A 114410-nucleotide genomic window follows, 5' to 3' on the forward strand; every position below is an offset into this window, starting at 1 on the left:
TTTTCGCCTGTGTATTTCTTACGGTCTTGTCGCGCTGAGTTTGCTTGGCACCGGTATTGCGGGCGCCGAAGATGTGATGGCCGAAGGCAAGAAAATTTTCAATCAGAAAGCCGAGCCGAAATGTGCGATGTGTCATAGCCTGAAACATGCGGATTCGTACGCAGAAGGCGGCCCTGATCTGGATGAGCTGAAGCCGGATGCGGCGCGGGTGGAAAAAGCGGTACGTAACGGCATAGGTGAAATGCCGGAGATTACCGGATTGACTGATGCAGAAATCAAACTGGTGGCGCGCTATCTGGCGGAAGTCGCTGGTAAGAAATAAGCTGGCAAAAAATAATTCAGTGCAATCTGCACAGACCTACAGAAGCACAAACCTTATATCTGCGTTCGTTTTGATCGGCCAAAACAAAAGCGGCAGACAACAAAAAGCCCACCATACGGTGGGCGATCCATTCATTGCAGTGACCCGTCAGCAACCCATGCTATCTGCGTGGTGCCACTGACTGTAACAATGCCCGTGCTATCTGCGCGGTGCTTGTCGTGGTGAGTCACTTTTTTTCTGTGTTGTCAGTCAATACTGGCAACCTCAGAGGGCAAAACGAATGCGTACCTTCGCAAGATCGACCAACGCATTTTTTCATGATGCACACGCATCAGTAAAAAAGAGATGGACGATTGCATAGCAAAAAGCAGATGCTTTCCAGTGAAACTCACTGATCAACTACGCCATTTTCCGATAACCCATACTATCTGTATGGTGCCACCAGCCGGTGAGAATTGATTGCCGCCAGAGTGCACTGCGTGAGAGCAGCGTACTGGTATGCGAAGGCTTGCTGTAACGGTCAGACTTTGTTCATCAGCAACCCATGCTATCTGCATGGTGTCACTGGCCGGTATTGCAGAACAAATTTTTCATCACAGCAAAAACGGTTGGCGCTGTTCTGGCAAGCATCGCCTGCCGGAATATGCCGGGAGACTTTAAGCCAGAATCTGGATATTGCCTGCTTTGTCGCCTTTAGGGCCTGTCGTGCGTTCAAAAGAAACGCGCTGATTTTCGCTCAGACTTTTGAAGCCGCTTGATTGAATGTCCTGAAAGTGGGCGAACAAATCTGCACCACCTGCATCAGGAGCGATGAAGCCGAAGCCCTTAGCGTCGTTGAACCATTTTACGATACCTGTTTGATTACTCATTTTTATTCCTTTACGTGAAACATAGGCGAAATTGCCTTCGAGGCACTTGAAACCAAGAAATAAAACCGGAGGAGAAAAAACAGAACAGCCAGAGGATACAGCTATGCGGAATTGGGACCAACAATATAAGGACTTGATGCAAGTACGAGACGGAATATACACGGTAAAACAACAATCACCTAATTTTATTTTCGCTACCTGTCAGTGCTGAGTGCGAAAAACTGACGCGTCGCACGACCAAAAAACCAGCGGTTTTCATAGACAAAAAAAGGCTCAGAGACGGGTGTATAAGTGCTTGTTTTTATTGCGAAAATAAGTCGAAAATATTTTTTATCATCTGGGTTTTATATGATTCTTTCGTGGCTTTTTTCATATTCCATATATCTTTTTCATCTTTTCTAAGTAAAAAAAGGTCGTTGGGCAGCCAGCCCTCAGCACGTAGCATGAATCTCCATCGCGGCAATTTTTTTCAGGCTGCATGACAGGTTTTTGTTTTTTCAAATATCAAAGAGGTTATTCATGCGTGCGCAACACACTGTTTCTATCCCTGTTCCCCGTCGTTCCATCAGTTTGCTGATCGGCGCATTGTTTTGCGGTCTGGCAGCTCCGGCTGTACATGCCCAACAAACGCAACTTGCTGAGGCCGATACCGTCATCGTCACCGGCACGCGCAGCATCAAGCGCACGGTTTCTGATTCTGAAGCACCGATCGATATTCTGAGCAGTAAAGATCTGCAGGCCAGCGGCACTGGTGAACTCGGAACGGCATTAAGCCGCTTGCTGCCTTCCTTGAATTTTCCGCGCCCTGCTGTCGCTGACGGCACTTCTGCGAGTCGTCCGGCACAATTACGCGGCTTGTCGCCGGATCAGACGCTGGTGTTAGTCAACGGCAAGCGCTGGCACACGACAGCGATTGTCAATGTCAATGGCACCGCCGGGCGCGGCTCTTCACCCGCAGATCTGAATACCATTCCGATTTCTGCAATTGAAAAAATCGAAGTGCTGCGCGATGGCGCCGCAGCGCAATACGGTTCAGATGCGATTGCCGGTGTGATCAATATCATCCTCAAAAAAGGTGCGGAGGGTGGCGAGCTGCAGGCCAGCGGCGGACAATACAGCAAAGGCGATGGCACGCAAGGTGCGCTGAGTGCCAACTTTGGTACCCAACTGGGTGACAAAGGCTGGGTACGTTTTACCGCGGAACAAAAATATCAGGGCGAAACCAACCGCGCGGGTGCTGATCTGCGTAATCCGGCCGAGCCTTTGTATGGCAAGGTCACGCAGAAACAAGGCGACCCGAAAGTACAGCAAACTAATCTGGGGCTGAATGCGTCTTTGCCGCTGAATAATGATCTTGAACTGTATGCGTTTGCAAACGTCAGCCAGCGTGATTCCGATGCGGCCGCGACCTGGCGCACGGCTTACACCAGCGGCACGACCTTGCGCACACCGCTGTATCCGCAAGGATTTTTACCGAATGAAGCGGCAAAAAATACCGATGTATCCACTGTCGTCGGAATCAAAGGTCGGGTCGATGGCTGGCGCTGGGATGCGAGTGCGAATTACGGCTCAAATGAATTCAGCCTCGATGTGAATAACAGCGTCAACCTCAGTTTAGGTGCTGCCAGCCCGACCAGTTTTTACGCTGGTAAATTGAAAAATTCGCAGACACTGGCGAACTTCGATGCGGCCAAAGAATTTGAATTTGCCGGTCTGGCAAATCCGCTGACACTGGCGGTTGGTGCCGAATACCGGCGCGATCAGTATGAGATCAGCGCCGGTGAGCCGAATTCATATTTCGGCAGCGGTGCGCAAGGTTTCTCCGGCTTCCAGCCATCGAATGCAGGCAGTTATAACCGCCACAGCACATCGGTGTATGCGAACGTTGAAGCCGAACTGACTAAGCAACTCAGCGCCTCAGTCGCTGTGCGGCATGAAAATTACAGCGATTTTGGCAGCGTCACTTCCGGCAAATTATCGGGCCGTTTTGCTGTGACACCGGAATTTGCGTTACGCGGTGCGGCGTCTAATGGCTTCCGCGCACCATCGTTAGCACAACAGAATTACACGATCTCAACTACCAATCTGATCACCATTAACGGTACGTCGCAACTGGTTGATACCGGCACTTTCGGCGTTGCCACGGCAGCCGCAAAAGCCTTAGGTGCGAAACCGCTGGAAGCTGAAAAATCGCGCAACTACAGTCTGGGCGCGGTATTGCAGCCGAATAAAAATGTCTCGCTGAGCGTCGATGCGTATCAGATCGATATTGATAACCGCATTTTGTATTCCGGTAATCTGGTGTTGCCCGCCGCCTTGCAAAGCGTGCTGGCGAAGCAGGGCGTGCTGGTCGGTGCGGCGCGTTATTTCACGAATGTGCTGGATTCACAAACACGTGGTGTCGATATCGTCGGCACTTATCAGCTGAGCCTGACTGGCAGCGATAAACTCGGGCTGACGCTGGGTTACAACCACAACAAAACCACCGTCAGCCATGTGGCAGCAAATCCGGCGGTGCTGGCACAAAATAACCTGTTGCTGATCGACCGGCAATCGTTGTTGCGCGCGACGGATTCGGCACCAAAAGACAAGCTGATTTTCAGCGCTGATTATGCAGTCAATCAATGGACGGCGCGCGCGCAGGCAACCCGTTACGGCAGCTTCGTTTCGCCGCAAAATAATGCAACGCTGGATCAGACTTATGGTGCGAATGTGGTGGTCGATATTTCTGCCAGCTATCGCATCGGTAAGTGGACGCTGACCGGTGGCATCGACAACCTGGGCGACAAATATCCGGATCAGGTGACGTCGAACGGCAACCTGAATACCGGCGGCACTTTGCCTTACAGCACCTTCTCGCCGTACGGTTTCAATGGTCGCTATTTCTATGCGAAAGCCGCTTACGCCTGGTAATTTTCAGGTCAGCAGCCAGAACGAAAAAAGCCGGAAAAATTTCCGGCTTTTTCTGCATTTTTATACATTTAGGGGGAGTATATGGCGATTTGGCATTATTCTCAGCGTCAATGCTGGGCTTAAAAATATACTCCCCCCAGTATTTTAAGACAAAAAAGCCGTTTTTGAGCCTGTTTTCAGCACATTTTCTAGCTGGTCCGTGACAAAAAATCGCGCAGATATTCCAGCAAAATTTCCGGCTGTTCGAGTGGCGACATGTGGCCGCAATCGTCGATGATGCGGAAAGTCGGATCAGGCAGCGCGGCGACGATATCTTCGGCTTCCTGCAAGCGCCGCATCTGGTCTTCGCGGCTGGCGACGACCAGCACCGGACAAGCAATCTGCGCGCAATCGGCATGTCCATCTTGCCGGATGATGCTTAACTGCTGCATAAAAATATCTGCGCCCAGTGTCAGTGACATTGTTTGCAGATGTTGCAGTAACAAGGCTTTGTCGCTACGCGCCGGGTGCAGTGCGCGCTTCAATGCGGTGATGGTCTGACCTTTATACGGAAAGACCTTGAGCATCTTGATTTGCTGCTGATTACGGGCGATTTCTTCGGCGCTGGTGGCGCGCGCCGAGGTGTTCAGTAACACCAGCTGACTGACGCGTTGCGGCGCTCTCGCAGCAATACGACGGGCGACATAACCGCCAAGAGAAAAGCCGATCAGCACACATTTTTCGGGCAGATCCGCAATGATACGATCCGCCATCGCGTCGATGTCGGTGCCCTGATTCAGATCAGCAAACGACACCGTGCCGAGTTGCTGCAAGCCGCCCAGCACTTCCTGCCACAGACTGGCATCGCACATGAAGCCGGGAATCAGCACGATATGGCGTGGCGTTGTGGCGGTGTTTTCTGAGTTGTGCGTGATGGTTATTTCTGAGCTTGTCATGACTGCGATTTCATTTCATTCAATGCGCCTGCGGCAATCCGTTTTCCGTTCCGAAGGCATAACGCTGTACCAGTTGAAATGGTGCGCCCGGTGCGCTTTCTGTGAACAGCGCAAGGCCGTTTAGCTGCAAAGGTGCGTCGATCTTAAAGAAGCTTTGCGCTACCTGCCAGATCGCCTCTGCCTGATCCGGATGAGCTGACTGATGCAAGGCATCGGTCAGCGTCATATGAAAACGGAACTCTTCTTCGGTGTACGGATAACCCCAGCGCTGCAAGAGTTGCATTTGCCGCTCGCTCAGTGGATGCCGCTGGCGGCGGGCGATGTCGGCTGCACTCAGCGGTGCGCGGAAGCGGTCGAAGGTACTGACGCAATCCATTGCTAACCGATTGATCGCGCTGACGTCGCCATGCGGACGCAGCGCCAGAAAATTTCCCATCCATTCGACTCGCGGTGCCGGAATCATCAGGCAGTGCTGTTGTCTGCAAAAATCACGCAGGGCAGCATCGAGTTGCGCGGCTGTGCAGCCTTCAGCCAGCCTGAACGGTGCTTTCAGCGTCGCATGAAAGCCATAACGGCGGGCGTCGCTGGTCAGGGCTTGAAATTCTGCGACAGTCACGCTGTCGAACGCAGGTTGCGGCAGTGCTTGTGCCAACGCTGGATCACGCCCGAGCCAGCGGCAGCCAGCCTGCCACCACGGGCTGTCTGGTTCCGGCGCAAAATACAGCGCATAACGTGTCTGGGGATTATTGTTGGTTTCGCTCATCAGTTTTTTCTTTTGTTCCCGGTCATGTTCATCTTGTCCGCTATCCCGCATGGCGCAGCGTTGCGGTGGCGCCATCATCGTTAATGTAGCAGCGGTGCTTCAATACAAGAAATGAAAGCAGAGATGTTTTGTTGTCGTTGTGACATAGTATGCAGATAATATGCTGAATTATTTCAGGACTCGCGAAAAACTGCCTCAGCGGGGTACCGCTTTGTCCGGGCAATTTTTGCGTACGTTCTCTAGTTTTTTCTTTCGTATCACAACCGTCAAGAAAGAAATTATGATCGATCACCTCAGTACCTATGCGACAGATTATCCGGCAACGAAATCATTTTACGAAGCCGCTTTTGCACCATTGGGATATACCCTGCAAATGGAATTTGTCGCTGAGTGGAATGCCGATTTTCCCAGCCAGCGCATGTGCGCGTTTGGTGTGAATGGAAAGCCGACATTCTGGATCATCGAAACCAAAGAAAAATCGACGCCGCGGCATGTTGCCTTCAGCGCTGCCTCGCGCGATGCTGTCGATCAGTTTTATGCAGAGGCGCTGACGCACGGCGGCAAAGATAACGGACAACCCGGCCTGCGTCCTCATTATCATGCCGATTACTACGGTGCTTTCACGATAGACCCTGATGGGAATAATGTCGAAGCCGTGTGCCACAGCACCGCTGTGACGCAGGCAGTCAAGGAATAAAATGATTTCACGAAAAGCAGTGCTGCGGGTGGCGCGACCCACCGATCATCTGAGCGTGATCACCAAAATGTATATCGACGGCCTGGGATTTGTTTTGCTGAGCCAGTTTGCCGATCACGACGGTATTGACGGTGCAATTATCGGTCATCCGCAGCACAACTATCATCTGGAATTTACTCAGCATGCCGACTCGTATGCATGTAAGGCACCGAGCCAGGATCATTTGCTGGTCTTTTATCTGCCTGATGAGGCAGAATGGCAGCATGCCTGCGAGCGCATGCTACAAGCGGGCTTTTTGCCGGTGCGATCGGCGAATCCTTTCTGGGATGTGGCCGGAAAGACGTTTGAAGATGCTGATGGCTACAGGGTGGTGTTACAACACCGCGCATGGACTTTGTGACGATCTGATCGCCGCAGCAAAATCGCAGATATAACCGGGTTTTTTCCCGGATTTTTCAGATGGTTCACCGTTTTTCAAGGATGCAGTACTTCATGAATTTTGCTTCGCATACAGCGTTTTCTATCCGCAATGCGCGTGTTGTCACCGCGGATCGGGTGCTGACAGGCGGTATCGCCGTCAGCCACGGTCGTATTGATGACGTTAATTCAGGCGCGGCAATGCTGACCGGGGCTGACTGGCAGGGTGATTATCTGTTACCCGGTCTGGTGGAATTACATACCGATAATTTAGAAAAGCATCTGATGCCGCGCCCGAAAGTGAGCTGGCCGGTGCTGCCTGCTATCATCGCGCATGACGCACAGATTGCCTGTTCCGGTATCACGACAGTGCTGGACGCGATTGCCATCGGCGATATCGACCCCGACAGCGTGCGTACCCAAATGATGCAGGCCTGCGTACAAGGACTGGCCGGTGCCAGGCAGGCGGGCGTACTGCGCACCGATCATTTTCTGCATCTGCGACTGGAGCTGGCAGAGGCGCGTTTGCTGGAATTATTTACGCCGTTTTTAAATGACGAACACTTGCGGCTGGTGTCACTGATGGATCACACGCCGGGGCAAAGACAGTGGACTGACCTTGAACATTACCGCGTCTACGTCACCGGTAAACGCGGCTGGACGCACCAGAAAGTCGATCAGATGCTGGAAGTGCTGAGCGATCGTCAGCAGCAGTACGCAGAACAAAACCGGGCGCAGATCGTCAGGCTATGCCGCGCTCAGGCGCACGGTATTCCACTGGCGACCCATGATGACACGACCCACACTCACGTGCTTGAAGGCGTGCGTGACGGCGTGACGATTTCTGAATTCCCGACCACGCTGGAAGCAGCGCAGTTTGCGCATCAGCATGGCTTATCCATCGTCATGGGCGCACCGAACCGGGTGCGTGGTGGCTCACATTCCGGCAACGTCTCGGCGAGTGAATTAGCGCGCCACGATTTGCTCGATATTTTGTCGTCAGACTATGTTCCGGCCAGTTTGCTGCACGCCGCTTTTTTACTGCAGGACGATGGTTACTCTTTGCCGAAAGCCGTGTCCACCGTCAGCCTGCAACCCGCACAGCAGATAGGTCTGCAGGATCGCGGTCAGATCGCCCCCGGACTACGCGCTGATTTTATCCGCGTCCGCATCATTGAAGGCATCCCCGTTGTGATGGGGGTCTGGAAGCAAGGTTATCAGATTGCCTGAGCGTGTCTGACTGCGTTTCTGTCATTTAATTTACCCCCGCTCTTTTTCCTGTCGCTCGCCTGTACCATGAGGTGCAGGCGTAATTTGCTTCGGTGAAACGCATTGTCCAGTCGGAATCGTGTGGTCATCAGCATGTCAAAAAAATGTGTGAAATTACAACAGCTGAGCATTTATTTTTGATGGAAGAAAAACCTGATGGTCAGGCTATTTTGGAGCCATGCGAGAAATTTTCTACAGTGCAGGTAGTGATGCGTATTGTGTTGCGGAAATTTTAAGTCATCGATTTATGTTGAAAATCAAGAAAGCATTTTGTTTTTTAATTTATATTTCCAATTGACAACTAAATGGTGCGCAGTTACGTTCTCAGCACGAGAAAATCTGCCCTGTTGTTTGCGGTATCAGGATACCGGGGTGTTTATATAATATTGGAGATAAAAATGCGCTTACGTTCGCTACTGACTGGTCTTTTATTGTGCCTGAGCGGCGCAGTACACGCGGAAGAACCGCCGATCCGCATCGGCGTTATTGGCCCTTTCACCGGTAAATCATCGACGGATATGGGGGAAAGTATTCGTGGCGGAGCGCGTGTTTTTCAGGCTGATCTGAATCAGATTGGTGGTGTGCTCGGACGCAAAATTGAAATCATCGAACGCGATGATCAGGCGAAGCCAGAGTTGGGTGTGGCGATGGCAAAAGAGCTGATAGAAAAAGAAAAAGTCGTAGCGGTGGTTGGTTATGCTAATACCGGCGTGGCATTACAAGCAGCGAAGGTATTTCAGGACGCAAAAATTCCTCTGATTGTCAGTGTGGCGACTGGTGCTGGTCTGACTAAGTTCATGCCGCCTGCAGTTCCGCACAGTTATGTGTTCCGCTTATCGGCCAGTGACAGTATTCAGCCGGTTGCGATGCTGCACGATGTGGTTGATAAACGTAAGCTGACGCAGATCGCGATTCTGCATGACGACACGCCTTATGGTCAGTTCGGTAAAGATAATCTGGTTGCTGAGCTGCAAAAACGTAAGCTGGCACCAGTCAGCGTGCAGAGTGTGAAAATCGGTGAGCAGGATATGACCAGCCAGATGGCACAGGCGAAGCAGGCTGGTGCACAGGTCATTATCTTGTATTGCCTGTCTTCGGAAGCAGCAGCGGCCGCGAACAGTATGAGCAAGGCGAAAGTGAATCTGCCCTTGGTCGGCAGCTGGATTTTGTCGCAAAAGAGTTTTGCTGATACTGCCGGTGGCAATGCGGAAGGTGCGCGTATGCCAGTGACATTTATCGAAAGTGATTCCACACGCAGCAGCAGCTTTTCTTTATCTTATCTGCGTCTGAATAATGCCAAACACATCCCATCAGCTGTGGCTGCGGCGCAGACCTACGATGCCTTGCGTTTGCTGAGCCTGGCGATTATGCAGGCAAACTCGACTGAATCGGAAAAGATCAAAGACGCACTCGAAGACATGAAATATGAAGCAACCTCGACGGTCGTCACGCGCTATAAAAAGCCTTATACAAAAACAGATCACGAAGCGATTACACAATCCATGATCGTGATGGGTGAAATCCGCAAGGGCAAAGTTTCTTATGCGTATAAAGAGGATGCAAACAGCGGCCTGATGGTACGTACTAAATAAGTTCAGGGAGTTCCCGGTTCTTTTGTATAGGCAGCGGGCAGCTATTTTTCTGCGGTTTTGACGACCGTCACAGTGCAGGCTGCCTCTGCTACCACCTGCGCGGAAACGCTGCCCAGATAACGGCGCAGCGCAGAGGTACCGCGCGAGCCGATGATGATGTGATCGACATCGTTGTTGTGCGCATATTCGATGATCGCCCCAGCGGGATCCGGTGCTTCAATCACGTGAAATGTGATTTTATCGGGGCTGATATTCAAGGGTCTGGCCCAGTGCTTGAGATCAACCAGTTGCTTAACATGGATGTTTTCGCCTTGTTTGATCAGGCTGTCATCCATGCCGATACGACTGGTTTTGCGTATGGTCAGACAGGCGAGTCTTGCTCCCGGTTCAGTCTGCAGCATGCGTCGCGTGATATTGCGCAGGTTTTCTGCCAGCGCTTCTGAACCTCGCGTCAGATCCAGCGCAGCAACGATAATCGGTGCCTTGGCTAACTGTTCCGAAATACTGTGTTGTAAAACCGGTTCTATGCCAGAGGCTTTCAGACGCCGTTTAATCACAGACAGATAACCGTCTTGCTGCTTTTTTTCTGCACGCCCGGTCAGCGTCAGTTGATCCGGGTATTGCAGCAAAAACGCTAACTGTGCCGCAGTGTCAAAGCGCGCTGCCGGTTCTACTTCCAGACAACGCAGGATAATTTCCTGCAGCCATGCTGGTATATCCGGGCGGTGGCTGCGTGGCGGAACCGGGTCGCGGTACAGACGCTTCTTTAACCCTGAAACCGAGGTCGGATGACCGAAAGGTCGCTCGCCCGTCGCCAGATGGTAGAGTAAAACACCGAGCGAAAATAAGTCACTGCGCGGCTCATTGCGCACACCCAGCACCTGTTCCGGCGAGATATACGGACCAGTGCCCATAGGCAAACGGAATTCTTCGTCCAGCAGATCCGGCAGACGATCATGACGTGATAATCCGAAATCGATCAGCACTGCCACACCCTCGCGGAACATGATATTGCTGGGTTTCAGGTCAAGATGAATCACATTCTGCCGGTGCAGATCCTGCAGGGCATTCGCTACTTTAATCCCGATATTGACAACTTCGCTGATCGGTAACGGTGCTTGGGCGAAACGACTGCGTAAGGACTCTCCTGCAATTTGCTCCATCACGATATACGGTTGCGCATCAAAATCACCGGAGCCAAAAAAACGCGGCACGTGTATGCCTTTCAGTTTCGGCATGATCATCTGCTCGACTTCAAACGCAACGATAGCGGTAGGGTCGTCAGAGGAAAGCAGCAGCGGTACTTTCATGATCAGTGGCGGCACACCATTTTCCAGCCCCGGTTTGCCGACATGACGCTGGCGCAAATCGGTGACGCGCCAGAGCGCCGCCATACCACCGGTATGTAATTTTTCTTCTAAGCGGTAACCATCAAATTCCATGCCGGCTTGCAGGCTGTGCGGGCTCATCTTAATTTCCTGTCAGCAGACGGGATGCCAGCGCGGCAGGCAGACCGGCACGCAGAATTTTGGCGGCAGCAGTTTCGTGATCGTAGGGAACGCGGTAATAGGTCAGTTCCAGTGTCTCTGTGTCGAACGTGGCATAGCACGCAGCAGGATTACCATCGCGCGGCTGGCCGACGGAGCCGGGAATCACCAGCCAGCGCCGTTGTTTGCTGAGCGGTATGCCATTTTCCGGCGTCGGCAGAAATTCTCCGGTTTTTCCTGTCATCGTCATGTGATACAGCGTCGGTACATGCATGTGCCCGCAAAAGGTGATCGCTGCTTTGGATGCATGCATGCTGCGCATGGCTTCCATAACGCCGTCGATATATTCCCATTTTTCCGGCGCCCAGGCATTGGCATGGACTAACAGCAGATCCTGTAATTCAATCCGGTAGGGCAGCTTTGCAATAAAAGCGATTTGTGCCGGATTCAGCTGTGCACGTGTCCATTCTATGGCTTCGCGAGCAGTCGGATTCATACCTTGTTTATCTTCCTGCAGTATGGCGATGTCGTGATTGCCCATCAGTACGTAAGCGCCTTTGCTCACATAGTCCATCACGGTCTGTACGACCCAGGCAGGATCGGCACCGTAACCTATCAGGTCACCCAGGAAAGCATAGCGCGTTACGTTTTGTTGTTCTGCATGTGCCAGACATGCGGCAAATGCTTCGCGGTTCGCATGCAGGTCGGTCATCAGTGCGAGCAGCATAGGTCTCTTCCATTTATATAATTGGTTTTATCTGTCTTGCGGATATGATTTTAAATTAGCTGGCTAACGGCCAGCTTACAAGCTGATTTTTAAGATTATTTTTGCAATGAGGCCTGATATTGCCGGTAGCCGCGGGCACGTAATTCACAGGCCGGGCAGGTGCCGCAACCATGGCCCCAGTCGTGCAGTGCACCACGATCACCCAGATAGCATGTATGGGTATCGGCGCGGATCAGATCAATCAGGCTTGTACCGCCGAGCTGTCCCGCAAGTTCCCAGGTTTGCGCTTTATCTATCCACATCAGCGGTGTTTCCAGTTTGAGACGGGTTGCCATGCCCAGATTCAGCGCAACCTGCAGCGCTTTCATGGTGTCATCGCGACAATCCGGATAACCGGAAAAATCGGTTTCGCACATGCCACCGACCAGTACATTCAGGTCGCGGCGATAGGCGAGCGTGGCCGCAACCATCATGAACATCAGATTGCGCCCAGGTACGAAGGTATTCGGCAAGCCGTTTGCCTGCATTTCTATGGCAATATTTTCCGTCATTGCCGTATGGGATAATTGCGAAATTAGTGACAGATCTATCATGTGATCTTCGCCCAGGCGCGCTTCCCATTCTGGCGAGAAACTGCGGATTTTCTCCAACAAGGTCGGACGTACCGTCAATTCGATCGCATGGCGCTGGCCATAATCGAAACCGATGGTCTCCACGTGGGCATAACGCGACAATGCCCATGCGAGACAAGTGGTAGAGTCCTGTCCTCCGCTGAACAACACCAGCGCACGGTCGTTATTACTAAATTTATTCATTTTGCAAACTAAAAAATTGGATGGATGAAGCAGGGAGAAACCCTTTGTACTTCATTCTGTCATGATGGTAAGGTTCGTGTGAGATGAATGTTATCGCAAGCCCATGAGTTTTCCTAAAAAATTTCTATCCTCCTCGTTTTTGTCCGTCATCGATCAGGGCATGCTGAGTGCCCTGAACTTCTGCATCGGTGCTTTGCTGATCCGCCTGGTTGATAAAGACGATTATGGTTTGTATGGCCAGTTATATGCGGGCGGGTTGCTGGCGGGTCTGATCGTCGATTCCTGGATAGCCGGGCCGTTGACAACGGTCGCCAGCGCGGTGCATGAAAATACCCGCAAGCTATTGTTGCGCCGTTACTGGCGGCGGCAGATATTCTGGACCGTGGCGATGGGTTTAGCCGCGTTTCTGATCGTCGAATTTGTCCCGGCTGCCACGCATCACAGTAATAAAAACTGGCTAATGGCGGCAGCGTTCGGCCTCTACGTGATTGGCAATGGCCTGCGTGAATATGGTCGTACTGTCGGCTTTATACAATCCGATATTCACAGCGTCTTGCGGCAGGATCTGGTGTATGTCGCGGCGGTGTTGGCGGGGATGCTCAGTTTGTATTTATTTGAAGTGATCAATGTTGCCCATGTCTTTATCGTGCTGGCCGCATCCTCATTTCTGTGTGCGCTATTTGGTCGCCATCGCATCATGGATCGTACGGCAACGCAGGTCAGTCAGGTTGATGCGGAAGACGCTGATATTCTGCACGAGCATCAGGAAACCATACGCGGCCATGGTCGCTGGGCGGTACTGGGAGTCATCGTTGGCTGGCTGTCGAATTACAGTTACGTCTATCTTTCCGGCGCCTGGCTGGGTCTGGCTGCGATTGCCGACTTGAATGCATCGCGTTTGTTGCTGATGCCGATTCCGTTGGCGGTGGCAGCCTGGTCCAGAGTCGCACGACCGGAAGCAAGCCGTCTGATGGCTGAACATAACTGGAGCGGCTTGCGCAAGCTGACCATTGTTTCTGTCTTGGGCATCGAACTCGTTGTGTTTGCGTATGTGGGCGCGATGTTGCTGACTTTGCCGTGGCTGGAAGCGTATGTGATCGGTAGCAAATACAGTGGCCTCGGCCCTCTGATTATGCTGTGGGGTGGCTATTTCGCAATCAATTCCGTACGTACGATAGGAACGTCATGGCTGATGAGCGGCGGCGCTTTTCGTTCTATGTTCTTTCTGGGGACGGTCACTTTGCTACTGGTGGTGCTGATTACCTATCAGGCGATTCCGTATTGGGGCGCTGCCGGTGCGATCTTTGCGCTGATCGCTGTGGAGTTGTTTGAAACGGTGATGGTCTGGAAATTTATTCTGCCTGCTTTACAGAAACGCCCTCAACCGCAATCACCTGCATAAACAGTGATGTTACGACTGCTGCATCGGTGTGGACGGCATTCTGAAACATTTTTCTGACCGGCTGGAGACCCAATAAATACGCGGGGTTCCAGCGGTCACCCCGTCCATACTCATCGCCTTATTTCTTCACGCTTTCTATGATCTGATCAACATAGTCGCCATCGGCATCACTGAATTTCAGGCGTACAGGATACCAGTCCAGCGCCGGTGCGAGCCAGATATCAAGTGTCTGATCTTTAGAATCCGGTGGCGGTGCTTTACTGATATGAATAGTGGCGAATTCACCCAGCGGCGTGCTGGTTTTTTCTGTTGCCAACACTTTGAAACTCCAGGACTCGGCGTCGCGACGTCCGGCGACAAACATTTTCCATTCGCTGCCCGGTTTGAACTTATCACCAGCGGCACGCGCATACGCAATCAGTTGCCAGGTGGCGCTCGTTCTGTCCTGTTCGCCGCCCTTCAATGTGTAGGTTTCATCTGAGGCGGTAAATCGCAGGATTTTGTTATCGTGCTCGAAGCTGGTAATCGTTTCTGGCTTGCGAAAACGTTTCTCGACAAATTTTTCCGGTGCCAGACCGTAATCACTGATATGACCCTGACTGCTGGCATCGAGGATTTTACCGACCAGCATCGCGCGTGTTTCTGTCACGATGCTGTATTTTTTTTCACTGACTTCCCATTTAACAGTCGCCGCCCCACCCAAGGGAATGCCGCTTTGCTTTGCCTTGATGGTGTATGAAAGTTCTCCTGCCGGTGGCAGATTAAAGGCCATCTTATTGAAATGTTCCGTCGTACCCGCGTTTGCCAGCGTGTTGCCCAGCGCTGCACAGGTAAGTACAGCGGCGATCAGGCGAAGATAAAAAGGGTGGGCCATATCATTTTCCAGAAGTGGATTGAAGTTCGATTTTACTGACCGTCTGTGTCGTGACGGCGCCGTTCGTTTCAGTATTGCGGATTTGTATTGGGTACCACTGATACGCGGGTGCGAACCAGAGTTCCAGCGTAGAGTTATACAGTCCTGTGCGCGGCGGGCGCTTGACGTGCCAGGTCATGACTTTGCCGAGAGGCGTCTCAATTTCTTCCTGGCCGATAACGACAAAGATGAACTGGTTCGCATCGCGATCTTCGGCGACCTGCACCGAAATTTGTCTGCCCGGCTGAAACTGTTCCGGCGAGGCGATTCCTAATCCCGCCAGTTGCATGAAGATTGTCGCCCGGTCTTGCGCACCTTTGCTCAGCTCGGTGTTTTTATTCGATGACGAAAAACTGAGTTGATTGGCATCGTAATCAAAATGCGTGGCCGTTTCGCTGCGCCCGCGCCGTGTTTCGCTCATGCGCTTAGGTTGTATGCCATTGCCTGAGATACTGCCTTCGCTTTGCAGTTTGTACAAATTCAGACTGGTGAACAGCAAATCCAGCGATGCCTGCACCTGCATCTGATATTGGCCGTCCTGCGCTTGCCAGCTGATTTCACCGAGGCCATATACCGGGTTCATGTTCGGCGAAATACGTACGACTTTCATATGCATTTTGCCGGATGGCGGTGCGGTGATTTTCAGCCCGGCTAATTCGGTCACCGGATTATCCGCATTATTGGTGCTGGCTGCCGACGCTGCGGCTGTTGCTGGTACTGGTTCTGGCGCAGATATCTCTTGTGCCGGAGATGCAAGCTCCTGATTTGGCGCGGGTTCGGTGACCGCTGCTGTCGGCGGAGTTTCCGCATCGCTTGCTGCCGTGGGCGGCGTGTCGTTCAGTGTTTGATCCGACTTGACTGCTGTGGTCGCCGGTGTTGCTGTCTTTCTGCGTGCCTGTGGTTTTGGCTTTACTTTTTGGGGAGCTTGAACAGCGTGCGCGATGGTAGCCGGGGCTTCTTTTAACTGAACTTCTATGCTGGTGGTTACCGGTGTCGCCGCTGGCTTTTCGGTAACAAGGCTTCCCGACAGTAAATGCCATAAAAATAGGTGAAAAGCGATCGCCATGCCTGTAAAGATCAGGGCGCGAGAGCGGAAGCGGGCAGGTAAAGTGGAAAGGGTAATGCGATTCATGGCGACAGTGTAAACGCTTGCAGGTTTGGCTGCGATGACATTGCAGGAATTTTATACGGCGTAGAATGCAGGACTTTGCCTCAGTTTTACTTTTGATTATTTATTTCTGGTTATGACATTTTTTCTCCGCATCATAATTGCAGCATTCCTGAGCCTGCCGTTTTCCACATCCTTTGCCGTAACGTCTAAAGAACCTTTGCCACCGATACGCATTGCGATGATCGATGGGATGAGCGCAGCGTTCACGAATGCCGGCGAAGCGGTGCAGCGTAATCTGCAAATCGCGATCGACAACATCAATGCGCGCGGTGGTGTCCGCTTGCCGGATGGCCAGCATGCGCTGAGCCTGAGCGTGTTTGATAACAAGCAGGGGGTGGAAGAATCCCTGACCTTGTTACGGCAGGTGACTGATCAGAAAATTCCTTTCGTGGTGCAGGGCAACAGTTCTGCGGTTGCTGCGGCGCTGATCGATGCGATCAATAAACATAATCAGCGCATGCCTGATCACCGTGTATTGTTTCTGAATTATTCTGCCGTTGACCCCGTGTTGACGAATGAAAAGTGCAGTTTCTGGCACTTTCGTTTTGATGCGCATGCGGATATGCGTATGAACGTGCTGACCGAGGTCATTAAAGACGATAGCCGCGCTAAAAAAGTGTATCTGATCGGGCAGGATTATAGTTTTGGGCGCCAGGTTGGGAAATCGGCACGCGCGATGCTGGCGCGCAAACGGCCGGATATCAGCATCGTCGGCGAAGATCTGCATCCGATTGGTAAGGTCAAGGATTTCGCGCCGTATGCTGCAAAAATCAAAGCCAGCGGTGCGGATACCGTCATCACAGGTAACTGGGGCAATGATCTGACTTTGCTGGTGAAGGCAGTTAAAGAAGCCGGGATGAATGTCAAGTTTTACACTTTCTATGCAAACGGCCTTGGTGCGCCTGCTGCGATTGGCGATGCCGGTATCGGTCGCGTGCGTGCGGTCGCTGAATGGCATCCGAACGTCGGCGGCAAAGCGAGCGACGATTTTTATCAGGCATTCCGTAAGCGCTATCCTTTGGCAAAGGATGATTATGTCCATCTGCGTATGCAACTGATGATGGAAATGCTGGCCAGTGCGATAGAAAAGGCGAAATCTACCGAAGCGACGGCAGTAGCGCGGGCGCTGGAAAATGCGAGTTTCAGCAATGGTTTTCACCAGGCACTGATGCGTGCGGAAGATCATCAGTTATTGCAGCCTTTGTACGTATCCGTCATGCAGAAAAAAGGCGAGGCCGGAACGCGTTTTGACAATGAAGGCAGTGGTTACGGTTTTAAAACCGAGCGATTCTTTGAATCCGGATTGACTGCACTCCCCAGCTCATGCAAGATGGAGAGACGTTAGCAGAACGCTATTCAGTCTTCACATGCAGTGTCATCATGGCGTGCAGACAGCGCCTACATAAGGAGTACACCGATGAGCAATCCTTTTTCTGGTTCTGATATTCCCGGCATGAATTCTATGGGTGATCCGCTTGGGTTCATCAAAAAACTCTGGGGCAGTATGAATGTTCCGGGCATGGTCGCGCCACCGATGTCGGTCGATGAACTGGATAAAAAAATTCAGGATCTGAAAACCGTAGAATCGTGGCTGAATGTGAATATGAATATGCTGCGTGGCACGATACAGGCGCTCGAAGTCCAGCGCGCCACGATTGCGACATTGCAATCGCTGGGTGAAAATTTTGCGCAGCACATGCAGCAGGCAAGTGCACAAGCCAGCGCACAAACCAGTTCGGAACCCGCAGATATCCCGAAACCTGCATCATCGAATGCTTCTGATCATACCAGCTGGCCTATGCCACCGGCAGCAGAACCGGTGTCGCAAGCATCTCCCGAACCTGTCCCTGAGCCCGAACCTGAGAGCGTCTCGCCGCAGGTAACGGAGACCTCAGAGAAACTGGCGAGCGCCGCTTCAGATAAAGATGCCGGCACGCCGTTTGCGAACCCGGCGGCCTGGTGGAATTTACTGCAGAATCAATTCAAACAAGCGGTCAGTCAGGCAATGGAAGGGGACGGCCTGGCAAAAGAAACACTGGGCTCAGTGACGGCGACAAAGGCCAAAGTGAATGGCCGCGCTGGCAAGTCTGCGGCAGCAGCAAAACCAGCGGTGAAAGCAGGCACGGCAGCTACCGGATCAAAAAATAAGACAGGTACAGGCAGTAAAACGGCAGGCAGAGGCGTGCCAAAAACCGCTGCAAAAACCGCTGCAAAAACTGCTACGAAGCCAGCCACAGCAAGCGCTGCAAAAACGCCAGCCAAAAAATAAAGGTCCTGCAATCCGACGCGAAAATCCAACCTGAAGTGACATCATGCGACATATAGAACGACACAAAACGCACCGCATAGGCTGGCTGCGCGCCGCCGTACTCGGAGCAAATGACGGTATTGTCTCCACAGCCAGTCTGGTACTCGGTGTGGCAGCGTCCGGCGCGGGTTCCAAAGATATTCTGATTGCGGGTGTTGCTGCGCTGGTAGCAGGCGCAATGTCGATGGCAGCGGGGGAATATGTTTCAGTCAGCTCGCAATCGGATACCGAAACCGCGGATCTGGAACGTGAGCGCAAGGAACTGGCGGCCGATCCTGCGCATGAACATGAAGAATTGCGCGATATTTATATTGCGCGTGGCCTTGATCCCGAACTGGCGGCGGCGGTGGCGACACAGCTGATGGCACACGACGCACTCGGTGCGCACGGACGCGACGAGCTTGGTATTTCCGAAGCGCTGGCAGCAAAACCCGTGCAGGCCGCATTGTCATCGGCTGCCACTTTTGCTGTGGGCGCAGTGTTACCTTTGCTGGTAGTTTTTTTGTTTCCCGCTCATGGACTGATGTGGTCAGTGGCAATCAGTTCGCTGCTGTTTCTGGCTTTGCTGGGATCGGTCGCCGCTTATGCCGGTGGTGCGGCGGTGACAGTGGCCGCCGCCCGCGTAAGCTTCTGGGGAGCGCTGGCGATGGCACTGACCGCCGGTGTCGGCGCCTTGTTTGGCGTTGCTGCCTGAGACAGCCGACCAGCAGGTTTGCCTCATTACGAACTATATAACGCACACCGGCGGTTTATATCGTAACGGGTAATTCAATAAGGGGAGATGGAATTCATTTCCGTCTCCCGCTTCCTTCATGGCCGTATTCAGCTTCGTGCGCTGCGCAGAGCGCTCTGCACGTCTGTATCACTCCAGTTGACAGTGCGTGATTCACTGGTCGCACTGCAACTGATTTTTACCTGATTGTTGGCCAGCATCTGCACACCGACATTCACACAGCTGGTCGTAGTGCCGCCGACGGCAACATTATAGGAGCCGCTTGCAGGACGGTTCGTCATGCCGCTGGTATCGCTGCTGAAGATCAGATTCTGTGTCGTGACCACGCGACTGGCCGCAGCATTGCTTTTGCTGTAGAAAAAGCCAGCATTGCTGTTGAGACTACTGCCATTATTAACTGCGGTACTGCCAACCGATGTCACAGCGTAGCTACTGGCCGCGCCCATGACGAATGTGGCACTGCCGTTGCCGATCTGGCTGGTATCTCCGCTTCCAGTATCGTTGTCGGTACCGTTGAAGCTGGTGTTACTCATTACATACTGCGTCACAGCAGGGTTATCGCCCGCATTGACGTTCAGGTTGCCGGCACTCTGGAAATTCAGGCTTTTCACTGAGCCAGTGAATACTGGTGTGCCACTGAAATTACCGAGATAGGCATTATCTGCTGGGAAGCGCCGCACACAGTTGCTGAGACTGGTTGTGCTGCCGTTAAAGCTGACGCTGCCGCCTTTCGGGCAGTTACCGTTGTTGCCGGCCATAATCAGCAGATCGTGCAGATTCAGCACAGCCTGCATACTGATCCAGCTTTCTGCAAAAACTTTCATTGCTTCCGTCATTCCGGATGATGTACTACCCGTCCCGCTAGTACCTCCGGTGCCACCGGTACCACTGTTATTGCCGGAATTGCTGCCGGAGCCTGAACTGCCGCCACCACATGCACTGAGTGCGCTGATCAGACTCATTACCAGAAGAGCTTTTTTCATGCCGTATCCTTATAAATGAAAAGAAAAACAGGTCGCTGCACCATCGTATTGACAGGCAGGACGACGCTTCCTTTGTATGAACGGAATTCTTTTGAAAAAAGCGCCACGCCGAGGCATTTTTTTTTAGAAAGCAGAATAGAGAAGAACGACAGACGTGTTACGCTTGCCCCGCTTAATGCCTGGCTGGCGCTTGCCAGCGACAGGCGGGATATTGTCTGCAAATGGCGTCTGCGCGCTGCCGTAACTGAGTAGATTGCACGGAGTCTTCAGGCTGAATGGCGTCAGCGAGCCGCAGCATGGTCAATGCATACCAGATACCATTGCGGGTATCGTCAGCCTGTTCGCGTATGGCGAGTGCTGCTTTCATTGCTTCTTGTGCGGCCGCAGTCTGACCTCGCGCCAGATAGACATTGCCGATAGCCTCGCGCATGCTGGCTTCAAATCCTGCCCAGTAGTCGCGTTGGCCCGGCCGCAGGAAAAATTCCAACTCAGTCTGCATCTGTGGCAATGGCAGCAATGTCTGGTCACTACCGGCCAGCCTTGAAAGGCCAAGCCATGCCTGAGTGCGGGCGAAATGATTTTTTTTTGCCGCACTGGTCAGCACTGCGCGGTATTCGCGGATGGCTTCTTCACGATGGTGTGATGCTCTGGCAATTTCGGCATTCAGCAAATGTATGCCGCTGGCCCTGCTGGGTTGTTGCGGCCAGTGTTGTTTCCATAGCGCGAAATTGTCACGGGCAAAGCGGCGTGCGGTCTCTGTATCTCCGAAATACAGCGCAACACTACCGCAGTGGTTGAACATAATGTTGCGCAGGATGGGATAGCGAATCGGTGTTTTCCAGGGGAACTGGTCGCAAACGCTGCGCATTTCCTGCAGATTACCGCTGCGGTACAAAATTTTCAGATAGCTCGCGCTGGCATTTTCCAGATAATCCAGTTTCTGATTGCGCCAGTCAGGCAGTAGCATAATTTCATAGGCCGCCCGCGCATAGGCAAGACCCTCCGGTCGGCGCAGGGCATCGACCAGCATATCGGCCAGATAAGCTTTGCTTTCCGACACAAAATAATGATTTTTGCCCCAGATATCTTCCATGCTTTGTAATGCCTGCAGGCGCGCTGCGGCAGATTCTCCGGTCCTGCCGAGAGTATCCAGCGTGATGGCAACACTTTGCAGCGATTCTGCGGTTTGCCAGGCATGTGCACCATACAGTTTTTGCCGCAGTTGCAGGGATTCGTTAAAGGCCGTTAACGCGTTCTCAGGGCGGTCAGAATTCAGATAAGCGAGCCCCAGATTTTCCAGCGCAGACGAGAGTTCTGCGCGGTCTTTTGCGGTCCTGGATAAACGTACTGCCGTTTCCAGATACTGAATATCTCTCGGAAATCCGGCGGGGTGCAGGTTGACACCGCAATGTCCGGCCTTGCGGTAAGCGACCGCCAGTTTTTCGTCGGGGGCATGGTGACGCCGGTAAATTTCCAGCGCCCGGTCTGCATACTGGCAGGCTTCCTGACTGCGGTTATTTCCGCTCAGCCATTCAACCGCATCGAGTAAGACGCCCGCGTATTCATTGCTGTCCTGACCGTATCTCTGCCTTGCCTGTTCCAGACTGACTTGATAAATACGGGCGGCTTCATCCTGCAGTCCCAGTTGTATCGTCAGCTGCCCCAGGTCGTGTAACAGTTTTGCCCGCTCCTCGGGGTGCGCCTGCAGTTCGTTAATAAGCCGGTCAGTACCGAGGCGAACCAGATCCTTCAGCGTCATCTGGCGTCTTGCCAGATCCAGATCCGGTTTCTGATCGGGATTAAACAGACTGACGACGAACTGATACATTGCTTTCGCTTTAATTGCCTCGGTCTGAGCAATATGCGCCTGATGCAGAGAAATTGCGGTTGCAGTAAACAGAAAGCAAATCAAAAACAGGCCGCTGGCTGCAATCCAGCGGTGATTTTCGTAGTGCTTTGAGGATGATCGCGTCCAGATCACCGCGCAGCAGGCGCTGCTGTTTGTTTTCCAGCAACCGTTCTGAAGGTGGTGCCACCGGATCACGCAGAATTGCCCTTTCCAGCGCAGAACGTGAACGGTCTGCTGGCTGATATGGTGAGACGAATGTGAGTAACTCATAGAAAACGATACCGAGCGAATAAACGTCACTGGCAATGCCCGGTGCTTCACCGCGTATCTGTTCCGGTGAAGCGTAGCGCCAGGTGACCGGGCCTGTACTTTCTCCGGTCGGTGCCGGCTGAATCTTACCGGCATTGTTACCACCTTGCAGAATTTGTGCGATACCAAAGTCGAGCAGGCGCACATAACCTTCTTCGGTGACCAGAATATTGCTGGGCTTCAGATCGCGGTGTACTACCAGATGCGAGTGGGCATATTGGACCGCCGAACACACCTGCACCATCAGTTGAATACGTGCGTGCAAATCCAGCTTTTGTTCGCGGCACCAGTCAACGATGTGTCTGCCCCTGACGTATTCGAGCGCCAGCCATGCCTGTTGTTCGCTGCTGATCCCGGCATCATATAAGCGGGCAATATAGGGATGTGTCAGTTGCGAGAGGATGTCGCGTTCACGGATAAAGCGCGAGACTATCGTTCCGTTCAGCGTATCCGGATAGGGCAGTTTTAAGGCAATTTCACGTTTAAATTCGCTGTTTTTCTGAACCGCGAGCCAGACGCTGGCCATACCGCCCTGGCCGATTTTCTTGCGCAGTTCCCACGGGCCTATCGTCATTCCTTCTTCATATATCACTGGCAAAGGATTGCGTGTACCCTCATCCAGCGTGATTTTCGGCGTGGTCAGCAGAAAAGCATGTTCTTCCGCTTTGTCATGTGCTGCGAGTAGCTGACAAAGACGACGATGGTGCTGCGGATTCTCAGTCTCCAGCCTTGCCAGTCGTTGTTGTCTTTGCGCCGGGTTCAGATCTATGACTTCATCAAACAGCACCGATATCAGATGCCAGTCTTCACCGGGAAGTACCACCGAATGTCTCCAGAAAAAAAGGGATGCTGATCAGAACGATGAAATCATAGGAAAAGCGTCATCGGATTGGTCAAACGCTTCAGCACAGGGCTTCAAACAGTAAGGCTCTTGCCTTCAGCCAGTCTCGTTGTACTGTGCGTCTGGCAATGCCGAGAAAGTCGGCGGTTTGTTCTTCACTGAGTCCGGCGAAGTAACGCAGTTCCACGACTTGTGCCAGACGCGGGTCGATCTGCTCCAGTTCATTCAGTGCATCATGTACACGTAAAAGCTCAGATTCATCGGGGGCACTGAGATCGGGCTGGGAACTGAGTTCGACATGTTCTGCACTGCCGCCATGGCGTTCCGCCTGACGGCGGCGCGCATAATCAATCACGATAGAACGCATCGCACGTGAGGCATAACCGAGAAAATAATGTTTTTCTGCGAGCTGAAGCTGGGTGTTGGCATTCAGGCGCAGCCACATTTCATTGATGAGGGCGGTGGTATCCAGCAAAGTCAGATGACCGCTCTGGCGCAGGCGCGCACGCGCCATGATGTGTAATTCAGGATAGATTTTCTGCATGAGTTGTTCTGCTGCAAGCGGGTCTCCTGCCCGTGCGCGCGTACACAAAGAAGCAAAATCATCCATAAGCGAGTCATTTATCCGGTTCGGGAAAACGGCTATTTTAAAGGACGCTGTCTCTTTGTCAGAGGAAAAAGTATCCAGGATGTCAGGCACTTAGCTTACTGTTGTTGTCGAAATGTGGTCAGTGCCTGTTTTGTCCATGCGACCCGGCTTTCTTCAAAATTGATACCAGCCTGCAAAATCAGATAATGAATTTGTGCTTCACGCGACAAAGGCCTGTGACTGAAATCGCGTTGTTCTATTGCCTTGTAATTTTCTAATTCCTGTTCATGCAGTTTCAGACGACGCTCCATTTCTTCTATCAGGCCGGGCGCACCGACGGCAGCGTCGGCCCTCAGTCGCACCAGCATATCGTCACGCAGGCGCATAGGCGCTGTGCTTTCTGCTGCCCAGCGCTGCAATTCAGTGCGTCCTGCTGGCAATACCTCGAATCGCTTTTTACCCGCGCGGCCACCTTCGACCTCAATTGAGCTGACCCAGCCGTGTTCCTCCATACGTGCGAGTTCGCGATAAATCTGCTGATGCGTCGCATGCCAGAAATAGCCGATGGATTTATCAAAGCGGCGCGCCAGTTCATAACCGGAACAGGGCTTTTCTATCAGCGAGGTTAATAAGGCGTGGGGCAGGGACATAGCAGCACTAGAGTCATTATTCGAGCTTGGTTAGCGACATTTTATATGCAACCAGTTGCATATATAAAGTTGTTTCGTTATTCTCTCGCTATCCCTTGCATCGTCAATTTAACTGACTGCTACTGTTTTTCTCCTTCTTCTATAAGGAAACGCCATGTCTTTCTATCCTCACCTTAGCAAACCGCTTGATCTGGGCTTCACCACTTTGCCGAATCGCTTGTTAATGGGTTCCATGCACGTTGGCCTGGAAGAAGTCGACAATGGTTTTGAACGCATGGCAGCCTTTTATGCTGAACGTGCACGCGGCGGCGTTGCCCTGATCGTGACAGGTGGTATTGCGCCGAATGAGCGTGCGCGTCCTATGCATGGCGGTGCGATGCTGACCACCGAAGCAGAAGCGGCACATCACCGTATCGTGACTGATGCCGTGCATCGTGAAGGCGGCAAGATCGCGATGCAGATTCTGCATTTTGGTCGCTATTCCTATCAGCCGACGCTGGTTGCACCCAGCGCGATAAAGGCTCCGATCAATCCGTTCAAACCACACGCACTGACGACAGAGGAAGTTGCGCAGACGATCGATGACTTCGTCCGCTGTGCCGGTCTGGCGCAATCGGCAGGCTATGACGGCGTGGAAGTCATGGGCTCGGAAGGTTATCTTATCAATGAGTTCATCGCTGCGCGTACCAATCAGCGTGACGATGAATGGGGGGGCGCGTATGAAAACCGCATCCGCTTTCCGGTCGAGATCGTACGTCGTATCCGCGAAAAAGTCGGCACCAATTTCATCATCATCTATCGCCTGTCTATGCTCGATCTGGTCGAAGGCGGCTCGACGCTGGAAGAGGTAATACAGCTTGCCAAGGCAATTGAGGCTGCTGGCGCGACGATTATCAATACTGGCATAGGCTGGCATGAAGCGCGTATTCCGACGATTGCCACCAAGGTGCCGCGTGCGGCCTATGCCTGGGTGACCCAGAAACTGAAAGGTCATGTGAACATCCCGCTCGTGGCGACCAATCGTATCAATACCCCGGAAGTGGCAGAACAACTGCTGGCCGATAATTTCTGCGATATGGTCTCGATGGCGCGTCCTTTATTGGCCGACCCGTTGTTCATGCGCAAGGCAGAACAAGGTAAGGCAGATGAGATTAACACCTGCATCGGTTGTAATCAGGCGTGTCTGGATCATACTTTCGGCGGCAAGATTACGTCCTGTCTGGTGAATCCGCGTGCGTGCCATGAAACCGAGCTGGTGAATGCAAAGCTGGATAAGGCCAAGCGTATCGCTGTCGTTGGTGCCGGACCTGCTGGTCTGAGTTTCGCAACGACTGCCGCCAGCCGCGGGCACGACGTCACCTTGTTCGACGCTGCTGCCGAAATCGGCGGGCAATTCAATATTGCGAAACAAGTACCTGGTAAAGAAGAGTTTTATGAAACCCTGCGCTATTTTGCAAAGCAGATCACGCTGACCGGCGTCAAACTTCGACTGAATACGCCAGTGACGGCTGATGAATTAAGCGCATTTGACGAAGTCGTGCTGGCAACCGGCATTACACCGAGAGTACCTGAAATTGAAGGCGTGACGCATCCGAAAGTGTTGAGTTACCTTGACGTATTGCGCGATAAGAAAGCCGTTGGAAAAACCGTCGCGATTATCGGCGCCGGTGGTATTGGCTTTGATGTGGCGGAATACCTGAGCCATAGCGGTACCAGTCCTAGTCTGGATCCGAAAAAATTCTTCGCTGAATGGGGCGTCGATACGACCTATCAGACGGTCGGCGGCCTGACAGATGCTCACATCGAGACACCTGAACGGGAGATTTTCCTGTTACAACGCAAAACATCGAAAGTGGGTGACGGACTCGGGAAAACCACAGGCTGGATACATCGTACCGGATTGAAAAACCGTGGAGTCCATATGTTTGCCGGTGTCACATACAACAAGATTGACGACGCCGGCTTGCATGTGACGATTGATGGTCAGCAAAAGACACTGCCAGTTGATAACGTCATTCTGTGTGCAGGTCAGGAACCGCGCCGTGATTTGCAGGCGGCTTTGGAAGCAGCAGGAAAAACCGTGCATCTGATCGGCGGCGCTGATGTGGCTGCCGAGCTGGATGCAAAACGGGCGATTAATCAGGGCACACGTCTGGCAGCAACGATCTGATAAAAAAAGGGAGGAGATACTGATGAATCAACTGCACCCACTAGCAGCGGCATCTTTACAGCGCTGGCATCAGATGATTGCTGAGCGTGATCTCAACGGACTGGCGGAGATCGTTCACCCTGAAGCGGTATTCCGTTCCCCGATGGCGCACCAGCCGTATGCCAGTGCGCAGGCGGTCGTGTTGATTCTGGGTACGGTAATCCAGGTATTTCAGGACTTTACTTATCATCGTGAATTCGTGTCTGACGATGGGCTCAATGTGGTGCTTGAATTCAGTGCCAGGGTTGGCGACAAGCAGCTCAAGGGGATTGATATGATTGCTTTCGACGATGCCGGCAAGATACGCGATTTTGAAGTGATGGTCAGACCTATGAGTGGCTTACAGGCGCTGGGACAGGAAATGGGAGCCAGACTGGCGCAGTATTTACCTGCCTATAAAACTGCAAAAGCGGCAGAGTGATACAGGCAAAAACCGGATACTGCAGCAGATGTTACAGCATGTCCGGTATTTGCTTACTTGTTTGCTGCCCGCTTTAAAAAACGCATCAGACCGCCGAGTAACGGGAGTTTTTCGTACAGCTCTTCGGCGGCATCCCAGTAATCCCTGTGCATGGTGACGCGGCCATCTGTCGCAAAGCAGATGTGGGTGGCACCGCGTATGCATTGTTCTTCAGTGCTGAAACGCTTCATCGTGAACAGGAAATCCCAGCATAAAAATGCATTGTCGCCTTGCAGTACGGTAGAAGTCACCAGAAAGCGCGGCTGATTTACCTGCTCAAACATATGCAGAAAAATCCGTTTTATATTATTTGAGCTGCGCACTTCATTAAACGGGTCTTTGAAATACGCATCTTCGATATAAATCCGGTCAATATGATCGACTCCGTTGAGGCTGATCGTTTCAAAAAAAGTGACCAGTCGGTCCAGGCTGGCCTGATGTTGCTGAGGGCTCATTTATAGTCCTGTCACTTTGTGTACGAGATAAAAATAACCGCGGTACGGCAACAGACGTGCCAGCCGCAGCCAGTTCGTAAAGCGTTTCGGGAAATGGATATGAAATTCACCTCGCTCCAGACCCCGCACCAGTGCTTGTGCTGCAGCTGGCGCTGTCATTAAGGCCGGCATCTCGAAATCATTCTTTGCCGTCATCGGTGTGGCGACAAAGCCGGGATTAATCATATACACCGCAATGTTCTTCGGATGCAGATCCACATACAGTGATTCGCACAGATTGATGATTGCCGCTTTGCTCGGCCCGTATGCCAGCGCTTTTGGCAAACCGGAATATCCGGCAACTGAACCGACGATGCCGATACCGCCGGCTCCCTGTTTTAGCAAGCTAGGCAGTACAACCTCCAGACACTGATAGACCCCACGTACATTGATGTCGAGAACATGGTTGGCGTCGGCGAGATTAAAACTGTCTGCCCGCATTTCATTATAGGCACCGGCCACGATCAGAACCAGATCAATTTGTTGCCATTCTGCGATTAACTGCGCATGTGCTGTTTGCAGACTGACGATATCGGTTACATCGAGTGGCAATGCCCGTGCGGCCGGATAGGCTTGCGCAATTTGCAGCAGTTGCTCACGGTTACGTGCTGACAGCGCCACTGTCGCGCCTTTGGTGAGCAGCAGCCGGGCTACTTCGGCGCCGATTCCGGTTGATGCACCGATGATCCAGACATGCTTTCCTTGCCAGTCACGTATGCGTGGATTCATTTTGTCTGTCCATCGCGTTTTGTGAACGACAAGGTGACACTGCCGAGATCAACGCCGAATTTGCGCATGATCGCCCGGTTCAGCATGACTTTGTCATTCATCAGCACCATCACATCGTCAAAATCAACGTGATACACGGTGCCGTCAACCGGGAGCGCCAGCACGTAATTCCAGTGCAGTGTGTTACCGGAAACGACCCCCTGTGCTTCGCCTATCACGTCCGGTGCCGTCCCTGTAAAGCGGTCCGGAGCGGTCTGTTTCAAGGTCCAGATACGCTTTTGTTTTGTGCCATCAGAGTAGGTAAAGTCTTCGTCGAGCGTGCCGGTGTCGCCATTCCATTGACAGCGCATGACGACCGTGAAGCGTTTAACTATTTTGCCGGAGCGATCCTGAAACATGCCCCAGGCGTCAAGCGTTCCATTAAAGTAGTGCTGCAAAGAAAGCTGCGGCTGCTCTTTCGCGTACAGCGCCGGATCGTATTTGCTGGCGCAGGATGCCAGCAGCAGACTTGCAGCCAGCACGACAATATTTTTAAATACGTGATGGAGTTTCATAGTGTCTTTCTGAAGAGACTGTCAGTCATTGATAGGTTTTTTCCAGATTCCCCAGCAGCTTGCTGCGCAAATCCGGGGCGGAGGTTTTTTTGTCCAGCCAGATTGCAAAAAAAGAACGCGCAAATTCCGGGTCGCGAATTTCACCAAGGAATTTCCCATTCAGATAAAAACGCGCCGCCTCATTCGGAATGTGTATGCCGGTAATCCGGCTGCCTTCTCTGACGTCCGGAAATATTCCTTTCATCTGCAGTAACCATCGCTGCCTTTGTTCCGCTGTGCCGAATTTCAGTTTCTCGATTTCATCGATGCTGGCTTCCGCGATTTTGTTGCCGTATAAATTTCTGGCGTAGGTCAGGTCGAGCGCAAAGCGCTGCCGCGTGTCAGGATTGCTTCCGGCTGGCAGCCACAGGGCAGCATCGTAAATTGTCAGACCGAACCAGCGGTAAGTACCGGTTCCCTGTAATACAGCCTGCGGAATTTCATCGCGTATCGGCGGCGGAGCCTCATTTGCTGCAGCCTGTACGCTGTTGGTCAGGCAGCAGGTGCTGAGCAAGAAGGCCGACAGAAAGCAGCGAGCAGGAAAGGTGATCATTTTCTGACCAGGGTGAATTGCGCCACATCGATATTTCCGGCGCGGAATCCGGCTTCGCAATAGGCAAGATAAAATTCCCAGGTGCGCAAAAACTCTTCATCAAATCCCTGCGCTCTGACTTCCGCCAGTTTTTCCATGAATGCTTTACGCCACTCCAGTAAAGTACGCGCGTAATCAAGACCGAAAGTAAATGTATCTATCACCTGCAAGCCGTGTTGTTCCGCCAGCTGGTGAAATTTGCCTATCGATGGCAACATGCCGCCCGGGAAAATATATTGCTGAATGAAATCGGTGCCTTTGCGATAGCGCTCAAATAATTCATCGGCAATCGTGATACTTTGTATGCAGGCTCGTCCACCCGGTTTCAGATTGCGTTGCAGACAGTCGAAATAGCCTGGCCAGTATTCTTCACCGACTGCTTCAAACATTTCTATCGACGCGATGGCGTCGTAGTCACCATGGGCATCGCGGTAATCCTGTATCTGCAGATCGCTGCGCGCATGCAAACCTGCGCGCTGCAGACGTTCGCGGGCGAAATGCAATTGTTCGGTTGAGAGCGTCAATCCTGTCACGTGGGCTTGTGCATCGCGTGTTGCCATCTCGGCGAATCCCCCCCAGCCACAGCCGATTTCCAGTACACTGGCTTGTGGTGGCAACTGCAATTGTTGCAGGATGCGGCGGTATTTCATCTGTTGTGCATCGTGCAGACTTTCCACCTGATCCGAAGAAAAGATGGCGCTGGAATAGGTCATGGAAGGATCCAGCCACAGACGATAAAAATCATTGCCGATATCGTAGTGTGCATGGATATTTTTTTTGCTGCCTGCTTTTGAATTCCGGTTCAGCAAATGTTTAATGCGGTATAAAAGATTGCCCCACCATGTGCCGTAGATGACCGATTCCAGTTGAGCGCGGTTACGTGTGATCAGCTCGATTAATCCGGCCAGATGTGAGCTGGTCCAGTGGCCGGCAATATAGCTCTCGGCAAATCCGATATCGCCTGATTTCAGTACTGCCCGATAAAGTTGCCAGTTCTTCAGTTCCAGCGTGACATGCCGGTTACCGTCATCTGCCCGGCCAAAACAGGCTGTTTGTCCATCAGGGAATTGTATGCTCAGACTGCCGTGTTCAAGTTTGTTGAGTAAGCTGATAACAAAACGTGCTTCTGCCGGAAAATGCGTGGTATTCAGTTGTGTCGCCTGACTGTTGACAGGTAAGAGTGTGGGATGCGTTGTGCTCATCGGCTGACCTCTTGCGATGGTGGAACAGGTTTGGAAAAAAAAGGAACGCGTTTTAACCACAGACGTAATGCCTGCAGATGAATACGGACAACGACGCCGGCGGTCATCAGCGGATAGCGCAGCATAACTTTCAGAATCTGCTGATCTGTCATGGTTTGTTCTTCACCGGAGATACTGGTGAGCAGCACAGGTCCTTGCTGATCATCGTAATCAATTCGGGCGACGTGGCGGATACTGTGTTCTGCATTCCGTGGCTGCGTCTGCAGAAAGCGGAAACGGTATTTGCCTTTGACTTCGCAAAAAGGCGATACATGGAAGATTTTTTGTGCCTGCATTTCTTCGCCATTGCGCAGTGCGTCGCCGTGCTCAAGTAAATACAGATGCTTCTCGCCGAAGGTATTGCAGACTTCGCAAACTATCGCTCTCAGAGTGCCGTCGCGGCGATGGCAAAACCAGAATGACACCGGGTTAAATACATAGCCCAGGACACGCGGAAAACATTGCAGCCAGATTTCACCGTCAGCGTCATGGATACCCTCGGCATGCAGTAAATCATCGATCCATTTGGACAACGATTGCCGACCATCCCCGTGATCTTTGTCGAAGAAAGAAAGCAGGTTGAAACGATTATGCGAAAAAAAACGGTACGGCAATGACACGGCCTGTGCCGTCAGGGCGCGTACTGGGACGCGGATAAAAAATACGCCATAGCGGAACGCATTTTTGGCCGGACGCAATCGTTTATGCAAGACTTCCCCTGTGCATAAACGGATGCGCAGCGCTGCGGCCTGTGGTTGTAGAGGGGCGGTGTTTGGCTGCGTCATTTTTATGCGGCAAGGACGAGAGGTGATGTCAGCGTCTGACTGGCGATGATATTTTTTGCGGCACGTAAGCCGGATTTCAGACCATCCTCGTGGAAGCCATAACCTGTCCATGCACCGGCGAACCAGATCTGCCTTTGCCCCTGTATCTGATTCAACATGGCTTGCGCTTTTACCGCTGCTGCGTCGAATACGGGATGAGCATAATCAAAGCTGGCGATCACTTTTTCAGGCGCCGGTTCTTCAATCGGATTCAGACTGACGATGACCGGGGTGGTGAACGGCAGTGGCTGCAATTGATTGATCAGATAATGTACGCAGACTTGCGGTTCTTTTCCATTCGCACTCTGATAATTCCAGGCGGACCAAGCTTTGCGGTTCTCCGGCAAAAAGCGGGCGTCGGTATGTAGTACGGCGCGATTGGGCTGGTATTTCACCGCAGACAGCACTTGCTGTTCTGCGGTGGTGCTGTCTTTCAGCATTCGCAGCGACTGATCGCTGTGGGTCGCGATGACAACGTGATCAAATTCTTCCGTTCCTCTTGCTGATGTGACGCTGACCCGTCCTGATGCACTGCTCTTTACCGAGCTGACCGGCGCATGCAGATAGGTGTGCGCGATATGGGGCAGTATCTTGTTGACATAATGGCGTGCGCCGCCTTTAACGGTACGCCATTGCGGTCTGTCGTTGACCTGCAATAAGCCATGGTTGTGGCAGAAATTGACGAATGAGGATAAAGGAAATTCCATCATGGTCGAAGTCGGGCAAGACCAGATGCAGGCAGCCATCGGCAACAGATACCAGTGGATAAACTCGTCGCTGTAACGATGCTGCTGCAAAAACTGACCGAGTGGAATGTGGAATTCATTTGTTGCGTCCGCTTTTGCCATCGCGGTGGTCTGCTTATTGAAACGCAGGATGTCGCGCAGCATGCGCAAAAAGCGCGGGTTCAGCAGATTGCGGCGCTGTGTAAACACCGTATCCAGATTGGCACCTGCCCACTCCAGAGTTTTGCCTCCCACCGGCATTTTGACCGAGAACGACATATTCGTGGCGACGGTTTCTATTTGCAGATCCTGAAATAAGCGAACTAGATTCGGATAGGTTTTATGGTTAAACACCAGGAATCCGGTATCGACGCCATAGGTCTTTTCTTCCAGTGTGACGTCCACCGTATGAGTATGTCCGCCAAAGTAACTGTCAGCCTCAAACAGGCTGACTTCGTGCTGCGCACGGGACAATTCATAAGCGCAGGAGAGACCGGAGATGCCGGAACCGATGACCGCAATTTTCATCATTTTTTACGATTAATTTTTTTGTAATGAATGCCGCCCAATCAGCTTGCATTCCCGATTTACGCTTATTTCCGGCACATTCTGTTACCAATCTGACCGTGAGGAAATGCAGATTCCTGCCCGATGCCGATACGCCTGAGTTAGAATGTGACCTAATATTTCATTTCGTGACTGATCAGTCACTAAATATACTACAAAGTTTAAAGTTGTACAGAAAAAAATGATAAAGCTAAAAATTCCCTTTAAAAAACAGCAGTTTGACGCGCGTGAAGAAGCCATTATTGATGCGGTCAATCATCTTTTATCCGATAAAGGGTATGACCTGATGACGATGGATGATGTTGCTGACGCGGTTGGTATCGCGAAAGGTAGTCTGTACAAACACTTTTCTTCGAAAGAGAAACTGGCTGCGGCCGCACTGACCCGTCTGCTGAAAGCGACACTGGAAGAATTGGACACTCTGCCGGAAGACATGCCGGCAATAGATAAAATCCGGCATATTCTGGCCTGGTCCTTGCGTTTGCGTTTGCAGGGAGGCGTGCCGCATTTGCCATCGACGAGCCGCGCTTTGCAACGCAGTCTGATGCTCAATTTTGATTATGTAACAGTCGCTTTACGGATCAATAAGCGTTTTTATGCGCTGGTGGCCACCGCGCGCGAACAGGGGGCTTTGACAGCCTTGGTGCCGGATGATGTGCTGGTGTACACCTTGTATTCGCGCGCCTGCGATCCGACGATGGAATTCCTGGTGCGTGACCAGCGTCTGAGTCACGAACAGATCGTTGATGCTATGGTGCACGCCACCATAGGGGGATTTTTGTCAGAGCAGGCGAGAGCACCGGTGGCGTAACATACGCTCTTTTCTGGTTGTTCCTGTACTCCGTGTACGACATCATAAAAAAAGGCTGGAAGCCCTTATAAACAGGGGCTTCCAGCCTTTTTATTAATGGTGTTTGTCTGTAGGTCGCGGGCTTATTCCGCCAGCGCTTTTTCTATATCAGCAACCAGCTTTTTATCGTCAGGCTTAGTCATGCTGCTGTAAGCGCCAACAACGTTGCCTTTACGATCGATCAGATATTTGTAGAAATTCCATTTCGGTGTCGTTCCGGTTGCTTTGACCAACTGTGCATGCAGAGGATTGATGTCTTTGCCGGTGACAGATGACTTGGCAAACATAGGAAACTTCACCCCATAGGTGTTGTAGCAAAAATCGGCGATTTCCTTGCTGTTGCCCGGCTCTTGTTTGCCAAAATCATTCGACGGAAAACCGAGTACCACCAGACCTTTGCTGCTGTACTTGGCATAGGCTTTTTCCAGTCCTTCATACTGATTGGTAAAGCCGCAGTAGCTGGCGGTATTGACGACCAATGCAACTTTACCTTTGTACTGGCAAAGATCCTGCGGAACATCGTCTTGCAGGCGATTGAATTTGTGATTCAGGATGGCCGGGCAGGCTTCTGCCTCTTCAGCAAAGGCCGGGCTGCTGATTGCAGCCAGACTGCCAATGACGGCGGAACAGACAACAGAAAAGACAACAGAACGTCGCAGCATGGAGGTCTCCTTCATGAAAGATGCACATAGTAGCCCAGGCGAAAAAATGCTGCTGAAACAGGTCTTTATATGAAAATTGAATATAGATCGTAAAAATACTTCGTTTTCAAATATAAAGTCGCGAATTATTCTGAGAACCTCATTCAACACTGATTCCAAGGATTACAGATGAAAGCAAAAAAACTCCTGCTCCTCGCCAGCTTCGCGTTTGCCAGTGCGATTCACGGCGCTTCCCAAGCTGCAGACATCACGCTGCTCAATGTTTCCTATGATCCTACGCGTGAGCTGTATCAGGATGTGAATCAGGCATTTGCAAAACAATGGCAGGCAAAAACGGGCGATAAAGTCACCATCAAACAATCGCATGGTGGTTCAGGCAAACAGGCGCGTTCGGTGATCGACGGTTTGGATGCTGACGTGGTCACACTCGCGCTGGCCTATGACATTGATGCGATTGCGAATGCAGGTTTGTTGTCGAAAACCTGGCAAAAGCGTCTGACACATAATGCTTCGCCTTATACATCCACGATCGTGTTTCTGGTACGTAAAGGCAATCCTAAAGGGATTAAAGACTGGGCCGATCTGATCAAGCCCGGTGTGTCAGTGATTACCGCGAATCCGAAAACTTCCGGCGGGGCACGCTGGTCGTATCTGGCAGCGTACGGCTATGCGCTGAAATTACCCGGCGGTACCGATGCCTCGGCGCGAGAGTATGTTCACAAGTTGTTTAAGAACGTGCCGGTACTCGATTCCGGTGCGCGTGGTTCAACCGTGACATTCACTGAGCGCGGTATCGGCGACGTGCTGTTGTCGTGGGAAAACGAAGCTTATCTGGGACTCAAAGAATTCGGTGCGGATAAATTTGAAATCATCTCGCCGTCCATCAGTATTCTGGCGGAACCACCATTGTCCGTGGTCGATAAAGTGGTCGATAAACGCGGCACGCGCAAAGTGGCAGAGGCTTATCTGAATTACCTCTACACCGACGAGGCACAAGACATTATCGGTAAAAATTTCTATCGTCCGGTCAGTGAAAAAGCGGCGAAAAAATATGCCGGGCAATTCTCGAAAATCAAGTTATTCAATATTGATGACACCTTCGGTGGCTGGACTGTTGCGCAGAAAACCCATTTTGCCGATGGCGGTGTGTTTGATCAGATTTATCAGCCGAATAAAAAATAATGATGCTCAACAGCGCATTGAAGGAATCACCATGACTATTCTTTTGCTTTCCGGTAGCCCGTCTTCACCGTCGCGCTCCACTCGTCTGCTCCAGTATGCCGGTGAGAAGCTCAATGTGCTCGGCCAGCGTACCGTCAGTCTGCATGTCCGCGATCTGCCGGCGGAAGCGCTGATGAATGCGGATTTTTCCGACACCGAACTGAATGTCGCCAGATTACTGGTCGAGCGTGCCGATGCACTGGTGATTGCCACGCCGATTTACAAAGCAGCTTACAGCGGTCTGTTAAAAGCATTTTTAGACATACTGCCGCAAGACGGTCTGAACGGAAAACTCATTTTGCCTCTGGCGACGGCGGGCAGCCAGTCGCACGTGCTGGCGCTCGATTACGCCCTGCGCCCGGTGCTGACATCGCTGTCGGCAAGGCATGTTCTGCCAGGCGTTTATGCAACCGATGCCCAGGTTCAGTGGCACGAACAGCAAGGCTTGCAGTTGGATGCCGCGATAGCGCAGCGAATTGCTGACGGTGTGCAGTTGCTGACTGAGAGCCTGCATTCCCTGCGCCATGCTCATGCGTCGAAAAATCCGGCAATCAAAGAACTGATGTGTTGTCGCGCCTGATCTGTTCCTGTTGTTGCTGGCGCGGTGCATAAAAATTCGTTGATGAATTTTAAACCGTCGCTGTAGCAGATTTGTAAATCCAGACATTAAGCAGCAATCCCGTAAGCGTTACCACAATGCCAGATTTCCGGCAGGGGTAAGTCTTGCCTATCAATCGAGGAAATGAAATGAGTGAGCATCAGAATAGCAATTCACATCGCCGCTATACACGTTATGTTGAGCAGGTGAAAAAAACCAATGCGCTGCGCCGTCGTGTGCTGACCGGCGTGCTGACATTGGCGGCACTCGTTGCCGCTGGTGGTCAGAACATCGCGCATGCACAGAACAGTGCAGCGAAAAGTGTGCTGCGTATCGGTTATCAGAAATACGGCACGCTGACTGTGCTGAAAGGTAATGCCAGTCTGGAAAAACGCCTGGCACCACTCGGTGTGGAAGTGAAATGGACAGAGTTTCCGGCTGGGCCGCAATTGCTGGAAGGTCTGAATGTCGGCAGTGTCGATTTCGGCACCACCGGTGAAGCACCACCGATTTTTGCACAGGCGGCTGGTGCCGATTTGCTGTATGTTGGCAATGAACCTGCGGCACCTGCGGGCGAAGCAATCGTCGTACCGAAAGGCTCTGCACTCAAATCGGTGGCGGATCTTAAGGGCAAAAAAATCGTGCTCAACAAAGGCTCGAATGTGCATTACCTGCTGGTGAAGTTGCTGGAAAAAGCCGGGCTTGCGTATAAGGATGTGGAAGTCGTGTTTCTTGCCCCAGCCGACGCGCGAGCCGCATTTGAGCGAGGTAGTGTTGATGCCTGGGCGATCTGGGACCCGTTTCTGGCGGCCGCTGAAAAGCAGCTCGGCGCACGCGTGCTGGCCGATGGCAAAGGCGTTGTCAGCAATCACCAGTTCTATCTCGCTTCGCGTTCGTTTGCACAAAAACATCCCGCCATCATCAGTCTGATTCTGGAAGAAATCGGCAAGACCGGCGACTGGAGCGCGAAAAATGTGAAAGCTACTGCGGCAATTCTTTCCGTGCAGATCGGGCTGGAGCCATCCATCGTTGAATTGTCCGTTGGCCGTTTTTCTTATGGCGTGAAACCTTTATCGGAAGCCGTGATTCAGGAACAGCAAAGCATTGCAGATACCTTTGCCGATCTGAAGCTGATTCCGAAACGCATCAGCGTGCGCGATGCAGTTTTCCAGGCAAAGCGCTGAGGCTGATATGCGAATTCATTCGTCCCACCGCCGGCTGCTTTTGTCGCTGACAGCAATGGCTTTAGTGCTGTCAGCCGGCAATGTTGCAGCTGGCAATACAGCAGTCGGCAATGCGGTGCAAACCGGCAGCAGGACTGCCAGTTTGCCGAAAGAAATCCGCATTGGCTTTCAGAAAAGTTCGGTCAATCTGACTTTGCTGAAACACCGTCGTGCACTTGAACAGCAACTTAAAGGCGTGAAGATCAGCTGGTTTGAATTCACTGCTGGCCCGCAGATGCTGGAAGCCTTGTCGGTCGGCAGCATCGACTTTGCAACGACAGGTGAACCGCCGCCGATTTTTGCACAGGCAGCCGGCAGTACGCTGGTATATGTCGGTGCCGAACCTGCGAAACCGGGTGTCAGTGCGATATTAGTGAAACAGGATTCCGCTATTCGGACACTCGCAGATCTGAAAGGCAGAAAAATCGCTTTTCAAAAAGGCTCCAGCGCGCACTATCACGTATTGCGGGCTGTGCAACAGGCGGGATTGCAATGGTCGGATATCACTCCGGTTTATCTTGCACCTGCCGATGCCAGAGCAGCGTTTGAACGCGGCAGTGTGGATGTCTGGGCGATCTGGGATCCTTACTGGGCGGCGACCGAGCAAAGTCTCAAGCCCCGCGTACTGGCGAATGGTAATGGGCTGGTGAACAACCTGTCGCATTATTTATCGACCCGTCAGTTTGCCGATCAGTATCCCGGTGTGATCCGGCTGCTGTTTGAAGAACTCACTCGCAGCGACAGCTTCGTACAGAGCAATCGCGCCGAAGCGGGTGCGATCATCGCTGCCAGCACCGGCCTGGATGCTGCCGCCATCGCCAGTTTTCTGGAGCGGCGTCCACGCTCGCCGGTGGTTTATCTGACGAACAACATCATCGAAGAACAGCAACGTGTTGCGGAAAATTTTTATCAGCAAAAGCTGATACCTAAAGCCGTCAACATCCGCGATGCAGTCTGGCTACCACCAGCAGGCAAATAATTCATATTGAGAGAAATGAAAGAAATTCTATGAGCTTGAATATTTTCTGGTTTATACCTACCCACGGCGATACGCGCTATCTCGGCACCAGCCACGGTGCACGCGACATCAATTACGACTATCTGCGGCAAATCGCGGTGGCGGCAGACACGCAGGGTTACGACGGTGTGCTGCTGCCCACCGGTCGTTCTTGCGAAGATGCCTGGGTCGTTGCATCCAGCCTGATCAGTGCGACGAAAAAACTGAAATTTCTGGTGGCGGTTCGTCCCGGACTCAGCAGCCCCGGGCTAGCGGTTCGCATGGCTTCGACCTTTGATCGTCTGTCGAACGGGCGTTTACTGGTCAATATCGTTACCGGTGGTGATCAGGGAGAACTTGAAGCCGATGGCGTCTTTGCCGACCACGAAAAACGTTATGAAATCACCGACGAATTTTTACGCATCTGGCGCGCATCGCTGGCGGGTGAAGGTGGTGATGCCGGTTTTGATTTCAACGGCAAACACCTGACCGTGAAAGGTGCGAAGACTTTGTATCCACCGGTGCAAAAGCCGCATCCGCCTTTGTATTTCGGTGGCTCATCGGCACCGGCGCACGAGCTCGCAGCGGAACAGGTTGACGTCTATCTGACCTGGGGCGAACCACCTGCTGCCGTGGCTGAAAAAATCGCCGACATGCGCGCCCGCGCCGCTAAGCATGGCCGCACTTTGCGCTTTGGTATCCGCCTGCATGTGATTGTGCGCGAAACCAATGAAGAAGCCTGGGCAGCAGCGAATGATCTGATCCGTTATGTCGATGATGAGGTGATTGCGCGGGCGCAGAAAGCGTTTGCGAAGATGGATTCGGTAGGTCAGCAAAGGATGACGGCGCTGCACGGCGGCAAGCGCGACAAACTCGAAGTTTCACCGAATCTGTGGGCGGGTGTCGGGCTGGTGCGCGGTGGTGCCGGAACCGCGTTAGTCGGTGATCCGGAAACGGTGGCGGCACGGATTAAAGAATATGCGGCACTCGGCATTGAGACCTTTATTTTTTCCGGCTATCCGCATCTGGAAGAATCGTATCGCTTTGCCGAACTGGTCTTTCCGCTGATAGGAAAATCGGTACCGCGTGTGACGAGTTCGCTCACAGGCCCATTCGGCGAAGTGATTGCGAATTCGATTGCACCGCAGGTTTCGCAAAGCTAGGAGCACAGTATGGCGTCGCCGCTGACAACTGAAATCAATGAGTTCAATGAATTCGCCGGGCTTGCAGACGACTTGTCGCAGACCTTCCGGCGCCGCGAATCGGCGCGAACAGCCACGCCATGGCATCTTCATGCCTTGCGCATTTTGCGTGCCGTGGCACCGTGGGCGGTACCGCTGTTATTGCTGGTGATCTGGCAGGTGTCGGCGCAACAGGGCTGGTTATCGAGCCGGATTTTGCCGGAGCCGCTGGCAGTCGCGAAGGCGTTCTGGAATCTGAGCGTTTCCGGCGAAATTTTTATCCACGCAAAAACCAGCCTGTGGCGTGCGGTGTCGGGTTTTGTGATTGGCGGCGGTCTGGGCTTGTTGCTCGGTTTGCTGACTGGTACTTTCCGTACCGCTGAAACCCTGCTCGATACCAGCCTGCAGATGATACGCAATATTCCGGCGCTGGCGCTGATACCGCTGGTGATTTTATGGTTTGGTATCGATGAAACGGCGAAGCTGTTTCTGGTATCGGTTGGTGTATTTTTTCCGGTGTACCTGAATACCTTTCACGGCATACGTTCGGTTGATCAGGGCTTGATAGAAATGGCGCGCAGCTACGGCTTGTCGGGCTGGACTTTATACCGCGATGTGATTTTGCCCGGCGCTTTGCCTTCTATTCTGGTCGGCGTGCGTTTTGCGCTGGGGCTGGTGTGGGTTTTGCTGATCGTCGCTGAAACCATTTCAGCGCAGGCGGGTATCGGCTATATGACCATGAATGCGCGTGAATTTTTGCAGACCGATGTCGTGCTGGTGGGGATTTTGCTGTACGCCCTGCTGGGAAAAATCGCCGACGTCTTATCGCGTGCACTTGAACATTACTGGCTGCGCTGGCATCCGGGTTACCAAAGAAAGTCTGCATGATGCCGGACATTTTATATTCACCTTCACCTGCGGTGGCGCGTATCGCCGCGCTCAGGCAAGAGCTGGACGATGGCATCAGTCATGCCGGCAGCGCGGATGGCAGGCCAGGGCAGAATCCTGCGCATCTGCCGCAGCGCGCGCCGCAAGCAGGCACCGCGATTCATGTCCGGCATTTGCAAAAATCCTATAACGGCCGCAGTGTGCTGAAGTCGCTGCAGCTCGATGTGCAAGCCGGTGAGTTTGTGGCGGTGATCGGGCGTAGTGGCTGCGGGAAAAGCACCTTGTTGCGCCTGATTGCCGTACTGGAAAAAGCCGACGGCGGCAGCCTGGAGTTGGCACTGCAGGATGCCCAGAACAACGGTCAGAACAATCGTCGTCCTGAAACCCGCGTGATGTTTCAGGATTCGCGCTTGCTGCCGTGGAAGACGGTGCTCGATAACGTCGGGCTTGGTTTGCGCGGTCGTCGCAATGATGCGCTGGCAGCGCTGAACAAGGTTGCGCTGGCAGAACGTGCCGGTGACTGGCCATCGGTATTATCCGGTGGTCAGCGTCAGCGCGTTGCGCTGGCCAGAGCGCTGGTACACGAGCCGACCTTGTTATTGCTGGATGAGCCGCTGGGTGCGCTCGATGCGTTGACGCGCATTGAGATGCAAAGCCTGATTGAGCAACTCTGGCAGCAGCGCGGTTTCACTGCATTGCTGGTGACGCATGATGTGCAGGAAGCGATTGTACTCGCCGACCGAGTGATTCTGATTGAAGACGGTCAGATCACGCTGGATCAGAAAGTCGATCTGCCGCGGCCACGCGCGCGCGGCAACCCGCTCTTTGCCGCGCTGGAAGAACAGATACTGGCGCGGGTGTTGCAGCGCCCGGCGCAGCAACCGGATGCGGAACTCGGCGATGTGTCGCTGCTCCGCACGGTTAACCAGGTGACCTGGGCGATTTAGGTCTCAGCTCTGCTGACAGCTTCAAATCAACTTCAAATCAGTATCAAATCGGCATAAAAATACTCCGGGGGAGTATGTTTTAAACCCCAATGAATTCAAGGACATTAGGGGTCTTTTATTAAAAAAAGCGGGGGAGTATCTGTTTCTCGGGATATTTTCCGCATCCAAATCCGCATCACAAAGGAAGAAAAATGACAATTCAGGCGATTAATGTACGTAACCAGTTCCGCGGCAAAATCAAAGCGATTATCGAAGGCGATGTCGTCTCCGAAGTCGATGTCGAAACCCCGGCCGGCATCGTGACATCGGTGATCACGACGCGCTCTATCCGCGATCTGAATCTGGTGGTCGGCAGCGACGTGGTGGCGCTGGTGAAAGCAACCGAAGTCTCGATCGCGAAACTGTAACTGGCAGCGTCCGGCGTATCACACCGCGTGGCCGCTGAAAGGAGGAAGCATGCAACATCCGAAATTACAGAATTATCTGAGCCGCCTGCAGCATTCTGTTGGCAGCAGTCATCTGTGGCTGGACGAAGAAGGGCGCGCGCGTGGCCGCTATTTTAATGCCAGCCTGACCAGCGCTTTTCAGGCGATACGCGCGGGCGACGACCAGCGCATCCTTGCCTACGAAGCCTATGCCCGCAGCTATGATCCCGGCGATCAGGGGCTCAATATCTGGAAACTGCTGGAATACGTGGCGAATGATGATGAATCGGTGGAGCTCGATCGTCTGTGCCGCTTGTTGCATACGCTGAATTTTTACCGTCAGGTGCAAGAGCCAGCGCAGGAGTTGTATCTGAGCGTGCACAGCCGTTTGCTGGCTGCCGTGGAAGGCAATCACGGCATGGCTTTCCGGCGGATACTCGACGCGCTGGAAATACCGCATGAACAGATTATTCTGCAACTGCCGCTGATTACGCCAAGTCAGCGCTGGGTGCTGACGCATGTTGCTGAAAATTACCGCCGCAACGGTTTTCGCATCGGCGTGAATGCCAGCAGCCTGGAACAAGCCGCTGATTTGCTCGACCGCATCCGCCCTGATGCGATCAAACTCGATGTCAGCGTTGCTAATGACGCGGCGGCGCAGATCAGCTTGCTGCAACGTGCCGATCAGGCGCAGTGCAATATCATTTTCCGGCGCATAGAAAACGAAGCGCGTCTTTTGTCGCTGCAACAGGCGAACGATACGGCCAGCCCGTATCTGGTACAAGGCTTTTTGTTTGACTTACCGAGAGCCACTTTGGCGGAGCACACTGCGCAAACAGCAGCGACATCTCATGCAAATCCATCGCAGACGGCAGCGGTTGAACTGCCGGGCTGATCAGTACTGCTCAGCTTGCCGCGTGAGATTAATGCGCCCTCGCTATATGTGTTTATCATCTAAGAACATAACAAAAAATTCGTTTTTCTTATATCAAAATCCTGCCAATATTTGCCATCTTTAGTTGAATCAGTAATAAAGGCTGACTATGGCATCTGCTGCAATTGCAACAGGCGGTCAACCGACCAGTAAACGTGTGCTTCCCGGTTTTCATCTGTCGCTGGGATTTACCTTGTTTTACCTCGCGTTGATTGTCTTAATCCCACTTTCCGCGGTCTTTCTCAAAACCTTCACCATGACCTGGCAGGCGTTCTGGGAAACCGTGACATCGGATCGTGTCATGGCATCGTATCGCCTGACTTTCGGTGCCTCTTTTCTGGCCGCGCTGATCAATGTGCTGTTTGGCGGTATCGTGGCATGGGTGCTGGTGCGTTACCGCTTTCCCGGCAAACGGCTGATCGATGCACTGGTCGATTTGCCATTTGCCTTACCGACCGCTGTTGCCGGTATCACGCTGGCGACCTTATATGCACCGAATGGCTGGATAGGCAAATTACTGACGCCGCTGGGCATCAAAGTCGCGTTCACGCCTTTAGGCATTTTGATCGCCCTGACATTCATAGGCTTACCTTTTGTGGTGCGCACGGTGCAACCGGTACTCGAAGAAGCCGAAAAAGAACTCGAAGAAGCGGCGCTGAGTCTGGGTGCCAGCCACTGGCAAGTGTTTACACGGGTGATTTTCCCGACGATATTGCCTGCGATGCTGACGGGCTTTGCACTTGCGTTTGCAAGAGCGACCGGCGAATACGGCTCGGTGATTTTTATCGCTGGCAACATGCCGATGATTTCAGAAATCACACCGCTGTTCATGATCACTAAATTGGAACAATACGATTACGCCGGTGCGACTGCCATTGCGGTTGTGATGTTGTTGCTATCGTTTGTTTTGCTGCTGTCAATTAATGCTTTACAGGCCTGGACGCGCAGCCGGCAGGGAGGAAAAGAATCATGAGTACGACCAGTATTGCAGCACCTTCAGCGGTCTTGGCACAACGTCGCGCAGAGCCTGCGATCAACCCGACAGCCACGCTGGAACCTTTATGGATACGCGTCACGCTGACACTGATCGCTTTCGCGTTTCTGACACTGTTTTTATTTGTACCGCTGGCGGCGGTGTTTGCCGAAGCCTTGAAAAAAGGCTGGCAGGTGTATCTGGAAGCCATCGTCGAACCGGATGCCTTGTCGGCGATTAAATTAACGCTGATTGCGGCGGGCATTGCGGTGCCGCTGAACCTGATTTTCGGTGTTGCCGCCGCCTGGACGATTGCCAAATTTGAGTTTCGCGGCAAGAGCGTTTTACTAACGCTGATCGATTTGCCGTTTTCCGTGTCGCCGGTGATTTCGGGTCTGGTGTATGTGCTGCTGTTCGGCGCGCAGGGCTGGTTTGGCGAATGGTTGCGCGATCACGATATCAAAATTCTGTTCGCAGTTCCCGGCATTGTACTGGCGACGATTTTTGTGACTTTTCCATTTGTCGCGCGTGAGCTGATTCCGTTGATGCAGGCGCAGGGCAGTGAGGAAGAAGAAGCCGCGCTGGTACTGGGGGCATCAGGCTGGCAAACCTTCTGGCATGTGACTTTGCCGAATATTAAATGGGGTTTGCTGTATGGGGTGATCCTGTGTAATGCGCGGGCGATGGGTGAGTTCGGCGCGGTGTCTGTGGTGTCCGGCCATATTCGTGGCGAGACCAACACCATGCCTTTGCAGGTCGAAATTTTATACAACGAATACAACTTCGTGGCGGCGTTTGCGGTGGCTTCATTGCTGACCTTGCTGGCCTTGCTGACGCTGGCATTAAAAACGATCGTTGAATGGCGCACCAATGAGAGTCGCGCCCCCATTTCTGAAGAATAAGCTGGAGCGAAAATCATGAGTATCGCCGTTCATCAATTAAATAAACGTTTTGGTCAATTTACTGCGCTGAATAATGTCTCGCTGGATTTTCCCGATGGCGAACTGACGGCATTGTTAGGACCATCAGGCTGCGGCAAAACCACTTTGCTGCGCATCATCGCTGGTCTGGAATTTGCCGATAGCGGTCAGGTCTTGCTCGACGGTCAGGATGCCTCGCAACAGCATGTGCGTGACCGTCAGGTTGGCTTTGTGTTTCAGCACTATGCCTTGTTCAAGCACATGACGATATTTGAAAACATCGCATTTGGTTTGCGGGTGAAGGCAAAAAACGTGCGGCCTTCTGAAGCGCAGATCAAAGAAAAAGTCACAAAACTGCTGGAACTGGTGCAACTGGACTGGCTGGCAGACCGTTACCCGCCGCAGTTGTCCGGCGGTCAGCGGCAGCGTATTGCGCTGGCACGCGCACTTGCCGTGGAGCCGCGTGTGCTGCTGCTCGACGAGCCTTTCGGTGCGCTCGATGCGAAGGTGCGTAAAGAGCTGCGACGCTGGTTGCGTCGTCTGCACGATGAGTTACATGTGACCAGTATTTTTGTCACGCATGATCAGGAAGAAGCGCTGGAAGTTGCTGACAAGATTGTGCTGATGAATCAGGGACAGGTCGAACAGGTTGGTGCGCCTGCCGAGGTGTATCAGCATCCGGCCACACCGTTTGTGTATGGATTTCTGGGTAACGTCAATCTTTTCCGCGGCCGTATTCATGAAGGCATACTCGATGCCGGTGGTGTGCCGTTTGAAGCGCCGGGCCATGCAGACACCAAAGATGCCTTCGGCACGGCCTATGTGCGCCCGCATGAATTCGAGATCGACCGCTACGCGCCGGGTGCCGAGGGATTGGTTGTGCAATTGCGGCGCGTGCACAGCATAGGCCCGCTGGCGCAACTGGAAATGGAACGCGACGATAACGGCGATCTGGTCGAAGCGATGATATCGAGCGAACGCTATCTGCAATTACAACTGAAAGTCGGTGAGTCTCTGGTGGTCAAACCCAAGCGCTTGCACGTCTTTGTCGATAACAACTGAGCCGAGATATACCATGAACTTTCAACAATTACGCTCAATCCGAGAAGCATCCCGACGCGGCTTTAATCTGACCGAAGTCGCCAATGTGCTGTTCACATCACAACCGGGCGTCAGCCGTCAGATCCGCGAGCTGGAAGAAGAACTGGGCGTGGATATTTTTGAACGCAATGGCAAACGCCTGACTGGTCTGACTGAGCCCGGGAAAGGCATCCTTCCCATCATAGAACGTCTGCTGCTGGAAGCAGAAAATCTGCATCAGGCAGGCAGTGAATATTCGGATCAGACCAAAGGCACGCTGGCGATTGCGACCACGCATACGCAGGCGCGCTATGTGCTGCCGAAAGTGGTGCAGCAATTCCGTCAGGCGTTTCCGGAAGTACGCATCGCCTTGCAACAAAGCTCACCCGAACACATCGCCGAATGGGTGATGTCAGGCAAAGCTGATATCGGCATTGCGACTGAGGGTTTATCGCAATTCAAGGATCTGGTGTCTTTCCCATGCTACGAATGGAATCACGTGATTGTTGTGCCGGAAGGTCATCCGCTCTTGCGTAAAGAAACGCTGACGCTGGACGATCTGGCGAATTATCCGCTGATTACGTATGACGTCGGCTTCACTGGTCGAGGCCATATCGACGCCGCCTTTGTCGATGCCGGTTTGCGCACCGACATCGTGCTGACGGCGATGGATTCTGACGTGATTCAGCAATATGTCGCGCTTGGACTAGGCGTGGGTATTGTGGCCTCGATGGCGATAGAAACCAATCGTACCAATGGCTTGCGCACGATCGCCGCCGATCATTTATTCACGCCGAATGTGACGCGGCTGGCAGTGCGGCGCGGTGCGTATTTGCGCACCTATACCTATGATTTTATCCGTCAGTTTGCCCCGGCGCTGAGTAAGGAAGACATACGCAAGGCGATTGCGGACGCTGACAATAACTGATTTGCCGCAAACGCCGCTTGCGCCGCCCGCGTAAAAACGGATATGGGTGTCTGAAGCGTGAAGGCTGAAAGACGCCGTGTACAATGGCCGCTTTTCCGAGCGGCTATTTTTTCGTCGCTCTTTTCTGAATGAACTCGTATGCCTCAATTTGAACAAAAGATCTGTACCCGCGCTGCATTGGCCGAACGTGTTGCTGCATTACCCAAACCCGTGGTGATGACGAATGGCGTTTTTGATATTTTGCATCGTGGTCATGTAACGTATCTGGCTCAGGCCAGAGAACACGGTGCGTCGCTGGTGGTGGCACTGAATACCGATGCTTCGGTCAGACGTTTGGGCAAGGGCGATGACCGCCCGGTGAACACCTGTGCTGATCGCATGGCCGTGGTTGCGGCATTAGAAGCGGTCAGTCTGGTGGTGGATTTCGATGAAGATACCGCGTTGGAAGCGGTACTCAGCGCGCATCCGGATATCTATGTCAAAGGCGGTGATTACGACATGAGCGCGATTCCGGAAGGGCAGGCAGTGCTGGCGTATGGCGGTCAGGTGGCAGCGATTGACTTTGAACACGATCGTTCGACCAGCAAGTTGCTGGCGAAAGTGCGGGCGCAGACCTGACACCGGCGTCCGGCATTTCTGTAACGCCGGACACCGTTTTTTAAAGGTCAGGCGCCGCCGGCAAAGCCGTTCTGGCGCCAGGCTTCGTAAATAACGACCGCTACGGTATTCGACAGATTCAGGCTGCGATTGTCTGGCCGCATCGGCAAGCGTATGCGCTGATTCAGTGGAAAAGATTCACGTAGTTCGGTTGCAAGTCCGCGGGTTTCTGCACCGAAGACGAAATAATCGCCGGGTTGAAAGGCGACGCTGGAAAATGCCGTCGAGCCATGCGTGGTCATGGCAAACATTCTTTGCGCATCAGGTTGTTCACTTGCCAGAAACGCTTCCCAGTTTTTATGCACTTTCATCGTCGCATAATCGTGATAATCAAGACCAGCGCGTTTCATCTTGCTGTCGTCGAGTGGAAAACCCAGCGGTTCTATCAGATGTAGTTGTGCGCCGGTATTGGCGCATAAGCGGATGATATTGCCGGTATTCGGCGGAATTTCAGGTTCTACGAGGACGACGTGAAACAAGGCGTTTCCTTAATAAGTATGATGTGGAGTGCGGGCAAAAACATAGTTGCTGACTTTGCGTGCGCCAAAACGTTTCAGCATTGTAGCGATTTCGTGCAGGGTCATGCCAGTGGTGATGACATCGTCGACGATACCGATATGCCTGCCTTTGATGGTTTGCAACAGTTGATCATCGGGAACAAAGGCATTTTTCACGTTGCGCATCCGTGCATCGGGCGCTAGGCTGCTTTGTTTGGCGGTTTCCCGGGTTTTGCGTAATGCCTGCGGATGCAAGGGGATACCCAGATGTTGCGCCAGTGGTCTGGCTATTTCCAGTGCCTGATTGAATCCGCGCTCTGTCAGCCGGTTTTGGCTTAATGGAACAACGCAAAGCCAATCCGGCAACTCCTGATGTGGCTGGTGCAGAATCGCATCGCGTAGCATCGCTGCAAACACCGGGGCGAGCGCCAGATGATGGCCGAATTTTAATGACAGCACCAGGCGGTCTTGCGGTGCTTCATAATCACAGGCGACGATGGTGTTATCGAACGCCGGAGGATTTTGCAGGCAGTCACCGCAACGCGGCGTATTGGCGCCCGGCGGCATGACTAAACCACATTGTTCGCAGCGGCAGAGGTTGCGCGGAAAATAGCTGGTCAGACATTGTTCGCAAATCACATCCTGGTTCTGGGCATGACATAAAGCACAACTGCACGGTAACAGTTGTGTCAGGGAAGCCTGCCAGCTTTTACGCCATATGTGCTGTAAGTACATCATGCGTTTGCGCCTTCATGCAGCGGCCATAATCACAAGCGTGTAAACTCCCGCATTATCTCATTTAATCAGACGTCAAGATCGTTTTCCTTATGCTCAGTGCACCTATCGACACAAGGCTGGTTCGTCAGCTGTTTTCCCATCCGGCAAAAATCGCGGGATCTGATTTTTTACGTCGGGAGATCGCCGGGCGTATGCGCGAAAAGCTGGAACTGGTGCGGATCACACCTGCGCAGATACTCGACGCTGGTTGTGGCGTTGGTGCTGATGTCGCTGAGTTTCAGCGTATGTACGCCGGAGCCCAGGTGCTGGCACTGGATGCCGCACCGGCAATGTTGACAGAGATACAGGAACAGCAACGGTCAGCGATGAGTGCGGTTGGTCGTTTGTTTGCAAAATTAACACCTGCCGCCTTACGTGGCGAGCAGGGTGCCAATCTGATTTGTGGCGATTTTGCTAAATTACCTTTGCCATCGCAGTCACTGGATCTGATCTGGTCGAATCTGGCCTTGCACTGGCATCCGCAACCCGATCTGGTGTTCGCCGAATGGCGCCGGACATTGCGCACCGACGGTCTGCTGATGTTTTCATGCTTTGGGCCGGATACCCTGAAAGAATTACGCCAGGCGTATGACGGTGTTGACGAGTCTCCGCACACTTTGCCGTTCGTCGATATGCATGATTTCGGTGACATGCTGGTGAATGCCGGTTTTTCCACGCCTGTGATGGATATGGAAAAAATCACGCTGACGTATCAGGATACAGAAAAATTGCTGGCCGACGTGCGGGCGCTTGGCGGCAATCCGTTGCTGAGCCGTCGTCAGGGGCTGACCGGAAAACACGCTCATCAGGCAATGTTGAAAGCATTAGAGCAGCAACGCGCTGCCGATGGCCGTATTGCCTTGAGTTTTGAGGTGATTTACGGGCACGCTTTCAAGCCAGTCAACAAGAAAACGGCTGCCGGCGAATCCATCGTCCGCTTCGATTTGCCCAAAAAACGACCTTGATTTTGTTTGATCTGGATTAAAGAAGCACCTTAAAGTGATAAGCAAGCGCTATTATTCGTTGTTTCATTTGCGCCAGATCATTGATTTCTTGTTTGTATTCTGCTTGATATCCTTTTAAGTTACACCTTATACTCACCACGTTGTAGAAGTTGCCAGCACGCACTTTGTAACAATATTCCGCGTCTTGGTACGACAAATTCATAAGAATTCTAAACGGGGTTTTGGGGATATCATGAAACATGGAAAGCGATTAAAGTCGTTCATGCTGGGTGCCTCGCTCCTGGCGGCAGGACTGCCCGCGTGGGCAGTGGTCGACAGCCAGGGTGGACCGGCGGTACGCCAGTTAAATTTACAAACACCTGTCACACAAATAGCGGAACAAATTTACTCGATACATAACCTGATGCTGGTTATCTGTCTGGTTATCTTTGTCGCAGTCTTCGGAGTCATGTTTTACTCCATCCTGAAGCATAGGAAATCTCTCGGCCACAAGGCAGCTTCTTTCCATGAAAGTACCACTGTTGAAATTGCCTGGACTGTCGTTCCGTTTCTGATTGTGATTGGGATGGCACTGCCCGCGACCAAGACCGTCGTGGCGATGAAAGATACTTCAAACGCCGACATCACAATTAAAGCCACTGGCATGCAGTGGAAATGGGGTTATGACTACCTCAAAGGTGAAGGTCAGGGCATTTCCTTCTTATCCACCTTGTCCACGCCTCGCACCCAGGTTGGCTCTCCCGGCGTTGCTCCGACCGAGGCACGTGGCGACAACTATCTGCTCGAAGTCGATAATCAGGTCGTGGTTCCTGTGAATAAAAAAGTACGCATTATTACCACTGCTAATGACGTGATTCACTCATGGACGATTCCTGCTTTCGGTGTGAAGCAGGATGCGATTCCCGGTTTCGTTCGCGATACCTGGTTCAAAGCAGAAAAAATTGGCGTCTATCGTGGTCAGTGCGTTGAGTTGTGCGGTAAAGAGCATGCATTTATGCCTATCGTCGTGAATGTGGTCTCTGACGATGACTATAAAAAATGGGTTGATACCAAGAAAAAAGAAATGGCCGCCAAAGCGGATGACCCAAGTAAGGTCTGGACGGTCGATGAGTTAAAACAGCGTGGCGAGAAAGTCTATGCCGCTAATTGTGTGGCCTGCCATCAGGCGACCGGTAAAGGTGTTCCGGGCGCATTCCCTGCGTTAGACGGATCGCTGATCGTCAATGGCGTCAAAGCGGATCAGGTCGGTATTTTGTTAAACGGTAAAAATGCGATGCCATCGTGGAAATCCACTTTGTCTGACACAGAAATCGCCGCCGTCATTACCTATACCCGTAACAGCTGGTCTAATAAAGCCGCTGAAAATATCGTCCAACCAGCTGAAGTTCTGGCTGCGCGTAAGTAAACGTACTAAACGTACCGGAAACAGGAGACAAGATGAGCACCACAACTGTTGATCACGCTCACGATCATTCGCACGACCACGCGCACGACCATCCTCATGGTTTCCGCCGCTGGTTATTTGCTACCAATCATAAAGATATCGGTAGTCTGTATTTATGGTTTGCCTTCACGATGCTGTTATCGGGCGGTGTTCTCGCCCTGATTATCCGCGCTGAGTTATTTCAGCCCGGGCTGCAACTGGTGCAACCTGAACTCTTTAACCAACTCACGACCATGCATGGTCTGATCATGGTGTTCGGTGCGATCATGCCGGCATTCGTTGGTTTCGCCAACTGGATGATTCCGCTGCAAATCGGCGCATCCGACATGGCATTTGCTCGGATGAATAACTTCTCATTCTGGTTGATGCCGCCCGCTGCAATTCTGCTGGTGTCGTCATTCTGGGTGCCGGGTGGTGCGACCGCTGCAGGCTGGACGCTGTATGCACCGCTATCGACACAAATGGGACCTGGTATGGACATGGCGATTTTCGCAGTCCACATCATGGGTGCATCGTCGATTATGGGCTCGATCAACATCATCACTACGATTCTGAACATGCGCGCTCCAGGCATGACACTGATGAAAATGCCGATGTTCTGCTGGACCTGGTTAATTACTGCTTACCTGCTGATCGCGGTGATGCCGGTATTGGCTGGTGCGATCACCATGACCCTGACTGACCGTCATTTCGGCACGTCCTTTTTCAACGCGGCCGGTGGCGGTGACCCTGTGATGTATCAACACATTTTCTGGTTCTTCGGACATCCAGAGGTGTACATCATGATTTTGCCAGCGTTCGGTATTATTTCTCAGATCGTGCCTGCGTTTGCGCGCAAGCCTTTGTTCGGCTATGCATCGATGGTGTATGCAACTGCATCCATCGCGATTCTGTCGTTTATCGTCTGGGCGCATCACATGTTCACAACCGGTATGCCAGTGACGGCGCAGTTGTTCTTCATGTATGCTACCATGCTGATCTCGGTTCCTACCGGTGTGAAAGTATTTAACTGGGTGGCAACGATGTGGAAGGGCTCGATGACTTTTGAAACGCCGATGTTGTTTGCGGTTGGTTTCATTTTTGTCTTTACCATCGGCGGCTTTACCGGGCTGATACTGGCTGTGACGCCGATTGATATTCAGTTGCAGGATACCTACTACGTGGTCGCGCATTTCCATTATGTGCTGGTTGCCGGTTCGCTGTTTGCCTTGTTCGCGGGTTACTACTACTGGAGCCCGAAATGGACAGGCTTCATGTACAACGAAACACGCGGTCAGATTCATTTCTGGTTGTCGCTGATTACCTTCAACATCACTTTCTTCCCTATGCATTTCCTGGGATTGGCCGGGATGCCACGCCGTTATGCTGATTATCCGGCGCAATTTACGGACTGGAATACGGTTGCTTCAGTCGGCGCGTTTGGTTTCGGATTGATGCAGGTGTATTTCGTTCTGGCAGTCGTGATTCCTTCGATCAGAGGTGGTAAAGCTGCACCAGCAAAACCATGGGAAGGTGCAGAAGGGCTGGAGTGGACAGTACCAAGTCCGGCACCGTTCCACACCTTCGAAGAGCCTCCTGTCGTTAAATAATGAATAAAGGCAGAGGTGCCGGATAATTTTCCGGTACCTCTGAATAAAAATGAACAACGACAACAAACCTAACAACTTACGTACTGCATTAATCCTGCTATCTGTCGCGTTGATCTTTTTTATCGGCGTGTTTGTTAAGCAGGGTTTATTGCGGTGAAGCGGAATACCTGATGTCCGGATCAGACGAAAACACGAAGACCGAAGCGCATCAGCTGAATGCCAGAATGTTTGGCAAACTGCTGCTGATCGCAGTCATGATGTTTGGTTTTGGCTATGCATTGGTACCGATTTACAAACAGATTTGTGAGTTGACCGGTGTGAATATCCTGACGCCAAAAGATATTTCGTTAAAGGAAGTCAGCAATTCTCAAATCGACAAAACGCGTGAAATTACTGTTGAGTTTGATGCAAACACACAAGGGCCCTGGCGTTTCCGCCCTACGGTTGCCAGCATCAAGGTGCATCCTGGTGAAATGACGCAAGTTGTGTATGAGGTGGTGAACAAGCAGCCTTACAAGATGGACGCGCAGGCAATACCGAGCTACGCACCTCAGCAGGCAAGTAATTACTTTAAAAAGATGGAGTGTTTTTGTTTTCAGCAGCAGACGCTGAATGCGAACGAGGCACGACAAATGCCAGTGGTGTTTTACATCGATCCGGCATTACCGAAGGATGTAAAAACCATCACCTTGTCATATACGTTTTTTGAAGTCGGTGGTAAGAGCAAGGTAGCAAGTTCTGGCACACAAGGAAAAACATGAGTGATCTGAAGCAGGCGACGCAACGCAAGGTATCGTTTCTGGCGACGATGAAAGCGGTGTTCTGGTCGTTTCTGGGTATCCGTAAGAAAAACGATTACGAGCAGGACGCTGCGCATCTGAATCCTGTGCATGTGATCATCGCGGGCATCATCGGCGCCCTGATCTTCATTTTTGTGCTGGTGCTGGTCGTCAAGTCTGTCGTCGCAAAATAATAATTCGAGTAGTACATTCAAATGTATCGGGAGATGGAAATGAGTACTTCAAACGCGAAAGCCCCTTATTACTTCGTGCCTGGACCGTCAAAGTGGCCAGTCTTGGCGGGAGCATCCTTGTTGCTGACCATGATAGGCGCATCTGCCTGGGTGAATGCGGTAAGCTGGGGCTCGTACGTTAACTTTGCGGGTGTTTTTCTGACGCTGGTCGTGTTGTATAACTGGTTTGGCGACGCGATCGCTGAATCGGAAAGTGGCAAATACAGCGCCCGGATTGATGTCTCTTACCGCTGGAGCATGAGCTGGTTCATCTTTTCAGAAGTCATGTTCTTTGCTGCTTTTTTCGGCGCATTGTTTTATGCCCGCAGTATTTCCATGCCTTGGCTGGCAGATCTGGATCACAAAGTATTATGGCCGGATTTTTCAGCGCAATGGGGGAATGCCGGCCCTGCCGGTACGGTTGAAGCATTTAAAACGATGGGACCATTTCCTATCCCAACGATCAACACTGCATTGTTGCTGACTTCCGGCGTGACACTGACGATCTCGCATCATGCCTTGCGTGCAGGTCATCGCGGTACTACGGCATTCTGGCTGGCTGCCACAATATTGCTGGGGGCGGTGTTCATGGGCTTCCAGGTTTATGAATACATGCATGCTTACAGCGAACTGAACCTGAAACTGACCTCCGGTATTTACGGTTCGACTTTCTTTATGCTGACTGGCTTCCACGGTTTCCATGTCACGATGGGCGCGATCATGTTGTCGGTAGTTTTGTTCCGCGTGCTGAAAGGACATTTCACTCCTGAACAGCATTTCGCTTTTGAAGGTGCCGCATGGTACTGGCACTTTGTTGACGTGGTCTGGCTGGGCTTGTATGTCGTTGTCTACTGGCTGTGATCCGCATAACAGACTGAGCTGATTCATTTTTAAATAAAAAAGCCGCACACGTGTTGCGGCTTTTTATTATCGCTAAAGATGTTGGTGACTTATTTGATGCCGGTAGGCTGAATCAGCCCGAAATGATTGGCCAGTAATATCAGGATAAACAAGCTGATGGAAAAGCCGACACGGAAAGCGAGTGCTTTGACAGTACGGTTACTGCGCCCTTTGTCCTTCATCAGATAAACTAATGCTGATCCCATGCTGAAGATGATGAGGAAAAAAGCAATGGCGACGAGAATTTTCATACTGATTCTTTGACTAAGTGTGATGCCGGATTGATCAATTTCTTATTGTAATGCTTTTCATGCCTATTTCTTTCCGTTTCAGACTATTACCTTTCCTCGCGACCATTGCTGTCGTTGTCGTGGGGCTGAATCTGGGCATGTGGCAAAGCCGGCGTGCTGCGGAAAAAGAAGCGATTGCCGCAAAGATGGCGGAACGCATGCACAGCGCTGCCACGCAATGGCGCAGCGATACTCCGCAAGAGCAATTGCAGCCCTACAGCAAGGTGATGTTACGCGGTCAGTTTCTCGATACCTGGCCTATGTATCTGGATAATCGCCCCATGCAAGGCAGGGCAGGCATGTACGTACTGATGCCATTTAAGCTTGAGGGTAGCCGGCGGCATGTACTGGTCGCACGCGGCTGGCAGGCACGCAACCCGCAGGACAGAACCGTGTTGCCGCGCTTGCTCACACCGTCAGGTACGATAGAAATTCAGGGTATTGTCAAAGAGCATCTGGAGCGTGTCATGCAGCTGGGGCAGCCAGAACCGTATAAGCCTGGTGCGATTTTGCAGAATCTTGAGATCGCCAGTCTTGAAAAGGAAACCGGGTTAGCATTTTATCCTTTGATTGTTGAGCAGACGTCGCCATCGGAAGACCATCTGCGACGCGACTGGCCTGCGGCTTCGCTGGGAATTGATAAACACAAAGGATATGCTTTTCAGTGGTATGCCTTGTCATTGATGGCAGGGATTTTTTTTGTAGTGACAGGAATACGTCGTGGAAAAAACGCAGAATCAAAAAACGCAGAATCAAAAAACTAAAGGACGCTGGAAATTATTTATCGTGCTGGCCGTCTGTGCCGCACCGATGATAGCGTCTTATCTCGCTTACTACGTGATCAAGCCCGAAGGCCGAACCAATTACGGCACGATACTCGATCCGCGTCAGTATCCTATGCCGGAGCTGCATGCACGCTTACTCGGTACGACGGATGCGGATAAGGCGGATAAACAGAACGGCTTGACGGCGTATCGCGGTAAATGGATCATGCTGACGATCAGCAGCGGTTCCTGCGACGCCGGATGTCAGAAAAAGCTGTATGACTTGCGCCAACTCAGACTCGCTCAGGGCAAGGAAATGGACCGAATCGAACGGGTCTGGGCAGTCATTGACGAGCAGCCTGTCGATACATTGTTACTGCGCGAATACGATGGCATGCATGTGCTGAAAGCCGATGCGGATGCGCTCAGAAAATGGTTGCCGACCGAAGATGGCAATCAGATCAGCGAACACATTTATATGATTGATCCGCTCGGAAACCTGATGATGCGTTTTCCGAAAAATGCCGATCCGAACAAGATTAAAAAAGATATCAGCAAGCTGTTGCGTGCGTCGGCGATAGGGTGATTCATGTTTTTACAACTTGCTCTGATAGGTTTGTGTGTCGCCATTTTGCCTTTGTCGGTCGTATTCTGGTCGCGGGACACCAACAAACACCGCAAGCTGATTGCGGTAACTGTGGCGCTGACGTTTGAACTGATCATGTTCGGTGCTTTTACCCGGCTGACGGATTCCGGCCTCGGCTGTCCTGACTGGCCCGGTTGCTATGGTCAGGCAAATCCTTTGCAATCGCATGCCGATATCCGCGCTGCAGAGGCAGCGATGCCGCATGGTCCGGTGACCTTGCAAAAAGCCTGGATAGAAATGATTCACCGTTATCTGGCGATGAGTGTCGGCGTTCTGATCATCGCTCAGGTTGTTCTCGCGTGGTGGCGACGTCATGTGACCGGCGTTTCGCCGTGGCTGTCCAGCTTTTTGTTCGTGTTTGTTTGTCTGCAGGGGGCATTCGGTGCGTGGACGGTGACGTTAAAACTGCAACCCGTGATCGTGACCACGCATCTGCTACTGGGGATGGGCTTACTGGCGCTGTTATCGGCGTCGCTCGAGCAGCATAGTCAGGCGCATGTCATTCAGACGGCGCAGGTATCTGGCTTGCGCTGGCCCGCGATGCTTGCCCTAGTCTTACTCTTCATGCAGATTGCCTTGGGGGGCTGGGTCAGTACTAACTATGCAGCCTTGGCTTGCCACGATTATCCCTTGTGTAATGGTGCGGTGATACCGACGATGGATTTTGAACACGGATTCAGTTTGTGGCGCCAACTGGGGCAGACTGTGAGCGGCGATTATCTGCCATTTATGGCTTTGGTCGCTATTCATTGGGTACACCGCAATTTTGCTCTGCTGGTTGCGCTTGTGGTCGCTGCAGTTGCGTGGCGTGCTATGCACTCACCGGGAGTTGAGCGTCTGGGGCTCCAACTCATGCTGGCGATTGCCGCGCAATTCGCGATCGGTGTGTCGACGGTCTTTTTTTCCTGGCCCTTGTTGCTGGCGGTATTACATAACGGCGGAGCGGCTGTCTTAGTGCTGTTGCTGACCATGTTAAACTACCGGGTCAGGCAGACGAAACTGGCTGCCACATACTGATTGATATGACTACATTAAGCCTGACTTCCAACCGTTTTGCTCAATACTGGGCGCTGACCAAACCGCGAGTAACACAGCTGGCGGTGTTTTGTGCCGTCATCGGCATGTTTCTGGCCACGCCTGATTTACCCGACTGGCGCGTCGTGGTTGCTGCGACCATAGGTATCTGGCTGTTGGCGGGAGCCGCCTTTGCGGTGAATTGTCTGGTGGAGCGTGAAATCGATTCGCGCATGGCACGTACCGCGCGTCGCGCCACTGCGGCCGGTGAAATCAGCGTATCGCAGACCTTACTGTTTTCAGGTGTGATTGGCGGTGCCGGTATGTGGGTGCTGTACACACTGGTCAATCCGCTGACGATGTGGCTTACATTTACGACTTTTGTCGGTTATGCCGTGATTTATACCATTATTCTGAAACCGGCGACGCCGCAGAATATTGTGATTGGCGGCTTATCCGGCGCGATGCCGCCAGCACTTGGCTGGGCCGCGGTAGCGAACGATGTGCCTATGCAAGCGTGGTTGCTGGTGATGATCATTTTTGTCTGGACACCACCGCATTTCTGGGCACTGGCGATGTACCGGCGTGATGATTATGCCCGCTCAGGTCTGCCTATGCTGCCGGTGACGCATGGCCCCGAATTTACCCGCTTTCATATCTGGCTGTACACGATTGCTTTATTCGCAACGACGATGCTGCCTTATGCCGTGCAGATGAGCGGTCTGATTTATCTGGTTAGCGCCGTCATTCTCGGGGCCATCTTCCTCTGGTATGCGTGGCAGATTTATCGCAACTACAACGATATTCTTGCACGTAAAACATTTGCTTATTCGATCATTTACCTGTCGCTGCTGTTTGCGGCGCTGCTGGTTGATCACTACATACGACTATGAGCTTACTCAAAAAAATATTCGCCTGCATTCTGATCGCAGGGCTGGCGGCTTGCGGCAAATCCGGAGAGAAATTCAATAATACCGACCTCACCGGGCTTGATTACGCAAAGGATTTTGCCCTGACCGACCACAATGGCAAGGCTCGTACACTGAAAGATTTCCGCGGTAAGCTGGTGGTCATGTTCTTCGGTTATACCCAGTGTCCTGATGTCTGTCCAACCACGATGGTGGAGATGGCGAACGTGATGCAGAAACTCGGGCCGGACGCAGATAAGGTGCAGGTGCTGTTCGTCACGATAGACCCAGAACGCGATACGCAGGCATTGATGGCGGCGTATGTGCCGAACTTTGACCCGCGCTTCCTGGGTTTATATGGCGACGCTGCCGCGACGGCAAAAGTGGCGAAAGACTTCAAAGTCTATTACCAGAAGGTTGCCGGAAAAACGCCGACCAGTTACACCATGGATCATACGGCAGGTAGCTATGTCTTTGACACCGAAGGCCGTATCCGTTTATTCCTACGCCATGGACAAGGTGCGGAGCCTATCGTGCATGATTTAAAGCTGTTACTGAAGTAATTTTGCTGAACAGCTGGCGCGGGCATATAAAACGGCCTGCTGAGCCTTAAATATACTGGGGGGAGTATATTTTAGTGCCCTTTGTTTTCAATGACGCTAGATGCAAAATGGCAGATACTCCCCCGATTTTCATATTTTCAGGGAATAAACAATAAAAAAGGCACTCCGCAGAGTGCCTTTTTTTATGTGCGGTCTGATCAGGAAAAGCTGACCAGCGCACCTTTCATTTTTTTCAGCGCCGCACTTTCAATCTGACGGATACGTTCGGCTGAAACACCGTATTCATCTGCCAGTTCGTGCAGCGTCGCACCAGAACCATCGTCATTTTTCAACCAGCGCGACTCGATAATGTGGCGTGAACGCGCATCCAGTTTCGACAATGCTGATTCTAAACCTTCGCTTTGCAAACGGTCATACTGGCGCGATTCCAATATTTGCGTAGGCTCTTCTGATTCCGTTTTCAGATAAGCGATCGGTGCGAATTTATCGTCATCGTCATCGGTAGGTGCATCCAGCGCGATATCGCGACCAGACAAACGCATTTCCATTTCGATCACTTCTTCGCGTTTCACATCGAGGGTCTTCGCCAGCGCATCAATTTGCTTAGGCGACATGGTTTCCAGACCTTCTTTGTGGCTGCGCAGATTGAAAAACAGTTTGCGTTGCGCTTTAGTCGTCGCGACTTTGACTAAACGCCAGTTTTTCAGAATGTACTCGTGCATTTCAGCTTTAATCCAGTGCATCGCATACGACACCAGACGCACACCCTGGTCAGGGTCAAAGCGCTTGACTGCTTTCATCAGGCCGATATTACCTTCCTGAATCAGATCAGCATGTGGCAAGCCATAGCCAAGATAACCGCGCGCGATCGATACCACCAGACGCAGATGTGACATGACCATTTGCTGCGCCGCTGCGAGATCATTGTTGTCACGCAGGCGGGTCGCCAGGTCGATTTCTTCTTCATGCGTCAGCATAGGCAGACGGTTGACGGCCGAAATATAGGCGTCAATATTTCCCAGCGTGCCGCTGAAGCCCAAGGCCAGCGCAGTGCTGTCTGATGCCGGAATAAGTTGTCTTGAAGTCATTATGTTGTTCCTCTCAAATACTGCGGTCCGAGCAAAAATAACTCTGAACAAACGTACTATTTCCCTATATTAGCACTCTCTTGCGAAGAGTGCTAATTCTCGTGAAAATGATCTTTTTAATATGATGAGGCCAGGTGAGAAAGCTGAAATTCCAGACTGCAGCCTGTTGTATCAATAAGCTTTTACCAGGGCTGGTGATACAGCTGACTTTCCCGGTTAATTCCAGCAAGCTTCTCAATTTGCTTACCTTTACTGATTAGACCTGCGATTCCGGGGAAAGTTGCAGATAACGATGGATAACGCTTAGTTTGCTCGAGCCAGTTGCCGGCGGACAGAGAGATAAGCACCGGCCAGACCCAGCAGCATGCTGACACCGAGCAGCAGCAGACTGGGGATCAGCCCCAGCGGTACCAGCCGGAATTCGGACGCATACAGTTTGGCAAATTCGGCAATGGCCTGATTCAATGGCTGCAGCGAGGCAGCGATGGCAGCCAGCGCCAGGCTACCGGCCAGCAGACCCAGTAGCGCACCAGTGTAATAGTAGGGGCGATGAATAAAGCTGTTGGTCGCACCTAATAAACGGGTCACGGAAATTTCAGCCTGATGCGAAATGACTTGCAGACGGGTCGCGTTAAACACGACCACAATCACGACGACTCCGAGTGTCGTTGCCATAAACAGCAAGCCTATCTGCAATATCTGTACGAGTGCAGCCAGTCGTTTTACCCAGGCTGAGTCAACCTGAACCACCTCAACATCGGGCAAGGCCTGAAGTTGCTCAACCAGTTTATCGAGTTTTGCTGCATCGTTGTTTGACAGCGAAAGTACATAAGCATCCGGTAGGGGATTGCCGCCCAGTGTCGATAACACCTCTGCCAGACTGGAAGCATCCTGCATCGCTGCCAGTGCTTTTTCTTTAGGCGTGAAGCTCAGTTTGCCGCTGATGTTGCTCTCTTTCAGAAGACGCTTGATTGGTATTGACAATGCAGTTGCATTTTCACGCACGGTATCAGTCGTCAGAAAAATACTGATTTCCGGCTCTATCGATAATTGTGAAGAGACCGGGCGGATATTTTCTATCAGTGTCAGACCAGCAATCGGCAGTGCCAGTGCGATGGCGACCACCAGTACATTGAAGATGAAATTTCCGGTGCCGGCGCGCAAGTGGGTGAATGCGCTTTTCAGTGCAAACAGATGTTCACGAAACCAGATCGTCATAAGGATTTCCTTGAAGGCGTAAGATCAGGAGACAATCAGGCGGCAGCGCCCGTTGTCCATGAGTCCGAGATTTGTCCATTGCTCAGATAGATCACACGGTCGGCCTGATCCAGAAATTGTTCATCGTGACTCGATATCAGACAGGTGACGCCGGCACTCTGGAATGCTTTCAACGCGCTCAGCACTTTATTCGCATTATCTCTGTCCAGAAACGCTGTTGGTTCGTCGGCCAGAATGATTTTGGGGCGATTCACGATTGCACGAGCAATCGCAACACGCTGTTGTTCGCCGCCGGAGAGTTCAAGCGGCAGGGCATTGGCTTTATCCAGTAAGCCGACTTTTTCCAGTGCGACGCAGGCGCGCGATTCTGCTTCACCCGAGGCAGCGCCAGTCACAATCAGAGGCAGCATGACGTTGGCGAGAACGCTGCGGTCGGTGAGTAATTTCTGATCCTGTAAAATCAGACCGAGCTTACGACGTAAATACGGCAGGCTGCCGGTTTTGAGCTTGCTGATGTCCTGGCCATTGACGATGACATGACCGCTGGTCGGTTTTTCTATGCCTGCGATCATCTTTAATAAAGTCGATTTTCCGGCACCGGAAGGCCCCGCCAGAAAAATGAGTTCTCCATCCTGGATGGTCAGAGAGATATCGCGCAAAGCGTAGGCATCACGCGAATATTGTTTAGTGACGTTATCGAATTCGATCATGGTCGTTGCACTGACTGTCTTTAATTTTAATTAAACAAGGCGTCGACGAATTCCTGCGCGTTGAATGGTTGCAGATCTTCGATTTGCTCGCCGATGCCTATGAAATAGACGGGTATCGGGCGTGTCTTTGCAATCGCAGCCAGAACCCCGCCTTTTGCCGTGCCATCTAATTTGGTGATGATCAAACCGGTCAGTTGCAATGCATCGTCAAATGCCCGTACTTGCGCCAGCGCGTTTTGTCCTGTGTTGCCGTCAATAATCAGCAGCACTTCCTGCGGAGCGCCTTCCATACCTTTACCGATCACACGTTTGATCTTTTTCAGTTCTTCCATCAGATGCAACTGCGTTGGCAAACGCCCCGCGGTATCGACCATCACGACATCGGTGCCGCGTGCTCGTGCAGACGCAACAGCGTCAAATGCCACCGCTGCAGGATCACCTGATTCCTGCGAAATCACAGTCACATCATTGCGCTCACCCCACACCGACAGTTGCTCGCGGGCTGCCGCGCGGAAAGTATCGCCAGCCGCCAGCAACACGGACTGATGGTGCACCTGCATGTGCTTCGCGAGTTTGCCTATGGTGGTGGTTTTTCCGGCACCGTTGACGCCGGCAATCATCATGACCAAAGGCTGGTGACGACCCAGTTCCAGCGGCTTTTGCAAAGGTGTGAGCAATTCCAGCAACAAAGCTTTGAGCGCTGTTTTGACTTGTTCTGCTTCGGTTAATTTTTCTTCTTTGACTTTCTTTCTCAGCGCATCGAGTAAAAACAGCGTAGCCTCGACGCCCGCATCCGAGGTCAGTAAAGCGGCTTCGAGTTCGTCGTACAGTTCGTCGTCTATGCGTGCGCCAACAAACAGAGTGGTCAGATTCGATGAGGTTTTTGCCAGACCAGCTTTCAGACGACTCAGCCATGAACGCTTTTGTTCAGTTTGGGCTGCTGGCACCGGTGCTGGGACGGCTTCTGTGACTGCCACCGGTGGTGTTGTGACACCCGGCTGCGTTACTGGTTCTGCGATCGTCTGCGGCGTCACAACAGGCGTCGCTGCTGACACCGCAGAAGTCTGCGTAGCAACGACTTCCGGTGTTATTACCGGTTCTTCTTTGGGTTTTCTTTTGAAAAAACTAAACATCGGATGATTTTGTCGGAGAGGGGGAGCTGCAAACTGCTGACCCAAGTATTAGAATGCAGCCATTCTAACAGACCGCGCCGGGTAATTTGACTTACCAGTGTCATTCAACTAATGAAAACCAGGACTAAAAAACCCGTATCTCCTCAAAGAACAGCCCATCAGGTGCGTATCATCGGCGGTCAGTGGAAGCGCAGCCTCCTGACCGTTGTCGATGCCGATGGTCTGAGACCAACGCCAGACCGTGTCCGTGAAACCACATTTAACTGGTTGAATCATCTTTTTGATACGAATTGGGCGCAGGTCAGTTGTCTGGACTTATTTGCCGGCAGTGGTGCGCTGGGATTTGAAGCCGCCAGCCGCGGCGCGCGTTTGGTCACGATGGTGGAGTCGCATACGCCGGCGTTTAAACAGCTAGAACAGGTGAAAGCCAAGCTGGAAGCAATCCAGTGCCAGTTGCTCAGAGGTGACGCCGGTAAAGTGATGACGAATGCTGCTGCCGAAGGGAAAAAATTTGATCTGATCCTGCTGGACCCACCATTCGGGCAAGGCTGGCTGGCAAAAATTTTGCCCGTTTGCCGTGACGTGCTGAGTGACGATGGGTATGTGTATGTCGAGGCAGAATTTCCGCTCGAGGAGCAAAGCAGTGCCCCTGAGATGCAGGAATTGCTGTGCGGATGGCAGGTGATACGGGCGGATAAAGCCGGAAGTGTGTATTTCCATATTCTGCGACGCAACATTTTGCAGCATAATGCGCACGGAAATCAGGCATAATGCCAGATCAATTTAGTGCATATCATTATGCAGATAGCGCAAATAGCGAAAAAATAGGGAGTCAAGATGGTCACAGCCGTTTATCCGGGAACATTTGATCCGCTGACCCGCGGTCACGAAGATCTGGTGCGTCGCGCCTCAGGTCTTTTTGATACTCTGGTGGTCGGTGTTGCCGACAGTAAAAACAAACGGCCATTTTTCTCGCTGGAAGAACGCCTGAGTATTGCGAATGAAGTGCTCGGTCATTATCCGAATGTGCGGGTAGAGAGTTTTTCCGGATTGCTCAAGGATTTTGTCCGGAAAAATGATGCCCGTGTGATCGTACGCGGTTTGCGGGCAGTATCGGATTTCGAATACGAGTTTCAGATGGCAGGGATGAACCGTTATCTGTTGCCGGATGTGGAAACGCTGTTTCTGACGCCTTCCGACCAGTATCAGTTTATCTCAGGCACGATCGTGCGTGAGATTGCGATGTTTGGCGGCGATGTATCAAAGTTCGTGTTCCCTTCGGTCGATCGTTGGCTGAAACAGAAGGTCGATGCGCTGAATGAAAGTAAATGAAGTAAAAACTGCGTATTAAATGCATGCGCAGATGAAATGAAAGTGAAGTAAGTATGGCTCTGATGATTACCGACGATTGCATTAACTGCGACGTGTGTGAACCCGAATGCCCGAATGATGCCATTTATATGGGGCCGGAGATTTATGAAATCGACCCGCATAAATGCACCGAATGTGTCGGTCATTACAAAGAACCGCAATGCAAGCAGGTTTGTCCGGTGAACTGTATTCCATTCAATCCTGAGTGGCGTGAGACACCAGCGCAGCTGCAAGCGAAATATGAGCAGTTACAAGCGGCGCAAGCTAAATAATTCCGGCGGAGCCGCTTTGCTATTCGCAACGTACCTGGTTTCTGCCTGAACGTTTTGCGTCATATAAGGCGCGGTCCGCCCGGGAGATCATCTCTCTTGCCACCGCAGCCTCCTCACCCTGATTGTATTTTTCCGGCACCGTCGTCAGGCCGATAGAAATTGTGGTTGAACAAAGCCCCTTATCTGACAGCACAAACGGCTTGCTGGCAATGCTGCGACGTATGCGTTCTGCGACCAGCATCGCATCCTGCAGATTGGCATTGATCAGCAACACCACAAATTCTTCGCCACCGAAACGGCCCAGCGTATCGCTTAAACGTAATTCTGCCTTGATCCGTCGGGCGACTTCGCACAAAACATCATCGCCGCCCTGATGGCCATGCTGGTCATTAATTTTCTTAAAAAAATCGATGTCCAGATACATGCAGGCAATGCCGTAACACTGACGGCGGGCGCGGGCAATTTCCTCTAAAGTGCGTTGTTCGACGTAGCGACGGTTACTGACATTCGTCAGCGGATCGGTCAGACCGATATAGACCAGACGCTCGTTATTAAGGACATTTTCTAAACAGATCGCAATGATAGAGCCCAGACGTTCAATGAAATCGGTTGCCATCGTCGTCAGAAAGCGCTCAGGACTGAAACTGCCCAGATTAAGATAGCCGATCAGGCGATTTTGCCGTACCAGCGGGATCACTGCAATACTCGCCGGTTTTTTGGTACAACTACGATATAAATTGCCGTACAGATGATCTTGATACTCGCCTAATAAGGGCTTGTAAGATAGCAGTGCTTTGGTCTGTAATTCGTGTTCGTGACGGACAAACAGCAGGCCGGGAAACTCATTCAGATTAATACGCAGATCGTTCAGCATCTGCTGTAAGTCCTGCCGCGGATCGACCAGTGCCAGTGTCACGATATCCAGATCAGAAGTGCTCGCGAGTTCACTGAAAATATAGCTGATCAGTTCCTTGAAATGACTCGCACCGATGATTTTTAATTCGAAATTCTGATGACGCGCGAGGATGCTTTGATTCCTGTGCGCCAGTTCCAATATGTTGTCGAGTTGCGTGCGGAGGGCGTGATTTTCCACCCGGAGATTTTCCAGGCTTTGTGCCTGACGTCTGGCATTCACATTGGCTTTGTCCATACTTCCGTATTGTTCTGGAGAAGGTGATAGTCAGAACGCAATTGGCATGTCGATTTCGTCACCGACGCGCACCATCAGACCCGCACCATGGTCGAGAATAACGTTCATGCCAAACGTAATTTCGCCATCAACAATCGGGTTGGCGCGATAGCTTTGTAAAATATCGAGCGGGCTCTCACCGATTTCACCCGTAACCTGATCGATCGCCGGAATCGGGCAGCGCGGGCAGGGTTTAACCGGACGCAGCTGCAGGCCATTGTCCAGCCGGTAGCTGGCTGCATAGTCTTCTTCAAATGCTTCAACGCCATCAATGACAATATTCGGCCGGAAACGGTTCATCGGCAGCGCATGGCGACCCTGAGCAAGCGCTCTGCGATTCAGGTCGTCGAGTGAAGCCTGTGCAATCAATAGCAAAGGGTAACCGTCGGCAAAGCGGGTTGGTGCCAGTGTGTCGCCAGTCCATTTGGTATTGGCATAACGCTGTGCCTGAGCAGAGAAACGCACCAGCCGGCATTTGGTTGCAAGAGCCTGACTGAACCAGTTGGCAGCAGTGTCGCCGGCATCATCGGCAATAATTTCCGTGTCCCACACCTGAACCTTGATCTGCTTTACTTCCTTATTTGCCGCCAGGGGAATACAGAGCGTTTCCATCTTATTCGTATCGATCTGTAATGTGTCAGCAGCGATTGTGATCCGCAGACATGCCATGAGCGGATATTCGCGTTGCGTAAGGAAAAGCCCTCGTTCATCGACCACCATCCATTCACGGTCGCTGACACCGGCATAACTGAGCCCGCTTGCCGTAATAACGGCTTCAGTCAGTGCGATACCTGCACAGGATTTGACGGGATAAATCGTGAGTTCGGCAATAGAAGGCATGCGGTGGTTCAGAGAGTTGCGACGGGGAGTTGAGCTATTTTAATGCCTTCTGGCAAAAGTAGTCAGCTTAACATCAACGGGTATCGTACTGCAAAGTCAAAACAGACTGCAGAATAAAAAAGCGGAACCAGTCAGAGGTTCCGCTTTTGCTATCTGTTCGCTACTTTGAGAGGATCAGATCAGGATCAGACGTTTGTGCTCAGACGTTAAACAGGAAATTCAAAACGTCGCCATCTTTGACAACATATTCTTTACCCTCAGCACGCATTTTCCCTGCTTCTTTGGCACCGGCTTCGCCTTTGAACTGGATGAAATCTTCAAACGCGATGGTCTGGGCACGGATGAAACCACGTTCAAAGTCGGTGTGAATCACACCCGCAGCTTGTGGTGCGGTGTCTCCGATATGGATAGTCCAGGCGCGGACTTCTTTAACACCCGCCGTGAAGTACGTTTGCAGGCCCAGCAATTTGTAGGCTGCTCGGATCAGGCGATCGAGACCAGGCTCTTCCATGCCCATATCGGCCAGGAAATCAGCTTTATCAGCATCATCCAGATCGGCAATTTCAGATTCAATTGCGGCGCAGATTGAGACGATAGGTGCATTTTGCGATTTAGCAAATTCGGTCAGCTGGTCCAGCAGCGGATTATTCTCGAAGCCATCATCGGAGACGTTGGCGACATACATTGCTGGCTTGGCGGTGATCAGACACAGCGGTTTGATCAGTGCCATTTCGTCGGCATCCAGACCCAGTGCGCGTACTGGTTTGGCTTCGTTCAGTGCCGGCATGATGCGTTCCAGCAAAGCGACCAGCTTGGCCGCATCTTTGTCGCCGGAACGGGCTTTTTTATTTTCGCGGTGGATGGCTTTTTCCACGCTGCTCATATCGGCCAGCGCGAGTTCGGTCTGAATCACTTCGATGTCGTCCAGCGGGCTGACTTTGCCGGCCACATGGATCACATTCGGGTCTTCAAAGCAGCGTACGACATTGACGATTGCGTCAGTTTCGCGGATGTGAGCGAGGAACTGGTTACCCAGGCCTTCACCTTTGGAGGCGCCTGCAACCAGACCGGCGATATCGACAAATTCCACAATCGCGTTTTGTATGCGTTCAGGTTTGACGATGTCTGACAATTGTTTCAGGCGTGGATCAGGCACTTCCACTACGCCAACGTTAGGCTCGATCGTGCAGAAAGGATAGTTTTCTGCCGGAATGCCTGCTTTAGTCAGTGCATTAAAGAGAGTGGATTTGCCGACGTTAGGCAGGCCGACGATGCCGCATTTGAGACTCATAGTGTTTTGCCGATCAGATTAAATTAACCCGTTATTTTACCGGATTTGACTGCCATTCTGACCCTTATACTGCTGATACGCTGCAAATAAGCGAGTAACAGGCCACCGGCAATGGTTAAGCCGAGGATCAGTCCTATCCAGAATCCTTGCGATGCCATCGGTGACGATGGCCGCCACGGCATCCATTCCGGTGCCAGACCCAGCAGGCAGCCTATGGGCAGGGCAAAACCATAAAACGCCATCAGATGAATCAGCATCGGCGTGCGGGTGATTTTGTAGCCACGGATCGCGCAGGAGGCTGTGACCTGCGCTGCATCGGATAATTGGAAAATAGCGGCGAATAACAGCAGATCCGCTGCCAGCTTTTGCACTGCCGGGTCTGAGGTATATGCTGCCGCGATACTGTCGCGGAACACGGTGATACCTGTCGCAGAGACAAATGAAAACGCGAGGGAAATGGCAACACCAACCCAGGAGACAAAGCGCGCGCGCAGCTCATCGCCTTCGCCGAGGGCTTGTCCGACGCGGGTTGTCATGGCGATTCCTAAACTCATTGGCACCATAAACACCAGTGAGGAAAAATTCAGTGCAATCTGATTCGCCGCGACTTCAATCACACCGAAACGGGCGATCAGCAAACCGACTGAGGCAAATGCTGATACTTCCGCAAAATACGTGACACCGATAGGCAACCCCAGCTTGAGCGTGGAACGAATTTCAGTCCAGTGCGGTGCTTCGATATGTGAAAACGGATTGGTTGTGCGGTACGCAGGAGCGCGTCGCATCCACCAGATCATCGTACCGAACATCAGCCAGATGCCGACACCGGTCGCCACCGCACAACCGCTGGCACCGAGTTGCGGCAGACCAAAATGACCGTAAATCAGCAGCCAGTTCATGACGACATTAAACAGCAGTCCGCCGAGTGCCATCACCATCACAGGCTTGGTCTGATTCAGGCTGGTGGTGTAGCCATACAGGGCGCGGTACATCGCAAAAGCGGGCATGCCTATGCTGATGATATGCACAAAGCGGCTCGCTTTTTCCTGCACTTCGGGCTGCAGTTGCAGATACGAAAAGACTAATGTCGACGCATTCAGCAACAGGCAGGCGATCAAGCCAACACCAAGACCCAGCCACAGAGATTGCCTGACGATATGCGGCACACGCTCGTATTGTTCAGCGCCGACTTCATGCGAAACGACGGCATTGACCGCCATCATGATGCCCATCACGGTGACCAGCACGATGGTCCAGAGTGAAGTGCCGAGCGAGACCGCAGCCAGCTCTTCGGCATTGAAATGCCCGGTCATCGCAACGTCGGCGACACCCATGCCCACCGTGGCAAGCTGGCCAATTAAAACGGGCCAGGCAATTTGCCAGAGAGCGGCGGCTTCGGTACGGATGCGGGTTTTCATGCTGAACTTCTGTATTTCTTAAAAGGATCAGCATCTTAACCGATCACCGATGCAGACTCAAAAAATCTGCACCAAAACCGGGATGATTGGGATAACTTTGATTCTATCTCCAAGCAAATATGCACCTTGCAGAGCATTTATCTCTTGTAAGGCGCATATTGATTGAGACTGATGATATGAAATTCAGTTCGGCGATGTTCGTTCAGTGATATCAGTTCAGTGATTCAGAAGACGAACTTGCGACATATCCGGTTGCGCGATGAAAGCGGCGAGATCATCGCGCATACGGGCGCTTTCGGAGATGGCGATTTCCCACTGCTGAACCCGCAGCGTATGATTCAGCCCGTAATGGAAAAAGTCCTGCCGATCCGGCAATTTTCTACGTGGCAGTTGCCGTACAAATTCAGCCGAAGGCGAAATCATGATCACATTATCGACCCAACTGCGATGAGAGCCTTTACCAGCCCGTCGCCACGGCAGCGCTTTATCGAGCCAGCCTGGAATGATGCGGTCAGTAAAATGCGGATACAGCACCAGCCCGGCATCGCCCTTGTCCGCATTGCTTAGTATGCGCTCGTAAGGCAGGGCCAGATGGTAATCGATCATGCCGCCATCCCAGTAAGTGCCAGCGGGTGCGCCTGGAATCTGCCGGACTGGTTCCATCACCAGCGGCAGGGTACCGGATGCCAGCAATGCGGGCGCGAGATTATCCTTATTTAAATCGCACAAATGGGTCTTGAAATGATCGAATGGCTTTTCCAGCCAGGAGCTAGTTGCGGCGCGATTACCGATGACGACACGTTCTATGTGTCGCGCCAGAGCGTCGCGTGACAGCAGATTGGCAAATGCGGCGCTGGCAAAACCCGCTTTGGCCTGCGTTGCTGTGGTGGGCGACGCCAACAGGCCACGGCCACGATTCGTCAATATCTGCAAATGCTGCAAAGGGTTAGTGACGATTTCATCTTCGTAACCGCCGATAAAACCTTGCAGTAATCGTGCGATCTCCTGTGTTACCAGCGCGGCGGGTGGCTTTTCCGGATACTGCTGTTCGCAATACAGATCGGCCAGCCGTTGAAATGCCGCGACAGGATCGGCGCAGCTGGCAGCCGCCATGCGCCACGCACCGATCGATGCGCCGATCAGCGTGCGCTGACGAGGTGCTGCAGGCAGCCATTCACCGAACAACCATTGATCCAGACCTTGTAGTATCAGGCCTTTGGGGCCGCCGGCAGCAGCGGGAATCAGTGCGATATCCGCCGCCTGCAGGCCATTTTTCTGCACATGTGCAAACGCCGTTTTTCCAGCAAAAATCTGGATGGAAGCAGGCATGTTGGTAATATCCCGCTTACTTCGCGCTGGTATGCAGACGGGTCATCGCTTCGGCGGTCTGACCTTCGACCATCAGCGGTAAAACATCTAAACTTTTTGCTATCGCTTCGTCGATCAGCGGCTGTTCTTCTTTACGCGGCCTGTGCAGCACAAAATCTGCGACGCCCTGATTCAGATTCAGCGTGCGCGGATGACCGATGCCGATACGGAGTCGCCAGTAATCCTGCGTGCCGAGTGCTGCCGTAATATCTTTGAGCCCGTTATGGCCGCCCGAAGATCCGCCTTTTTTCAGCTTGGCGACACCGGGCAGCATATCGAGTTCATCATGTACCACCAGCACCTGATCAGGTGTGATTTTATAAAAGCGACAAATCGCACCGACAGACTGACCAGAACGATTCATGAAAGTCTGCGGCTCCAGCAGCCAGACCTCCTCGCCTGCGATACGGGTTTTACCGACCAGCGCATTAAAATTTTTATCGCGCTGCAAGCTGACTCGTAGCTGATCGATCAGCCAGAAACCAGCATTGTGGCGGGTTTGTTCATACTCAGGCCCCGGATTACCGAGGCCGACAATCAGACGAATAGACATGGTGAGACTACTTCTTGCGTTTCTTTAAAAGAGGTAACAGGTATTTGCCGGTCACGCTGTCGGGGTTCGCTGCAACTTGTTCCGGTGTGCCGGTGGCGATGATACGGCCACCGCCAGCGCCGCCTTCGGGGCCCAGATCAATCAGCCAGTCAGCGGTTTTAATCACGTCCAGATTATGCTCGATGATGACCAGTGTATTGCCCTGATCGCGCAGTCTGTGTATCACTTTCAGCAGCAGGGCTATATCGTGGAAATGCAGACCTGTCGTTGGCTCATCGAGTATATACAGTGTGCGGCCGGTATCACGTTTCGATAATTCCAGCGATAGTTTGACGCGTTGCGCTTCGCCGCCGGACAAGGTGGTCGCGCTTTGTCCGAGGCGGACATAACCCAGACCCACATCCAGCAAGGTTTGTAATTTACGCGCAATCACGGGCACAGGTTTGAAGAATTCATGCGCATCTTCAACGGTCATTTCCAGCACCTGATGGATGTTTTTCCCCTTGTACTGCACTTCCAGCGTTTCGCGGTTATAGCGCTTACCGTGACAGACATCACATGGTACATAGACATCCGGCAGGAAATGCATCTCGACTTTGATGACGCCGTCGCCCTGACAGGCTTCGCAGCGACCGCCTTTGACGTTGAATGAAAAACGGCCTGCGCTGTAACCACGTTCTTTCGCTGTTGGTACGGTCGAGAATAAATCGCGTATCGGTGTGAATAAACCGGTATATGTCGCCGGATTGGAACGCGGTGTGCGTCCGATCGGCGCCTGGTCAACTGAGATCACTTTATCGAAATGTTCCAACCCGCTGACATGATCAAATGGTGCCGGTTCGGTTTGCGAACCATACAGATGACGCGCTGCGACGTGATACAGCGTGTCGTTGACCAGTGTCGATTTGCCGGAACCTGAAACACCCGTCACGCAAGTCAGCAAACCGACCGGCAAATGCATGGTCTCATTTTTGAGATTATTGCCACGCGCACCGGCAATGACTAATTGCTTGTCAGGATGGCTTTCATGGCGCTTGGCCGGGACCGAAATTTCCAGCTCACCGCTCAGGTATTTTGCGGTCAGTGAGCGTGTGTTTTGCATGATGTCGTCCAGCGAACCCTGTGCGATCACTTCACCGCCGTGCACGCCAGCACCGATGCCCATATCGACCACAAAATCGGCGCAGCGTATCGCGTCTTCATCATGTTCCACGACAAGCACGCTGTTACCGATGTCGCGCAGATGTTTGAGGGTGTCTATCAGTCTGTCGTTATCGCGCTGATGCAAGCCGATGGAAGGTTCATCCAATACGTACATCACGCCAGTCAGCCCGGAGCCAATTTGCGAGGCCAGTCGGATGCGCTGAGCTTCGCCACCAGACAAGGTATCAGCGCTGCGTTCCAGCGACAAATAGTCAAGGCCGACGTTATTCAGGAAAGTCAGGCGCGCCGTAATTTCTTTGATGATGCGGTCGGCAATTTCGCGTTTCGCACCGTGCAAAGTCAGGTGTTCAAAGAAATGCAGAGTCTCGCGCAAAGGCATGGCGCTGATATCGAAAATCGCTTTTTCCTGTTTGCCAGTACCGACTTTGACATTGCGCGCCTCTACCCGCAGACGCGCACCGTCACACGACGGGCATTGTTTTTCATTGATGAATTTCGCCAGCTCTTCTTTGACCGCCATTGAGTCGGTTTCACGATAGCGGCGTTGCAGGTTGTTCACTACGCCTTCAAACGTGTGCTCTTTGATGACGGTACGGCCTTTTTCGTTGATATAGGTAAACGGTATGGTTTGTTTGCCGGAGCCATACAAAATGATTTGTTGTGCTGATTCCGGTAATTGCTCAAACGGCGTGTCGATATCAAATTCATAGAACGCCGCCAGATTCGACAGCATCTGGAAATAAAACTGATTGCGGCGATCCCAGCCTTTGACCGCGCCACTGGCTAATGACAGATTCGGGAAGGCGACGATACGTTTAGGATCGAAGAACTCTATGTGCCCCAGACCGTCGCACTCAGGGCAGGCACCCATAGGATTGTTGAACGAAAACAGACGTGGTTCCAGTTCCTGTAAGGCATAACCGCAGACCGGGCAGGCAAATTTATTCGAGAATAACTGTTCCTGCTGACTATCCATATCGACGATCAAAGCGCGGCCATTCGCAATGCGCAGGCAGGTTTCAAATGACTCTGCCAGACGCTGCTTGATTTCTTCTTTGACTTTCACGCGATCAACGACCACGTCGATCGTATGTTTTTCCGTTTTTTTCAGTTTCGGTAAATCATCGACTTCATAAATCTTCGCTTTATGGGTACCGCTTTGTACTCGAAAACGCACGAATCCTTGCGCCTGCATCTGTTCGAACAGATCGACATGTTCACCTTTGCGGTTAGATACGACCGGCGCCAGTATCATCAGCTTGGTATCTTCCGGCATCGCCAGCACGGTATCGACCATTTGCGATACGGATTGCGCGGCCAGCGGGTTTTCCGGGTGATCCGGGCAATATGGCGTGCCAACGCGGGCGTATAACAGACGCAGATAATCGTGAATTTCGGTGACTGTACCGACGGTGGAGCGCGGGTTATGCGAAGTTGCTTTCTGCTCTATCGAAATTGCCGGTGACAGACCTTCAATCAGATCGACATCCGGCTTTTCCATCAGCTGCAAAAACTGCCGGGCATACGCGGACAATGATTCCACGTAACGGCGCTGACCTTCCGCGTAGAGCGTGTCAAACGCCAGCGACGATTTGCCTGAACCAGACAAGCCGGTAATCACGACCAGCTTGTTACGTGGCAAATCGATGTTGATATTTTTCAGGTTATGCGTACGTGCGCCGCGGACGCGGATCAGCTCACGTTTTTGCATGAGCGCAATATCGTCCGCATCGAACTCGATTTCGGCTGGTTTTGGTGCTTTCGCGGCTTTTGGTCGTGTCGTCATGGTATTTGATCTGAATTTGGGCTGAGGCAAGCAACCTGCTACTATAACGGGTTTTTGAACATTACCGCAGGCTCGTCTTTGCTTTGCGCAAATTACCTCACGTGGGCGAGTTTTTAATATGACTATGGCAACAAAATCCGATAGCACTGATGCAATACAAAGTGAATCATCCGGTATGAGCCGCGATGAAATTCGATCCGCTTCATCACTCGCGTCTATCTTCGCCTTGCGCATGCTCGGTTTGTTTCTGATTTTGCCAGTCTTTGCGATACACGCAAAAACGCTGCCGGACGGTGATAACACCTTGCTGGTGGGGCTGGCGATGGGGATTTACGGCCTCAGCCAGGCATTTGGTCAGATTCCGTTCGGTATCGCGTCCGATAAATTCGGTCGCAAACGTATCATCGTCATCGGTCTGATTTTATTTGCTGTCGGTGCCTTTGTCGCTGCATTCGCCACCACCGTCATGGGTGTTCTGATCGGCCGGGCTATTCAAGGCGCAGGGGCAATTTCCGCTGCCATTACTGCCCTGATCGCTGATTCGACGCGCGACGAACACAGAACCAAAGCGATGGCAATGGTGGGTGGTTCCATTGGTCTGACGTTTGCTTTGTCGCTGGTGATCGCGCCCTTGTTGTATCAGAGCATAGGCATGGGCGGCATTTTTGCGCTGACCGGCGTGCTTTCGCTGATCGCAATTGGTGTCGTTTTATATGTGACGCCGGATGCGCCTGCTTTGCAGCACGAACCTGTGCCGTTGTCCGTTGTCCTGAAAAACCGCGAACTGATGCGCTTAAATTATGGCGTGTTTGTACTGCATCTGTCGCAGATGGCGATGTTTGTTGTTGTGCCGTCCGTACTGGTACAGTCTCTGGACTTGCCGGTTGCGTCGCACTGGAAAATCTATTTGCCGATTATGTTTGCGTCGTTTATCGCGATGCTGCCAGCGATTTTTATCGGTGAAAAATATGGCAAGATGAAACAGGTATTTGTCGGTGCGATTACCTTACTGCTGCTGGTGCAACTCGGCTTCTGGCATTTCCTGCAACAGCCGTTTGCTTTGGTCAGCCTGCTGTTTGGTTTTTTTGTGGCATTCAATATTTTGGAGGCGAGTCAGCCGTCCTTAGTTTCGCGTATTGCACCGCCTGCAGCGAAAGGTGCAGCACTGGGCGTGTATAACACCTTGCAAGCGATAGGCTTGTTTTGTGGCGGTGCCGTTGGCGGATGGATCAAACAACATCTGAACGGCTCAAGCGTCTTCATTGCATGCGCGATAATGACGGTACTGTGGCTTATAATCGCGATCAACATGCCTGACATTGCAAAGCGCACGAAAGCAGTACCTGCAGCACAGGTTTAATTAATACATATTTGAATTACAGGAAAACAGGAGAATTACATGGCATCCGTGAATAAAGTCATCATCGTCGGCAATCTTGGCCGCGACCCTGAAACACGCTACATGCCAAGTGGTGACGCAATGACCAGCATTACTGTCGCTACGACCGATAGCTGGAAAGACAAAGCGACTGGCGAAAAGAAAGAACAGACCGAATGGCATCGTATTACCTTCTTCGGTAAGCTTGCTGAAATCGCTGGTCAGTACCTGAAAAAAGGTTCGCAAGTCTACGTTGAGGGCAGCCTGCGCACACGTAAATACACGGACAAAGACGGCGTCGAAAAATATGCGACCGATATCAAGGCAGACAGTATGCAGATGCTGGGCGGCCGTCAGGGCATGGGCGGTGGTGCAGCCATGGATGACAGCGGTTACGGCGGCGGAGCACCTACTCCCGCCCCTCGTCAGGCTGCAGCACCTGCACAGCGTCAGACGCCGGCATCGCGTCCGGCACCGAATTTCTCAGATATGGATGACGATATCCCGTTTTGATTCGTACCTGAGAACCTGACTTTTTGTAAGAATAAAAACGCAACCCACTTCCTTTACCGGAAGCGGGTTTTTTTTCGTTTTGCAGATTGGTTCTGAAAATTTTACAAATATTTACGACGGTTAAATCTTGTGTGCTGATGTTTCTTCATTGAAATGATGGAATATCATGTTACTTGCTATATGCTTATCACTATTTCGTTTGTATTCTGATGTTATGCAAGGAGATAACTTCGCTGAAGAAAGTCAGGGGGGGCGGCGGCTGTTGAAGTACCTGATACAGGCGCTGCATGAAGCTCAATGGTCGTCCATACATGGAAGCCGTATTGAAACCTGATTGCGTCCCTTCTTAAAGCCGAAGCGTGAAAAACAGACTGCAACGGATGGATCCCTTAGCGACCCGTACATCACTGCAAGAGACGGATAGCACAAACTGATATCGTTAGCGCAGAGTAATCATCTGCGCTGGTCTTACCCGCAAAATTGATGAAAGAAGAATCTGAATGATGAAATGGTTTAACAACTTGAAAATTGCCCGAAAATTATTGCTGTCGTTTTCGATCGCGATTTTGCTGAGTATTTCTATTGGCGCTTTTTCTATTGTGCAGCTAAGCAAGGTTAACGCGGCAGCGGCTGAAGTGGCGACGAACTGGCTCCCCAGCATACAGGTGTTAGGCAAAATAAAAATGGCACTTGCCAGGATTCGTAGTTTTCAGCAGCAGCATCTGTTGGCGACAACTCCGGACGACATGCAGACCGCAAGTAACAATGCAACAAAACACATAGAGGATCTGCGCGTTCTCTGGAAAAAATATGAGTCGCTGGTAACCGAGCCGGAAGAGAAGAAGATTTATGCTGAAGTAGAAAAAGAAATTACTATCTATCTTGGTGAACATCAGAAAATCATGGAGCTGTCTTCTTCACTGAAGAAAGACGAGGCTTTAGCACTGATGCGCGGAGAGTCAACGAAAATTTACCGGGCAATGATTCCCGCACTGGACAAGCTGGCGGATGTGAATGACGCTGGCGCTGAGGCATCGAAAGTTTCCGCTGAAGAAATATTGAGTAATGCAAGAGTGCTGATCATTGTGCTGGTGATAGCGATCACGGTGCTGTCTTTCATGCTTGCCATCTGGATTGCCCATATCATTTCCAGCAGATTGAACGATGCGGTGACGATTGCAAACGGGATCGCCAAAGGTAACCTGAATCAGCAGATTAATGTGAGTTCTGAGGATGAAACCGGGCAATTGTTGCAGTCACTTAAAGACATGAACTCAAGCTTGCAGAATATCGTCAGTCAGGTACGTGATGACGCGGATATGATTGCTACGGCATCGGCGCAGATTGCCAGCGGTAATCTGGATCTGTCTTCCCGTACCGAACAACAGGCCAGCGCACTTGAAGAAACGGCCTCCTCGATGGAAGAGGCGGCATCCACAGTGAAACAAAACGTCGATAATGCGCGTCAGGCGAATGTGCTTGCGGTGACAGCTTCTGAAGTCGCAGTCAAAGGCGGGGCAGTTGTGTCCCAGGTCGTTGATACGATGGGCGAGATCAATGCTTCATCGAAAAAAATTGTCGATATCATCAGTGTCATTGACGGTATCGCTTTCCAGACCAATATTCTGGCGCTGAATGCTGCTGTTGAGGCGGCCCGTGCCGGTGAACAGGGACGCGGTTTCGCTGTTGTTGCCAGTGAAGTGCGTAATCTAGCTCATCGCTCTGCCAGTGCTGCGAAGGAAATCAAGCAACTGATTGATGATTCCGTCAGCAAAGTCGATACCGGTAGTCGCCTGGTAGATCAGGCTGGTGTGATGATGGAAGAGATCGTCAACAGTGTGAAGCGGGTCACTGATATCATGGGAGAAATCACGTCTGCCAGCGTTGAACAGGAAGCTGGCATCGAACAGATCAATCAGGCGATTACGGAAATGGACACCGCCACCCAGCAGAATGCTGCGCTGGTGGAAGAGGCTGCAGCCGCTGCCGCTTCCCTGCAGGACCAGGCTGCCGATCTGGTACAAGTGGTCAGTGTGTTTCAGTTGTCTGCCGGCCACACGGATCATTTTAAAGCAGTGGTCACAGAGCCTAAGCCAAAAACTGTCGTGAGTCCGGCCAGATCTGGAGCTGCATTTAAAAACACGAAAAAAGCGACGCCACAACTGACAAGGACAATACAGTCGAAGCCGGTCAGAAATGATGAGTGGGAAGAGTTCTGATTCCTGAATCTCACACTTTACAAATCAAAACCGCACCGGAGATCTGTTGATTTCCGGTGCGGTTTTCTAAGGGCTCAGTTGTGTTAACTCAGACCTGATGACGATGCCGGTCTCATTCGCAGCACTTGCCAGTTTCTGTTGTATCGTTCTGGCTTATTTTTTGTCCGCTTTTACAGTAGATTTTTTCGCTGCGTTGGCTTTTGCTAATTCAGCTTTCTGCGCTTCGTACCAGATCATTCCATCCATACCAATTTCTTCTCCCTGAGCACGTGCCTGTGCCAGCTCAGCGACAACGTCGGCACGCGTTTTGGAGGCCGGTGTTGTCGTGTCAGCGGCAAAAACTGCGTTTGTGGTTAAGCTGATCAGGCCAGCGATGAGTAAATATGTCGTTTTCATTTGATTTTCCAGTCGGGTGATGAAGATTCAGAATGCTGTATCCCTGTTGCTTATCGTATTGCGTCATATAACCCGGAAAAACGGATTGCTGAACGACGACCATGGCGACAAGGATCAGGCTTTGTTGAATAAGCGCATTGCATTAATCGCTTACTGACGCCCAGAGTTTAGGATTTTCTTTTTGAACAAAAAAGGCGAAGATCAGGAATATACTATTGCGTAAACAGGAATAATAAAGGGCTTGAAAATGGACAGGCTGCAATCCATGCGTATCTTTTCCAAAGTCGTCGAGATGGGCGGATTTGCCAGAGCAGCGGTTGCTCTGGACATGTCGAATGCCGTGGTCACGCGTTATGTTGCTGATCTCGAATCTCATCTCGGTACGCGCTTATTAAACCGGACCACGCGCAAATTATCACTGACAGAAACCGGGCATGTTTATCTTGAACGTGTCCGGCAGATTCTGGCTGATATAGAAGATGCCGATGCGATAGCAGCAATATCGGCCAAAAAGCCAAGTGGTACCTTGCGGATTTATTCGGTACCGGGCTTTGGCGTCTCGCAGCTTGCCCCTTTGCTGGCATTGTTCGCTAAAAAATTTCCTGATGTGATTCTGGATATCAAGATATCTTCCCACCCTGTTGATATGGTCGAGGAGGGAATTGATGTCGGCTTTTTTCTCGATTTACAAAAAATCGACAGCAGCATGGTCGCGCGTCAACTGGCGACGCCGGATGTCATGTTATGTGCGACCCCTGAATACCTGAGAGTCAACGGTACGCCGGAAACCCTGGACGATATCTCCCGACACCGCTGTCTGAATTATGCGTTTGATTTTATGCGCCACAATTGGATGGTGCATGACTGGGATACCGAAGAATTATCATACGCAGGTAAATCAAAACAAGTTCTGAAGCAGATCCCCGTCAATAGCTGTGTTGTATCGAATAATACGGCGATCCTCAGAGAATGCGCTCTGGCTGACATGGGACTGGTCTTATTGTCGTCCTATTCGCTGGACAATGACATCCGCAGTGGTCGCCTGATCAGGTTGTTTCCTGAGCACTCGTTTGGCAGCGTTTCAATTTTTATGGCGTATCCGAGTCGCCGCCTGCTTTCCGCCAAAGTCAGAAGTTTTATTAATTTCATCGTTGAACAATTCCCGCACGCAGGTTCACATCCGTCGGCTCAATGATTCACTATGAAATTTGCATTTCACTTATGATTAGATTAATATTTTGCGGAGGGCGGTTTTTTACACCTGTCTCTCCACGCGTTTAACTCGCTCAGGCAGACATATCCTGATTTTGAGCGACCTGATATTCAGGGGGGGGACAGCCTTCTGTGATGTTGAACCGGCCAAGATATGACAAGCGATTGTATGGATGAGTTTGTATGAGATGTCAGGAAAAAAGGCGCTAAACCATGTTGTATGGATACAGGTTCAAAAATTCCCGCAGTGAGCAACCGCATACAGTATCTGGAGCCTGTAAGAATTTCTGTGTGAACCGGGGTCATGAAATAATACCGAAAGGGATTTGCCATGACCGATACGATGACCACGAAAAAACCTCGCAAAAAGAAAGAACCATACACAATAACGAACGTCCGAACAAAGCCGTTGGTGGCGTACCACCGAAATACAAAAAGGCATTAACAACCCCGTCTTCTACTTCTATCGTCCATTAAAAAGGGGATGATTACCATCTGAAGCAGGCACTGGCAAGAAACCAGCGCAATGCAAGCTATGCGGCATTGTTGTTTTTAGATTTGGATAATTTCAAGCCGCTGAACGACAATCACGGCCACAATGTCGGTGACATGTTGCTGATTGAAGTCGCACGTCGCCTGCTATTATGTGTGCGCCAGACCGATACCGTCGCCCGCTTTGGCGGAGATGAATTTGTCGTCCTGATTACAGACGTGGATGCAGATGAATCCTGTGCACATATTCAGGCAGAAAACATTGCAAAAAAAATTCTTTCCGCTGTGGCTGAGCCTTATTTTCTTGAGACTGAAAACAATGAAACAAGCATCATCGTCGAACACCGTTGCACGGCCAGTATCGGTGTCGTCACGTTTAATAATGACGACAGCAGCGGCGAAAAACTCTTAGACCGCGCCGATGCTGCAATGTACCGGGCAAAACAAGAAGGCCGCAACACCATCCGGTTTTATCAATAAGTAAAACAAAGCCACCCCGATGGTGGCTTTGTTATCGTTACAATCTGATTCCTCAGTTATCAATCCGTCGTTATTCATAGCACCACATCATTGCAATGCCATGAAAGCCGTAAAGAATCAGTTTTCAGGAATTTGCTTCCTTTGTAAGCAAGGCAAAAATTTTCCAACTTCGGCTTCCAGCAGCTGAAACATATTCCGGATTTGCAGCAGTTGCTTTTCCTTAGACAGGATTTCAATCCTGTCCGCCAGGCTTGCAACCGGGTTATTGCCAAAATAGGCCATCGCACCTTTCAGTGTATGTGCAGCAATCGCGACGTTCTGAAATTCCTCTCGATCTAATGCAACGGCAATCGCACGAACATTGTCTGGTACCGTTTTCAACACACTGAGACCAATAATTTGCAGCGTTGCAGTATCAACTGCATCAATACATGCGACATAATCAAAACCAGCAGTATCTATCTGTGCCAATTGTTGAGATGCATCGTGTGCAGCGGGCACGGTTCTGGTGTTATGAAGCACCTCCGCTATCGCACTCATTAATTTTTCGCTTCTTACCGGCTTGGAAATATAGCCATCCATTCCGGCGTTCAGACACAGCTCCTTGTCTTCGCTCATCGCATTGGCCGTCATGGCAATGATGGGAATATGACCACCGCTGACACGCTCTCTGTTGCGTATATTCGTTGTCGCCTCAACCCCGCCCATCACCGGCATTTGCATATCCATCAGAATCAGATCAAATGACCGGGTTTCGAGTAACTCTAACGCGAGTGCACCGTTGCCACACACTTCAATCTGGTGTCCGGCCTTTTCCAGAATAACCGTTGCAATACGCTGATTAATTTCATTGTCTTCCACCAATAAAATACTCAGGTGGCTTTGTTGTTGCGGCTTCTCTTCCGCGAAAGGTTCTGCGACAGATAAAGCACGCAATTGGTGGTCGGTAAATAATTCCGCAATTGCTTTTTTTAACTCCATCATGGAGAACGGCTTATTCAGATAAGCCAATTTATTTGCCTGGCAAATTTCAACATCCTGAGGTGTCAACGCGGAAGTCAGCAACAGTATCTTAGGCGCTCCAGACGGATTCATTTTTTTGCAGGAGTCGATCAGTTCAAAACTACTTTTGTCGGGCATGTGTGCATCGAGCAAAAGTAAATCCACTCTTTGTTCGCCATCGGTAAGTCTGACAAATTCATCCCAGAAACCCTGAGCACCGGAAGCCTGCGCCACCCTCAACCCGGATTGACGCAAAGCCTCCGCCATCAGATTCAGTTGTGTCGCATTATCGTCAGCCACTAATACCTGAAAATCTGAAAATGTTATTTCGTGCAGAGGACGGTTGGCTTCAAAGCTGCATTGAAACGGCAAGGTAAAACTGAATTTACTACCGACACCGACTTTGCTTTCAACCGATAAAGTTCCTCCCATTAATTCCACCAAACGAGAGGAAATGGAAAGTCCCAGACCTGTTCCACCGTATTTGCGGGTAATAGAATTATCCGCCTGCGAAAACAAATCAAAGATGCCTTTGATTTTGTCTTCAGGAATACCAATGCCGGTATCAACAATATTGAAATGCAGATCCGCTTGTCGCCGTTCATGCGGGGTATAGCGCACCTGCACAGTGATCTCACCTTTATTGGTGAATTTAATCGCATTCCCGAGAATATTGAGTAGGATTTGCTTCAGCCTGCCAGCATCCCCGATCACAGAACGGCAAATATCTGACTGAACATCCAGAATCAGTTCCACACCTTTCTTTTCTGCCTGCAACCCAAGAGGTTTGACGACCTCATCCAGCACTTTGAATAAATCAAAATTCAGGCTTTCCAGATCAATCTTTCCTGCGTCGATTTTTGATGAATCCAGAATATCGTTAATCAGCACCAGCAAAGAATCTGCCGACGCTTTGATCATATTCACATATTCTCTTTGCTGCGGATTTAAATCCGTTTCCAGCACCAGCTCGGTCATTCCTATCACGCCATTCATCGGCGTGCGGATTTCATGTGACATAGACGCAAGAAACAGACTTTTGGCGACATTGGCCGCTTCCGCCAGCTCTTTTGCTTTCGTCAGCTCCGCTTCATGCTGCTTCTGCTCTGTCACATCCTGAACAATGCCCATCACACGCATGGATTGATGCTCATCCGGCTTATTCATTTTCCCGATGGCGAGTATCCATCTTTCTTTACCATCTACCGGTCTGATGATGCGAAATTCCCGGCGGAAAGTACCACTGTGCAGGCCAACTTCACGCATCATCCGGCGCTCATCTTCACGATCAGCAGGATGAATCAGCTTTAACCAGGCATCATAGGTTTTATCCGTCCCTGGAAAGAGACCAAATATTTCGTCCATATTTGGCGAACTCTCGAAACGATAGGTTTTCAGATCAAAAGAGTAGCTGCCTATCCGGCCGACCTCCTGCGACTGACGTAAAATTTCTTCCCGCTCTTCCAGCTTTAATTGTGCAGTATTTTTTTCATTAAACGCGCGGAATAAGGTAAAAAACAGCAAGCCGCTGACAAGGCTGAACACAACCGCAATGACGAGGACGTTTCTTTTTGTCACTTGATACGGTGCCAGAATGCTCTCAACAGATTCACCGGTTAAAAAGATCATCTGATATTCAGGCAAATACTGATAACCGTACATGCGCTCGACGCCGTCTATCCTCGAAACACGCTGGTAATTACCATAGCGGGGACTCTGATCGTTGACGAAACGACTGACGTCAACCTTCATTCCCTTACTCAGATCAATATCCGGCGAGCGGGCCAGCACAGTTCCATTGCTTCTGGCTACCGTAATCACGGCACCGGAATTGATTTTGTCAGCAAACTTGGTGAACATATCAGGACTGACGGAGATCACCAAGACACCATCGAATACCCCGTCTTTGAGAATAGGCCGGGTAAACTGTATCGACCATTTACCGGAAACCTTCCCCTTCAGGGGTTTACTGATAAAAAAAATGTCTTTATCAGGAGCCTGCTGATGGACGCGGAAATGCTCGCGCTCGCTCAGATCAACACGCTCGGAAGGTTTTGCCAGATTAGAAAACTGCAGAATGCCGTCTTTATCAATCACAGCAACCTGAAACGACACATCCTCAATAATATCCTGGCGACGCTGCACCAGCTCGGCGAATGCCTTCCAATCCCCCCGCCATTCTCTGCGAAGATCGAGCAAAACCTCATTGAGGCGTTTGATATTAGACGAAGAATATTCCGCAAAAATCTGCGCTTCTTCAGAGTTACGTAACTTAGCCTCGTTGAATACTGCCTGGTAACTGCGGTTCATTTCGTAGAAAGCCACGAACCAGACCAGAGTCAACATCAGACTGAATAACAAAAAAAGTTGTCGTCGCAAACGCTTCTTTGCCATTTTCATGATGTGTGGTGACCGTATCGTAAGGAGGTAAGACTTATTGAGATGATGTCAGGAATCCGGCGACCATGAGCTGAACTAGCGGTACGACGGCGTTAATCAATGCGACTTCAGCAGCACGCAAAACGCGGCTGAATCATGCCGCAGATTAGCATGAAATTTCCGCCTGAAAATGGTGCTTAATCATTTTTTACATTCCTTCAGGCAACACGCTGAAACGCACATTCATCGCCGGGCAAAAATGCTGTCACTTGATACCGGCGCCGAGCCTGCGTGCCGCATCGAGTACCGCGATCGCAGCGGAGATGATCTGTTCTGCTTTGTTATGCGTATCACCATCATCGCTCAAAGCTGCAGTAATGAGGCGCGCACTCAGACACAGACGTAAAGCACTGACCGGAATCTGCTGCCAGACGCCACAAGTCACAGGCTGCCCGACTTGCATACGCTTTTCATGTTGCAAGCGGCGGTATACCGTGGTGGTCTGTTCCCGGCTGAGAGGTTCACCGGAGGGGTGATGCAGTACGAACGGGAAAATCGTCGGCCACTGATCCCAGCCCGGCATCGTCGTCAACGCCTGCCTGTCCGGCGCTGGAACCGGTAACAAAGAAAGGTCGGAATGCGTGCCGATATTATGCAATACCGCACGGCGGAATTCCTGAACAAACTGATGGATCGCTTCGTCGGGCAGACTGCGGAATGCCCGTAACTCCACAATCGCTGCAACCCAGCGCACCAGCAGACCACAATTCGCCTTCTTCTGTAACCCATCCATTCCAGACCACGAAGCAGGCCAGTCGGCGCGACTGGAATAAGCATATAAAGCCTCCGGTGCGGTTTGCTGCCTGTATCTGATTGCTGCCGCTTCAGGGAAAAATAAGGCGCCGGAAAAACTGGGACCGGAAACAAATTTCGACCCGGTAATCGCCACCAGAAATTGCTGTTCCAGATAAGCATTCAAGGTCGCGTTGGTCAGCCGGAACTGGCAGGCATCCACCAGAACCTCCAGCTGATAGGGATATCGCTTTCGTAATGCCAGTGCACACGTCACAGATGGCCCTATCATGCCGGTCTTGGTCACATCAGCCAGCACCAGCAAAACGCGCTTGTTATGACCACAGGCTGATGTAATCAACGTTTCAACCTCGCCATCAATATCTGCTGCAGCGCGCGGCGTTCCATCTGCCTCACGCAAAGCAATTCTGACTAATTCAGGCGCGTCAGCATCACCTGCGCTCTGCCCCGCACAAACCGGGACACCGAGCGCGGAACAATCACTGAAATGCAAGCCCTGCAGCGCCGCTGGCACTGAGCTTCCGGTCTCGCCTGCTTCCACCATTACGATCATCGAAGGACCAGATGTTGCACCGGTAAATAGCTGCGATACCATTAAATGCAAATCGGTGCCGGACGCCGCAAACACCACATCCACCGCATCACTGGTCTGGCACAACTGTTTTAATTCCTGACGAAGACTCTGCATTTCCTGCGCATACAAGGCGTACAGCGAAGACGGTGCATCGTCGAGAGTCGCTTGCACGATTTTCTGATAAACGTGATTAGCCGCCGCAAAACCACGCTGTGAAATGGTCGATGCAGTTGCCGAGCCGAACGCAAACATGCTGTCTTCTGCACTTTGCGGCTCCACGGTACAGCCGTATTTATTCACACCATGTGTATCCAGCGCGATGCGCGAATCACCGCCATCCACCAGCAATTGGGCCAGCGACGGAATCTTCGTGTCAGACGCGTATGGAGGTCTCACAGCGGATGACATAGCATCGTTGCTCATGCGTCGCCTGAAGGCTGCACACTCAATGCGGTGGCAGATGCACGCTTGATTAACAAATCTCTGAAGGCCGCAAACAATTTTTTCATCGTGGCCTGTTTATAGGGAAACATCTCCACCGGGTCCATCGCATGTACGATCATGTCACTATCGACTTCAAATATCAGCAGCTTGCCATCCGGCGTTTCACCGCAGTCGATGCCGACATAATCTAACCCCAACTTATCGTAGATCTCTTGCAACGCCTGCTTGTGACGCGGTACAAATTCCGTATCGAAACTCGCCATAAAGCGCTGTTCTTCGGCACGCTTTTCAGCGCTTTCCGCCATACCGGCGTTCAGATAGTGAATCATCCAGTGCTGCGAAATTCCCATGTGCGCAATATACGGTTTGCCATCGATCAGCATGACGCGGTATTTTCTGAACTGGCCATCGGCGCTGCGATAGTCAACAAAGCGGGCGATGTAAAACTCGTCGCTCTGAATTTCCTGCAGATAGGCAGCGATTTCTGTTGGCGAAATCAGCTTCTCAAGGCCATGCCCCGCATGTGAATCGAGCGGTCGGACGATGATAGGAAAATCATCGCCGGGCAATAAATCGCTGATGGCTAACTCGCCTCGCCCGAGTTGTTCCAACATCTGACGGCTGATCCGGCGCGACATCGGCATTTCCACGCCACGCGCTGCTTGCAGTTGCAGATATGCGCGATCACGTCCCAGATGGGCGATACGCTCCGGCTGATTAATCACAGGGCGCGGCCATTGCGAGACAATTTCCTGCAAATCCAGCAACAGCGTATGCTTGGCATCGGCCTCACCAATCGCCACAAACATCACATCATGGTCAGGCAATTGATCCAGCGCTGGGATGCCCTGCCCCACGTACAACAAATCCAGATCGATATCCGAATCTTCCACCAGAAAATCAACCGGCGTATTTGCCATCAGATCACCATCGGTCAGCAGCGCCAGCAATTTGATTTTTGCCGGATGCGCTGCCGGCACAGAATACAAAGGCTGCTTTTTTAATGCTTCCATTTGCGTGCTCGCTGCCAATTCCGCGTGACCGAGCAACAGCAGCACCGTCGATAAATCCAGCATCGCATTCGCATCATCGGGATACTGCTGCGCCCGCGCAATCAAACTGTTTGCCAGCGGTTTTAAATCTTCCCCCGCAAACGCCCGCCGCATCAAAGGCGCGAGGCCAATGTAAGAACTTTGTTGAGAACTTCGCTGCACTTCGTTAAGAGTCGTCATATCTGAAACCAGGTTTATTGTGCGGTTTGCGACAGCAAGTCGCCCTGCGCAATGGTGGCATTAATCAGAGCATCGATATCTTCAGCCCGCGTGCGGTGATTCACGATCGCCGCGCGAATTGCCAGTTGCCCGCGGATGTATGTCGTTGATGGCGCGCAAAGACCACCCTCGTGCAAGGCGACGACAATATCGCCATTCAGTGCATCCAGATCTGCACTACGCTCGCTGCGATAACGGAAGCAAACGATATTGAGATTCACCGGTGCAAGTAATTCCAGCTTGGGATGCGCCTCCACCGATTGTTTCAGGTATTGCGCTAATTCACAGGTATGCGTAATCACCTGCCCCAGACGCTCGGTGCCATAGACCTGCAGTGTGAACCATGTTTTTAATGCGCGGAAACCCCGCGACAAATCTGGACCGAAATCACAAGGCCACGGCGAACCGCCTGCCAGCCCCCGGGTCTCACGCCGCAAATAGCCGACCGGCGCGACGAACGTCGCCAGATGCGCTTCGCTGTCTCTGACCAGGATAAAGCCGGCATCGTAAGGCACCTGCATCCACTTGTGAAAATCAAACGCGACTGAATCCGCGCGTTCCAAGCCAGCCAGACGCGGTGCCAGCGCTGGCGACAACATCGCCAGTGCACCGAAAGCGCCATCAATATGGAACCAGATTTTTTCTTCAGCAGCGATATCGGCAAGCGCAGTCAGATCATCTATCGCGCCGACATCCACCGAGCCGGCAGTACCTGCAATAAAAAATGGCGTCAGCCCGGCTGCACGATCTGCCGCAATCGTCTCGCGTAACACAGCGGTATCCATTTCAAATTCGCTGGTTATAGGAATCATACGCAAGGCATCTCTGCCTATGCCGGCAATATCCATCGCCTGCGCAACGCAACCATGCGCGCCTGCCGAAGCGTAGGCGACCAGACGTTGCGAGAACGATGCCAGACCTTGTTTGCGTACATCCGTCCCCAGCGCCACCGAACGCGCCACCAGCACGGCGATAAAATTCGCCATCGAGGTGCCAGTCACAAACAAGCCGCTCGCGCTTTCCGGAAACCCGAACAAGGCGCTCACCCAGCGACTGATCTGACGCTCAACTTCAATCGGAATATGATTCCGTCCGCCGAGATTCGCATTCAGACCGGCTGACAGCATTTCTGCCAGCGTACCGACCGGATTACCGCCGCCCTGCACCCAGCCCATAAAGCCGGGATGACTGTTCCCGACCGAGTAAGGCAAAATATCCTGCATAAACTGCTGATGTACCGCCGCTAAATCTCCCTCGCCGGTCGGCAAGGCTTGCCGGAATTTTCCGCGCACTTCATCCGGAATCGGCTGCCACACGGGCCGCTCACGAATATGCTCGGCATAATCCAGAATATCGTCCAGCATCCGATGTCCCTGGGCACGCAGCGCGCTCCAGTCGTCCGGGTCCAGCGTCGCTGAATCCAGGGTAGGTAAAGTTGGTGTTGCCATCATCTGTTCTTCAATAAAGATTGTTCTGATAAGCGCATTATCTCTGAGACTCGCCGGATTTAAGCCAGAAACAAGCGATCTTTTGCATTCTTTATCGAAATCACGGTACATCACACCACGATCTTACGCCCTCACATCAACCAGGCACAGTCGCCGGACGCATCGTGCGTCGCCTCAGATTACTCATTTTCTGCCTGCCAATGATGAAAATATAATGGGGGGGGAGTATTTTTAATACGCCTTTATTTTCTGCTGAGAATAAGGCATTTTTGGCACATACTCCCCGATTTTTTTGCAAAATTTGATGGTTTTGGAGTGCTATTTGTAGTGCAAAGGAGGCAACTATAACTCTTCCGTAAAATCGAGTTACATATAAAAAAAGCTACCTTGAGACAATAATCTTCAAAGTAATCAAGAAACGCTAGAGTAGTGCTCGATCATTTTCCGTTTAATTAAATCTCCCGGAAATCGAACAATATCTATTTACGCTGTGCAATTTTTATTTACAATAAAGAAATACACAAATATCATTCGCAACTCGTTCGCTTGCCCCACGACTAAATCGGTAAACAGAAAACTTCTGAGGCAATTCCTCGAACCAATATATTCCTTTAAAAACCCACTGTAATGAGGTAAGCATGATCAAAAAAAGAAATATTTTAATTTTGTTCGTATTTTTTTTGACATGGTTATTTACAGATCTTGATTACGATGCCAAGAATCAAGATTCGGTATCCAGGATGCTAAAGTGGTCTCCATTCTCTACCAATGCATGCTTGATGGATATGAACATTGCAGCAGATAACCCGAGAATGACCAATTTAGACGGTCTGAACTGCCCACAGATTCGTGACATTGCTTTGAGTAAACTGCAGCACATTACCGATAAACAGATTAAGTTATTCAACAGTGCATTAGAAGAGGCAAAGAAATCCTCAGCATCCCGTTTGGAGATTTTCTTTATAAATAGTAATGACGGTGAAAAGTCTATTTTCAATGAGAATGCAGTATTAGCGAGACGGGAAATTTTTGAAATAAGCGAGATCCAGAATTTTCTAGATAATGCAAAACAGGCACAAAAAGTAATAGAAGAATCTAGCGGCTTCTTCAGAAAAATACCTTGGGCAAAACGCCCAATCTTATCGTATGAAAAATATGTTCCAGTTAAATTTAATATTGTCGCGAACAATAAAGACGTGAAGCAAGCAACCGTAGAACCATCACAGCAAGATGCTCAAAAAAACTTCCAGGAAATATTGAAGAACTCTGCTGAACAAAATTTACACAAATGGGAGCTAATTCAATCAAACCCAACATCTTTTCTTAAGAACTGCGTTAATGAAGAAATAAAGTTAAAAGAAAAGAATGGGATAAAACAAGAAAACCAAGGAAAAAATGAAGCGGAAAAAATCTGCTCTGAGCAACTAGAAATCTTACGAAATTGCATGTCCAAACCATCGGCTAATGCAACGCATTGTTTTGCTGAAGTATTTGAAACTGGTGATTAATTAAGAGGATCATCACCTAGCAAGCTAAAAAGTCAAAAAAACCAAAAAGGCACCACAATGGCTGTGGAGCCTTTTTTCAATATAGATATTCTCCGCTCCATTTACAAAAGAAGTTCTTTACGCACCTGAAACTCCCTATTTCTTCACTACAGGAAGAGCGTAAAAAAGATATCCACTAACAATTATTATCACTGTGGTGATCAGGTACAACGGCCCCAAACCCGGGCGCATGTACCCCCCAAAAATTAAGAAGAGCATTAGTGGAACAGCTGAAAATTGTCCAGCCATAAAAAACATGACCGCCAAGTAATTTGTGCGCCAACGACCTCCGCACTCAGTGCACCGTGGTCTCCATCCGGGCATTAATTTTTTAAATGTACTAATGGTTCGTTGTTTGCAATGCGGACACTTATGCATATAGTTCCAATGTCGAAATTAATCAATTGAGAATTATTTCGCGATTTCTTGAAATTAGAGTTGCGCAATCAGAACCTTACGCTTTTGCTCATATTCACTTTCTGTAAGTAAACCGTCTTCAAAAAGCATCTTCAAACTCTTAAGGGAGTCTGCGATTCCGGGCATAGGAAATTCTTCCAAAATCTCGCAGTGAAAAGTTTTTGTTATCTCACGCAGCATTTCAGCAAACAAGGCAATACTTGATCTACTTGGCATGTTGGATCTAAAAATAAAGGAGCCATTAATAATAAGAGCACTGTCCATCACTCCTTCCTTAAAATCCACGCTCTCTATATCTTTGAGATCAATATGTTGGGCAGACTCCATCATGTTATGTATATGTAGAGTATTACTTGTCAACAGAAGACCGTCTTTTGCATTTCCAAAAAACGTATTGTCTATCAAAACAATAACGTCACTCTCACTTTCATTACTGGCATAACCCTCAATCGCATTTTTTAATTTCTTTTGCGGGATATATGGATGAAAGGAAATTTTGTCATCACTTATTCGTGCTCGATAACCCTGCCAAACCTGGTTAAATTGTTCGCTCATTCAGAATCACTATAAAAATATGCCCTCATTAGGCATTGCCTACTGAAGCCAATAAAGGGGGTAAAAACCACACAGGTTAATTTCTTTGATCCACTCCTCAATTCAGATCGCCTGTATCCCGACTTATTTCGGATATGAAGTTCCATTTTAATTCCATGTAGACACATAATCAACTGTTTACCTTTAGTGATAGTTTGCAAGCACCCTGGCATCCCGTCTTGACGTGAGATGCGTGTAAAAGGCTACGTGGCAGGATGTCAGAGATGAGACAGGAGTTCGTCGATGCCGCTATTCGGTAAGGTCGGCAAACGCTCCAGCGCATCCCCATGCACGCAAAGGCATCATGCCTTTTCAGCTTAACCGACTGCAACAAGCTCATGACGGGAGAGGCGCGTTCACGAGCGATTTTTCGAAAGTATTGTTTTGGCATCATTTTCGCGCTGCTTTTTTCAAATCACGAGCTTGTGCAGGGTCGATACCGTCATTAATCAGGTCACGCGTCGCCTTGCGTTACTCTCTGGCTTTACACAGAGATACCTCAGGGATTTGGCGTTCTTTAGCTGAATGTCCGTGAGAGGGGGCTAATTTAGGTAAATTTGACAGTATCCGATCTGGATTGACAGTAGATACTGTCAAAAATACTGTTAAAAAATATAGCTGTCAATGGGCAAACTTTGGCGCAAATGGCAATAAAAAACCCCTAAGTCGTTGATTACTTAGGGGTTTTTAGACAAACTTAGCTAAAGTTTGCAGTGTCCTTGGCGGAGAGGGGGGGATTCGAACCCCCGATACCTGTTACAGTACGCCTGATTTCGAGTCAGGTACATTCAACCACTCTGCCACCTCTCCGGCTTTGGTTGTTCGTTATAAAACGAAGCCGCTGATTATAGCAAAAAAATCTTTGCTTTCCTAGCAAAGTGCGATTCGATCACGCATCCATTTGATGGTGCTGATGTTAATTTATTCCCGTAAAGCAATAATGACACGCGCTTGTCATATCAACTAATTATATTGTTGCTATTGATTGTTTTTGCGTCTGCAGCCTGAAAAGCCAGCGGCGCGTTTTTGGGAAAGCCGCCAAATGAACAGCGCAGCGTCTGAGGAAAGAATGGCCATCGTGCATCAGCACCTGGCAACCGCCAATATTGCCGCCGGTGCGCCGACGGGTCATACCGATGCGATGACGCTGGCGCATTTGCAGCGCATCATCGAACAACGCTCGCTGACGGCGCGGTTCCAGCCTATCGTTGAAATGCAGAATGGCGATATTCTGGGTTACGAAGGCTTGATACGCGGCCCGTCTGACAGCCCGCTGCATTCACCGATTAATTTATTTAAAGCGGCGGCGGCGCATAATTTAACGGTCGTGGTCGAACATCTGTGCCGCAAGATCGTGCTGGAAGAATTTTTCGCGCAAAATCTGCCGGGCAAACTGTTTCTGAATGTCAGCCCGGAATGCCTGATCCAGCGCGATGTACGCTATGGTGAAACGCTGGATTACATTCATCAGTTGGGCGTGAATCCAGAGCGGGTCATTATCGAGCTGACCGAATATCAGCCGACGCATGATTACGCTTTGCTGTCGGAGGCGGTGGTTCATTATCGCAGCATGGGTTTTGAAATTGCGATTGATGATCTGGGCGAGGGCTTTTCGAGTCTGCGTTTATGGTCGGAATTAAAACCGGATTACGTCAAAATCGACATGCACTTTATCCAGGGCATCGATCATGATCCGGTGAAGGCGCAGTTTGTCCGCTCGATACAAAGCATTGCAGAGAAATCGGCGACGCGGGTAATTGCCGAGGGCATAGAAACGCATGCGGAATTGCTGATGGTGCGCGATATCGGCGTGGCTTGCGGTCAGGGCTATCACATCGCCCGCCCTCACCCGACGCCAAGCAAGGCGATTCCGGCGGAGGTGGCAAAGGCACTGGTGTCGCATCATCAGCATCTGTCGCGCCGGGCCTCGGGCTTCTTCGAGCAAACCGCGGCCGTTGAAAAAATTCTGAAAGAAGCGCCCTCGATACCATCGACCATGCTGAATAATCAGGTCGATGATATTTTTCTGCAGAACCCGAAATTACAGATGATACCGGTGGTCGATCATGGCACACCGATTGGTATCATCAACCGCTATCACATGATTGATCGCTTCGCGCGCCCTTATCAGCGCGAGTTGTACGGCAAAAAATCCTGCAAGGTGTTTATGGACCCCAACCCGGTGGTCGTCGATAAAAACACCAGCATGCAGGATGTCAGCCATATCATCGTGGAAGCGAATCCTGAGCATCTGATCAACGGCATCATCATTACCGATCAGGGGCAATATCTGGGCATTTGTACCGGGCCGGATCTGATGCGCGAAATCACGCAAATGCAGATTACCGCTGCACGTTATGCGAATCCGCTGACGCAGTTACCCGGTAACGTGCCGATTAATGAACACATTGATCAGTTGCTACAAAAACAGCAGAGGTTCAGCGCCTGTTATTGCGATCTCGATCATTTCAAGCCGTTTAATGACGTGTATGGTTACCGGCGCGGCGACGATATTATTCAGATGACAGGCGATGTACTGAAACGGCATTGCGATTCGCAGATGGATTTTATCGGCCACATCGGCGGCGATGATTTTATTATTCTGTTTCGCAGCGATGACTGGGAGCAGCGTTGCAGCGATATTCTGCAAAGCTTTGCAACCGAGATTCAGGATTTTTATAACAATGAAGACCGCGAACGCGGTGGTTATCTGAGCGAAGACCGGCAAGGTAAAAAAGTATTTTATCCGCTGGTGAGTCTGTCGCTGGGCGTGGTCAAATCCAGCCCGAATCAGTTTTATTCGCACCACCAGATTTCGATTGCCGCCTCTGAAGCGAAGAAACAGGCGAAGAAAATTCACGGCAACAGCTTGTTTGTCGATCGCCGCTCAGAAATGAAACAGGCATAAAAAAATCCCGCGTCTTTGCATTCGACGCGGGACTTTTTTTCAAGATCAGCTCAGTTCATCAGCCATCTCGGCTTCATTAAGCTGCCGGCACTAATTTTTCCATGCCGCCCATGTAAGGACGCAGCGCTTCCGGAATCACGACAGAACCGTCCGCTTGCTGGTAATTTTCTAACACCGCCACCAGCGTACGTCCCACCGCCAGGCCAGAGCCATTCAGCGTATGCACCGCTTCCGGTTTGCCCTGCGCATTGCGGAAACGTGCCTGCATGCGACGTGCCTGGAAGGCTTCCATATTCGATACCGATGAAATTTCGCGGTAAGTATTTTGTGCTGGCAACCAGACTTCCAGATCGAAAGTTTTGGTCGCGCCAAAGCCCATGTCGCCGGTACACAAACTGACCACACGATATGGCAAGCCCAGCTTTTTCAGAATCGCTTCGGCATGACCAACCATTTCATCCAGTGCTTCCATGGATTTTTCCGGATGGACGATCTGCACCATTTCCACTTTGTCGAACTGATGCTGACGTATCATGCCGCGTGTATCACGGCCATAGCTGCCTGCTTCAGAGCGGAAGCATGGTGTATGCGCGGTCATCTTGATCGGCAATGCCTCTGCCGGGATGATTTCATCACGCACGGTGTTGGTCAGTGTCACTTCGGATGTCGGGATCAGATACAGGATTTCGCCCTCGCCGTCTTGTCCGCCTTTTTTGACAGCGAACAAATCTTCTTCAAACTTCGGCAACTGGCCGGTACCGCGCATGGAATCAGCATTCACCATGTATGGCGTGTACATTTCCGTGTAGCCATGTTCGACAGTTTGCGTGTCGAGCATGAATTGCGTCAACGCACGATGCAGACGCGCCATGCCGCCTTTCATGACCGAGAAACGTGAACCGGTTAATTTGACTGCGGTATCAAAATCCAGACCCAGTGCAGAGCCGATATCAACGTGATCTTTAATCTCGAAATCAAAGACAGGCGGTGTACCGACTTTACGGATTTCGACGTTCGCGGTTTCGTCCTGTCCCACGACCACAGATTCGTGCGGCAGATTCGGTATCGTCTGTAAGAATGCCGTCATGGCGGTCTGCACTTCTGACAGACGCACCTCTGAGGCTTTCAATTCGTCGCCGATGCCGCCGACTTCGGCCATCACTGCGGAAGCATCTTCGCCTTTGCCTTTGAGCATACCGATTTGTTTGGACAAGCTATTGCGCTTGGCTTGCAGTTCTTCGGTGCGGGACTGGATCTGCTTACGTTCACCTTCGAGTGCGTTAAACGCATCGACATCGAGTTTGAATTTACGGGTAGCAAGACGCGCGGCAACAGCAGCGATATCTTTACGCAGGAGTTGAATATCTATCATAGTGATCTGATACGAATAAGTGGAATGAGCTAATCGGCTATTGTAGCAAGGGCGGGCGAATTTCCCTAAACTTATAGCATGCGACCGCGACTGAATTTCAACGCCAGCCAACGCATGTAAATGCAAATAATGGGGAGTATATGAGCAAAATCAGCCTATCTCTATACAAACAAAGGGGGATAGGCTGGCAAAAACAGATACCCGGGGGAGTATATTTGAGGCATTTTTCTGCTTTTTAAGCGATTTCTGAACGTTTTTTTTACTGCGTTTTGACGTTCGCAAATGCGCTCAAACCTGATCAAGCGCATCAGCAAATCGACGGACGCGGTTAAATGCCATCCGCCTCGTCATCCAACCGCCGCAGATACGCCAGCTTTTCTGCAATTTTGATTTCCAGTCCGCGCGGTACGGGGTGATACCAGGATTTGCCTTCCAAGCCCTCCGGCAGATAAGTTTCGCCAGCGGCATACGCATCCGGCTCATCGTGGGCATAGCGATACAGTTTGCCGTAACCGAGTTGCTTCATGAGCTTGGTCGGCGCATTCCGCAAATGTTCAGGCACAACACGCGATTTATCTTTGGCGACCAGCGCCCTGACCGCGTTATAGGCTTTATAAACAGCGTTCGATTTCGCCGCACACGCAAGGTAAATCACTGCCTCTGCCAGCGCTAACTCGCCTTCCGGCGAACCCAGACGTTCATAGGTTTCAGCTGCATCCAGACAGATACGCAAAGCACGCGGATCAGCCAGACCAATATCTTCCGACGCCATACGAACGATGCGGCGCGCCATGTAGCGTGGATCAGCGCCACCATCGAGCATGCGTACCAGCCAATACAACGCAGCGTCCGGATTTGATCCCCGCACGGATTTATGCAAGGCAGAAATCTGATCGTAAAACGCATCGCCGCCTTTATCAAAGCGTCGCAAAGCATCACCCAGACACTCACTGAGTAACGCAGGATCGACGACAGTCAGATTTTTGGCGGTCGCAGCATGCGCCACGATATCGAGGTTATTCAATAATTTTCGACCGTCGCCATCGGCGCTGGACACCAGACTGGCTTTAGCTTCCGGCAATATCTGCAAGCCATCGAGCTGACGCTCGCAGGCGCGATCCACCATCAGCGCAAGATCATCATCCGTCAGCGATTTCAGCACATACACAGCGGCCCGCGACAGCAAGGCGCTGTTGACTTCAAATGAAGGGTTTTCGGTCGTTGCGCCGATGAAGGTAAACAAACCACTTTCGACATGCGGCAAAAAAGCGTCTTGCTGGCTCTTGTTGAAACGATGTACTTCATCAACAAACAGGATGGTGCGGCGTTGCGAAGTCGCCTGCAGAATCTGCGCACGTTCAACGGCTTCGCGGATATCTTTAATGCCCGATAAAACGGCGGACAAAGCAATAAATTCGCAATGGAAAGCATCTGCCATCAGGCGCGCCAGCGTGGTTTTACCGACACCCGGCGGGCCCCACAAGATCATCGAATGTGGCTCGCCAGACTGAAACGCAACGCGTAGCGGTTTACCCTCGCCCAGAATATGCTGCTGCCCGATTACATCATCCAGCGTCGCCGGACGCATGCGCTCTGCCAGCGGCGCGAGCTTCTTACGTGGTCCGTTCATCCTGTAATCTTATTGACCATGACTACTGACATTACTGACGGAACACATCTGCCCCGGCAGGGACGACAAATTTAAACTGATCTGCTTTCAAAGCAGGATTTTTTTCCATGCTTTTGAGGGTCACCAGCGACACCTGCCCGAACTGATCGCGCAGTTCTAACGCATACGGAACGCCGTCTTTCATGCCGATGCCGATATGGTCAAACTGGCTGCCTTTGGTCTTGGCGGTTGCTTCCAGCCATTCCAAACCCTGCTTCGATGACACATCTTTGAGAACGAAATTTTTATCCAGATCAGCCGCACCGGCACTGCCAAACAAAATCGCTGCCGGGCTGGAGCCGAGTGCGCTCCCCAGTTCCTTGATCGTGACCTGATTCAGGTCTTTATCAAAAATAAAAAGCTTCTCACCGTCCGCCTGCAATACTTGTTCATACGGCTTTTGGTAAGTCCAGATGAATTTACCGGGACGGGCGAAGACGAATGATCCGCTGAAGGTTTTGGAAACTTTCGGGTTACCATCCACCATTTTGATCTGCTGCTGAACGAATTCCCCTTTAGCACTTTTGGTATTCGAGACAAAGGATTTGAATTGATCGACTGCAGACGCCATGGCGATTGCGGGTAACAGCGTGGTGGCAACAACACATGCCAGCAGGCCACTTGCCACTTTAATTACTTTACTTTGCTTCTTCACTGATTTTCCTTGATTACTATTCTGTACTGCTCATCATAACGACCGCTTGATCCGCCTGTCGCTACTATCCATGGCTACTCAGCATTTCCGACCGGGACCAGAATTTCACGGTTGCCATTCGACTGCATCGTCGATACGACACCGCTTTGTTCCATTTGTTCCAGCAAACGGGCAGCGCGATTGTAACCAATGCGCAAATGCCGCTGTACCAGCGAAATCGAAGCGCGGCGGTTTTTCAGCACGATCGCCACGGCCTGATCGTACAAGGCATCGGCCTCGCCGCCACCAGCAATTTCACCGGCAGCGCCACCTTCACTGCCCTCTTCGAGGGTACCACCTTCCAGTATACCTTCGACATAGTTAGGCTCACCTTGCGCTTTCAGATGCTCGACAACACGATGAACCTCGTCATCCGACACAAAAGCGCCATGCACCCGCACCGGCAAGCCGGTTCCCGGTGGCATATACAGCATATCCCCCATACCAAGCAGCGTTTCCGCCCCCATCTGATCGAGAATCGTGCGTGAGTCGATTTTACTGCTGACCTGAAACGCGATACGGGTAGGAATATTCGCCTTGATCAGGCCGGTAATCACGTCCACCGATGGTCGTTGCGTTGCCAGAATCAAATGTATACCCGCTGCGCGCGCTTTTTGCGCAATACGGGCGATCAGCTCTTCCACCTTTTTACCCACCACCATCATCAGATCGGCCAACTCATCAATGATGATGACGATGGTTGGCAATTTATCGAGCGGTTCCGGCGCATCCGGTGTGAGGCTGAATGGATTCGGAATATGTTGTTCTTTCTTTGCCGCTTCTGCGATTTTGACGTTATAACCAGCCAGATTACGCACGCCCAGTTTCGACATCAGTTTATAGCGGCGCTCCATTTCAGAAACCGCCCAGTTCAGAGCATGCCCAGCTTGGCGCATATCCGTCACCACCGGCGCCAGCAAATGCGGAATACCTTCGTACACCGACATCTCCAGCATCTTAGGATCGATCAGTATCATGCGCACATCGTTAGGATCAGACTTGTACAGCAGTGACAATATCGTCGCATTAATACCAACAGATTTACCGGAGCCCGTTGTACCCGCCACCAGCAAATGCGGCATCTTCGCCAGATCGGCACAAATCGGATTGCCAGCAATATCTTTACCGAGCGCTACGGTGAGGCTTGATGAGCTGTCGTGATAAATTTTCGAGCTGAGAATTTCTGTCAGGCGGACAATCTGCCGTTTCGGGTTCGGCAATTCCAGCCCCATGTAATTTTTACCGGGAATGGTTTCTACAACCCGTATCGAGGTCAGCGACAACGAGCGTGCAAGATCACGCGCCAGATTGACGATCTGACTGCCTTTCACGCCAGTCGCGGGTTCAATCTCATAACGGGTAATCACCGGCCCCGGATACGCTGCCACCACTTTAGCTTCGACGCCGAAATCAGAGAGTTTTTTCTCGATCAGACGACTGGTGAATTCCAGCGTCTGCACACTCACGGTTTCCTGTACCGGCGGCGCGTCATCGAGCAAAGAAAGCGGTGGCAGATTCGTGTCTGGCAGTTCATTGAACAGCGAAACCTGTTTCTCTTTTTCCACGCGATCAGAACGTGGCACGGCAACCACCTGAGGCTCGATACGTATCGGCGATGCTTCCACAATCTTCGCCCGTTCCTGCACCACTACTTCTTCGCGCTTGACTGCGGCAGTCTGACCAACACGCCGGTCTTCCGCCGCCGCGTATTTATTTTGTATGAACACAAAAACGGTTTCTATCGCCGCACCGGTTTTTTCTGCGATCGTCAGCCAGGACACCTGAAAATACAAGCTGATACCTAAGGCCATCGCCATCAGCAACAACAGGGTCGCACCGGTAAAACCCATTGCGCTGTATGCAGCAGAACCAATTACATTGCCCAGTACACCGCCGGGAGCCAATGGTAATGGCACGCTCAGCGTGTGCATACGCAAAAACTCCAACCCCATGCTGCCGCAAATCAGCAGGGCAAATCCGGTGATGCGCGCCAGGAGGTAAGGCAAGCCTTCCTCTTCGCCGTTTTTCGTTTCAACTTGCATAGACAGCCGGTCGGCCAGATGACGGTAAGACTTCACGACCTGACGCAGGCAAACGATACTCCACCACCACGCAGAAAAACCGAAGATATACAGAACAACATCCGCCAGCCAGGCACCGAATTTCCCACCCAGATTATGGATTTTCGGAACAACGCTGGACTGCGACCAGCCCGGGTCAGATTTCGAATAGGTCGCAAGGATTAATATCAGGCAAATACTTAATGCAGCGAAAACGAGCCAGCGCGCCTCCATCAGCAACACCATCATTTTATTGGGCAGCGGCGGAGGTGGCGGACTTTTACTGCTACGGGTGTAGGCTTCGCTGTTACTTGTAGTCATAAATCAGGAAAATGTTCATCCGGACAACCAAAGACTGACAAGATAGCATGTTAGAGCCCGCTCGCCAAACACCGGGTACCTCACGCAGGGCCAGAGGATAGACTATAATTCGCGCTGATCTGCAGATGGCAATGAAATGAAAGCGACCACCGCTTGCTTTTTTCTGCGGCAACACCATCTGCAAGCAACGAAGGCATCGATTTTCCCGTCTGGCCTCCCCTTCAACTCTTTTTATGCAGGTCTGCTCATGTCTACATCTAAAAAACACGCTCGCGTATTGATTCTCGGTTCAGGTCCAGCGGGTTATTCCGCCGCTATTTATGCCGCCCGTGCCAATCTTAATCCGGTATTGATTACCGGCGTAGAGCAAGGCGGACAGCTCATGACGACCACCGATGTCGAAAACTGGCCCGCAGATCCGCTGGGCGTACAAGGTCCGGAGCTGATGCAGCGTTTTCTGCAACATGCGGAACGTTTTAATACTGAAATTATTTTCGATTACATTCATACCACCAAACTCAGTGAAAAACCTATCCGTCTCATCGGTGATCAGGGTGAATACACTTGCGATTCGCTGATTATTGCCACCGGAGCCTCGGCACAGTATCTGGGCTTACCGTCCGAGCAGGCTTTTATGGGTAAAGGTGTGTCTGCATGTGCCACTTGTGACGGTTTCTTCTATCGCGGCAAAGAAGTCGCGGTTATCGGCGGCGGTAATACTGCAGTCGAAGAGGCACTGTACCTGTCAAATATTGCAAGTAAAGTCACAGTCATTCACCGTCGCGACAAGTTCCGCGCAGAAGCGATTCTGATCGACCGCCTGATGGCGAAGGTTGCAGAAGGCAAAGTCGAGATTAAATGGAACCACACGCTGGACGAAGTGACAGGTGACGACTCGGGCGTAACTGGCATCAACATCAAATCGACGGATGGAGTAATTACACAAGTGCCCGTCCATGGTTTATTTGTGGCGATTGGTCACAAACCGAATACAGGTATTTTTGAAGGTCAGCTGGACATGCACAACGGCTATATCAAAACCCGTACCGGTACCGAGGGCATGGCAACCGCGACCAGTGTTCCCGGCGTATTTGCTGCTGGCGACGTACAGGATCATGTTTACCGTCAGGCAATCACCAGCGCAGGCACAGGCTGCATGGCAGCGCTGGATGCGCAGCGTTACCTAGAAGAGTAATCCGGCTCATTTATGTCCTCGCTGAAAAATTTTGCTGACCTGAAGGCTCTGGGTCAGCAGCTTAAAGCACAACAGGAAGCCCGGCAGCGGGCTGAAGCGGAACGTCTGGAGCAGGAAAAAAAAGCAAAGGCAGAAGCCAATATTTTCCGCTCCAGCATAGGGATGGTTGAACCACTCAAAGTAGCGCTCAAGCATCAGGCCAGCCCTGTACGTCCTGCACCGATTCCATTTCAATATATTGCTGACGAAAAAGCAGCCTTGCAGGAATCGCTCTCTGATGAATTTGATGCCGACTCTTTACTGGAGACGGACGAAAATCTGAGCTATACCCGCCCCGGAGTCGGCGTTGATGTCGTCAGAAAATTACGCAAGGGGCACTGGGTGATCCAGGCGCAATTAGATTTGCATGGTCTGCGCCGCGATCAGGCCAGAGACAGTCTGGGTGATTTTCTGAGGCGATGCGGTAGAAACGGCGTTCGTTGCGTACGGATCATTCATGGCAAAGGTCTGGGTTCTGTCAATAAAGAACCAGTTCTGAAGCATAAAGTGCGGAACTGGCTGATCCAGAAAGATGAAGTGCTGGCGTTTAGTCAGGCGACCGCCGCCGATGGTGGTTCGGGTGCGCTGATTGTATTGTTGAAGGCCTGAGTTTCCTCAGGCCTTTTTTTCAGTTCTTGAATTTTCCGTCTTTGCCTATCATGGTCATATCAACAAATTTTGATCCATTGTGATTCGACGATGAAAAGTTAATATCAAAACCACCGGCATCATAACTCTTGGTATTCAGCGATTCTAATGAGGAAATCAGTTTTTCACGGGTCAGATTCTGACCTGAACGACGAAGCCCCTCCACAAACACCTTCGCCGCGATAAAACCTTCCAGACTGGAGAAATTCAGGTCTTTAATACCGGCCTTATTCATAATTTTCGTGTATTCACCAACGACCGTTGCGTTTGCTGCAGACCACGGGAATGGTACTACCTGAGAAATAACAACGCCCGGGCCATCTTTACCCAAAGCATCGGACAAAGCCTGACTACCGACAAACGACACATTATAAAATTGCCCGGTATATCCGAGACGGCGCATTTCTTTGATTAAAGCTGCCGAAGAAGAATAAGCGCTGATCTGAATAATGACGTCGGGACGCTTTGCCATCATTTTCTCGACGGCTTTGGCTACGTCAACGCTGTTGCGCTCCACCGTCGCAGTGTCAATCAACGGAAGATTTTTTTTCTTCAATGCCCGCTCCACTCCCGTCAGGCCAGATTTACCATACGCGTCATTCTGATAGAACACGGCAATATTTTTCAGCCCGGTATTCACCAGACGATCGACCAGATGTTCGGTTTCGTCAAAATAGCTGGCGCGAATGTTGAAAATTAACTTGTTGAATGGTTCCCGCAGTGACTGAGCGCCAGAATATGGCGCAAAGAACGGTACTTTGGCTTGCGTGAATATCGGTGTCGCGGCATTGCTGGTTGGCGTGCCGACGTAACCAAACAATGCAAACACATCATCAGTTTCTATCAGCGCCTTGGTGTTGGCAGCCGCGATATCAGCCTCGTATTTATCATCACGTTTGATGATTTCGATCTTGCGTCCAAAAACGCCACCAGTACTGTTCACGTGATCGAAGTAGGCTTTTGCGCCTGCATGCAACTGTATGCCCAGTTGCGCTGCAGGCCCCGAAAAAGCAGCCGACTGACCGATAATAATTTTATGCTCACTAACACCATTTTCAGCGACCGCTGGCATGGCCAGCATTGCCGCAAATACAGCTGTGAGTAATCTGGATACCATCATAGACTTATACCTGGTTTAGATAATGAATCAGACTGCTTCAGCGCCAGTTTCACCAGTACGGATACGAATCACCTGCTCGACATTCTGGACAAAAATTTTGCCGTCACCTATTTTTCCGGTGTGCGCGGCTTTGATAATGGCATCGACAACGTTATCGCAAATTTTGTCATCGACAACAACCTCCACTTTAATTTTGGGTAAGAAGTCAACTACATATTCAGCGCCGCGATACAACTCCGTATGCCCTTTTTGACGACCGAATCCTTTGACTTCAGTCACGGTCAGACCCGTAACCCCGACGTCTGCCAGCGCTTCACGCACTTCATCTAACTTGAACGGTTTAATGACAGCTGTAATTTGTTTCATGATGAATTTCCTTTTTTAGTCTCTGAATTTTGAGGTGATCGGGTAGCGCCAGTCGCGGCCAAACGCCCGGTGCGTAATCCGCACACCGATAGGCGCCTGGCGACGTTTATATTCATTTATTTTAATCAAACGGGTGATTCGTTCAACATCCTCTTCGCGATATCCTGCTGCAATAATATCTGCGCGGGATTTGTTTTGCTCCATGTATAACTGCATGATGCCGTCAAGTATTTCATACGGCGGCAAGGAATCCTGGTCGGTCTGATCAGGACGCAGTTCGGCCGAAGGTGGTCGTGTCAGAATACGTTCCGGAATAATGTCGGTGATACTGTTTCTGTATGCGCATAAGCGGTATACCAGTGTTTTAGGTATATCCTTGATTACAGCAAAACCACCAGCCATATCACCGTACAAAGTGCAATAACCGACTGCCATTTCACTCTTATTACCAGTCGTCAGTACGATGGAGCCGTATTTATTCGATAAAGCCATCAGCATCGTTCCGCGTATCCGCGCCTGAATATTTTCCTCAGTCGTATCTTCTTTTAAGCCTGCGAACTCTGTACTCAGGGTGACTCTGAAAGCGTCAAAACAGGCGCCAATGGAAATTTCATCGTAACGCACAGCAAGGCGTTCAACCATATCCCGCGAATCAAGCAGCGATATCTCTGCGGTATAGGGAGAAGGCATCATGATTGCCCTGACCTTTTCTGCACCCAGAGCGTCAACGGCAACCGCCAGCGTCAGAGCCGAGTCGACACCGCCCGACAGCCCAAGCAATACACCCGGAAATCCATTTTTTGCCACATAATCACGCACACCAAGTACCAGGGCATGATAGACCTGAGATTCTGTCGTTCCCAACTCTGGCAAAGGCTGAGATAGCGGCTGCGGACCGTCAAATTCAATCACTTGTAAAGCAGTATCGCAATGAGGTAACTGGGCAACAAGTTCCCCCTGCTGATCGAGGACAAAGGAATTGCCGTCAAAAATCAGTTCGTCCTGGCCACCCAATAAATTGGCATAAACTAATGACATGCCTGCAGAGCTGACATTTGCACGCATGACGTCAAGGCGTTGCTGCTGCTTATCAATGTGAAATGGCGAGCCGTTCGGTACCAGTAACACCTGTGCCCCGGCATTTCTGGCAGCCAGAGGTGCCTCTTTAAACCAGGTATCTTCACAGATATTGATACCAAAACGCACGCCCTTGACGTCAAATACGCATGCAGCAGAACCAGGAGAAAAATACCTGACCTCATCGAACACCATATAATTAGGCAGATTGCGCTTAAAGTAAGATCGGATAACGCTGCCGTTCAGCAAAATGGAAACCGCATTAAAATGTTGACCATCTTTCGCTTCAGGATGCCCGACCAATACATGAATATCTTTGAATGCAGCAAGTTGCGCAGTCAGATCGGACAACACACGCTGAGTTTGCAGGTAAAACCCGCTTCTTAACAGCAGATCCTCAGGAGGGTAACCCACCAGAGACAATTCCGGTGTTACAACAATATCTGCTCCCTGCTCAGCTGCCTGCCGGACATAATCTACTATTTGCGCAGCATTACCGGCCAGATCCCCGACCGTACTATTCATCTGAGCAATGGCAACTTTAATCGTCATAATCGTGCAATTTGAAAAAATCAAAAAATGGAATTAGTTTCTATCAGCCAGTATTATCGCATGGGCTTTGCAAGTTCTCTCTCTGATATTGGACAAGAACAGTGGGACAATTTACTGAAATCCGATCCGTCCACGAATCCCTTTCTCTCGTATGCCTTTTTAGACGCGTTGCATACGTCAGGATCTGCCGCGGCAAAAACTGGCTGGGCTCCTTATTTTTTAACCATATGGCAAGATAAAACCTTGGTCGGCGCATGTCCGCTTTATCAGAAGATGCATTCCTATGGCGAATATGTCTTTGACTGGTCATGGGCGGATGCCTACCGGCAGCATGGCTTACAGTACTATCCCAAACTGCTGTCAGCGATTCCATTCACCCCTGTGACAGGAAGCAGAATCATTGCAAGCGACGATATTGTCAGAAATTTGTTACTGGAAAACTTGAAAAAAATAACGCGGTCAGGGAATTTTTCCTCCTGTCACATCTTATTTCCTGATGAAAATCAAATAATCCAGCTGAAAAATGCAGGCTTTATGATCAGAGCGGGGGTACAATTTCATTGGCAAAATGATCAATACTCTGACTTCAACGGGTTTCTGAATACGCTCAACAAGAAAAAGCGTAAAAACATTCGTGCCGAACGAAAGAAAATACAAGAGCTCGGTATTGCCTTCTCACATGTACAAGGGAAGGATGCCAATGCTGACGACTGGCTGTTTTTTAAACGCTGTTACGATGCCACATATGAAAACCATCATTCAAAACCTTATCTGAACCTTGAATTTTTCACGCAGATTGGCCGCACGATGCCGCAGCACATACATCTTATTTTCGCGATAAAAGATGGAAGAAAAATTGCGGCTTCGCTCTTAATATTCAGCAGCAATAAAGTTTATGGTCGCTATTGGGGTTGTGTTGAGCATTATCCCTGCCTGCATTTTGAAACAGCTTATTACCAGGCGATCGAGTTTTGCATACGACATCATATTCAAACATTTGAAGGCGGGGCTCAGGGGGAGCACAAAATGGCAAGAGGATTTCTCCCCCAGAAAACTGGTTCAGCACATTTTTTAACTCATCCCGAATTCAGCAATGCCGTCGCTCATTTTCTGCAACGAGAAACGAATGGAATCGAACTTTATCTGGACGATTTAAACGAACATACCCCATACAAACAAGCCACTTGAAATTTAATATGCTTCAAGGCATGCTGCTGAAATGCAACAAAATAAAATAATACAAAATACTCCGAATAATGCGATGAACATGCACAAACGAGCAGGTCGCTTCTATCTCACAGAAAAACTGGGTACAGGATCGAACGGCACCGTCTTTCGCGGTCATGATCCGGTCATAGACCGAGACGTTGCCATCAAAATACTCAATGCCAGTGGTAACGCGGCAGACAAAAAACAACGCGAGCAACAATTCATTAATGAAGCACGGGCTGCCGGCAGACTTTCTCATCCGAATATTGTGACGATCTTTGATGCCTCCAGTGAAGGAGGAACGACATTTATCGCGATGGAATTTCTCGGAGGGCAAGATTTAAAAATGATGCTGGCTGCGGGCCGGACTTTCGACTTTATAGAAACCACAGATATCATTCAGAGAATTGCCGACGCCCTTGCCTATGCACATGAGAAATCCGTCATTCACCGCGACATTAAACCCGGCAACATTTTCATATTGACCAACAATCAGCCTAAAGTGGTCGATTTTGGCATTGCCCGCGCACCCAATCGTCTGCTGGACGAAAATCAGCCAGCAAATGTCACACTATTCAACAACAACATTCTCGGTACGCCCAACTACATGTCTCCGGAACAGGCAATGGGAAAACCCGTGAATGCACAGACTGATATCTATTCGCTTGGTGCGGTCATGTATGAAATGCTGACGATGCAAAAGCCATTTCAAAGCAACGACATTGATAAGCTGTTGCATCAAATTGCCTACAAAACGCCGAAGGCACCGTCCGAAATCAATCCCGGTATCCCTGAGTCACTCTCGAGAATCGTCATGAAAGCCATGCAGAAAGAGTTGAGTCATCGCTACCAGACTGCCCGAGAGATGTCGGACGATTTACAAAAAGTCCTTGATCGCGATAAAAGACTGAAGCGCAAAAGAGGTAAAATCAGTCAGGAAAGTGCGCAAAAGAATATCCGCACAGAGAGCACTCCTCTTCTCTGGTTCAGCCTGGCAGCGATCCTGATTGCACTCGCTTTTGCAGTCATGGTCAATCTGCCACGCGCCGGTCTTTAACCTGTAAATTGACATTACAAACGTCAGCGAAGCGCAGTTCAACCTGAATAAAAAAACGCGGCTACTGAGGCCGCGTTTTTCTTAGAGAAACTTGCTTATTTCTGAGCTTTTTTGAAATTCTCCACACCATCAAGAATTTCTTTTTTCGCCTCATCCGGACCAGCCCAACCTTCAACTTTGACCCATTTGCCTTTTTCAAGATCTTTGTAGTGCTCAAAGAAATGTTGAATCTGTTTCAGGCGCAGTTCATTCAAATCTTCAGGCTTTTGCCAATGTGTGTAAATCGGTAAAATTTTGTCAACAGGAACTGCTAACACTTTCGCATCCTGACCACCTTCGTCAGTCATTTGCAGGACACCAATTGCACGGCAGCGAACAACGACACCAGGAATCAAAGGGAACGGTGTAATCACCAAAACATCAACCGGGTCACCGTCACCAGCGATAGTCTGCGGAACATATCCGTAGTTGCATGGGTAGTGCATTGCCGTACCCATGAAACGATCAACAAAAATAGCGCCGGTTTCTTTATCAACCTCGTATTTAATCGGATCTGCATTCATAGGAATTTCAATGATGACGTTAAAGTCATTTGGCAGATCACGACCTGCTGGTACGTTATTCAAGCTCATGTCACTCTTTCTTAATAGATATCAATAAAGTCAATTTACCGGACAAAATTATATCGGTTTTATCGATGGATTTGTGCAACGCAAAAGACAAGACCGTCAATTTACAGTGTTGTTGCGATTGCACATTGCCTGTAATGATAAGCCGCCTCTTCGTCCTGTCCGAGCGCCTCATGCAGCTGCGCCAGTTTCAGATTCGATTCAGTCACTGTACGGGCAGAAACCGCGTCAGACAACGCTTGCTCCATATGACGCTGCGCCTTGCCCCATAATTTCTGACGGAGGCAAAGTACACCAAGCGTCAACGCCAGTTCCGGATCGGTAGGATGATTCAGAGACCATCTTTCGCAATGTTCAATCTGCGACAACAAGGCAGCCGACCCTTCGGCTGCCGCTGCATCACGGTATGCACGCAGCAAACGCTCATCCCACTCCTCTGCCAGAGACTTCTCAACAATCGAGCGCGCCTCGTCAAACAAACCTCGGGCATTAAACGCATTCGCAGCCTGATAAGCGATAAAGGCCGATTTCCTGTCATTTGCAGGAATATCAAACCAGACACGACGCAAAGACTCAGCGTCGTGCTCATGCCCCTTCAACAAATCCTCGTAGGCCAATTCCTTCAGCCTTTTTGAGAGCGCTGGATGGAGCGCATGATGTTTATCGAGTGTACGAACCAGTTTCAAGACATCAGCCCATTTCTGCGCTTGCTGATTTGCTTTTAAAGCCCAGCGCAACACCTGAATATGGCGGCTACCATTGGCATGCAGCTCCTTGACAGCCTCCAGCGCCTTATCTGACTGATGCTGATCCACCAGCAGCTCGGTCGCACTGACCAGTCTGGCGACTTTATAATTGTTGTCTGCCTCGATTCCTGCCAGCCACAGATCCCTGCGTTCAAATTGCCCCATGTGATGCGCTGCCCGCGCACCAATCAAGGCAGCAACACCAGCGTTATCCGGCAATTCGGCGGCACGAATCGCCGCTTTTTCAGCATATCCGAAACGTCCTTCGAATAAGGTTTTAAGCGACTCTCTCAATGCCTTGTTACCATCACGTTCACGCTTTTGCTGCCGGTAAGCTGCAACTTTCTTCGGCATCTTGCGAGTGGTGACTATCGCTCCGAGAATAACGTAAAGGACCAGGAACAGCAGTGCGACCAGAAAGAGAAATAAATTTAACGATAAATCAATTCTGTATGGAGGATAAAACAGCACGACGTTTCCTGGATTGAAACGCGCGCCTATCGCCAGTCCAACGGCAAGAGAGAACAGAATCAGAAGCCGGATAAAAATTCGCATACGTTAAGGCTTCACTTTGTAGTTGCGTACTGCATTTAAACTTTCTGACAGATTTGGCATCTCTATCGACAAATTACTGCCCTGTACCTGACGCAATAAGGCTTGTGCATTCTGCGTCTGTTTTGCTCTGGTGTCGAAATACTTTGAAATTGCATCTTGCGCCGAAACCAGATCACTACGGAACACACTCTCATTTCTGGCCAGCAAAGCGAGTCGTGCATTCAACAGACGCAACTTCAGATTTTCGCGCGCAAAATACGATTGAGAAGGCGTCAACAATAATGCATCCGGTGTTTCCACATTGCGCACACGAATCAGTTGCTTCAATTCCCCCCACATCTCACTTGAAAAACTCTGCCAGGCATCCTGCAAACGCATAGACAAAGTAATTTCTTCCGCTTCTGCTACTTTTTTATCCTGTTTTGGCGCACGCTGGCCTTTAGAGATAATTCTCAACGGTGCTTTTGGCGGAGTCGGGGAAACCACCGATTTTTCATCAGCCCACAAAGGAATATGATCCACTTGCGTGATGACGCTATCAAGGCGTAATGCTATTCCGGGTAGATCCAGTGCCGGCAAAGATTTCAGACGGTCAATATCTTTGGCGATCGCTCTTCTGATCGTAATGAACTGGGGTTTATCGGATTTGGCCAGACGCCCGTCTGCATTCTGCAATGCAATTAACGCTCCCTGGACGTTACCAGCCAACTGCAATTGCTGACTGGCGGTAGCCAGTACCTGCTCAATTTCAGCCAAAGCCCACTCATCTCGGTTTTTTGACAGATCCTGATATAGCTGCTCCAAAGCCAGTTGCTGGCTTTGAGACTCCATTTGTTTGCTCTCAATCAAAAGCACTTTGGCCTGAATTTCTTTTGTCGTTTCCTGTACATTTTTTGCCAGCAACTTCGTCTCATTGCTGGTGGTGTCGGCACTCAATAAACGTCGCGCGACCTCTTCTTTCAGGACACTGATCTGATTTTGCGAAGACCACCATTGTGCGGCCAGCAATACAGCCAGGATGCCGGAAATCAGAAACGAAGGATGCGTCCAATTACCTGCCGATTGAGCAGGAAGCGCATTAGCCGCGGTCGCGGCTATGGATTGATCAGGGCTTTGGGATGGCAAAGAACCCCCTGTATTTGTTTGCTGTTCATTCATACGCTGGATTGTAACGCGACAAGCACCTGTTCGTCGCCTGACGCGGTTAAAGTGATGGAATGAAACCCCAGTACCTGCGCCGTTTCGGCAATACGGACGTGGGGAACGATAAGATGTTGATGTTGGATTTTTGCCACGGCATTGTCACCCGATAATTGCCCGCACCAGAGAATAAGGGTTCGCAATGCTTCAGAACTAGTGATTACCCAGTCATTGTCGGACTGAAGCAATGCATCTAATTGCGTCCGCACCGAAATGCTGAATTCAGGAGCACTCCGCCGGTAAGCAGCCAATTGCTTCACACTGACACCACGTGAACGAAAAGCATCGGCTAAAAACTCCCTGCCCGTTGTTCCTCTCACCAACAATACCTGCTTACCAGCCAACGCAGCAAAATCAATCTCCGCCGCAAGCGCTTCGGAATCTGTTTTTAATTTATCAGAAGGGCAGATGATCGTCGTATTATCAGAATTCACCCCATGGCGTACTAATGCAAGTCTGCTCCCCTCCCCTACGACACCAATCGGAAGCTGCGGTGGCCATTGCCTGACATGAGAAAAAAATGCGTCGATGGCATTCGGGCTTACAAAGACAACCAATGCGTAATGGCTGAGGTGAGCGACAACATCGATGATCTCCGACTGATCTTCCAGTGGATGTATTTCAAGGAGCGGAAAAAACTGGCAAGAACGCGAAATTGCATTAACTTTCGCTACAAACTCCTGAGCCTGCGCCAACGGGCGCGTAACAATCACGTTCCTGACAGACATGCGCAATTTACTCAACAATCTGCGCTTTACATAAAGCCAGAATGCCCTCGGCATCTTGGGCAGACAAAGCCTGCGCCAGTTGCAAACCGAGTGCTGCAGGGTTTGAGGCATCACCGAATACCTCAGCACTGGCTACTCTCTGACCATCAGGCGTAGCGACCATACCGCGCAAATGCATTTTGTGATCGGCGACGGTTGCAAACGCCGCTAACGGTATCTGGCAACTTCCGCCAAAAACCCTCGATACTGTTCGTTCAGCAATAACTGACTGTGACGTTGCCAAATGATTCAACGGGGCAAGCAACTCAAGTAAATCAGGGCGCGAGTCAGACACTTCTATCGCCATAGCTCCCTGCCCCGCTGCGGGTAAGCTGGCTTCCGGCTCCAGAAATCCGCGTATCCGTTGCGGTAGTCCGAGCCGCTTTAATCCTGCTGCAGCGAGTATGATTGCAGCGTATTCGCCTTCATCAAGCTTGCGTAAGCGTGTATCAAGATTTCCCCGCAGAGGACGAATCACCAGATGCGGGAACCGTGCTGATATAAAAGCCTGACGGCGCAGACTACTGGTACCGACAACTGCACCCTCTGGCAAACTGCTCAATGAATCATAATCATTGGAAACAAATGCATCCCGGGGGTCCTCGCGTTCTAAAATGGCAGCTAAAGCGAAACCATCTGGCAATTCCATAGGAACGTCTTTAAGAGAGTGGACTGCCAGATCGGCACGCCCTTCAGCCATCGCCACTTCCAACTCTTTAACAAACAACCCCTTCCCGCCGACTTTCGACAAAGCACGATCTAAAATCTGGTCCCCGCGGGTCGTCATTCCAAGAATATCGACCTGACACTCGGGGTATAAAGTTAACAACTGGTCACGCACATGTTCAGCCTGCCACATTGCCAACCGGCTCTCTCTGGAAGCAATGACCAATTTTTTGGGAGAAACTGCAGTCAAAATAATTTTCTTTCTAAATATTCAGGCAATCAGATGTCATCTGGTAAATCGAGTGTGCCGAATTTTACCATTCAGAAATCATGATTTCGTCGGTTAAACTATTGAAAATTTGCAGACTTTTTGATCAATCCAAGCAAACTTGACACATAATCGGCGGTGACGGCATCATAACGCCTTGATTAGACGCACATATTAAAAATGCCGCCACAATTGAGCGGCATTTTTTTACGCACGTAAACAACGGAATTTTTATGCAAGCAAGTACAACTGAAAATAAAAACCACACCATTCTGACTGGCGACCGCCCTACCGGTCCGCTCCATTTGGGGCATTTTGTCGGCAGCCTGCGCAATCGCGTCAAATATCAACATCAATATCAGCAGTACATCATGCTCGCCGATGCGCAGGCATTAACGGACAATATGGACAATCCGGCCAAAGTTCATGACAACGTACTTGAGGTTGCGCTGGATTACCTCGCCGTCGGCATTGACCCCACCAAATCCACGATCTTCATTCAGTCGCAAATTCCCGAACTGACAGAGCTAACCTTCTACTATCTGAACCTGGTTTCAGTTGCCCGCCTGGAACGCAATCCAACGATCAAACAAGAGATCATCCTGCGTAATTTTGAGCGCGACATTCCTGCTGGATTTCTGACATACCCGGTCAGTCAGGCCGCTGATATTACCGCATTCAAAGCAAGCCTGGTACCTGTAGGTGAAGACCAGATTCCTATGATTGAACAGACAAACGAAATCGTTCGCCGCTTCAATCGTCTGGCGAAGAAAGACATTCTGGTTGAGTGTCAGGCGCTGGTACCAGAGATCGGTCGTTTGCCGGGTATCGACGGAAAAGCCAAAATGAGTAAATCCCTGGGAAATACAATCAACCTCGGCGCCAGTCCGGCAGAGATAAAAGCGGCAGTGCGCAACGTCTATACGGATCCATTGCATCTGCGCGTCAGCGACCCTGGTCATCTGGAAGATAACGTTGCGTTTATTTATCTGGATGCGTTCGATGAAGACAAAATCGGTTTACAAGCAATGAAAGACCACTACACACGCGGTGGCTTGGGTGACAGCGTAGTCAAGGCACGACTTGAAGGAATTTTGCAGGATCTGCTTGCACCAATTCGTGAGCGTCGCGAGGAATATGCGAAAGATCGCGGCCAGGTTCTGCAGATGCTCAAAGAGGGAACCCAAAAAGCGCGGGAGATTGCAGCCAAAACGACCGATGAAGTGAAAGCCGCGATAGGGCTAAAACATTTCTGATTAAACAAAAAAAGAATGTTAACCAAGCCATTGGCAATGGCAAACTTTTGCGTTCGATAACAGATATGATCTGAACAATGTATCAACATTGATTAACCATCATAAGTTTTGTGATGAATCAAACGGACCTTATTCAGATCATCCATCATAAACGTTCGATCTCCCACTACCGAAAGGAAGAATGATGTACAGCAAAATTCTTATGCCAACCGATGGGTCGGAACTAGCCAATGCCAGCATTCAAGCGGGTATTGAGTTTGCGAAAAAAGTGAATGCCAAAGTAGTAGGCATATTTGTAGCGGCAAACTATCAGTACCCTATTTACATCGACATCATTCCGCCAAACACACCAACCGAAGAGGAATATCAGGCAGCAATGCGGGCCTTTGGCGAGTCTTATCTGGAACCCGCACGAGTTGCTGCACAAAAGGAAGGGCTGGAGTTCGAAAGCGTAGTCAAATTCAGCGACGCTCCCGCAAAAGAAATCGTGCACACAGCACAAGAATACGCCTGCGACCTGATCTTCATCGCGTCACACGGGCGCAGTGGCGTCGGACAATTACTTTTAGGAAGCACAACCAGCAAAGTTTTATCCTTGTGTGATATTCCAGTTCT

At 51.0% G+C, this 114410-nt stretch carries 109 protein-coding genes and 1 tRNA gene (2 of these 110 only partly in view); 56 read left to right on the top strand and 54 right to left on the bottom strand.

Annotated features, from left to right (window positions below; genetic code table 11):
- Positions 1–322 carry the 3' portion of a c-type cytochrome gene (locus tag ACPAOP_RS07265; RefSeq protein ID WP_423709799.1) on the top strand. It extends 8 nt beyond the left edge of the window, so only the last 322 of its 330 coding nucleotides appear in the window; its start codon lies beyond the left edge, outside the window; its stop codon occupies positions 320–322.
- Between the two features lie 656 nt (positions 323–978).
- Here the strand turns inward: ACPAOP_RS07265 and ACPAOP_RS07270 are convergent.
- Positions 979–1191, bottom strand: a complete 213-nt coding sequence (locus ACPAOP_RS07270) for a cold-shock protein (RefSeq protein ID WP_200179576.1) — start codon at positions 1189–1191, stop codon at positions 979–981.
- 519 nt (positions 1192–1710) lie between these two features.
- On the opposite strand from ACPAOP_RS07270, the gene ACPAOP_RS07275 reads away from it, so the two are divergent.
- A complete protein-coding gene (locus ACPAOP_RS07275) occupies positions 1711–4104 on the top strand; it encodes a TonB-dependent receptor plug domain-containing protein (protein WP_423709800.1) in 2394 nt (797 codons plus the stop codon).
- Between the two features lie 188 nt (positions 4105–4292).
- Here ACPAOP_RS07275 and ACPAOP_RS07280 read toward each other — a convergent pair whose 3' ends face one another.
- Together ACPAOP_RS07280 and ACPAOP_RS07285 are read right to left on the bottom strand one after the other, a co-directional pair.
- Complete coding sequence (locus ACPAOP_RS07280; RefSeq protein WP_423709801.1) at positions 4293–5039, bottom strand: alpha/beta fold hydrolase; 747 nt, start codon at positions 5037–5039, stop codon at positions 4293–4295.
- Between the two features lie 19 nt (positions 5040–5058).
- A complete protein-coding gene (locus ACPAOP_RS07285) occupies positions 5059–5877 on the bottom strand; it encodes a DUF1045 domain-containing protein (RefSeq protein ID WP_423709802.1) in 819 nt (272 codons plus the stop codon).
- A gap of 205 nt (positions 5878–6082) precedes the next feature.
- Here ACPAOP_RS07285 and ACPAOP_RS07290 point away from each other — a divergent pair, with 205 nt between their 5' ends.
- The 4 genes from ACPAOP_RS07290 (at position 6083) to ACPAOP_RS07305 (ending at position 9777) form a co-directional block, all read left to right on the top strand.
- Positions 6083–6499, top strand: a complete 417-nt coding sequence (locus ACPAOP_RS07290; RefSeq protein WP_423709803.1) for a VOC family protein — start codon at positions 6083–6085, stop codon at positions 6497–6499.
- Between the two features lies 1 nt (position 6500).
- Positions 6501–6899: a VOC family protein gene (locus ACPAOP_RS07295; RefSeq protein WP_423709804.1), complete on the top strand. Its 399-nt coding sequence runs from the start codon at positions 6501–6503 to the stop codon at positions 6897–6899.
- A gap of 92 nt (positions 6900–6991) precedes the next feature.
- Entirely contained in the window at positions 6992–8146 is a 1155-nt protein-coding gene (locus ACPAOP_RS07300; protein WP_423709805.1) for an alpha-D-ribose 1-methylphosphonate 5-triphosphate diphosphatase, read from the top strand.
- Positions 8147–8583: 437 nt separating this feature from the next.
- Complete coding sequence (locus tag ACPAOP_RS07305; protein WP_423679015.1) at positions 8584–9777, top strand: ABC transporter substrate-binding protein; 1194 nt, start codon at positions 8584–8586, stop codon at positions 9775–9777.
- 41 nt (positions 9778–9818) lie between these two features.
- On the opposite strand, the gene ACPAOP_RS07310 is transcribed toward ACPAOP_RS07305, so the two are convergent.
- The 3 genes from ACPAOP_RS07310 to queC all read right to left on the bottom strand — a co-directional run bounded on the left by ACPAOP_RS07310 (position 9819) and on the right by queC (position 12806).
- The gene (locus ACPAOP_RS07310; protein WP_423709806.1) at positions 9819–11246 is read right to left on the bottom strand and encodes a protein kinase domain-containing protein; all 1428 of its coding nucleotides are present in this window, start codon (positions 11244–11246) and stop codon (positions 9819–9821) included.
- Position 11247: 1 nt separating this feature from the next.
- Positions 11248–11991: a metallophosphoesterase family protein gene (locus tag ACPAOP_RS07315; protein WP_423709807.1), complete on the bottom strand. Its 744-nt coding sequence runs from the start codon at positions 11989–11991 to the stop codon at positions 11248–11250.
- Positions 11992–12086: 95 nt separating this feature from the next.
- Positions 12087–12806, bottom strand: coding sequence for a 7-cyano-7-deazaguanine synthase QueC (gene queC / locus ACPAOP_RS07320; RefSeq protein WP_423709808.1), 720 nt, complete (start codon positions 12804–12806; stop codon positions 12087–12089).
- Between the two features lie 103 nt (positions 12807–12909).
- Between queC and ACPAOP_RS07325 the strand changes: the two genes are divergently transcribed.
- Positions 12910–14208 (top strand): lipopolysaccharide biosynthesis protein, encoded by a 1299-nt coding sequence (locus ACPAOP_RS07325; protein ID WP_423709809.1) that lies wholly within the window; start codon positions 12910–12912, stop codon positions 14206–14208.
- A gap of 118 nt (positions 14209–14326) precedes the next feature.
- Here ACPAOP_RS07325 and ACPAOP_RS07330 read toward each other — a convergent pair whose 3' ends face one another.
- Together ACPAOP_RS07330 and ACPAOP_RS07335 are read right to left on the bottom strand one after the other, a co-directional pair.
- On the bottom strand, positions 14327–15082 hold the full coding sequence (locus tag ACPAOP_RS07330; RefSeq protein WP_423679022.1) for a DUF3108 domain-containing protein: 756 nt from the start codon (positions 15080–15082) through the stop codon (positions 14327–14329).
- 1 nt (position 15083) lies between these two features.
- The gene (locus ACPAOP_RS07335) at positions 15084–16253 is read right to left on the bottom strand and encodes a DUF3108 domain-containing protein (RefSeq protein WP_423709810.1); all 1170 of its coding nucleotides are present in this window, start codon (positions 16251–16253) and stop codon (positions 15084–15086) included.
- A 112-nt stretch (positions 16254–16365) separates the two neighbouring features.
- Here ACPAOP_RS07335 and ACPAOP_RS07340 point away from each other — a divergent pair, with 112 nt between their 5' ends.
- The 3 genes from ACPAOP_RS07340 (at position 16366) to ACPAOP_RS07350 (ending at position 19294) form a co-directional block, all read left to right on the top strand.
- On the top strand, positions 16366–17637 hold the full coding sequence (locus ACPAOP_RS07340; protein WP_423679024.1) for a branched-chain amino acid ABC transporter substrate-binding protein: 1272 nt from the start codon (positions 16366–16368) through the stop codon (positions 17635–17637).
- Positions 17638–17709: 72 nt separating this feature from the next.
- On the top strand, positions 17710–18561 hold the full coding sequence (locus ACPAOP_RS07345; RefSeq protein WP_423679026.1) for a PhaM family polyhydroxyalkanoate granule multifunctional regulatory protein: 852 nt from the start codon (positions 17710–17712) through the stop codon (positions 18559–18561).
- A gap of 43 nt (positions 18562–18604) precedes the next feature.
- Positions 18605–19294, top strand: coding sequence for a VIT1/CCC1 transporter family protein (locus ACPAOP_RS07350; RefSeq protein WP_423679027.1), 690 nt, complete (start codon positions 18605–18607; stop codon positions 19292–19294).
- 128 nt (positions 19295–19422) lie between these two features.
- On the opposite strand, the gene ACPAOP_RS07355 is transcribed toward ACPAOP_RS07350, so the two are convergent.
- The 5 genes from ACPAOP_RS07355 to ACPAOP_RS07375 form a co-directional block, all read right to left on the bottom strand.
- Positions 19423–20316, bottom strand: coding sequence for a hypothetical protein (locus ACPAOP_RS07355; RefSeq protein ID WP_423679029.1), 894 nt, complete (start codon positions 20314–20316; stop codon positions 19423–19425).
- A gap of 172 nt (positions 20317–20488) precedes the next feature.
- Positions 20489–22228, bottom strand: a complete 1740-nt coding sequence (locus ACPAOP_RS07360; protein WP_423709811.1) for a tetratricopeptide repeat protein — start codon at positions 22226–22228, stop codon at positions 20489–20491.
- The gene (locus tag ACPAOP_RS07365; protein ID WP_423709812.1) at positions 22155–23297 is read right to left on the bottom strand and encodes a serine/threonine protein kinase; all 1143 of its coding nucleotides are present in this window, start codon (positions 23295–23297) and stop codon (positions 22155–22157) included. The genes ACPAOP_RS07360 and ACPAOP_RS07365 overlap by 74 nt, the downstream gene beginning before the upstream one ends.
- A 79-nt stretch (positions 23298–23376) precedes the next feature.
- Positions 23377–23925: an ECF-type sigma factor gene (locus ACPAOP_RS07370; RefSeq protein ID WP_186884433.1), complete on the bottom strand. Its 549-nt coding sequence runs from the start codon at positions 23923–23925 to the stop codon at positions 23377–23379.
- Between the two features lie 95 nt (positions 23926–24020).
- Positions 24021–24554 (bottom strand): PadR family transcriptional regulator, encoded by a 534-nt coding sequence (locus tag ACPAOP_RS07375; protein ID WP_423709813.1) that lies wholly within the window; start codon positions 24552–24554, stop codon positions 24021–24023.
- Positions 24555–24708: 154 nt separating this feature from the next.
- Here ACPAOP_RS07375 and ACPAOP_RS07380 point away from each other — a divergent pair, with 154 nt between their 5' ends.
- Positions 24709–26724: an FAD-dependent oxidoreductase gene (locus ACPAOP_RS07380; RefSeq protein WP_423709814.1), complete on the top strand. Its 2016-nt coding sequence runs from the start codon at positions 24709–24711 to the stop codon at positions 26722–26724.
- Positions 26725–26746: 22 nt separating this feature from the next.
- Complete coding sequence (locus tag ACPAOP_RS07385; protein ID WP_423679037.1) at positions 26747–27184, top strand: nuclear transport factor 2 family protein; 438 nt, start codon at positions 26747–26749, stop codon at positions 27182–27184.
- Between the two features lie 53 nt (positions 27185–27237).
- Here ACPAOP_RS07385 and ACPAOP_RS07390 read toward each other — a convergent pair whose 3' ends face one another.
- The 7 genes from ACPAOP_RS07390 to ACPAOP_RS07420 are packed head-to-tail and all read right to left on the bottom strand — an operon-like array spanning position 27238 to position 32949.
- Positions 27238–27678, bottom strand: coding sequence for a nuclear transport factor 2 family protein (locus tag ACPAOP_RS07390; protein ID WP_423709815.1), 441 nt, complete (start codon positions 27676–27678; stop codon positions 27238–27240).
- On the bottom strand, positions 27679–28446 hold the full coding sequence (locus ACPAOP_RS07395; protein ID WP_423709816.1) for an SDR family NAD(P)-dependent oxidoreductase: 768 nt from the start codon (positions 28444–28446) through the stop codon (positions 27679–27681).
- Positions 28443–29000 (bottom strand): DUF3833 domain-containing protein, encoded by a 558-nt coding sequence (locus ACPAOP_RS07400; RefSeq protein WP_423709817.1) that lies wholly within the window; start codon positions 28998–29000, stop codon positions 28443–28445. The genes ACPAOP_RS07395 and ACPAOP_RS07400 overlap by 4 nt, the downstream gene beginning before the upstream one ends.
- Before the next feature lie 25 nt (positions 29001–29025).
- Entirely contained in the window at positions 29026–29592 is a 567-nt protein-coding gene (locus ACPAOP_RS07405) for a chalcone isomerase family protein (RefSeq protein WP_423709818.1), read from the bottom strand.
- On the bottom strand, positions 29589–30833 hold the full coding sequence (locus ACPAOP_RS07410) for a class I SAM-dependent methyltransferase (RefSeq protein WP_423679044.1): 1245 nt from the start codon (positions 30831–30833) through the stop codon (positions 29589–29591). The genes ACPAOP_RS07405 and ACPAOP_RS07410 overlap by 4 nt, the downstream gene beginning before the upstream one ends.
- Entirely contained in the window at positions 30830–31657 is an 828-nt protein-coding gene (locus ACPAOP_RS07415) for a DUF1365 domain-containing protein (RefSeq protein ID WP_423709819.1), read from the bottom strand. Before ACPAOP_RS07415 ends, ACPAOP_RS07410 begins: the two co-directional genes overlap by 4 nt.
- Positions 31658–31659: 2 nt before the next feature.
- Positions 31660–32949, bottom strand: a complete 1290-nt coding sequence (locus ACPAOP_RS07420; protein ID WP_423709985.1) for an NAD(P)/FAD-dependent oxidoreductase — start codon at positions 32947–32949, stop codon at positions 31660–31662.
- Positions 32950–33169: 220 nt separating this feature from the next.
- On the opposite strand from ACPAOP_RS07420, the gene ACPAOP_RS07425 reads away from it, so the two are divergent.
- The gene (locus ACPAOP_RS07425; RefSeq protein ID WP_423709820.1) at positions 33170–33799 is read left to right on the top strand and encodes a TetR/AcrR family transcriptional regulator; all 630 of its coding nucleotides are present in this window, start codon (positions 33170–33172) and stop codon (positions 33797–33799) included.
- Positions 33800–33921: 122 nt separating this feature from the next.
- Here the strand turns inward: ACPAOP_RS07425 and ACPAOP_RS07430 are convergent, their stop codons facing one another.
- Positions 33922–34500: a glutathione peroxidase gene (locus tag ACPAOP_RS07430; protein WP_423679049.1), complete on the bottom strand. Its 579-nt coding sequence runs from the start codon at positions 34498–34500 to the stop codon at positions 33922–33924.
- 168 nt (positions 34501–34668) lie between these two features.
- Between ACPAOP_RS07430 and ACPAOP_RS07435 the strand changes: the two genes are divergently transcribed.
- The 14 genes from ACPAOP_RS07435 to rfaE2 all read left to right on the top strand — a co-directional run bounded on the left by ACPAOP_RS07435 (position 34669) and on the right by rfaE2 (position 47433).
- The gene (locus ACPAOP_RS07435) at positions 34669–35682 is read left to right on the top strand and encodes a sulfate ABC transporter substrate-binding protein (RefSeq protein ID WP_423709821.1); all 1014 of its coding nucleotides are present in this window, start codon (positions 34669–34671) and stop codon (positions 35680–35682) included.
- A 31-nt stretch (positions 35683–35713) separates the two neighbouring features.
- Positions 35714–36301 (top strand): NADPH-dependent FMN reductase, encoded by a 588-nt coding sequence (gene ssuE / locus ACPAOP_RS07440; RefSeq protein WP_423709822.1) that lies wholly within the window; start codon positions 35714–35716, stop codon positions 36299–36301.
- 167 nt (positions 36302–36468) lie between these two features.
- Complete coding sequence (locus ACPAOP_RS07445) at positions 36469–37503, top strand: sulfonate ABC transporter substrate-binding protein (RefSeq protein ID WP_423709823.1); 1035 nt, start codon at positions 36469–36471, stop codon at positions 37501–37503.
- A 7-nt stretch (positions 37504–37510) separates the two neighbouring features.
- On the top strand, positions 37511–38521 hold the full coding sequence (locus ACPAOP_RS07450; protein ID WP_423709824.1) for a sulfonate ABC transporter substrate-binding protein: 1011 nt from the start codon (positions 37511–37513) through the stop codon (positions 38519–38521).
- A gap of 35 nt (positions 38522–38556) precedes the next feature.
- Entirely contained in the window at positions 38557–39702 is a 1146-nt protein-coding gene (ssuD, locus tag ACPAOP_RS07455; protein WP_423682297.1) for an FMNH2-dependent alkanesulfonate monooxygenase, read from the top strand.
- Positions 39703–39711: 9 nt separating this feature from the next.
- Positions 39712–40608, top strand: coding sequence for an aliphatic sulfonate ABC transporter permease SsuC (gene ssuC / locus ACPAOP_RS07460; protein ID WP_423709825.1), 897 nt, complete (start codon positions 39712–39714; stop codon positions 40606–40608).
- Positions 40608–41555, top strand: coding sequence for an ATP-binding cassette domain-containing protein (locus ACPAOP_RS07465; RefSeq protein WP_423709986.1), 948 nt, complete (start codon positions 40608–40610; stop codon positions 41553–41555). Before ssuC ends, ACPAOP_RS07465 begins: the two co-directional genes overlap by 1 nt.
- Positions 41556–41746: 191 nt before the next feature.
- On the top strand, positions 41747–41962 hold the full coding sequence (locus ACPAOP_RS07470) for a TOBE domain-containing protein (RefSeq protein ID WP_186884449.1): 216 nt from the start codon (positions 41747–41749) through the stop codon (positions 41960–41962).
- Positions 41963–42011: 49 nt separating this feature from the next.
- Positions 42012–42875 (top strand): EAL domain-containing protein, encoded by an 864-nt coding sequence (locus ACPAOP_RS07475; protein ID WP_423709826.1) that lies wholly within the window; start codon positions 42012–42014, stop codon positions 42873–42875.
- Between the two features lie 148 nt (positions 42876–43023).
- Complete coding sequence (gene cysT / locus ACPAOP_RS07480) at positions 43024–43887, top strand: sulfate ABC transporter permease subunit CysT (RefSeq protein ID WP_423709827.1); 864 nt, start codon at positions 43024–43026, stop codon at positions 43885–43887.
- Entirely contained in the window at positions 43884–44789 is a 906-nt protein-coding gene (cysW, locus tag ACPAOP_RS07485) for a sulfate ABC transporter permease subunit CysW (RefSeq protein ID WP_423679062.1), read from the top strand. The genes cysT and cysW overlap by 4 nt, the downstream gene beginning before the upstream one ends.
- A 15-nt stretch (positions 44790–44804) precedes the next feature.
- Positions 44805–45869, top strand: coding sequence for a sulfate/molybdate ABC transporter ATP-binding protein (locus ACPAOP_RS07490; RefSeq protein ID WP_423709828.1), 1065 nt, complete (start codon positions 44805–44807; stop codon positions 45867–45869).
- 13 nt (positions 45870–45882) lie between these two features.
- Complete coding sequence (locus tag ACPAOP_RS07495; protein ID WP_423679065.1) at positions 45883–46815, top strand: CysB family HTH-type transcriptional regulator; 933 nt, start codon at positions 45883–45885, stop codon at positions 46813–46815.
- Positions 46816–46953: 138 nt separating this feature from the next.
- Positions 46954–47433: a D-glycero-beta-D-manno-heptose 1-phosphate adenylyltransferase gene (gene rfaE2, locus ACPAOP_RS07500; RefSeq protein WP_212680184.1), complete on the top strand. Its 480-nt coding sequence runs from the start codon at positions 46954–46956 to the stop codon at positions 47431–47433.
- A gap of 47 nt (positions 47434–47480) precedes the next feature.
- Here rfaE2 and trmL read toward each other — a convergent pair whose 3' ends face one another.
- Complete coding sequence (gene trmL / locus ACPAOP_RS07505) at positions 47481–47951, bottom strand: tRNA (uridine(34)/cytosine(34)/5-carboxymethylaminomethyluridine(34)-2'-O)-methyltransferase TrmL (RefSeq protein WP_423709829.1); 471 nt, start codon at positions 47949–47951, stop codon at positions 47481–47483.
- Positions 47952–47960: 9 nt separating this feature from the next.
- On the bottom strand, positions 47961–48707 hold the full coding sequence (locus ACPAOP_RS07510) for a phosphoribosyltransferase family protein (protein WP_423709830.1): 747 nt from the start codon (positions 48705–48707) through the stop codon (positions 47961–47963).
- Positions 48708–48796: 89 nt separating this feature from the next.
- Here ACPAOP_RS07510 and ACPAOP_RS07515 point away from each other — a divergent pair, with 89 nt between their 5' ends.
- From ACPAOP_RS07515 to ACPAOP_RS07545, 7 genes are all read left to right on the top strand, one after another.
- Positions 48797–49711: a methyltransferase domain-containing protein gene (locus ACPAOP_RS07515; protein ID WP_423709831.1), complete on the top strand. Its 915-nt coding sequence runs from the start codon at positions 48797–48799 to the stop codon at positions 49709–49711.
- Positions 49712–49943: 232 nt separating this feature from the next.
- Positions 49944–51116 carry a cytochrome c oxidase subunit II gene (gene coxB / locus ACPAOP_RS07520; RefSeq protein WP_423709832.1) on the top strand — a complete coding sequence of 391 codons (1173 nt, stop codon included), beginning with the start codon at positions 49944–49946 and terminating at the stop codon, positions 51114–51116.
- Between the two features lie 32 nt (positions 51117–51148).
- Complete coding sequence (ctaD, locus tag ACPAOP_RS07525) at positions 51149–52744, top strand: cytochrome c oxidase subunit I (RefSeq protein WP_423709833.1); 1596 nt, start codon at positions 51149–51151, stop codon at positions 52742–52744.
- A 49-nt stretch (positions 52745–52793) separates the two neighbouring features.
- Complete coding sequence (locus tag ACPAOP_RS07530; protein WP_212680188.1) at positions 52794–52901, top strand: cytochrome oxidase small assembly protein; 108 nt, start codon at positions 52794–52796, stop codon at positions 52899–52901.
- Between the two features lie 13 nt (positions 52902–52914).
- Positions 52915–53505, top strand: a complete 591-nt coding sequence (locus ACPAOP_RS07535) for a cytochrome c oxidase assembly protein (RefSeq protein WP_423709834.1) — start codon at positions 52915–52917, stop codon at positions 53503–53505.
- The gene (locus ACPAOP_RS07540; RefSeq protein ID WP_186884461.1) at positions 53502–53717 is read left to right on the top strand and encodes a DUF2970 domain-containing protein; all 216 of its coding nucleotides are present in this window, start codon (positions 53502–53504) and stop codon (positions 53715–53717) included. The genes ACPAOP_RS07535 and ACPAOP_RS07540 overlap by 4 nt, the downstream gene beginning before the upstream one ends.
- 39 nt (positions 53718–53756) lie before the next feature.
- Positions 53757–54617, top strand: coding sequence for a cytochrome c oxidase subunit 3 (locus ACPAOP_RS07545; RefSeq protein WP_423679072.1), 861 nt, complete (start codon positions 53757–53759; stop codon positions 54615–54617).
- Positions 54618–54706: 89 nt separating this feature from the next.
- Here ACPAOP_RS07545 and ACPAOP_RS07550 read toward each other — a convergent pair whose 3' ends face one another.
- Positions 54707–54907 carry a twin transmembrane helix small protein gene (locus ACPAOP_RS07550; protein ID WP_423709835.1) on the bottom strand — a complete coding sequence of 67 codons (201 nt, stop codon included), beginning with the start codon at positions 54905–54907 and terminating at the stop codon, positions 54707–54709.
- A gap of 59 nt (positions 54908–54966) precedes the next feature.
- On the opposite strand from ACPAOP_RS07550, the gene ACPAOP_RS07555 reads away from it, so the two are divergent.
- From ACPAOP_RS07555 to ACPAOP_RS07575, 5 genes are read left to right on the top strand one after another with little or no spacing between them, the layout of a single operon-like run.
- On the top strand, positions 54967–55710 hold the full coding sequence (locus ACPAOP_RS07555) for an SURF1 family protein (protein WP_423709836.1): 744 nt from the start codon (positions 54967–54969) through the stop codon (positions 55708–55710).
- On the top strand, positions 55667–56296 hold the full coding sequence (locus ACPAOP_RS07560; protein ID WP_423679074.1) for an SCO family protein: 630 nt from the start codon (positions 55667–55669) through the stop codon (positions 56294–56296). The genes ACPAOP_RS07555 and ACPAOP_RS07560 overlap by 44 nt, the downstream gene beginning before the upstream one ends.
- Before the next feature lie 3 nt (positions 56297–56299).
- Positions 56300–57373 (top strand): COX15/CtaA family protein, encoded by a 1074-nt coding sequence (locus ACPAOP_RS07565; RefSeq protein ID WP_423709837.1) that lies wholly within the window; start codon positions 56300–56302, stop codon positions 57371–57373.
- 5 nt (positions 57374–57378) lie between these two features.
- A complete protein-coding gene (gene cyoE, locus ACPAOP_RS07570) occupies positions 57379–58263 on the top strand; it encodes a heme o synthase (RefSeq protein WP_423679076.1) in 885 nt (294 codons plus the stop codon).
- Positions 58260–58841, top strand: coding sequence for an SCO family protein (locus ACPAOP_RS07575; RefSeq protein WP_423679077.1), 582 nt, complete (start codon positions 58260–58262; stop codon positions 58839–58841). Before cyoE ends, ACPAOP_RS07575 begins: the two co-directional genes overlap by 4 nt.
- A 197-nt stretch (positions 58842–59038) precedes the next feature.
- Here ACPAOP_RS07575 and rpoH read toward each other — a convergent pair whose 3' ends face one another.
- The 4 genes from rpoH to ftsY form a co-directional block, all read right to left on the bottom strand.
- Positions 59039–59929: an RNA polymerase sigma factor RpoH gene (rpoH, locus tag ACPAOP_RS07580; RefSeq protein WP_423679078.1), complete on the bottom strand. Its 891-nt coding sequence runs from the start codon at positions 59927–59929 to the stop codon at positions 59039–59041.
- Between the two features lie 303 nt (positions 59930–60232).
- On the bottom strand, positions 60233–61147 hold the full coding sequence (locus ACPAOP_RS07585; RefSeq protein ID WP_423709838.1) for a cell division protein FtsX: 915 nt from the start codon (positions 61145–61147) through the stop codon (positions 60233–60235).
- Positions 61148–61182: 35 nt separating this feature from the next.
- Entirely contained in the window at positions 61183–61857 is a 675-nt protein-coding gene (locus ACPAOP_RS07590) for a cell division ATP-binding protein FtsE (protein WP_212680198.1), read from the bottom strand.
- 26 nt (positions 61858–61883) lie between these two features.
- On the bottom strand, positions 61884–62990 hold the full coding sequence (ftsY, locus tag ACPAOP_RS07595; RefSeq protein ID WP_423679081.1) for a signal recognition particle-docking protein FtsY: 1107 nt from the start codon (positions 62988–62990) through the stop codon (positions 61884–61886).
- 111 nt (positions 62991–63101) lie between these two features.
- Between ftsY and rsmD the strand changes: the two genes are divergently transcribed.
- The 3 genes from rsmD (at position 63102) to ACPAOP_RS07610 (ending at position 64633) form a co-directional block, all read left to right on the top strand.
- Entirely contained in the window at positions 63102–63761 is a 660-nt protein-coding gene (gene rsmD, locus ACPAOP_RS07600; RefSeq protein ID WP_423679082.1) for a 16S rRNA (guanine(966)-N(2))-methyltransferase RsmD, read from the top strand.
- Between the two features lie 66 nt (positions 63762–63827).
- A complete protein-coding gene (coaD, locus tag ACPAOP_RS07605) occupies positions 63828–64322 on the top strand; it encodes a pantetheine-phosphate adenylyltransferase (protein WP_186884474.1) in 495 nt (164 codons plus the stop codon).
- A gap of 53 nt (positions 64323–64375) precedes the next feature.
- On the top strand, positions 64376–64633 hold the full coding sequence (locus tag ACPAOP_RS07610; RefSeq protein ID WP_423679083.1) for a YfhL family 4Fe-4S dicluster ferredoxin: 258 nt from the start codon (positions 64376–64378) through the stop codon (positions 64631–64633).
- A gap of 19 nt (positions 64634–64652) precedes the next feature.
- On the opposite strand, the gene ACPAOP_RS07615 is transcribed toward ACPAOP_RS07610, so the two are convergent.
- The 7 genes from ACPAOP_RS07615 to uvrA form a co-directional block, all read right to left on the bottom strand.
- Positions 64653–65783 (bottom strand): DUF484 family protein, encoded by a 1131-nt coding sequence (locus ACPAOP_RS07615; RefSeq protein WP_423679084.1) that lies wholly within the window; start codon positions 65781–65783, stop codon positions 64653–64655.
- 30 nt (positions 65784–65813) lie between these two features.
- On the bottom strand, positions 65814–66662 hold the full coding sequence (locus ACPAOP_RS07620) for an MOSC domain-containing protein (protein ID WP_423679086.1): 849 nt from the start codon (positions 66660–66662) through the stop codon (positions 65814–65816).
- A gap of 199 nt (positions 66663–66861) precedes the next feature.
- Complete coding sequence (ychF, locus tag ACPAOP_RS07625) at positions 66862–67953, bottom strand: redox-regulated ATPase YchF (RefSeq protein ID WP_423709839.1); 1092 nt, start codon at positions 67951–67953, stop codon at positions 66862–66864.
- Positions 67954–67976: 23 nt separating this feature from the next.
- Positions 67977–69371 carry an MATE family efflux transporter gene (locus ACPAOP_RS07630; protein WP_423709840.1) on the bottom strand — a complete coding sequence of 465 codons (1395 nt, stop codon included), beginning with the start codon at positions 69369–69371 and terminating at the stop codon, positions 67977–67979.
- A 216-nt stretch (positions 69372–69587) separates the two neighbouring features.
- The gene (locus ACPAOP_RS07635) at positions 69588–70700 is read right to left on the bottom strand and encodes a patatin-like phospholipase family protein (RefSeq protein WP_423709841.1); all 1113 of its coding nucleotides are present in this window, start codon (positions 70698–70700) and stop codon (positions 69588–69590) included.
- A gap of 16 nt (positions 70701–70716) precedes the next feature.
- Positions 70717–71292 (bottom strand): aminoacyl-tRNA hydrolase, encoded by a 576-nt coding sequence (pth, locus tag ACPAOP_RS07640; RefSeq protein WP_186884483.1) that lies wholly within the window; start codon positions 71290–71292, stop codon positions 70717–70719.
- 7 nt (positions 71293–71299) lie between these two features.
- On the bottom strand, positions 71300–74167 hold the full coding sequence (gene uvrA / locus ACPAOP_RS07645; RefSeq protein ID WP_423709987.1) for an excinuclease ABC subunit UvrA: 2868 nt from the start codon (positions 74165–74167) through the stop codon (positions 71300–71302).
- 250 nt (positions 74168–74417) lie between these two features.
- Here uvrA and ACPAOP_RS07650 point away from each other — a divergent pair, with 250 nt between their 5' ends.
- The 3 genes from ACPAOP_RS07650 to ACPAOP_RS07660 all read left to right on the top strand — a co-directional run bounded on the left by ACPAOP_RS07650 (position 74418) and on the right by ACPAOP_RS07660 (position 78352).
- Complete coding sequence (locus ACPAOP_RS07650; RefSeq protein WP_423709988.1) at positions 74418–75602, top strand: MFS transporter; 1185 nt, start codon at positions 74418–74420, stop codon at positions 75600–75602.
- A gap of 39 nt (positions 75603–75641) precedes the next feature.
- Entirely contained in the window at positions 75642–76133 is a 492-nt protein-coding gene (gene ssb / locus ACPAOP_RS07655) for a single-stranded DNA-binding protein (RefSeq protein WP_423679582.1), read from the top strand.
- Between the two features lie 503 nt (positions 76134–76636).
- Complete coding sequence (locus ACPAOP_RS07660; RefSeq protein WP_423709842.1) at positions 76637–78352, top strand: methyl-accepting chemotaxis protein; 1716 nt, start codon at positions 76637–76639, stop codon at positions 78350–78352.
- Positions 78353–78505: 153 nt separating this feature from the next.
- Here ACPAOP_RS07660 and ACPAOP_RS07665 read toward each other — a convergent pair whose 3' ends face one another.
- Positions 78506–78748: a DUF4148 domain-containing protein gene (locus ACPAOP_RS07665; protein ID WP_423709843.1), complete on the bottom strand. Its 243-nt coding sequence runs from the start codon at positions 78746–78748 to the stop codon at positions 78506–78508.
- A gap of 19 nt (positions 78749–78767) precedes the next feature.
- Here ACPAOP_RS07665 and ACPAOP_RS07670 point away from each other — a divergent pair, with 19 nt between their 5' ends.
- The 3 genes from ACPAOP_RS07670 to ACPAOP_RS07680 all read left to right on the top strand — a co-directional run bounded on the left by ACPAOP_RS07670 (position 78768) and on the right by ACPAOP_RS07680 (position 80932).
- On the top strand, positions 78768–78905 hold the full coding sequence (locus ACPAOP_RS07670; RefSeq protein WP_423709844.1) for a hypothetical protein: 138 nt from the start codon (positions 78768–78770) through the stop codon (positions 78903–78905).
- 108 nt (positions 78906–79013) lie between these two features.
- Positions 79014–79943: a LysR family transcriptional regulator gene (locus tag ACPAOP_RS07675; RefSeq protein WP_423709845.1), complete on the top strand. Its 930-nt coding sequence runs from the start codon at positions 79014–79016 to the stop codon at positions 79941–79943.
- 512 nt (positions 79944–80455) lie between these two features.
- A complete protein-coding gene (locus tag ACPAOP_RS07680) occupies positions 80456–80932 on the top strand; it encodes a diguanylate cyclase domain-containing protein (protein WP_423709989.1) in 477 nt (158 codons plus the stop codon).
- Positions 80933–81049: 117 nt separating this feature from the next.
- On the opposite strand, the gene ACPAOP_RS07685 is transcribed toward ACPAOP_RS07680, so the two are convergent.
- The 4 genes from ACPAOP_RS07685 to ACPAOP_RS07700 form a co-directional block, all read right to left on the bottom strand.
- Positions 81050–84328, bottom strand: coding sequence for a response regulator (locus ACPAOP_RS07685; RefSeq protein ID WP_423709846.1), 3279 nt, complete (start codon positions 84326–84328; stop codon positions 81050–81052).
- A gap of 250 nt (positions 84329–84578) precedes the next feature.
- A complete protein-coding gene (locus ACPAOP_RS07690; RefSeq protein ID WP_423709847.1) occupies positions 84579–86123 on the bottom strand; it encodes a hypothetical protein in 1545 nt (514 codons plus the stop codon).
- A complete protein-coding gene (locus ACPAOP_RS07695) occupies positions 86120–87376 on the bottom strand; it encodes an ATP-grasp domain-containing protein (RefSeq protein WP_423709848.1) in 1257 nt (418 codons plus the stop codon). The genes ACPAOP_RS07690 and ACPAOP_RS07695 overlap by 4 nt, the downstream gene beginning before the upstream one ends.
- A 14-nt stretch (positions 87377–87390) precedes the next feature.
- Positions 87391–88863: a pyridoxal phosphate-dependent decarboxylase family protein gene (locus ACPAOP_RS07700; RefSeq protein WP_423709849.1), complete on the bottom strand. Its 1473-nt coding sequence runs from the start codon at positions 88861–88863 to the stop codon at positions 87391–87393.
- Positions 88864–89501: 638 nt separating this feature from the next.
- Here ACPAOP_RS07700 and ACPAOP_RS07705 point away from each other — a divergent pair.
- Complete coding sequence (locus ACPAOP_RS07705) at positions 89502–90371, top strand: hypothetical protein (protein ID WP_423709850.1); 870 nt, start codon at positions 89502–89504, stop codon at positions 90369–90371.
- A gap of 471 nt (positions 90372–90842) precedes the next feature.
- On the opposite strand, the gene ACPAOP_RS07710 is transcribed toward ACPAOP_RS07705, so the two are convergent.
- Together ACPAOP_RS07710 and ACPAOP_RS07715 are read right to left on the bottom strand one after the other, a co-directional pair.
- Positions 90843–91382 (bottom strand): SHOCT domain-containing protein, encoded by a 540-nt coding sequence (locus ACPAOP_RS07710; protein WP_423709851.1) that lies wholly within the window; start codon positions 91380–91382, stop codon positions 90843–90845.
- 759 nt (positions 91383–92141) lie between these two features.
- Positions 92142–92231 (bottom strand) — tRNA-Ser (locus ACPAOP_RS07715).
- Between the two features lie 259 nt (positions 92232–92490).
- On the opposite strand from ACPAOP_RS07715, the gene ACPAOP_RS07720 reads away from it, so the two are divergent.
- Positions 92491–94329, top strand: a complete 1839-nt coding sequence (locus tag ACPAOP_RS07720; protein WP_423709852.1) for a GGDEF domain-containing protein — start codon at positions 92491–92493, stop codon at positions 94327–94329.
- Positions 94330–94405: 76 nt separating this feature from the next.
- On the opposite strand, the gene serS is transcribed toward ACPAOP_RS07720, so the two are convergent.
- The 4 genes from serS to ACPAOP_RS07740 all read right to left on the bottom strand — a co-directional run bounded on the left by serS (position 94406) and on the right by ACPAOP_RS07740 (position 100445).
- The gene (gene serS, locus ACPAOP_RS07725) at positions 94406–95701 is read right to left on the bottom strand and encodes a serine--tRNA ligase (protein ID WP_423709853.1); all 1296 of its coding nucleotides are present in this window, start codon (positions 95699–95701) and stop codon (positions 94406–94408) included.
- Positions 95702–96029: 328 nt separating this feature from the next.
- Entirely contained in the window at positions 96030–97331 is a 1302-nt protein-coding gene (locus ACPAOP_RS07730) for a replication-associated recombination protein A (protein ID WP_423709854.1), read from the bottom strand.
- 31 nt (positions 97332–97362) lie between these two features.
- Complete coding sequence (lolA, locus tag ACPAOP_RS07735; protein ID WP_423679476.1) at positions 97363–98025, bottom strand: outer membrane lipoprotein chaperone LolA; 663 nt, start codon at positions 98023–98025, stop codon at positions 97363–97365.
- A gap of 74 nt (positions 98026–98099) precedes the next feature.
- On the bottom strand, positions 98100–100445 hold the full coding sequence (locus ACPAOP_RS07740; protein WP_423709855.1) for a DNA translocase FtsK: 2346 nt from the start codon (positions 100443–100445) through the stop codon (positions 98100–98102).
- Positions 100446–100692: 247 nt separating this feature from the next.
- Here ACPAOP_RS07740 and trxB point away from each other — a divergent pair, with 247 nt between their 5' ends.
- Complete coding sequence (gene trxB, locus ACPAOP_RS07745) at positions 100693–101640, top strand: thioredoxin-disulfide reductase (RefSeq protein WP_423679474.1); 948 nt, start codon at positions 100693–100695, stop codon at positions 101638–101640.
- Positions 101641–101652: 12 nt separating this feature from the next.
- The gene (locus tag ACPAOP_RS07750) at positions 101653–102288 is read left to right on the top strand and encodes a Smr/MutS family protein (protein WP_423679473.1); all 636 of its coding nucleotides are present in this window, start codon (positions 101653–101655) and stop codon (positions 102286–102288) included.
- A 19-nt stretch (positions 102289–102307) separates the two neighbouring features.
- Here ACPAOP_RS07750 and ACPAOP_RS07755 read toward each other — a convergent pair whose 3' ends face one another.
- Genes ACPAOP_RS07755 through ACPAOP_RS07765 form a run of 3 tightly spaced genes read right to left on the bottom strand, consistent with a single transcriptional unit; the run spans position 102308 to position 105442 of the window.
- Positions 102308–103444, bottom strand: a complete 1137-nt coding sequence (locus ACPAOP_RS07755) for an ABC transporter substrate-binding protein (protein ID WP_423682318.1) — start codon at positions 103442–103444, stop codon at positions 102308–102310.
- Between the two features lie 30 nt (positions 103445–103474).
- Positions 103475–103813, bottom strand: coding sequence for a P-II family nitrogen regulator (locus ACPAOP_RS07760; protein WP_423679472.1), 339 nt, complete (start codon positions 103811–103813; stop codon positions 103475–103477).
- A 15-nt stretch (positions 103814–103828) separates the two neighbouring features.
- Positions 103829–105442 (bottom strand): NAD+ synthase, encoded by a 1614-nt coding sequence (locus ACPAOP_RS07765; RefSeq protein ID WP_423709856.1) that lies wholly within the window; start codon positions 105440–105442, stop codon positions 103829–103831.
- Between the two features lie 27 nt (positions 105443–105469).
- Between ACPAOP_RS07765 and ACPAOP_RS07770 the strand changes: the two genes are divergently transcribed.
- Together ACPAOP_RS07770 and ACPAOP_RS07775 are read left to right on the top strand one after the other, a co-directional pair.
- Positions 105470–106630, top strand: coding sequence for a GNAT family N-acetyltransferase (locus ACPAOP_RS07770; protein WP_423709857.1), 1161 nt, complete (start codon positions 105470–105472; stop codon positions 106628–106630).
- Positions 106631–106709: 79 nt separating this feature from the next.
- Complete coding sequence (locus ACPAOP_RS07775) at positions 106710–107708, top strand: serine/threonine protein kinase (RefSeq protein WP_423709858.1); 999 nt, start codon at positions 106710–106712, stop codon at positions 107706–107708.
- Positions 107709–107803: 95 nt separating this feature from the next.
- On the opposite strand, the gene ppa is transcribed toward ACPAOP_RS07775, so the two are convergent.
- From ppa to hemC, 5 genes are all read right to left on the bottom strand, one after another.
- Positions 107804–108340, bottom strand: coding sequence for an inorganic diphosphatase (gene ppa / locus ACPAOP_RS07780; RefSeq protein WP_423679468.1), 537 nt, complete (start codon positions 108338–108340; stop codon positions 107804–107806).
- 101 nt (positions 108341–108441) lie between these two features.
- Positions 108442–109638 (bottom strand): heme biosynthesis HemY N-terminal domain-containing protein, encoded by a 1197-nt coding sequence (locus tag ACPAOP_RS07785; protein ID WP_423679467.1) that lies wholly within the window; start codon positions 109636–109638, stop codon positions 108442–108444.
- Positions 109639–109641: 3 nt separating this feature from the next.
- Positions 109642–110796, bottom strand: a complete 1155-nt coding sequence (locus ACPAOP_RS07790; RefSeq protein WP_423679466.1) for a uroporphyrinogen-III C-methyltransferase — start codon at positions 110794–110796, stop codon at positions 109642–109644.
- On the bottom strand, positions 110793–111581 hold the full coding sequence (locus ACPAOP_RS07795) for a uroporphyrinogen-III synthase (RefSeq protein ID WP_423709859.1): 789 nt from the start codon (positions 111579–111581) through the stop codon (positions 110793–110795). The genes ACPAOP_RS07790 and ACPAOP_RS07795 overlap by 4 nt, the downstream gene beginning before the upstream one ends.
- On the bottom strand, positions 111574–112521 hold the full coding sequence (hemC, locus tag ACPAOP_RS07800) for a hydroxymethylbilane synthase (protein ID WP_423709860.1): 948 nt from the start codon (positions 112519–112521) through the stop codon (positions 111574–111576). The genes ACPAOP_RS07795 and hemC overlap by 8 nt, the downstream gene beginning before the upstream one ends.
- Before the next feature lie 251 nt (positions 112522–112772).
- On the opposite strand from hemC, the gene trpS reads away from it, so the two are divergent.
- Together trpS and ACPAOP_RS07810 are read left to right on the top strand one after the other, a co-directional pair.
- Positions 112773–113795, top strand: coding sequence for a tryptophan--tRNA ligase (trpS, locus tag ACPAOP_RS07805; RefSeq protein ID WP_186885848.1), 1023 nt, complete (start codon positions 112773–112775; stop codon positions 113793–113795).
- Positions 113796–113979: 184 nt separating this feature from the next.
- On the top strand, positions 113980–114410 hold the 5' portion of the coding sequence (locus ACPAOP_RS07810) for a universal stress protein (protein ID WP_423679463.1). It continues 25 nt past the right edge of the window; only the first 431 of its 456 coding nucleotides appear in the window; the start codon lies at positions 113980–113982; its stop codon lies off the right edge, out of view.

This window comes from Undibacterium sp. WLX3042 (assembly GCF_049544825.1).
GTDB lineage: Bacteria > Pseudomonadota > Gammaproteobacteria > Burkholderiales > Burkholderiaceae_D > Undibacterium.

What these genes read in the sequence shown, in the direction of transcription:
- ACPAOP_RS07740 (WP_423709855.1), bottom strand. Translation starts at nt 100,445, where the DNA reads ATGACTACAAGTAACAGCGAAGCCTACACCCGTAGCAGTAAAAGTCCG.
- ACPAOP_RS07495 (WP_423679065.1), top strand. Translation starts at nt 45,883, where the DNA reads ATGAACTTTCAACAATTACGCTCAATCCGAGAAGCATCCCGACGCGGC.
- ACPAOP_RS07760 (WP_423679472.1), bottom strand. Translation starts at nt 103,813, where the DNA reads ATGAAACAAATTACAGCTGTCATTAAACCGTTCAAGTTAGATGAAGTG.
- cysW (WP_423679062.1), top strand. Translation starts at nt 43,884, where the DNA reads ATGAGTACGACCAGTATTGCAGCACCTTCAGCGGTCTTGGCACAACGT.
- ACPAOP_RS07445 (WP_423709823.1), top strand. Translation starts at nt 36,469, where the DNA reads ATGAGTGAGCATCAGAATAGCAATTCACATCGCCGCTATACACGTTAT.
- ACPAOP_RS07430 (WP_423679049.1), bottom strand. Translation starts at nt 34,500, where the DNA reads ATGCTGCGACGTTCTGTTGTCTTTTCTGTTGTCTGTTCCGCCGTCATT.
- ACPAOP_RS07770 (WP_423709857.1), top strand. Translation starts at nt 105,470, where the DNA reads ATGGAATTAGTTTCTATCAGCCAGTATTATCGCATGGGCTTTGCAAGT.
- ACPAOP_RS07535 (WP_423709834.1), top strand. Translation starts at nt 52,915, where the DNA reads ATGTCCGGATCAGACGAAAACACGAAGACCGAAGCGCATCAGCTGAAT.
- ACPAOP_RS07475 (WP_423709826.1), top strand. Translation starts at nt 42,012, where the DNA reads ATGCAACATCCGAAATTACAGAATTATCTGAGCCGCCTGCAGCATTCT.
- queC (WP_423709808.1), bottom strand. Translation starts at nt 12,806, where the DNA reads ATGAATAAATTTAGTAATAACGACCGTGCGCTGGTGTTGTTCAGCGGA.
- ssb (WP_423679582.1), top strand. Translation starts at nt 75,642, where the DNA reads ATGGCATCCGTGAATAAAGTCATCATCGTCGGCAATCTTGGCCGCGAC.
- ACPAOP_RS07390 (WP_423709815.1), bottom strand. Translation starts at nt 27,678, where the DNA reads ATGAGCCCTCAGCAACATCAGGCCAGCCTGGACCGACTGGTCACTTTT.
- ACPAOP_RS07650 (WP_423709988.1), top strand. Translation starts at nt 74,418, where the DNA reads ATGAGCCGCGATGAAATTCGATCCGCTTCATCACTCGCGTCTATCTTC.
- ACPAOP_RS07515 (WP_423709831.1), top strand. Translation starts at nt 48,797, where the DNA reads ATGCTCAGTGCACCTATCGACACAAGGCTGGTTCGTCAGCTGTTTTCC.
- ftsY (WP_423679081.1), bottom strand. Translation starts at nt 62,990, where the DNA reads ATGTTTAGTTTTTTCAAAAGAAAACCCAAAGAAGAACCGGTAATAACA.
- ACPAOP_RS07290 (WP_423709803.1), top strand. Translation starts at nt 6,083, where the DNA reads ATGATCGATCACCTCAGTACCTATGCGACAGATTATCCGGCAACGAAA.
- ACPAOP_RS07415 (WP_423709819.1), bottom strand. Translation starts at nt 31,657, where the DNA reads ATGACGCAGCCAAACACCGCCCCTCTACAACCACAGGCCGCAGCGCTG.
- rsmD (WP_423679082.1), top strand. Translation starts at nt 63,102, where the DNA reads ATGAAAACCAGGACTAAAAAACCCGTATCTCCTCAAAGAACAGCCCAT.
- ACPAOP_RS07610 (WP_423679083.1), top strand. Translation starts at nt 64,376, where the DNA reads ATGGCTCTGATGATTACCGACGATTGCATTAACTGCGACGTGTGTGAA.
- ACPAOP_RS07665 (WP_423709843.1), bottom strand. Translation starts at nt 78,748, where the DNA reads ATGAAAACGACATATTTACTCATCGCTGGCCTGATCAGCTTAACCACA.
- ctaD (WP_423709833.1), top strand. Translation starts at nt 51,149, where the DNA reads ATGAGCACCACAACTGTTGATCACGCTCACGATCATTCGCACGACCAC.
- ACPAOP_RS07405 (WP_423709818.1), bottom strand. Translation starts at nt 29,592, where the DNA reads ATGATCACCTTTCCTGCTCGCTGCTTTCTGTCGGCCTTCTTGCTCAGC.
- rpoH (WP_423679078.1), bottom strand. Translation starts at nt 59,929, where the DNA reads ATGACTTCAAGACAACTTATTCCGGCATCAGACAGCACTGCGCTGGCC.
- ACPAOP_RS07395 (WP_423709816.1), bottom strand. Translation starts at nt 28,446, where the DNA reads ATGAATCCACGCATACGTGACTGGCAAGGAAAGCATGTCTGGATCATC.
- ACPAOP_RS07565 (WP_423709837.1), top strand. Translation starts at nt 56,300, where the DNA reads ATGTTTTTACAACTTGCTCTGATAGGTTTGTGTGTCGCCATTTTGCCT.
- ACPAOP_RS07710 (WP_423709851.1), bottom strand. Translation starts at nt 91,382, where the DNA reads ATGAGCGAACAATTTAACCAGGTTTGGCAGGGTTATCGAGCACGAATA.
- ACPAOP_RS07790 (WP_423679466.1), bottom strand. Translation starts at nt 110,796, where the DNA reads ATGAATGAACAGCAAACAAATACAGGGGGTTCTTTGCCATCCCAAAGC.
- ACPAOP_RS07720 (WP_423709852.1), top strand. Translation starts at nt 92,491, where the DNA reads ATGGCCATCGTGCATCAGCACCTGGCAACCGCCAATATTGCCGCCGGT.
- ACPAOP_RS07765 (WP_423709856.1), bottom strand. Translation starts at nt 105,442, where the DNA reads ATGACGATTAAAGTTGCCATTGCTCAGATGAATAGTACGGTCGGGGAT.
- cysT (WP_423709827.1), top strand. Translation starts at nt 43,024, where the DNA reads ATGGCATCTGCTGCAATTGCAACAGGCGGTCAACCGACCAGTAAACGT.
- ACPAOP_RS07750 (WP_423679473.1), top strand. Translation starts at nt 101,653, where the DNA reads ATGTCCTCGCTGAAAAATTTTGCTGACCTGAAGGCTCTGGGTCAGCAG.
- ACPAOP_RS07530 (WP_212680188.1), top strand. Translation starts at nt 52,794, where the DNA reads ATGAACAACGACAACAAACCTAACAACTTACGTACTGCATTAATCCTG.
- ACPAOP_RS07615 (WP_423679084.1), bottom strand. Translation starts at nt 65,783, where the DNA reads ATGGACAAAGCCAATGTGAATGCCAGACGTCAGGCACAAAGCCTGGAA.
- ssuC (WP_423709825.1), top strand. Translation starts at nt 39,712, where the DNA reads ATGGCGTCGCCGCTGACAACTGAAATCAATGAGTTCAATGAATTCGCC.
- ACPAOP_RS07450 (WP_423709824.1), top strand. Translation starts at nt 37,511, where the DNA reads ATGCGAATTCATTCGTCCCACCGCCGGCTGCTTTTGTCGCTGACAGCA.
- ACPAOP_RS07400 (WP_423709817.1), bottom strand. Translation starts at nt 29,000, where the DNA reads ATGAAACTCCATCACGTATTTAAAAATATTGTCGTGCTGGCTGCAAGT.
- ACPAOP_RS07305 (WP_423679015.1), top strand. Translation starts at nt 8,584, where the DNA reads ATGCGCTTACGTTCGCTACTGACTGGTCTTTTATTGTGCCTGAGCGGC.
- ssuE (WP_423709822.1), top strand. Translation starts at nt 35,714, where the DNA reads ATGACTATTCTTTTGCTTTCCGGTAGCCCGTCTTCACCGTCGCGCTCC.
- ACPAOP_RS07350 (WP_423679027.1), top strand. Translation starts at nt 18,605, where the DNA reads ATGCGACATATAGAACGACACAAAACGCACCGCATAGGCTGGCTGCGC.
- ACPAOP_RS07425 (WP_423709820.1), top strand. Translation starts at nt 33,170, where the DNA reads ATGATAAAGCTAAAAATTCCCTTTAAAAAACAGCAGTTTGACGCGCGT.
- ACPAOP_RS07705 (WP_423709850.1), top strand. Translation starts at nt 89,502, where the DNA reads ATGATCAAAAAAAGAAATATTTTAATTTTGTTCGTATTTTTTTTGACA.
- pth (WP_186884483.1), bottom strand. Translation starts at nt 71,292, where the DNA reads ATGTCTATTCGTCTGATTGTCGGCCTCGGTAATCCGGGGCCTGAGTAT.
- ACPAOP_RS07590 (WP_212680198.1), bottom strand. Translation starts at nt 61,857, where the DNA reads ATGATCGAATTCGATAACGTCACTAAACAATATTCGCGTGATGCCTAC.
- ACPAOP_RS07345 (WP_423679026.1), top strand. Translation starts at nt 17,710, where the DNA reads ATGAGCAATCCTTTTTCTGGTTCTGATATTCCCGGCATGAATTCTATG.
- trpS (WP_186885848.1), top strand. Translation starts at nt 112,773, where the DNA reads ATGCAAGCAAGTACAACTGAAAATAAAAACCACACCATTCTGACTGGC.
- ACPAOP_RS07675 (WP_423709845.1), top strand. Translation starts at nt 79,014, where the DNA reads ATGCGTATCTTTTCCAAAGTCGTCGAGATGGGCGGATTTGCCAGAGCA.
- coxB (WP_423709832.1), top strand. Translation starts at nt 49,944, where the DNA reads ATGAAACATGGAAAGCGATTAAAGTCGTTCATGCTGGGTGCCTCGCTC.
- ACPAOP_RS07730 (WP_423709854.1), bottom strand. Translation starts at nt 97,331, where the DNA reads ATGAACGGACCACGTAAGAAGCTCGCGCCGCTGGCAGAGCGCATGCGT.
- ACPAOP_RS07380 (WP_423709814.1), top strand. Translation starts at nt 24,709, where the DNA reads ATGTCTTTCTATCCTCACCTTAGCAAACCGCTTGATCTGGGCTTCACC.
- ACPAOP_RS07700 (WP_423709849.1), bottom strand. Translation starts at nt 88,863, where the DNA reads ATGGCAACACCAACTTTACCTACCCTGGATTCAGCGACGCTGGACCCG.
- ACPAOP_RS07340 (WP_423679024.1), top strand. Translation starts at nt 16,366, where the DNA reads ATGACATTTTTTCTCCGCATCATAATTGCAGCATTCCTGAGCCTGCCG.
- ACPAOP_RS07330 (WP_423679022.1), bottom strand. Translation starts at nt 15,082, where the DNA reads ATGGCCCACCCTTTTTATCTTCGCCTGATCGCCGCTGTACTTACCTGT.
- ACPAOP_RS07670 (WP_423709844.1), top strand. Translation starts at nt 78,768, where the DNA reads ATGAAGATTCAGAATGCTGTATCCCTGTTGCTTATCGTATTGCGTCAT.
- ACPAOP_RS07410 (WP_423679044.1), bottom strand. Translation starts at nt 30,833, where the DNA reads ATGAGCACAACGCATCCCACACTCTTACCTGTCAACAGTCAGGCGACA.
- ACPAOP_RS07690 (WP_423709847.1), bottom strand. Translation starts at nt 86,123, where the DNA reads ATGAGCAACGATGCTATGTCATCCGCTGTGAGACCTCCATACGCGTCT.
- ACPAOP_RS07275 (WP_423709800.1), top strand. Translation starts at nt 1,711, where the DNA reads ATGCGTGCGCAACACACTGTTTCTATCCCTGTTCCCCGTCGTTCCATC.
- ppa (WP_423679468.1), bottom strand. Translation starts at nt 108,340, where the DNA reads ATGAGCTTGAATAACGTACCAGCAGGTCGTGATCTGCCAAATGACTTT.
- ACPAOP_RS07310 (WP_423709806.1), bottom strand. Translation starts at nt 11,246, where the DNA reads ATGAGCCCGCACAGCCTGCAAGCCGGCATGGAATTTGATGGTTACCGC.
- ACPAOP_RS07295 (WP_423709804.1), top strand. Translation starts at nt 6,501, where the DNA reads ATGATTTCACGAAAAGCAGTGCTGCGGGTGGCGCGACCCACCGATCAT.
- trxB (WP_423679474.1), top strand. Translation starts at nt 100,693, where the DNA reads ATGTCTACATCTAAAAAACACGCTCGCGTATTGATTCTCGGTTCAGGT.
- ACPAOP_RS07270 (WP_200179576.1), bottom strand. Translation starts at nt 1,191, where the DNA reads ATGAGTAATCAAACAGGTATCGTAAAATGGTTCAACGACGCTAAGGGC.
- ACPAOP_RS07435 (WP_423709821.1), top strand. Translation starts at nt 34,669, where the DNA reads ATGAAAGCAAAAAAACTCCTGCTCCTCGCCAGCTTCGCGTTTGCCAGT.
- ACPAOP_RS07375 (WP_423709813.1), bottom strand. Translation starts at nt 24,554, where the DNA reads ATGTCCCTGCCCCACGCCTTATTAACCTCGCTGATAGAAAAGCCCTGT.
- ACPAOP_RS07355 (WP_423679029.1), bottom strand. Translation starts at nt 20,316, where the DNA reads ATGAAAAAAGCTCTTCTGGTAATGAGTCTGATCAGCGCACTCAGTGCA.
- ACPAOP_RS07420 (WP_423709985.1), bottom strand. Translation starts at nt 32,949, where the DNA reads ATGAAAATTGCGGTCATCGGTTCCGGCATCTCCGGTCTCTCCTGCGCT.
- ACPAOP_RS07755 (WP_423682318.1), bottom strand. Translation starts at nt 103,444, where the DNA reads ATGGTATCCAGATTACTCACAGCTGTATTTGCGGCAATGCTGGCCATG.
- ychF (WP_423709839.1), bottom strand. Translation starts at nt 67,953, where the DNA reads ATGAGTCTCAAATGCGGCATCGTCGGCCTGCCTAACGTCGGCAAATCC.
- ACPAOP_RS07490 (WP_423709828.1), top strand. Translation starts at nt 44,805, where the DNA reads ATGAGTATCGCCGTTCATCAATTAAATAAACGTTTTGGTCAATTTACT.
- ACPAOP_RS07575 (WP_423679077.1), top strand. Translation starts at nt 58,260, where the DNA reads ATGAGCTTACTCAAAAAAATATTCGCCTGCATTCTGATCGCAGGGCTG.
- ACPAOP_RS07620 (WP_423679086.1), bottom strand. Translation starts at nt 66,662, where the DNA reads ATGCCTTCTATTGCCGAACTCACGATTTATCCCGTCAAATCCTGTGCA.
- ACPAOP_RS07785 (WP_423679467.1), bottom strand. Translation starts at nt 109,638, where the DNA reads ATGCGAATTTTTATCCGGCTTCTGATTCTGTTCTCTCTTGCCGTTGGA.
- serS (WP_423709853.1), bottom strand. Translation starts at nt 95,701, where the DNA reads ATGATAGATATTCAACTCCTGCGTAAAGATATCGCTGCTGTTGCCGCG.
- ACPAOP_RS07630 (WP_423709840.1), bottom strand. Translation starts at nt 69,371, where the DNA reads ATGAAAACCCGCATCCGTACCGAAGCCGCCGCTCTCTGGCAAATTGCC.
- ACPAOP_RS07555 (WP_423709836.1), top strand. Translation starts at nt 54,967, where the DNA reads ATGCCTATTTCTTTCCGTTTCAGACTATTACCTTTCCTCGCGACCATT.
- coaD (WP_186884474.1), top strand. Translation starts at nt 63,828, where the DNA reads ATGGTCACAGCCGTTTATCCGGGAACATTTGATCCGCTGACCCGCGGT.
- ACPAOP_RS07315 (WP_423709807.1), bottom strand. Translation starts at nt 11,991, where the DNA reads ATGCTGCTCGCACTGATGACCGACCTGCATGCGAACCGCGAAGCATTT.
- rfaE2 (WP_212680184.1), top strand. Translation starts at nt 46,954, where the DNA reads ATGCCTCAATTTGAACAAAAGATCTGTACCCGCGCTGCATTGGCCGAA.
- ACPAOP_RS07335 (WP_423709810.1), bottom strand. Translation starts at nt 16,253, where the DNA reads ATGAATCGCATTACCCTTTCCACTTTACCTGCCCGCTTCCGCTCTCGC.
- ACPAOP_RS07325 (WP_423709809.1), top strand. Translation starts at nt 12,910, where the DNA reads ATGAGTTTTCCTAAAAAATTTCTATCCTCCTCGTTTTTGTCCGTCATC.
- ACPAOP_RS07370 (WP_186884433.1), bottom strand. Translation starts at nt 23,925, where the DNA reads ATGGATGATTTTGCTTCTTTGTGTACGCGCGCACGGGCAGGAGACCCG.
- ACPAOP_RS07775 (WP_423709858.1), top strand. Translation starts at nt 106,710, where the DNA reads ATGCACAAACGAGCAGGTCGCTTCTATCTCACAGAAAAACTGGGTACA.
- ACPAOP_RS07285 (WP_423709802.1), bottom strand. Translation starts at nt 5,877, where the DNA reads ATGGCGCCACCGCAACGCTGCGCCATGCGGGATAGCGGACAAGATGAA.
- ACPAOP_RS07660 (WP_423709842.1), top strand. Translation starts at nt 76,637, where the DNA reads ATGAAATGGTTTAACAACTTGAAAATTGCCCGAAAATTATTGCTGTCG.
- ACPAOP_RS07545 (WP_423679072.1), top strand. Translation starts at nt 53,757, where the DNA reads ATGAGTACTTCAAACGCGAAAGCCCCTTATTACTTCGTGCCTGGACCG.
- ACPAOP_RS07465 (WP_423709986.1), top strand. Translation starts at nt 40,608, where the DNA reads ATGCCGGACATTTTATATTCACCTTCACCTGCGGTGGCGCGTATCGCC.
- ACPAOP_RS07510 (WP_423709830.1), bottom strand. Translation starts at nt 48,707, where the DNA reads ATGATGTACTTACAGCACATATGGCGTAAAAGCTGGCAGGCTTCCCTG.
- uvrA (WP_423709987.1), bottom strand. Translation starts at nt 74,167, where the DNA reads ATGCAAAAACGTGAGCTGATCCGCGTCCGCGGCGCACGTACGCATAAC.
- ACPAOP_RS07385 (WP_423679037.1), top strand. Translation starts at nt 26,747, where the DNA reads ATGAATCAACTGCACCCACTAGCAGCGGCATCTTTACAGCGCTGGCAT.
- ACPAOP_RS07300 (WP_423709805.1), top strand. Translation starts at nt 6,992, where the DNA reads ATGAATTTTGCTTCGCATACAGCGTTTTCTATCCGCAATGCGCGTGTT.
- ACPAOP_RS07635 (WP_423709841.1), bottom strand. Translation starts at nt 70,700, where the DNA reads ATGCCTGCTTCCATCCAGATTTTTGCTGGAAAAACGGCGTTTGCACAT.
- ACPAOP_RS07470 (WP_186884449.1), top strand. Translation starts at nt 41,747, where the DNA reads ATGACAATTCAGGCGATTAATGTACGTAACCAGTTCCGCGGCAAAATC.
- ACPAOP_RS07550 (WP_423709835.1), bottom strand. Translation starts at nt 54,907, where the DNA reads ATGAAAATTCTCGTCGCCATTGCTTTTTTCCTCATCATCTTCAGCATG.
- ACPAOP_RS07695 (WP_423709848.1), bottom strand. Translation starts at nt 87,376, where the DNA reads ATGACGACTCTTAACGAAGTGCAGCGAAGTTCTCAACAAAGTTCTTAC.
- ACPAOP_RS07540 (WP_186884461.1), top strand. Translation starts at nt 53,502, where the DNA reads ATGAGTGATCTGAAGCAGGCGACGCAACGCAAGGTATCGTTTCTGGCG.
- ACPAOP_RS07585 (WP_423709838.1), bottom strand. Translation starts at nt 61,147, where the DNA reads ATGACGATCTGGTTTCGTGAACATCTGTTTGCACTGAAAAGCGCATTC.
- ACPAOP_RS07685 (WP_423709846.1), bottom strand. Translation starts at nt 84,328, where the DNA reads ATGGCAAAGAAGCGTTTGCGACGACAACTTTTTTTGTTATTCAGTCTG.
- ACPAOP_RS07280 (WP_423709801.1), bottom strand. Translation starts at nt 5,039, where the DNA reads ATGACAAGCTCAGAAATAACCATCACGCACAACTCAGAAAACACCGCC.
- cyoE (WP_423679076.1), top strand. Translation starts at nt 57,379, where the DNA reads ATGACTACATTAAGCCTGACTTCCAACCGTTTTGCTCAATACTGGGCG.